The 111,013-nt window shown below is 67.5% G+C and carries 113 protein-coding genes and 1 pseudogene (2 of these 114 running past the window's edge); 72 read left to right on the top strand and 42 right to left on the bottom strand.

The genetic code is table 11. The features are described 5' to 3' along the window. The 12 genes from gspD to ABIB58_RS06640 all read left to right on the top strand — a co-directional run. A protein-coding gene (gene gspD / locus ABIB58_RS06695; protein ID WP_354039839.1) for a type II secretion system secretin GspD crosses the window boundary here: on the top strand, positions 1–1,061 show its 3' portion. 1,054 nt of this gene lie to the left of the window's left edge; only the last 1,061 of its 2,115 coding nucleotides appear in the window; its start codon lies off the left edge, out of view; its stop codon occupies positions 1,059–1,061. Beyond that, positions 1,058–2,611, top strand: coding sequence for a type II secretion system ATPase GspE (gene gspE / locus ABIB58_RS06690; RefSeq protein WP_354039837.1), 1,554 nt, complete (start codon positions 1,058–1,060; stop codon positions 2,609–2,611). The genes gspD and gspE overlap by 4 nt, the downstream gene beginning before the upstream one ends. Beyond that, positions 2,611–3,828: a type II secretion system inner membrane protein GspF gene (gspF, locus tag ABIB58_RS06685; protein WP_354039835.1), complete on the top strand. Its 1,218-nt coding sequence runs from the start codon at positions 2,611–2,613 to the stop codon at positions 3,826–3,828. The genes gspE and gspF overlap by 1 nt, the downstream gene beginning before the upstream one ends. A 13-nt stretch (positions 3,829–3,841) precedes the next feature. Continuing rightward, positions 3,842–4,294: a type II secretion system major pseudopilin GspG gene (gspG, locus tag ABIB58_RS06680; RefSeq protein WP_354039833.1), complete on the top strand. Its 453-nt coding sequence runs from the start codon at positions 3,842–3,844 to the stop codon at positions 4,292–4,294. After that, complete coding sequence (locus tag ABIB58_RS06675; RefSeq protein ID WP_354039831.1) at positions 4,275–4,739, top strand: GspH/FimT family pseudopilin; 465 nt, start codon at positions 4,275–4,277, stop codon at positions 4,737–4,739. Before gspG ends, ABIB58_RS06675 begins: the two co-directional genes overlap by 20 nt. Beyond that, a complete protein-coding gene (gene gspI, locus ABIB58_RS06670; protein WP_354039829.1) occupies positions 4,732–5,100 on the top strand; it encodes a type II secretion system minor pseudopilin GspI in 369 nt (122 codons plus the stop codon). Before ABIB58_RS06675 ends, gspI begins: the two co-directional genes overlap by 8 nt. Further along, entirely contained in the window at positions 5,097–5,693 is a 597-nt protein-coding gene (gspJ, locus tag ABIB58_RS06665; RefSeq protein ID WP_354039827.1) for a type II secretion system minor pseudopilin GspJ, read from the top strand. Before gspI ends, gspJ begins: the two co-directional genes overlap by 4 nt. Positions 5,694–5,734: 41 nt before the next feature. Further along, positions 5,735–6,691: a type II secretion system minor pseudopilin GspK gene (gene gspK, locus ABIB58_RS06660; RefSeq protein WP_354039825.1), complete on the top strand. Its 957-nt coding sequence runs from the start codon at positions 5,735–5,737 to the stop codon at positions 6,689–6,691. Then, entirely contained in the window at positions 6,688–7,779 is a 1,092-nt protein-coding gene (gene gspL / locus ABIB58_RS06655) for a type II secretion system protein GspL (RefSeq protein WP_354039823.1), read from the top strand. Before gspK ends, gspL begins: the two co-directional genes overlap by 4 nt. 5 nt (positions 7,780–7,784) lie before the next feature. Further along, positions 7,785–8,252: a type II secretion system protein M gene (locus ABIB58_RS06650; protein ID WP_354039821.1), complete on the top strand. Its 468-nt coding sequence runs from the start codon at positions 7,785–7,787 to the stop codon at positions 8,250–8,252. Between the two features lie 284 nt (positions 8,253–8,536). Then, on the top strand, positions 8,537–9,454 hold the full coding sequence (locus tag ABIB58_RS06645; protein ID WP_354039819.1) for an FTR1 family iron permease: 918 nt from the start codon (positions 8,537–8,539) through the stop codon (positions 9,452–9,454). A 1-nt stretch (position 9,455) separates the two neighbouring features. Then, positions 9,456–10,442 (top strand): arsenic resistance protein, encoded by a 987-nt coding sequence (locus tag ABIB58_RS06640; RefSeq protein ID WP_354039817.1) that lies wholly within the window; start codon positions 9,456–9,458, stop codon positions 10,440–10,442. 510 nt (positions 10,443–10,952) lie between these two features. Here ABIB58_RS06640 and ABIB58_RS06635 read toward each other — a convergent pair. From ABIB58_RS06635 to ABIB58_RS06620, 4 genes are all read right to left on the bottom strand, one after another. Next, positions 10,953–11,831 carry a hypothetical protein gene (locus tag ABIB58_RS06635; RefSeq protein WP_045811906.1) on the bottom strand — a complete coding sequence of 293 codons (879 nt, stop codon included), beginning with the start codon at positions 11,829–11,831 and terminating at the stop codon, positions 10,953–10,955. A 71-nt stretch (positions 11,832–11,902) separates the two neighbouring features. Further along, the gene (locus ABIB58_RS06630) at positions 11,903–13,069 is read right to left on the bottom strand and encodes a glutathionylspermidine synthase family protein (protein ID WP_045811907.1); all 1,167 of its coding nucleotides are present in this window, start codon (positions 13,067–13,069) and stop codon (positions 11,903–11,905) included. A 3-nt stretch (positions 13,070–13,072) separates the two neighbouring features. Further along, positions 13,073–13,813 carry a PspA/IM30 family protein gene (locus ABIB58_RS06625; protein WP_045811908.1) on the bottom strand — a complete coding sequence of 247 codons (741 nt, stop codon included), beginning with the start codon at positions 13,811–13,813 and terminating at the stop codon, positions 13,073–13,075. Positions 13,814–13,829: 16 nt separating this feature from the next. After that, positions 13,830–14,510, bottom strand: a complete 681-nt coding sequence (locus tag ABIB58_RS06620; RefSeq protein ID WP_354039813.1) for a DUF2170 family protein — start codon at positions 14,508–14,510, stop codon at positions 13,830–13,832. A gap of 138 nt (positions 14,511–14,648) precedes the next feature. On the opposite strand from ABIB58_RS06620, the gene ABIB58_RS06615 reads away from it, so the two are divergent. From ABIB58_RS06615 to ABIB58_RS06595, 5 genes are all read left to right on the top strand, one after another. Further along, positions 14,649–15,296, top strand: coding sequence for a YjfK family protein (locus tag ABIB58_RS06615; RefSeq protein WP_066552480.1), 648 nt, complete (start codon positions 14,649–14,651; stop codon positions 15,294–15,296). A gap of 26 nt (positions 15,297–15,322) precedes the next feature. After that, entirely contained in the window at positions 15,323–15,736 is a 414-nt protein-coding gene (locus ABIB58_RS06610; protein WP_017506364.1) for a DUF350 domain-containing protein, read from the top strand. Between the two features lie 5 nt (positions 15,737–15,741). Beyond that, positions 15,742–16,368, top strand: a complete 627-nt coding sequence (locus tag ABIB58_RS06605; protein ID WP_354039810.1) for a DUF1190 domain-containing protein — start codon at positions 15,742–15,744, stop codon at positions 16,366–16,368. Between the two features lie 80 nt (positions 16,369–16,448). Continuing rightward, a complete protein-coding gene (locus ABIB58_RS06600) occupies positions 16,449–17,420 on the top strand; it encodes a flavin reductase family protein (RefSeq protein ID WP_354039808.1) in 972 nt (323 codons plus the stop codon). A 47-nt stretch (positions 17,421–17,467) separates the two neighbouring features. Continuing rightward, on the top strand, positions 17,468–18,664 hold the full coding sequence (locus ABIB58_RS06595) for an acetyl-CoA C-acyltransferase (RefSeq protein ID WP_045811911.1): 1,197 nt from the start codon (positions 17,468–17,470) through the stop codon (positions 18,662–18,664). Positions 18,665–19,254: 590 nt separating this feature from the next. On the opposite strand, the gene ABIB58_RS06590 is transcribed toward ABIB58_RS06595, so the two are convergent. The 4 genes from ABIB58_RS06590 to ABIB58_RS06575 form a co-directional block, all read right to left on the bottom strand. Then, positions 19,255–21,639, bottom strand: a complete 2,385-nt coding sequence (locus ABIB58_RS06590) for a PAS domain-containing sensor histidine kinase (RefSeq protein WP_354039806.1) — start codon at positions 21,637–21,639, stop codon at positions 19,255–19,257. Positions 21,640–21,729: 90 nt separating this feature from the next. Next, positions 21,730–22,299: a hypothetical protein gene (locus ABIB58_RS06585; RefSeq protein ID WP_045811921.1), complete on the bottom strand. Its 570-nt coding sequence runs from the start codon at positions 22,297–22,299 to the stop codon at positions 21,730–21,732. Between the two features lie 77 nt (positions 22,300–22,376). Further along, positions 22,377–22,784, bottom strand: coding sequence for a CBS domain-containing protein (locus ABIB58_RS06580; RefSeq protein ID WP_045811913.1), 408 nt, complete (start codon positions 22,782–22,784; stop codon positions 22,377–22,379). Between the two features lie 61 nt (positions 22,785–22,845). Further along, positions 22,846–24,300 (bottom strand): vWA domain-containing protein, encoded by a 1,455-nt coding sequence (locus ABIB58_RS06575; protein ID WP_082064545.1) that lies wholly within the window; start codon positions 24,298–24,300, stop codon positions 22,846–22,848. 578 nt (positions 24,301–24,878) lie between these two features. Between ABIB58_RS06575 and ABIB58_RS06570 the strand changes: the two genes are divergently transcribed. Beyond that, on the top strand, positions 24,879–26,741 hold the full coding sequence (locus ABIB58_RS06570; protein ID WP_354039802.1) for a monovalent cation:proton antiporter-2 (CPA2) family protein: 1,863 nt from the start codon (positions 24,879–24,881) through the stop codon (positions 26,739–26,741). Positions 26,742–26,744: 3 nt separating this feature from the next. Here ABIB58_RS06570 and ABIB58_RS06565 read toward each other — a convergent pair whose 3' ends face one another. Further along, positions 26,745–27,365: a DUF4168 domain-containing protein gene (locus ABIB58_RS06565; RefSeq protein ID WP_354039800.1), complete on the bottom strand. Its 621-nt coding sequence runs from the start codon at positions 27,363–27,365 to the stop codon at positions 26,745–26,747. Between the two features lie 214 nt (positions 27,366–27,579). Between ABIB58_RS06565 and ABIB58_RS06560 the strand changes: the two genes are divergently transcribed. The 6 genes from ABIB58_RS06560 to ABIB58_RS06535 all read left to right on the top strand — a co-directional run bounded on the left by ABIB58_RS06560 (position 27,580) and on the right by ABIB58_RS06535 (position 35,192). Next, positions 27,580–28,599 carry a phospholipase C/P1 nuclease family protein gene (locus tag ABIB58_RS06560; protein ID WP_354039798.1) on the top strand — a complete coding sequence of 340 codons (1,020 nt, stop codon included), beginning with the start codon at positions 27,580–27,582 and terminating at the stop codon, positions 28,597–28,599. Positions 28,600–28,604: 5 nt separating this feature from the next. After that, on the top strand, positions 28,605–29,396 hold the full coding sequence (locus ABIB58_RS06555; protein WP_354039796.1) for an RNA methyltransferase: 792 nt from the start codon (positions 28,605–28,607) through the stop codon (positions 29,394–29,396). Continuing rightward, positions 29,393–29,716 (top strand): YnfA family protein, encoded by a 324-nt coding sequence (locus ABIB58_RS06550; protein WP_354039794.1) that lies wholly within the window; start codon positions 29,393–29,395, stop codon positions 29,714–29,716. Before ABIB58_RS06555 ends, ABIB58_RS06550 begins: the two co-directional genes overlap by 4 nt. A gap of 164 nt (positions 29,717–29,880) precedes the next feature. Beyond that, positions 29,881–31,125 (top strand): Na+/H+ antiporter NhaA, encoded by a 1,245-nt coding sequence (nhaA, locus tag ABIB58_RS06545; RefSeq protein ID WP_354039792.1) that lies wholly within the window; start codon positions 29,881–29,883, stop codon positions 31,123–31,125. Positions 31,126–31,328: 203 nt separating this feature from the next. Beyond that, positions 31,329–33,980, top strand: a complete 2,652-nt coding sequence (locus ABIB58_RS06540; protein ID WP_354039790.1) for a TonB-dependent receptor — start codon at positions 31,329–31,331, stop codon at positions 33,978–33,980. 228 nt (positions 33,981–34,208) lie between these two features. Continuing rightward, positions 34,209–35,192, top strand: a complete 984-nt coding sequence (locus tag ABIB58_RS06535) for a sensor histidine kinase (protein ID WP_354039788.1) — start codon at positions 34,209–34,211, stop codon at positions 35,190–35,192. A gap of 231 nt (positions 35,193–35,423) precedes the next feature. Here ABIB58_RS06535 and ABIB58_RS06530 read toward each other — a convergent pair whose 3' ends face one another. Together ABIB58_RS06530 and ABIB58_RS06525 are read right to left on the bottom strand one after the other, a co-directional pair. Beyond that, positions 35,424–38,516 (bottom strand): efflux RND transporter permease subunit, encoded by a 3,093-nt coding sequence (locus tag ABIB58_RS06530; protein WP_354039786.1) that lies wholly within the window; start codon positions 38,514–38,516, stop codon positions 35,424–35,426. An 11-nt stretch (positions 38,517–38,527) separates the two neighbouring features. Next, positions 38,528–39,661 (bottom strand): efflux RND transporter periplasmic adaptor subunit, encoded by a 1,134-nt coding sequence (locus tag ABIB58_RS06525; RefSeq protein ID WP_354039784.1) that lies wholly within the window; start codon positions 39,659–39,661, stop codon positions 38,528–38,530. A gap of 192 nt (positions 39,662–39,853) precedes the next feature. Here ABIB58_RS06525 and lepA point away from each other — a divergent pair, with 192 nt between their 5' ends. The 3 genes and pseudogenes from lepA to ABIB58_RS06510 all read left to right on the top strand — a co-directional run bounded on the left by lepA (position 39,854) and on the right by ABIB58_RS06510 (position 44,610). Beyond that, complete coding sequence (gene lepA, locus ABIB58_RS06520; protein ID WP_354039782.1) at positions 39,854–41,662, top strand: translation elongation factor 4; 1,809 nt, start codon at positions 39,854–39,856, stop codon at positions 41,660–41,662. A 103-nt stretch (positions 41,663–41,765) separates the two neighbouring features. After that, positions 41,766–43,568, top strand: coding sequence for an HsdM family class I SAM-dependent methyltransferase (locus ABIB58_RS06515; RefSeq protein ID WP_197070945.1), 1,803 nt, complete (start codon positions 41,766–41,768; stop codon positions 43,566–43,568). Next, positions 43,565–44,610 (top strand): annotated as a pseudogene (locus tag ABIB58_RS06510) (BsuBI/PstI family type II restriction endonuclease). The gene ABIB58_RS06515 and the pseudogene ABIB58_RS06510 overlap by 4 nt, the downstream one beginning before the upstream one ends. A 61-nt stretch (positions 44,611–44,671) precedes the next feature. Here the strand turns inward: ABIB58_RS06510 and ABIB58_RS06505 are convergent. After that, positions 44,672–45,001: a DUF1491 family protein gene (locus tag ABIB58_RS06505; RefSeq protein WP_354039779.1), complete on the bottom strand. Its 330-nt coding sequence runs from the start codon at positions 44,999–45,001 to the stop codon at positions 44,672–44,674. A 55-nt stretch (positions 45,002–45,056) separates the two neighbouring features. On the opposite strand from ABIB58_RS06505, the gene ABIB58_RS06500 reads away from it, so the two are divergent. Beyond that, positions 45,057–45,917 carry a hypothetical protein gene (locus ABIB58_RS06500; protein ID WP_354039777.1) on the top strand — a complete coding sequence of 287 codons (861 nt, stop codon included), beginning with the start codon at positions 45,057–45,059 and terminating at the stop codon, positions 45,915–45,917. Here the strand turns inward: ABIB58_RS06500 and ABIB58_RS06495 are convergent. Together ABIB58_RS06495 and ABIB58_RS06490 are read right to left on the bottom strand one after the other, a co-directional pair. After that, positions 45,914–46,177, bottom strand: a complete 264-nt coding sequence (locus ABIB58_RS06495) for a hypothetical protein (RefSeq protein WP_354039775.1) — start codon at positions 46,175–46,177, stop codon at positions 45,914–45,916. The genes ABIB58_RS06500 and ABIB58_RS06495 overlap by 4 nt on opposite strands. 79 nt (positions 46,178–46,256) lie before the next feature. Further along, on the bottom strand, positions 46,257–47,954 hold the full coding sequence (locus ABIB58_RS06490; protein WP_354039773.1) for a sensor histidine kinase: 1,698 nt from the start codon (positions 47,952–47,954) through the stop codon (positions 46,257–46,259). A gap of 164 nt (positions 47,955–48,118) precedes the next feature. Here ABIB58_RS06490 and ABIB58_RS06485 point away from each other — a divergent pair, with 164 nt between their 5' ends. Both ABIB58_RS06485 and ABIB58_RS06480 read left to right on the top strand, forming a co-directional pair. Further along, on the top strand, positions 48,119–48,556 hold the full coding sequence (locus ABIB58_RS06485) for a SufE family protein (protein WP_039244705.1): 438 nt from the start codon (positions 48,119–48,121) through the stop codon (positions 48,554–48,556). Positions 48,557–48,617: 61 nt separating this feature from the next. Further along, a complete protein-coding gene (locus ABIB58_RS06480; protein WP_039244703.1) occupies positions 48,618–49,286 on the top strand; it encodes a hypothetical protein in 669 nt (222 codons plus the stop codon). Here ABIB58_RS06480 and ABIB58_RS06475 read toward each other — a convergent pair. The 3 genes from ABIB58_RS06475 to ABIB58_RS06465 all read right to left on the bottom strand — a co-directional run bounded on the left by ABIB58_RS06475 (position 49,194) and on the right by ABIB58_RS06465 (position 51,195). Beyond that, positions 49,194–50,030 (bottom strand): hypothetical protein, encoded by an 837-nt coding sequence (locus ABIB58_RS06475; protein ID WP_354039770.1) that lies wholly within the window; start codon positions 50,028–50,030, stop codon positions 49,194–49,196. The two genes, ABIB58_RS06480 and ABIB58_RS06475, sit on opposite strands and share 93 nt — an antisense overlap. 107 nt (positions 50,031–50,137) lie before the next feature. Continuing rightward, on the bottom strand, positions 50,138–50,860 hold the full coding sequence (locus ABIB58_RS06470) for a DUF6456 domain-containing protein (RefSeq protein ID WP_354039768.1): 723 nt from the start codon (positions 50,858–50,860) through the stop codon (positions 50,138–50,140). Continuing rightward, entirely contained in the window at positions 50,857–51,195 is a 339-nt protein-coding gene (locus ABIB58_RS06465) for a chromosomal replication initiator DnaA (RefSeq protein WP_295167360.1), read from the bottom strand. The genes ABIB58_RS06470 and ABIB58_RS06465 overlap by 4 nt, the downstream gene beginning before the upstream one ends. 448 nt (positions 51,196–51,643) lie before the next feature. Here ABIB58_RS06465 and ctrA point away from each other — a divergent pair, with 448 nt between their 5' ends. Next, complete coding sequence (gene ctrA / locus ABIB58_RS06460) at positions 51,644–52,345, top strand: response regulator transcription factor CtrA (protein ID WP_017505852.1); 702 nt, start codon at positions 51,644–51,646, stop codon at positions 52,343–52,345. A gap of 63 nt (positions 52,346–52,408) precedes the next feature. Here the strand turns inward: ctrA and ABIB58_RS06455 are convergent, their stop codons facing one another. The 3 genes from ABIB58_RS06455 to ABIB58_RS06445 form a co-directional block, all read right to left on the bottom strand. Beyond that, on the bottom strand, positions 52,409–53,788 hold the full coding sequence (locus ABIB58_RS06455; RefSeq protein ID WP_354039765.1) for a serine hydrolase: 1,380 nt from the start codon (positions 53,786–53,788) through the stop codon (positions 52,409–52,411). A gap of 87 nt (positions 53,789–53,875) precedes the next feature. Next, positions 53,876–55,189 carry a sensor histidine kinase gene (locus ABIB58_RS06450; protein ID WP_354039763.1) on the bottom strand — a complete coding sequence of 438 codons (1,314 nt, stop codon included), beginning with the start codon at positions 55,187–55,189 and terminating at the stop codon, positions 53,876–53,878. After that, positions 55,177–55,893 (bottom strand): response regulator, encoded by a 717-nt coding sequence (locus ABIB58_RS06445; RefSeq protein ID WP_354039761.1) that lies wholly within the window; start codon positions 55,891–55,893, stop codon positions 55,177–55,179. Before ABIB58_RS06445 ends, ABIB58_RS06450 begins: the two co-directional genes overlap by 13 nt. Positions 55,894–56,088: 195 nt before the next feature. Here ABIB58_RS06445 and ABIB58_RS06440 point away from each other — a divergent pair, with 195 nt between their 5' ends. Further along, a complete protein-coding gene (locus tag ABIB58_RS06440; protein ID WP_354039759.1) occupies positions 56,089–56,295 on the top strand; it encodes a hypothetical protein in 207 nt (68 codons plus the stop codon). Between the two features lie 91 nt (positions 56,296–56,386). Continuing rightward, positions 56,387–56,626 (top strand): hypothetical protein, encoded by a 240-nt coding sequence (locus tag ABIB58_RS06435; protein WP_354039757.1) that lies wholly within the window; start codon positions 56,387–56,389, stop codon positions 56,624–56,626. Positions 56,627–56,707: 81 nt separating this feature from the next. On the opposite strand, the gene ABIB58_RS06430 is transcribed toward ABIB58_RS06435, so the two are convergent. The 3 genes from ABIB58_RS06430 to fliI all read right to left on the bottom strand — a co-directional run bounded on the left by ABIB58_RS06430 (position 56,708) and on the right by fliI (position 59,731). After that, positions 56,708–57,742, bottom strand: coding sequence for an endo-1,4-beta-xylanase (locus ABIB58_RS06430; RefSeq protein WP_354039755.1), 1,035 nt, complete (start codon positions 57,740–57,742; stop codon positions 56,708–56,710). Positions 57,743–57,968: 226 nt separating this feature from the next. Beyond that, entirely contained in the window at positions 57,969–58,379 is a 411-nt protein-coding gene (locus tag ABIB58_RS06425) for a flagellar export protein FliJ (RefSeq protein ID WP_055803572.1), read from the bottom strand. 8 nt (positions 58,380–58,387) lie between these two features. Next, positions 58,388–59,731, bottom strand: coding sequence for a flagellar protein export ATPase FliI (fliI, locus tag ABIB58_RS06420; protein ID WP_045810469.1), 1,344 nt, complete (start codon positions 59,729–59,731; stop codon positions 58,388–58,390). A gap of 203 nt (positions 59,732–59,934) precedes the next feature. On the opposite strand from fliI, the gene ABIB58_RS06415 reads away from it, so the two are divergent. Next, positions 59,935–61,434, top strand: coding sequence for a methyl-accepting chemotaxis protein (locus ABIB58_RS06415; protein ID WP_045810468.1), 1,500 nt, complete (start codon positions 59,935–59,937; stop codon positions 61,432–61,434). Here ABIB58_RS06415 and ABIB58_RS06410 read toward each other — a convergent pair. Next, a complete protein-coding gene (locus ABIB58_RS06410) occupies positions 61,431–62,339 on the bottom strand; it encodes an EamA family transporter (protein WP_045810467.1) in 909 nt (302 codons plus the stop codon). The genes ABIB58_RS06415 and ABIB58_RS06410 overlap by 4 nt on opposite strands. Positions 62,340–62,423: 84 nt before the next feature. Between ABIB58_RS06410 and ABIB58_RS06405 the strand changes: the two genes are divergently transcribed. Further along, positions 62,424–62,906, top strand: coding sequence for an Lrp/AsnC family transcriptional regulator (locus ABIB58_RS06405; RefSeq protein WP_039244685.1), 483 nt, complete (start codon positions 62,424–62,426; stop codon positions 62,904–62,906). Here the strand turns inward: ABIB58_RS06405 and ABIB58_RS06400 are convergent. Next, a complete protein-coding gene (locus tag ABIB58_RS06400) occupies positions 62,903–64,192 on the bottom strand; it encodes a sensor histidine kinase (RefSeq protein WP_354039751.1) in 1,290 nt (429 codons plus the stop codon). The genes ABIB58_RS06405 and ABIB58_RS06400 overlap by 4 nt on opposite strands. 147 nt (positions 64,193–64,339) lie before the next feature. Between ABIB58_RS06400 and cysK the strand changes: the two genes are divergently transcribed. The 6 genes from cysK (at position 64,340) to ABIB58_RS06370 (ending at position 68,766) form a co-directional block, all read left to right on the top strand. Next, a complete protein-coding gene (cysK, locus tag ABIB58_RS06395; protein ID WP_354039749.1) occupies positions 64,340–65,320 on the top strand; it encodes a cysteine synthase A in 981 nt (326 codons plus the stop codon). Positions 65,321–65,422: 102 nt separating this feature from the next. Continuing rightward, positions 65,423–66,016, top strand: a complete 594-nt coding sequence (locus ABIB58_RS06390; RefSeq protein ID WP_354039747.1) for a hypothetical protein — start codon at positions 65,423–65,425, stop codon at positions 66,014–66,016. Further along, complete coding sequence (locus ABIB58_RS06385; RefSeq protein ID WP_354039745.1) at positions 66,013–66,660, top strand: OmpA family protein; 648 nt, start codon at positions 66,013–66,015, stop codon at positions 66,658–66,660. Before ABIB58_RS06390 ends, ABIB58_RS06385 begins: the two co-directional genes overlap by 4 nt. A 2-nt stretch (positions 66,661–66,662) precedes the next feature. After that, positions 66,663–66,920 carry a zinc ribbon domain-containing protein gene (locus ABIB58_RS06380; RefSeq protein ID WP_354039743.1) on the top strand — a complete coding sequence of 86 codons (258 nt, stop codon included), beginning with the start codon at positions 66,663–66,665 and terminating at the stop codon, positions 66,918–66,920. 43 nt (positions 66,921–66,963) lie between these two features. Further along, positions 66,964–68,181 (top strand): DUF2336 domain-containing protein, encoded by a 1,218-nt coding sequence (locus tag ABIB58_RS06375; RefSeq protein WP_354039741.1) that lies wholly within the window; start codon positions 66,964–66,966, stop codon positions 68,179–68,181. 150 nt (positions 68,182–68,331) lie between these two features. Further along, positions 68,332–68,766 (top strand): Ros/MucR family transcriptional regulator, encoded by a 435-nt coding sequence (locus ABIB58_RS06370; RefSeq protein WP_354039739.1) that lies wholly within the window; start codon positions 68,332–68,334, stop codon positions 68,764–68,766. An 87-nt stretch (positions 68,767–68,853) separates the two neighbouring features. On the opposite strand, the gene ABIB58_RS06365 is transcribed toward ABIB58_RS06370, so the two are convergent. Further along, positions 68,854–69,126, bottom strand: a complete 273-nt coding sequence (locus ABIB58_RS06365) for a hypothetical protein (RefSeq protein ID WP_288758386.1) — start codon at positions 69,124–69,126, stop codon at positions 68,854–68,856. Beyond that, positions 69,116–69,268, bottom strand: a complete 153-nt coding sequence (locus ABIB58_RS06360) for a hypothetical protein (RefSeq protein ID WP_288758387.1) — start codon at positions 69,266–69,268, stop codon at positions 69,116–69,118. The genes ABIB58_RS06365 and ABIB58_RS06360 overlap by 11 nt, the downstream gene beginning before the upstream one ends. Here ABIB58_RS06360 and ABIB58_RS06355 point away from each other — a divergent pair. Beyond that, positions 69,267–70,091 (top strand): DUF3800 domain-containing protein, encoded by an 825-nt coding sequence (locus ABIB58_RS06355; RefSeq protein ID WP_288758388.1) that lies wholly within the window; start codon positions 69,267–69,269, stop codon positions 70,089–70,091. The genes ABIB58_RS06360 and ABIB58_RS06355 overlap by 2 nt on opposite strands. Before the next feature lie 179 nt (positions 70,092–70,270). Here ABIB58_RS06355 and ABIB58_RS06350 read toward each other — a convergent pair whose 3' ends face one another. The 6 genes from ABIB58_RS06350 to ABIB58_RS06325 all read right to left on the bottom strand — a co-directional run bounded on the left by ABIB58_RS06350 (position 70,271) and on the right by ABIB58_RS06325 (position 76,395). After that, positions 70,271–71,218, bottom strand: coding sequence for an IS1595 family transposase (locus ABIB58_RS06350; protein ID WP_288758389.1), 948 nt, complete (start codon positions 71,216–71,218; stop codon positions 70,271–70,273). A gap of 134 nt (positions 71,219–71,352) precedes the next feature. Next, entirely contained in the window at positions 71,353–71,838 is a 486-nt protein-coding gene (locus ABIB58_RS06345; RefSeq protein ID WP_354039736.1) for a hypothetical protein, read from the bottom strand. 174 nt (positions 71,839–72,012) lie between these two features. Continuing rightward, positions 72,013–73,128, bottom strand: a complete 1,116-nt coding sequence (locus tag ABIB58_RS06340; protein WP_354039734.1) for a DUF2336 domain-containing protein — start codon at positions 73,126–73,128, stop codon at positions 72,013–72,015. Further along, positions 73,125–74,000, bottom strand: coding sequence for a hypothetical protein (locus ABIB58_RS06335; RefSeq protein ID WP_354039732.1), 876 nt, complete (start codon positions 73,998–74,000; stop codon positions 73,125–73,127). Before ABIB58_RS06335 ends, ABIB58_RS06340 begins: the two co-directional genes overlap by 4 nt. A gap of 95 nt (positions 74,001–74,095) precedes the next feature. Then, the gene (locus tag ABIB58_RS06330) at positions 74,096–75,136 is read right to left on the bottom strand and encodes an ABC transporter substrate-binding protein (protein WP_354039730.1); all 1,041 of its coding nucleotides are present in this window, start codon (positions 75,134–75,136) and stop codon (positions 74,096–74,098) included. A gap of 44 nt (positions 75,137–75,180) precedes the next feature. Further along, positions 75,181–76,395, bottom strand: a complete 1,215-nt coding sequence (locus ABIB58_RS06325; protein ID WP_354039728.1) for an energy transducer TonB — start codon at positions 76,393–76,395, stop codon at positions 75,181–75,183. 733 nt (positions 76,396–77,128) lie between these two features. Here ABIB58_RS06325 and ABIB58_RS06320 point away from each other — a divergent pair. After that, positions 77,129–79,999 carry a GAF domain-containing hybrid sensor histidine kinase/response regulator gene (locus ABIB58_RS06320; RefSeq protein WP_354039726.1) on the top strand — a complete coding sequence of 957 codons (2,871 nt, stop codon included), beginning with the start codon at positions 77,129–77,131 and terminating at the stop codon, positions 79,997–79,999. On the opposite strand, the gene ABIB58_RS06315 is transcribed toward ABIB58_RS06320, so the two are convergent. Next, positions 79,996–80,964, bottom strand: a complete 969-nt coding sequence (locus tag ABIB58_RS06315) for an alpha/beta hydrolase (protein WP_045810461.1) — start codon at positions 80,962–80,964, stop codon at positions 79,996–79,998. The genes ABIB58_RS06320 and ABIB58_RS06315 overlap by 4 nt on opposite strands. Positions 80,965–81,056: 92 nt before the next feature. Between ABIB58_RS06315 and ABIB58_RS06310 the strand changes: the two genes are divergently transcribed. Continuing rightward, a complete protein-coding gene (locus ABIB58_RS06310; protein ID WP_045810460.1) occupies positions 81,057–81,230 on the top strand; it encodes a hypothetical protein in 174 nt (57 codons plus the stop codon). A gap of 42 nt (positions 81,231–81,272) precedes the next feature. On the opposite strand, the gene ABIB58_RS06305 is transcribed toward ABIB58_RS06310, so the two are convergent. Further along, entirely contained in the window at positions 81,273–83,126 is a 1,854-nt protein-coding gene (locus ABIB58_RS06305; RefSeq protein WP_354039725.1) for an ABC-F family ATP-binding cassette domain-containing protein, read from the bottom strand. A gap of 219 nt (positions 83,127–83,345) precedes the next feature. Here ABIB58_RS06305 and ABIB58_RS06300 point away from each other — a divergent pair, with 219 nt between their 5' ends. Next, the gene (locus ABIB58_RS06300; protein ID WP_354039723.1) at positions 83,346–83,924 is read left to right on the top strand and encodes a TetR/AcrR family transcriptional regulator; all 579 of its coding nucleotides are present in this window, start codon (positions 83,346–83,348) and stop codon (positions 83,922–83,924) included. Next, the gene (locus tag ABIB58_RS06295; protein WP_354039721.1) at positions 83,921–84,259 is read left to right on the top strand and encodes a DMT family transporter; all 339 of its coding nucleotides are present in this window, start codon (positions 83,921–83,923) and stop codon (positions 84,257–84,259) included. Before ABIB58_RS06300 ends, ABIB58_RS06295 begins: the two co-directional genes overlap by 4 nt. Before the next feature lie 152 nt (positions 84,260–84,411). On the opposite strand, the gene ABIB58_RS06290 is transcribed toward ABIB58_RS06295, so the two are convergent. Next, positions 84,412–84,675 carry an endonuclease domain-containing protein gene (locus ABIB58_RS06290; protein ID WP_354039719.1) on the bottom strand — a complete coding sequence of 88 codons (264 nt, stop codon included), beginning with the start codon at positions 84,673–84,675 and terminating at the stop codon, positions 84,412–84,414. Between the two features lie 168 nt (positions 84,676–84,843). On the opposite strand from ABIB58_RS06290, the gene ABIB58_RS06285 reads away from it, so the two are divergent. From ABIB58_RS06285 to ABIB58_RS06240, 10 genes are all read left to right on the top strand, one after another. Beyond that, positions 84,844–85,305, top strand: coding sequence for a YcgN family cysteine cluster protein (locus ABIB58_RS06285; RefSeq protein ID WP_045810456.1), 462 nt, complete (start codon positions 84,844–84,846; stop codon positions 85,303–85,305). A 117-nt stretch (positions 85,306–85,422) separates the two neighbouring features. Beyond that, complete coding sequence (locus ABIB58_RS06280) at positions 85,423–85,863, top strand: hypothetical protein (protein WP_156146767.1); 441 nt, start codon at positions 85,423–85,425, stop codon at positions 85,861–85,863. Then, a complete protein-coding gene (locus tag ABIB58_RS06275; RefSeq protein WP_354039716.1) occupies positions 85,757–87,007 on the top strand; it encodes a DNA-packaging protein in 1,251 nt (416 codons plus the stop codon). The genes ABIB58_RS06280 and ABIB58_RS06275 overlap by 107 nt, the downstream gene beginning before the upstream one ends. Before the next feature lie 190 nt (positions 87,008–87,197). Further along, the gene (locus ABIB58_RS06270) at positions 87,198–87,485 is read left to right on the top strand and encodes a spike base protein, RCAP_Rcc01079 family (protein WP_354039714.1); all 288 of its coding nucleotides are present in this window, start codon (positions 87,198–87,200) and stop codon (positions 87,483–87,485) included. Next, complete coding sequence (locus tag ABIB58_RS06265) at positions 87,485–88,612, top strand: SGNH/GDSL hydrolase family protein (RefSeq protein ID WP_354039712.1); 1,128 nt, start codon at positions 87,485–87,487, stop codon at positions 88,610–88,612. Before ABIB58_RS06270 ends, ABIB58_RS06265 begins: the two co-directional genes overlap by 1 nt. A gap of 38 nt (positions 88,613–88,650) precedes the next feature. Beyond that, positions 88,651–89,727 carry an acyltransferase family protein gene (locus ABIB58_RS06260; protein ID WP_354039710.1) on the top strand — a complete coding sequence of 359 codons (1,077 nt, stop codon included), beginning with the start codon at positions 88,651–88,653 and terminating at the stop codon, positions 89,725–89,727. A gap of 106 nt (positions 89,728–89,833) precedes the next feature. Continuing rightward, positions 89,834–91,006, top strand: coding sequence for a phage portal protein (locus ABIB58_RS06255; RefSeq protein ID WP_354039708.1), 1,173 nt, complete (start codon positions 89,834–89,836; stop codon positions 91,004–91,006). A gap of 79 nt (positions 91,007–91,085) precedes the next feature. Then, complete coding sequence (locus ABIB58_RS06250) at positions 91,086–91,319, top strand: hypothetical protein (RefSeq protein ID WP_185223708.1); 234 nt, start codon at positions 91,086–91,088, stop codon at positions 91,317–91,319. 17 nt (positions 91,320–91,336) lie between these two features. Further along, positions 91,337–91,786, top strand: a complete 450-nt coding sequence (locus ABIB58_RS06245) for an HK97 family phage prohead protease (RefSeq protein WP_231576594.1) — start codon at positions 91,337–91,339, stop codon at positions 91,784–91,786. Between the two features lie 57 nt (positions 91,787–91,843). After that, positions 91,844–92,719 carry a hypothetical protein gene (locus ABIB58_RS06240; protein WP_052689508.1) on the top strand — a complete coding sequence of 292 codons (876 nt, stop codon included), beginning with the start codon at positions 91,844–91,846 and terminating at the stop codon, positions 92,717–92,719. Between the two features lie 115 nt (positions 92,720–92,834). Here ABIB58_RS06240 and ABIB58_RS06235 read toward each other — a convergent pair whose 3' ends face one another. Both ABIB58_RS06235 and ABIB58_RS06230 read right to left on the bottom strand, forming a co-directional pair. After that, positions 92,835–93,098, bottom strand: a complete 264-nt coding sequence (locus ABIB58_RS06235; RefSeq protein WP_354039705.1) for a hypothetical protein — start codon at positions 93,096–93,098, stop codon at positions 92,835–92,837. Between the two features lie 566 nt (positions 93,099–93,664). Next, complete coding sequence (locus ABIB58_RS06230) at positions 93,665–93,991, bottom strand: hypothetical protein (RefSeq protein WP_271042691.1); 327 nt, start codon at positions 93,989–93,991, stop codon at positions 93,665–93,667. Positions 93,992–94,157: 166 nt separating this feature from the next. Between ABIB58_RS06230 and ABIB58_RS06225 the strand changes: the two genes are divergently transcribed. From ABIB58_RS06225 to ABIB58_RS06190, 8 genes are all read left to right on the top strand, one after another. Next, on the top strand, positions 94,158–95,384 hold the full coding sequence (locus ABIB58_RS06225) for a phage major capsid protein (RefSeq protein ID WP_354039703.1): 1,227 nt from the start codon (positions 94,158–94,160) through the stop codon (positions 95,382–95,384). Between the two features lie 164 nt (positions 95,385–95,548). Further along, positions 95,549–95,812 (top strand): head-tail connector protein, encoded by a 264-nt coding sequence (locus ABIB58_RS06220; protein ID WP_354039701.1) that lies wholly within the window; start codon positions 95,549–95,551, stop codon positions 95,810–95,812. A 38-nt stretch (positions 95,813–95,850) separates the two neighbouring features. After that, positions 95,851–96,147, top strand: coding sequence for a phage head-tail adapter protein (locus tag ABIB58_RS06215; RefSeq protein WP_354039698.1), 297 nt, complete (start codon positions 95,851–95,853; stop codon positions 96,145–96,147). Then, positions 96,144–96,566, top strand: coding sequence for a DUF3168 domain-containing protein (locus tag ABIB58_RS06210; RefSeq protein WP_354039696.1), 423 nt, complete (start codon positions 96,144–96,146; stop codon positions 96,564–96,566). The genes ABIB58_RS06215 and ABIB58_RS06210 overlap by 4 nt, the downstream gene beginning before the upstream one ends. Positions 96,567–96,680: 114 nt before the next feature. After that, positions 96,681–97,103 (top strand): phage major tail protein, TP901-1 family, encoded by a 423-nt coding sequence (locus tag ABIB58_RS06205; RefSeq protein ID WP_354040141.1) that lies wholly within the window; start codon positions 96,681–96,683, stop codon positions 97,101–97,103. Further along, a complete protein-coding gene (locus ABIB58_RS06200; protein WP_137721057.1) occupies positions 97,100–97,378 on the top strand; it encodes a GTA-gp10 family protein in 279 nt (92 codons plus the stop codon). The genes ABIB58_RS06205 and ABIB58_RS06200 overlap by 4 nt, the downstream gene beginning before the upstream one ends. Then, the gene (locus tag ABIB58_RS06195; RefSeq protein ID WP_168189894.1) at positions 97,375–97,551 is read left to right on the top strand and encodes a phage tail assembly chaperone; all 177 of its coding nucleotides are present in this window, start codon (positions 97,375–97,377) and stop codon (positions 97,549–97,551) included. The genes ABIB58_RS06200 and ABIB58_RS06195 overlap by 4 nt, the downstream gene beginning before the upstream one ends. Next, positions 97,541–98,065: a phage tail tape measure protein gene (locus ABIB58_RS06190; RefSeq protein ID WP_295192892.1), complete on the top strand. Its 525-nt coding sequence runs from the start codon at positions 97,541–97,543 to the stop codon at positions 98,063–98,065. The genes ABIB58_RS06195 and ABIB58_RS06190 overlap by 11 nt, the downstream gene beginning before the upstream one ends. A gap of 93 nt (positions 98,066–98,158) precedes the next feature. Here the strand turns inward: ABIB58_RS06190 and ABIB58_RS06185 are convergent, their stop codons facing one another. Continuing rightward, entirely contained in the window at positions 98,159–98,860 is a 702-nt protein-coding gene (locus ABIB58_RS06185) for a DUF805 domain-containing protein (protein WP_354039693.1), read from the bottom strand. A 78-nt stretch (positions 98,861–98,938) separates the two neighbouring features. Continuing rightward, entirely contained in the window at positions 98,939–99,586 is a 648-nt protein-coding gene (locus ABIB58_RS06180; RefSeq protein ID WP_156146765.1) for a DUF805 domain-containing protein, read from the bottom strand. A gap of 84 nt (positions 99,587–99,670) precedes the next feature. On the opposite strand from ABIB58_RS06180, the gene ABIB58_RS06175 reads away from it, so the two are divergent. The 8 genes from ABIB58_RS06175 to ABIB58_RS06140 all read left to right on the top strand — a co-directional run bounded on the left by ABIB58_RS06175 (position 99,671) and on the right by ABIB58_RS06140 (position 109,661). After that, the gene (locus tag ABIB58_RS06175) at positions 99,671–100,285 is read left to right on the top strand and encodes a phage distal tail protein, Rcc01695 family (RefSeq protein ID WP_354039690.1); all 615 of its coding nucleotides are present in this window, start codon (positions 99,671–99,673) and stop codon (positions 100,283–100,285) included. Positions 100,286–100,288: 3 nt separating this feature from the next. Beyond that, on the top strand, positions 100,289–100,936 hold the full coding sequence (locus ABIB58_RS06170; RefSeq protein ID WP_354039688.1) for a phage/gene transfer agent baseplate hub protein: 648 nt from the start codon (positions 100,289–100,291) through the stop codon (positions 100,934–100,936). After that, positions 100,933–101,448, top strand: a complete 516-nt coding sequence (locus ABIB58_RS06165) for an NlpC/P60 family protein (protein ID WP_354039686.1) — start codon at positions 100,933–100,935, stop codon at positions 101,446–101,448. The genes ABIB58_RS06170 and ABIB58_RS06165 overlap by 4 nt, the downstream gene beginning before the upstream one ends. Continuing rightward, complete coding sequence (locus tag ABIB58_RS06160) at positions 101,449–105,147, top strand: baseplate multidomain protein megatron (RefSeq protein ID WP_354039684.1); 3,699 nt, start codon at positions 101,449–101,451, stop codon at positions 105,145–105,147. It begins immediately after the preceding gene. Positions 105,148–105,237: 90 nt separating this feature from the next. Further along, a complete protein-coding gene (locus ABIB58_RS06155; RefSeq protein ID WP_045810446.1) occupies positions 105,238–106,164 on the top strand; it encodes a DnaJ C-terminal domain-containing protein in 927 nt (308 codons plus the stop codon). Positions 106,165–106,210: 46 nt separating this feature from the next. Next, entirely contained in the window at positions 106,211–107,371 is a 1,161-nt protein-coding gene (locus tag ABIB58_RS06150; RefSeq protein WP_045810445.1) for a phosphoserine transaminase, read from the top strand. A gap of 75 nt (positions 107,372–107,446) precedes the next feature. Further along, positions 107,447–108,742, top strand: coding sequence for an adenylosuccinate synthase (locus ABIB58_RS06145; RefSeq protein ID WP_354039681.1), 1,296 nt, complete (start codon positions 107,447–107,449; stop codon positions 108,740–108,742). Between the two features lie 106 nt (positions 108,743–108,848). Then, positions 108,849–109,661, top strand: a complete 813-nt coding sequence (locus ABIB58_RS06140; RefSeq protein WP_354039680.1) for a response regulator — start codon at positions 108,849–108,851, stop codon at positions 109,659–109,661. A 47-nt stretch (positions 109,662–109,708) separates the two neighbouring features. On the opposite strand, the gene rpoH is transcribed toward ABIB58_RS06140, so the two are convergent. Both rpoH and ABIB58_RS06130 read right to left on the bottom strand, forming a co-directional pair. Then, positions 109,709–110,596, bottom strand: coding sequence for an RNA polymerase sigma factor RpoH (gene rpoH, locus ABIB58_RS06135; protein WP_026108409.1), 888 nt, complete (start codon positions 110,594–110,596; stop codon positions 109,709–109,711). 230 nt (positions 110,597–110,826) lie between these two features. Beyond that, positions 110,827–111,013, bottom strand: partial view of an RluA family pseudouridine synthase gene (locus ABIB58_RS06130; protein WP_185223715.1) — the end only. 833 nt of this gene lie beyond the right edge of the window; 187 of the gene's 1,020 nt are visible here — the last part of the coding sequence; its start codon lies beyond the right edge, outside the window; it ends in the stop codon at positions 110,827–110,829.

Genomic DNA, 111,013 nt, shown 5'->3' with positions numbered 1-111,013 from the left:
AGGTGATCCGCCAGCTCGACGCCCGTCGCCAGCAGGTGCTGATCGAGGCGATCGTGGTCGAACTGAGCGACACGGCGGTGCGCGAGCTCGGCGTTCAGTGGGTTCTGGCGGGCGAAGACGGCAATCCGGCGGGCCTGACCAACTATCCCAACCGGTCGACGCCCCTGGTGCCGATCGCAGGCGGCGCGGCGGCGGGTCAGCTGGACGATCCAAAGGATGCGACCATCCGCGATCAGCTGCAGAGGCTTGCGCTCAACAGCCTGCTCGGCGCGAACGGATTTGTCGGCGGCGGCGGCGGCCGTATCGGCGACGGCCTGTTCGGCTTCATCATCAACGCGGCGAAGACCGACGAAGGGTCCAACCTGCTGCAGACGCCTTCGCTGATGACGCTGGACAATGAGGAAGCCACGATCCTGGTGGGGCAGGAGGTGCCGATCACGACCGGCGAAACCCTGCTCGACGGCAACTCCAACCCCTTCCGCACCACCCAGCGCCAGGACATCGGCGTCAAGCTGACGGTTCGCCCCCAGATCAATGCAGGAGGCTCGATCACCCTGCATGTGCGTCAGGAGGTGTCGAGCATCAACGGCGTACTGACCAACTCTTCGTCCGATCTCGTGCTCAACAAGCGTGAGTTGGAGAACACGATGGTCGTCGACGACGGCGCCATTGCGGTGGCGGGCGGCCTGCTCGACCAGAATGACCGGCTGTCGGTCGACAAGGTCCCAGGACTGGGCGACTTGCCGGGGATCGGAGCCCTCTTCCGATCGACCAGCCGTCAGCGGGGCCGCACCAATCTGATGATCTTCATCCGCCCGACGATCGTGAGGTCGGAAGGCGACGCCCAGAGGCTGGCCGCTGACCGCTGGGGCTACATGCGCCAGCAGCAGCTGAACGCCACGCCTGGCGCTGAGCCGAGCCTGGACGAAATGCTACGCGAATATATGCGCGCGACGCCGCCCGAACACGTCCCTGTCGGGGCCGCGCCTGTCGGTTCGGTCGCAGGGGCGCCCCTGCAGCCTGTCGCGGATGGCGCTCCACCGCCCGGTGGGCGACCATGATCACGCGGGTCAATCCGACGCTGCCTTATGGGTTCGCCAAGCGGAATGGCGTGATCCTGCTCGACGCCGGTGATGTCGCCCTGGTCGGTCTCAGGGAGGGCGCCGACCCGGCGGGGCTCATCGAGGCGCGGCGTGCGCTGGGGCGTCCGCTCAAGATCGAACACATGGATCAGGTGACGTTCGATCGTCATCTGTCGCAGGTCTATGCGGGCGACTCGCTGGTGACCGGCGACGGCGACGACCTGGGTCTGCCGGGCGGGGGTATGCCGGGCGGACTGGATAGTCTGATCGACGACATGCCGGCCGCCGCCGATCTTCTGGACACCGCCGACGACGCGCCCGTAATCCGGCTGATCAACGGCGTGATCGCCGAGGCGGTGCGCGCGGGCGCGTCGGACATTCATCTGGAGCCGTTCGAGAACGCTCTGACCATCCGCATGCGGGTGGACGGCGTGCTGCACGAGGCCCTGAGTCTGAACCCCCGGATCACGCCGCTTCTGGTGTCGCGAATCAAGGTCATGGCTCGGTTGGACATCGCCGAAAAACGTGTGCCCCAGGACGGCAGAATTCCGCTGACGCTCGGCGGCAAGACGTTGGATGTTCGCGTCTCGACCCTGCCTTCGCGGGGAGGAGAGCGGGTGGTGCTGCGGATTCTCGACAAGGCGCAGGCCGACCTGGATCTGAACCGGCTGGGCATGGACCCGCTGGTGCTTGAGGCTTTCCGCGCGGCGCTGGCGGAGCCCAACGGCATCATACTGGTGACCGGACCTACCGGCTCGGGCAAGACGACCAGTCTCTATGCCGGCCTCACCCTGCTCAACGACACGACCCGCAACATTCTGACCGTCGAAGATCCGGTGGAATATGCGATCGACGGCGTCGGCCAGACCCAGGTCAACACTAAGGTGGGAATGACCTTCGCCGCCGGCCTTCGCGCTATCCTGCGCCAGGATCCCGACGTCGTCATGGTGGGTGAAATCCGCGACGCCGAGACCGCCAGCATCGCCGTTCAGGCCGCCTTGACGGGCCATCTGGTCCTGACCACGGTCCACACCAACGATGCGGCGGGCGCCATCACCCGCCTGCGCGACATGGGCGTGGAGCCCTTCCTGTTGGCTTCGACCCTGCGATTGATCGTCGCCCAGCGGCTGGTGCGACGGCTATGCGAAGAGTGCCGACGCCCGGAGCCGGCGGATGTCGCAACCGCGAAACTGGCGGGACTTGCGATCGGTCAGACGGTCTGGCGTCCGCACGGCTGCGCGCGATGCAATCAAACGGGCTATGTCGGACGGACGGGCCTCTACGAACTGATCCGCGTGGATGATCGCGTCCGCCGTTTGATCGCCTCCGAGGCTGGAGAAGAAGCGATCGCCGCCATCGCCTTTGCGGCGCCGGAGCGGGGAGGGCGCACCCTGAGCCAGAGCGCCCGGGAACTTGTCGTCGCCGGCGTCACCTCCGTCGAGGAAGCCGTGCGGGTCGCCCGGCAGGAAACGCAGCAAGACGCCGCTCATCTTGAGCCTCCGATGTCGTCACAGGGAGTGGCGGCCTGATGGCCTTGTTCGACTATGTGGCCGTGGATGCAGAAGGCAGGACCGTCACGGGCGCCGTGGCGGCGTCGGACGACGCCGCTGTCCGAAAGACTCTGGGTCGAAAGAGACTTGTCCCCCTGGACATCGCGCCCTCGACCGGCGCGGCGTCCCGTGTCGATCGCGCGCCTTCGGGCAAGCCGGGGCGTTTGAGTTCGAAGGCCCTGGCGCTCACGACGCGGCAACTGGCGACCCTGGTTTCGGTCGCGCCCATTGAAGAGGCCTTGCGCACCATCGCCCTTCAGGCGGACCGGCCCATGGTGCGAATGATCCTGGAGACCGTGCACGGCGGGGTGATGAGCGGACGGCGTCTGTCGGACGCGATGGCTCTGCAACCCAGGGCCTTTCCACCGCTGTATCGCGCGATGGTTTCGGCGGGCGAAACGTCCGGTGCGCTTCAGTCGATCCTTGAGCGTCTGGCCGACAGGCTCGAACTGGACGAGCAGGTTCGGGGCAAGGTGATCACCGCCCTGGTCTATCCTCTCGTCCTGGCCGTCGTCGCGCTGGGCGTCATCGGGGCCCTGATGACCTTCGTCGTTCCCAAGGTCGTCGATCAGTTCGACAGCATGGGGCAGACCCTGCCGCTGCTGACGCACCTGGTGATCGGCGTGTCGGAGCTGATGCAAAACTGGAGCTGGCTGCTCGCGCTCGTCATCGCCATCGGGGCGATCGGTTTTGCCGCGATGTGGCGAAACCCAAGCTTCAGGCTGACGATCGATCGCCTGCAGCTGCGATTGCCACTGGTCGGGCGACTGACCCGCGATCTGCACGGCGCTAAGATGGCTCGGACGCTGTCGACGATGATCGCCGCAGGGCTTCCGGTTCTGGAGGGGCTGACCATTACGGCGCGCACCGTGTCCAACCGGGCCCTGAGGCGCGCGACCGAGACGATGGCGGATACGGTGCGCGAGGGCGGCGGTCTGTCCAGCGCCATGCGCCGGGCCGACGTCTTCCCGCCTATTCTTGTCTACATGACCGCCTCGGGCGAGAGCAGCGGGCGGCTGGAGCCCATGCTCGACCGCGCCGCCGACTATCTTGAGCGCGAGTTTGCGACGTTCACGGCCGTGATGCTGAGCCTGCTGGAGCCGGCGATCATCGTCATCATGGGCGGGATCGTCTGCCTGATCGTGCTGTCGATCCTGCTGCCCATTCTTCAGATCAATACCCTGGCGATGGGGTGAGGAGTTGCTTGAGATGACCCAAACCAAGACACAGACGCAGCGTCGCCGACGCGCCGGATTCACCCTGGTGGAACTGATGGTGGTGATCGTCATCATCGGTCTTTTGGCGACGGTCGTCGCCATCAATGTCCTGCCGGCCCAGGGCAAGGCTATGGTCGGAAAGGCCAGGGCCGACATCTCGACGCTCGAACAGGCGATCGAAACCTATCGGCTCGACAACCTGACCTTCCCGGACAACGCCCAGGGCCTGCAGGCCCTGGTGGCGGCGCCTCAGGGTTTGTCGCAGCCTGAGCGCTACCGCGAGGGCGGCTACGTCCGCCGCCTGCCCAAGGATCCATGGGGGCAGGACTATCAGTATCGGCGCCCGAGCACGCACGGCGGTCAGTTCGACGTCTTCTCCTGGGGCGCGGACGGCAAGGAGGGCGGCGAGGGTGAGGATGCGGACCTTGGCAACTGGCAGAGCTAGACCCGGTCGCAAGCCGCGCGCCGGTTTCACCCTGGTCGAGCTGATGATGACGGTCGCCATCATCGCGATGGCGGGCGCCGCCGTGGTGATGGTCGCGCCTGATCCGAGGCCCGCCGTCGGCGCAGAGGCCGAGCGGTTCGCCGCCCGGTTGGCGAGCGCGCGAGACGAGGCGGTGCTGACGAACCGACCAATCGCCGTCGAGACGACGACGTCAGGCTATGGATTTCAGGCCTTCGACGGTCGGGTCTGGACACGGTTGCAGGAGGGGCCGTTCAAACCCGTGCTTTGGGAAACCGGCACCGTCGCCGAGCCGGGTCAGGAGGCGGCGCTGGTCGTCTTCGATCCTACAGGCGTGGCCGACCCCTACCGACTGACCCTGAGACGCGAGGGCCAGGCGCGGGTCGTGACCGTGGACGGCGCCGGCGAGGTCAATATCGATGACTGATCGACGCGCCCGGCGCGATGGCTTCACCCTGGTCGAGATGCTGGTCGCCATGGCGGTCTTCGGTCTGTCCGCCATGGCCCTGTTGAATCTGGCGGGGGAGAACACGCGTTCGGCGGCGCGGGTCGAGAGCCGCACCCTCGGCGGCGTCGTGGCGGACAATCTGGTCGTCGAGGCGGTCATCGCGCCTTCGCTCAGCGACGGCGTGTCGAACGGGCGGACGAACCTGGCGGGCCGGGACTGGAGCTGGACCCGGATCGTGGCGCCCACCGACGTCGCCGACATCCAGCGGGTCGAGGTCCGGGTGTCCAATGACGAGGGGCAGGCGGCGGACCGCACGGCCTTCCGGGCGCGGTCCTCATGAAGCGGGCTTCAGAACGGGCGGGCTTCAGTCTCGTCGAGGTCATGATCTCGCTGCTGATCTTCGCCCTGATCGCCGCAGCAGGGGCGACGGTGCTGACCCAGACCATCGACAACCGTTTCGCCATCAAGGCCGAAACGGACCGGACCGGCGACCTGCAGCGTATGCGGGCGCTGCTGAAGTCGGATATCGGCCAGGCGACCGCGCGTCGGACGCGGGGCGCGACGGGTCGGCCGCAGCAGCAGCCCATCGTCGGCGCGACCCAGCCCGGCGCGCCGGTCCTGATCCTGGTGAGGGCCGGCTGGTCCAATCCTGGCGACCAGCCGCGCGCCTCGCTTCAGCGGGTCGAGTACAGCCTTGTCGACGACCGCCTGGAGCGACGGGTCGCGCCCCGGCTGGACGGCTCGCGCGTCGGATCGGCCCAGGTGCTCTATCGCGGCGTCTCGGGTCTGAAGATTAGCTTCGTCAGGGACGGGGTGGAGGCGCCGGCCTTTATCTCCAGCGCTGACAAGCCGATGCCGGACGCGGTGCGTCTGGTGATGACGCTCAAAGGTCTGGGCGAGGTCGAGCAGCTGTTTCTGGTGGGCGGCCGATGACCGCGTCAGGCAGAGCCAAGGCGTCCGGGCGACGCGAAGGCATGGCCTTGCTGACCGTGCTGCTGCTGGTCGCGGTGATGTCGGTCGTCGCCGTCGCCGTGCTGGACGACGTGCGATTTTCGGTCAGGCGCGCCACGAACGCCGAAGGTCAGGCCCAGGCCCAGTTGTACGCCGACGGCGCCGAGCTGCTCGCGCTGCGTCAGATCACCCAACTCATTACGATGGGGCCGACCAGGACGCCGCTGGAGCCTGAGTGGGACGGGCGCGTTCTGAGCTTTCCGATCGACGGCGGAAACCTGAGCGCCGTCGTGCGGGACGGTCAGAACTGTTTCAACCTCAACAGCGTGGTCGAGGGGCAGGGCGAGGACCTCACGGCGCGCCCCGCAGGGATCGCGCAGTTCGTCGCCCTTGGACGAAGCCTTGGCTTGACGGAGGGGGCGGCGCTTGCGGCGGCGGACGGTCTGGTGGACTGGCTGGACGTCGATCCGGCGACACGGGCGGCGGGGGCAGAAGACGGCGCATACGCCGGTTCGGCCATCCCGTATCGAACCGGCGGCGTGATGCTGACCGAGGTCAGTGAACTCCGCGCGATCCGGGGTTTCGACGCCGAAACCTACCGCCGTCTGCGCCCCCTCGTCTGCGCCCTGCCGGTCGCTCGGCCCAGCGTGCTCAACGTCAATACCCTGAAGCCGGAGGCGGCGCCTCTGCTTGTGATGCTGCTGGACGGCAATATCGGTCTTTCGGCCGCACGCGCTGCGATCGAGGCGCGGCCTCGCAACGGATGGCAAAGCGTCGACGCCTTCTGGAGCCAGCCCGCGCTGCTTGGCTCTGCGGCCTCGCCGCAAGCGCGTGAGCAGACCAGCCTTCTCACCCGCTATTTCGATCTGCGCGTCGATGTCGACTACGGCGGTTCTCGCGCCGTGCGCACCGCGCTCCTCTACGCCCCGCCCGAGGGCGGGGCCCGAACCGTCACCCAACGCTGGACCCTCGACGAATGAGTTCCACCCGCCTGATCCTGATCCCGAGCCTGGCTTCGGAACCCGCCCCGTTCATGGTGATTGCGCCGGACGGCGCGGTCCTGCAGCGCGGCCTGATGCCGCTCGATCCGGTCGAGAAGCCGCTGGCCATGCGAACGGTGGTCATTGCGCCCGGCGCCGATGTGCTCGTCCGTTGGGTGAACGTGCCGGCTGGGAGCGACGTTCAGAAGCGCACGGCGGTCCTTTGGGCGTTGCGGGAACAACTGGCTGTGGCCCCGGAAAGCCTTGAGGTCGCCCTGAGCGCAGCCGTCGAGGGCGAAGATCGGATCGCGGTCGTATTCGATGCGTCCTTGCGCCGGGTCTGGCTGGACTATTGCGAAGCGCTGGGGGTAGTCGTCGATGTCCTTATGCCCGACACGCTGGTCGTTCCCGCGCCGCTGGCCGAAGACGGCATCGTGGCGGTGTCGTTTCCGCCCAATGTCGCCCTGCGGGGTCGGCGTCTGGCGGCGACCGTCCAGCCCGATATGGTCGAACTGCTGACCGAAGGCTGGTCGCTCGTCATTGTCGACGACGCTGAGGGTATCGAGCGTCTGATGATCGAGGCGGCACTGCGGCCGGCGATCAACCTCATCGAGCGCCGTCGTGTTTCCGCCGGCGGCAACTGGAAGCGGGTGATGGCTCTGGCTGTCATCCTCTTGGCGACCCCCTTGATCCTGACCCTCGCCATGGCTGCGCGCGATGACGTCATGGCGAACCGTATGCAGAAACAGACCCGGCAGATCCTGACGCGCGCTGCGCCCGATCTGGCGGCCTCTCCCGATCCCAGGGCCGCACTGGAGGCCCGTCTCGCATCGGCTCCGGCGGGTGGCGTCACCGGCGTGGCTGCGGCCCTTTATGTCGCCGTCGAGAGGGTCGATGGGGCCGAACTCGACAGTTTCGCCGCAGATCCAGACGGCGGCGTGCGAGCCACCGTAAGCTATTCCGCCTATCAGGATCTCGACACGCTCAAACGCGCTGTGACGAGCGCCGGCCTCGTGATGGAGGACGCCAGCACGGTGGACGACGCGGGGCGCATCGTCAGCGAAATCCGGATCGGAGCCGCATTATGACTGCCTTGTTCGATCCGGCGACGCGCTGGTGGTGGTCGCGTACGGACCGCGAGCGTCAGATGCTCGCCGTCATGGCGCTCATCGCTGCCGGGGTTTTCCTGTGGTTGCTCGTCGTCCGACCTGCGTGGGCCTGGCGCGAAGCCGCAGCCGAGCGGCGCGCCGAGGCGCGCACGACCTTGTTGCAGGTCGATGCGGGCGTCAGGCGTCTGCCGAAGAGCCCGGACGCCGCCGTCGCTAAAACGGCCCCGACTGACATCGAAACCCTGGTCCGGCAGAGCGCCGAGGCGGCCGGCTTGGTCATCACCACGGGGATGGACCCGTCAGGCGGGCTGGGGTTCCGGGCCGATCGAACGACGAGCGCGCAACTCTTTCCCTGGCTGATGACGCTCAAGGCGGAGCATGGACTGGAGGTTTCGCGGTTGGCTGTTGTCGAAAACGCGGACGCCACCCTGCAGGTGGACGGTGGATTTTAATGTGAAGCGATCGCGCGTGTTGTTTTTAGATTAGTCATATTGAAGCTCTGACTAGAGGAATTTAACGTCAATCTTACTGTAGATGGCGGTCGACGTCACGGAGATGCGTAGTCAATAGGTGCTTCGAAGTACAAACACACCCAAATCCATACCACGAATAACATCACTTATTTGGGCGAGTTGGCTGGAGCGCCACTTACGGCTCCCTAGCCCGAAGCCCCTAGTCTCTAGACCTTGGGTGGGAGCCGGTCGAACCGTCGCTGACCGCCCGCGACAATGCCCTCATGCTGCGCATCGAAACCGCGATGGACCAGGTGCGCGGCGCGATCAGCCGAAACGCGCCCGTCGCCGAGGTGCGGGACGAGATCGAGACCCTGGACGGATTGTTCGCCGAGGCCGCTCGCGCCCTTTCGCCGGATCAGGCCAGCAACGCATCCAGCTTCCTCGGCGCTTTCGCGGTCCTCCTGCGCGAGGGTCTGGAAGCCTTGCTGATCGTGGTGGCGATGATCGCCTTTCTCCGCAAGGCGGAGCGCACCGATGTGCTTCCCTATGTACATGGCGGCTGGGTGGCGGCGCTGCTCGCCGGCGGACTGACCTGGGCGGCGGCGACCTATCTGATCACCATCAGCGGCGCCAGCCGCGAGCTAACCGAGGGGTTCGGCTCGCTGATCGCCTCGGTGGTGCTGATCTCCGTGGGCCTTTGGATGCACGGCAAGGCCCAGGCCGACGCCTGGCAAATCTACATCCGGGAGAAGCTATCGACGGCCCTGTCGAAGAAGTCGGCCTGGTTCCTCTTCCTGCTCGCCTTCATCGTGGTCTACCGCGAAGTGTTCGAGACAATCCTCTTCCTGACAGCCCTGTGGACCCAGGGCGGCGGTGCGGCGATGCTGGCCGGCATCGGCGCTGCGGCCCTCGTTCTCGTTGTCGTGACCTGGGTCATGCTGCGTCTCAGCCGCAGCCTTCCGATCGCGAAATTCTTCCAGTATAGCGCGATCCTGATGGCGGCCCTCGCCGTAGTCCTCGCGGGCAAGGGGGTGGCGGCCTTGCAGGAAGCCGGGCTGATCAGCCTGCATCCATTGGCCTTGCCGCGTTTCGACTGGCTGGGTTTCTATCCGACCATTGAGGGGGTTCTCGCCCAACTCCTCGCCATTGCTGCGCTGGCGTTCGGCTTCATCATGGCGACAGGAAAACCAGGTATCTGAAATGACGACTGCCAAATTGCGGGAAGCTTTGGAAGCGCGACAGGTTTGGTTCTATTTCGCCGCCGTGCTGGTGGCCGTAGCGGTCGGCCTGCTGATCCCGGGCACTGAGGCCCTGGAAGGCGCAATCAATCCGGCCTTGGCCCTGATGCTGTTCGTCACCTTCCTTCAGGTTCCGGTCGTGGCGCTCGGCCGTGCGCTTCGCGAACTGCGGTTCATGGGCGCCTTGCTCGCCGTCAATTTCATCGCTGTGCCCTTACTGGTGCTGGGTCTGATCCAGTTTCTGCCGGCCGATCCTCTGATCCGTCTTGGCGTACTGATGGTGCTGCTCTGCCCGTGCATCGACTACGTCGTGACGTTCGCCCACCTGGGGAAGGCAGACGCCCGGCTGCTGCTGGCTTCGACACCAGTTCTGCTGATCGCGCAGATGGTGCTGTTGCCGATCTATCTGCGTCTGTTTCTCGGGGCCGAGGCGGCGGCCTATGTTCAGCCGGGTCCGTTCATCCATGCCTTCGTCTGGCTGATCGCCATCCCGTTTGTTCTTGCGGCTCTGGTTCAGGCCTGGGCTGCGCGGAGTACGACGGGCGAGCGGGTCTCGTCGGGGCTTGGCCTCGCGCCGGTCCCGGCTACAGCCCTCGTGTTGCTCATCGTGGTCGCCGCCGTCGTGCCGCAACTCGGGCAGACGCTGGACAGGACCCTGAGTGTCGTGCCGGTCTATGTCGCCTTCGCCGTGCTGGCGCCGTTCGTCGGATGGGCCGTCGCGCGGCTCGCGCGTCTGACGCCCGAGGCCGGTCGGGCCGTCGCCTTCTGTGCCGGGACCCGCAACTCTCTCGTCGTCCTACCGCTGGCCCTCGTCGTGCCGGGCGCTATCCCCCTGGTTCCGGCAATCATCGTCACCCAAACACTGATCGAGCTGCTGGCCGAACTGGCCTATATCCGGATCAGTCCGCTATTGGGCGACCGGAGCCGTAACCAACAGATCTCGAACTAGATCGACCGTGTTCATTTCCATTGCGTTCCGCTGCCGCCCTCGCCGACATTTCAAAAATCCGCTTCTAGGACGCGAAGTCGGCGGCAGGATCGCCTCAAGAGTGCCGGGGCGGACTCTGACGCAGGTGCGTCCGGAGCGATTGAACCGCTCACTCCTACTCGGCGGACATGGTGGGGGTATCAGGCCGGAGATTATGGGATCGGTCGCACTCAAACGTAGAATTTCAAGAGAACGAAAAGAAAAGAAAATAGGAACTCCGTGTGCAAATTTTGCACACGGATAATTGTAAGTATTTGAACTAAATCAGCAAGTCGTCCAGTCCATCATCGGGGCGATGGACAGCGTGCGGGAGGCGTTCAGGGGCATGGGTTGCGGCTTGACCGACGATGCAGGGGCGACTGCGGGTGCCCATACGCGATTTCAGCTCCGTCGTGAAATCAGAGCTCCCAATGCAAGGATATAGCCGAATAGGCGTCCCGCGCCGGATCGCACGGGACGCTCTGATAAGGCCTAGCGGCGGGCGCGCAGTTCCAGTTCGCCGATGCGGCGGCTCAGGTAGGCCGTGTCGTCGGTGGAGGGGCTGGTGCGGCTGTAGGCGGCGTCCAGGCGGGCGAGGTCGCCGGCCTCGACGCGGATGTCTGCGGCCTCGGTGCGGCTGACGGCGCCCGACCGTTCGGCGGCGGTCAGGGCGGTTTCCAGATTCGCCAGACGGGTGCGGGCGGGCAGGTTGGCCGACGGCGTCTGTCCGGCCGGGCCGTCGCCGACGCGCAGGTCCAGCGCGTCCAGACGCGCGTCCAGATCCGCGCGCTCGCTGGCGCTGATCGACCCGTCGGCGCTGTAGCGGCTCTCCAGCTGGATCAGGGCCTGATAGTCCGTTTTGAGGCGCGTCGCCTCGGTGCGGGTGATGCGGCGCGCGGTCACGGCGGCGTTGACTCGGGTCTCGAAGTCCGCACGGCCCTGGGCCACGGTGTCCATGTCGGCATAGCCCGGGGCGCCGGCTTCCAGCGTCTGGGTCAGGGCGGTGTAGCGGGCGTTCAGGTCGGCGCGTTCCTGGGCCGAGATGCCGCCGACGGCGTATTGGTTCTCCAGATCGACCAGGGCCGAATAGTCGGCGCGCAGGCGCGTCGCGGCCGAGGCGGAGACGCTCCCGGCGCGCACGCTGGCGTCCACGCGGGTCGAGAACTGGCTCTGGCCGTCACGCAGCGGACGGCCGCCGCGCAGCCAGGCCTGATCCATGGCCGACAGACCCAGACGATCGCCGAACAGGGCGCCCACGACCGCACCCAGCCGATCTTGGGTCGTCGAAGGATATTGCGTCTGGGCGACTGCCGCGCCGCCCGCGAGGGTCAGGGCGGTGGTGGCGATCAGGGCGAGGCGGACGTTGCGCATGGGGAGGCTTCTTGTCGGTTGATCTCAGCCGACAAGACGGCGGTCGTCCGGCTTGGTTGCCTGCCGGCGCCTCAGTCGCGGATGAAGTGCGGCACGAAACGCGAGGTGTTTCTCGTGATGCGGCCGGTGTCCTCCCGCAGGCTGATGCCCGCTGGTTCCGTTCCCACCACCCACGAGCCGACGATCACATGGTTGCCGTCGAACAGGGGCGGATCGCACAGCGCCTGGCGGACGTGACGCCCTGCGCCATAGCCGCCGTCCACCACCTCTGCGGCGCTGACGCCCTGGTCGATCAGTTCGACATTGTCGCCTTCGCGCGAGAACAACGGCTTGCGCACATAGGACGAGCCCAGCGCCGCCTCGGCCGGATCTCCCTCGAAATAGCTCTCCAGCAGGTTGGGGTGGCCCGCATGCCGCTCCCACAACAACGGCAGTATGGCCTTGTTGGACAGGATGCTCTTCCACGCCGGCTCCAGCACGGTCACGTCCGCCATCGGCAGCGGCGCGGCGTAGTCGTCGCGCAGCATCTGCTCCCACGGATAGAGCTTGAACATCGCCTGGATGATCCAGTTCTCGTGATCGACAAACCGGCCGTCAGCGTTCAGCCCGATCTGGTCGATAGCGACGAACTGGGGCTCCAGCCCGGCCTGCTGAGCTAGGTCTTCCAGGAAGCGCACCGTCTGGCGGTCCTCGACGAAATCGGCGTCGGAGGCGAAATGGACGAAGCCGCCGTTCGGGAAGATGGCGCGGAACCGATCAACCAGCTTCTCATGCAGGCTGTTGAACTGATCCGCATCGGCAGGCAGGGCGCCGGCCTTGATCTGGTCCTCCAGCCACAACCACTGGAACACCGCCGTCTCATAAATGCTGGTCGGGGTGTCGGCGTTGTATTCGTACAGTTTCGCCGGACCCGTGCCGTCATAGGCGAAGTCGAACCGGCCATACAGGGACGGATCGCCCCGCTTCCAGCTGTCGGCCACATAGTCCCGCATGGTCTCGGGAATATCGAGCTGCTCCATCAGCCGCTCGGACTGAACGGCCTCGTTGACCAGCTCCAGGCACAGGCCGTGCAATTCCTCGGTCGGCGCCTCGATCCCGTCCTCGATCTCGGCCAGCGAGAAGGCGTAGGCCGCCGACTCGTCCCAATAGGGTTTGCCGTCGGTGTGGCGCCAGGTGAAGCCGAGTTCCTCGGCCTTGGCGTCCCAGTCGGTGCGGGGATCGAAGCGCAGACGCTCCATGGATCAGGCCGGGTCCTTGTCGGGCGTGGATTGGCCGATGCGCGGCGTGACCACGGTCACCTCCGGCTGGCTGAGGCGGGCCAGGACGTCGTCGGCCGACGAATGACCGGGCAGGATGCCGGCCTCGCGCAGCTTGGCGTCCAGGTCCGCGCCGGTGCGGCGATCCTCCAGCGCCTGGCTGGCGTTCAGCTTCTCTTCCTGGATCGCCTGGCGCTGTTTGATGCGTTGCAGGCTGTCCGCCGCCGAGCCGATGCGCGACTGGGCGCCGGCCGAGTTCAGGGCGACGGAGGTCTGGGCCTTCTGGACGGAATCGTTGACCTTGACGATGTCGATCTCGCGACGAAGCGTCTCGATCTTCTGATCGGTCGAGGCGATGGCCGTGCGCAGGCGCGTCTCGGCGGTCTTCATGTCCTCGATCAGCGGGCCGCGGCTGGTGATCTCGACCTCCAGCTCGGCGATGCGGCCGGCGACTTCGCGCGCCAGATCGGTCTTGCCCTGGCCCAGGGCCGTGCGGGCCGAACTTTCGTATTTGGCGATCTGGTCCCTGAACGATGCAAGTTCGTTTTCGGCCATGCGGCGGCGCGCCACCAGGCCGGCCAGATCGTCTCTGGCCTTGCCTTGGGCGTTGTCGGCGTCGCGGATTTCCTGATCGAGGATCTTCAGCGCATTGGCGTCGACGACGCCCTGGGCCGCATCGTGGGCCGTGCCGCGGAACAGGGCGGACAGTTTTCTGAGCATGGACATGGTCGGTCTTCCGGGATCAGGCGGCGTCGGCGCCGAAGGTTTCACGCAGTTCGGTGGCGTCGATCGCATTCTCGGCCAGGGTGCGCAGTTCGATCAGGATGGTCTGAAGCGTCGTCTTGCAAGAGAGTTCGCCCATCAGCTCATACACGTCTTCGCCACCGACGTTGGTAATGGCGAAGTTGGACAGGGGCACCACGCGCTGGGCCTTCAGCAGGAACTCGTTGAAGGCATGGCGATCCTTCTGCTCGGCGACGGGCCACAGAAGGACCGAACAGACGATCTGGGCCCCGCCGACGCTCAGATAGACCGGCAGATCGCCGTATTCGTGCATGGTCGCCAGCAACACCGGCTCGGCGCCCTCGACCACGCGAAGGGTCATTTCACCGTCACGCAGCAGGGTTGAGCCGTCCAGCGCCGCCTTGATGGCGGGCACGGTCCAGGGGGTCTCGATCACGGCGTCCATTTGATGGTCGTCTCCAGGGGTGATGGAATCGGAAGTGGGGCGGCGCGGGCGCCCCGCAAGCTGCGGCCCGCGTGTTGAATCGGTGACGATGGCGCGAACGGCCGCCTTGACGTCGTCGCGGGCGGTGGCCGGCACCCAAAGCTCCAGCTTGACCAGGCCCGCCTCACGACGCGCCTGTCGCCACGCACGGATGCGGTCGTTGGCGGCGGAAGGGGGCGATGCGTCGTTCGGCATATCGTTACATGTAACGCGTAACATGAACGCTTGACTTGACGCAAGATCGGACGGAATGTCGCACCATGAACCGCCTCATTCGGTCGCATCGCTTCTGTTCGCTCGCCGTCGGCGCGCATCGGGCCTAGATAGTCGCCCATGTTCAAGAAGCTTTTCGGATCGTCGGAGAAGGTCGCGCCCGCCAATCGTCTGGCGACGGTGCGCAACATCACCGTGGGCCGCACCGTGTCGCTGGACCCGCTGGCCTGGCGCCGGCTGGGCGACGAGACCCAGTTCGCTCTAGATCGCGACGTGCTGGACATATCGGCGCAGGGGTTGGTCAGCCTGGACAGCGGCCAGTTCGTCCATCGCTTCTACACCGACGACCACGTCATGCTTCAGGCCATGAGCGACGACGAGGCCGGGCTGGAATCCTACGACTTCAGCCTGTTCGTGCCCTGGACCTCGGCCTATCCGCCGGGCGAGCGCGAACGCCGCATCTGGCGCGACCGGCTGTCGGCGCCGGTCTTTCACGGCGCGGCCGAAGAACTGCCCGACTATCCCCGCTTCTGGTTCGCCGAGAGCGACGCCATTCAGCCGCCCGTCACCCTGTGGGAGACGATCTGGGACGACCGCGCCGCGACCGCGCCCTATGCCAAGATCTTCCAGACCTGCATGCTGTATGCGCGTGAGCTGGGCGGCGGGCGCGAGCTGATGCTGGCGCTTGAGCAGCAGCCCGAGGGCGGCGACACCACGCACGAAATCATGATCGGCATTCCGCTGGAAATGGCCGAGTTCCGCGCCTGAGCGCGCAATCCGAGGGGGCAAGAGCGATGTTCGACTGGTTCATTTTTCAGCAGGGAGCGATCGCCTTCCTGATCGCCTTCGCCATGGCGGGCGCCTTCACCCTGGCCTTCAAACTGATCTACCAGTGGGTCACGCCCTATCACGAACATACGCTGATCCGTGAGGGGAACACGGCCGCCGCCATTGCGCTCGGGGGCGCCCTGATCGGCTATGTGCTGCCTCTGGCCTCGGCCCTGTCGCACACCGTCAGCCTGATGGAGTTCGCAGCCTGGGCGCTGCTGGCCGGCGTGATCCAGATCGTCGTCTTCGTCGCCATCAGCCGCATGGCCTTCCGCAATCTGGTCGTCCGCATCGAGGCGGGCGAGATCGCTGCGGCCGTCTATCTGGCCTCCATCTCCATCTGCGTCGGCCTGCTCAACGCCGCCTGCATGACGTCGTGACCGCCATGACCGATCCCAAAGATCTGCCCCAGAACTTGGCCAAGACCGATACCATGCGCCGGCTCAAGCGCTCGCGCGTCCTGCACGTCAGCAGCCTGATGGCGACCGCCAGCTTCTCGTTGGCCGCCTGCGGCTCGCCCCAGCGCGTGCCGGCGCCCGAGCCCGAGCCGACCCTGGCCTATCAGTCGCTGGACGAATGCAAGGCCGCCAACGACATTCCCGACAATGAATGCGACGCCGCCCTGGCCAAGGCTCAGCAGGAGGCCGCAAAGACCGCGCCGCGCTACGCCACCCGCGAGGAGTGCGAGGGCCAGTGGGGACCGTCGCAGTGCCAGCCGAACAACAACGGCGGCTCCTTCTTCAGCCCGCTGCTGACCGGCTTCATCGTCGGCCAGCTGCTGAGCGGCGGCGGCTATCGCGGCGGCGGACCGCTGTATCGTGACCGCGAGGGGCGACTGTCGAACGGCTACGGCGGCGGCTACGCCTACCGCGACTATCGCACCGGCAAGACCCTGACCAATGCGCGCGAGCATGGCGACGTCGCCCGTCAGGCCCCGAAGCGGGTGCAGAGCCGAACCACCGTCGTCTCGCGCGGCGGCTTTGGCGGCGGCGGCCGAGGCTACGGCGGCTGATACAGTTCTGGCGCCGGGCGCCGGTCTTCCCCTAATAGGGATCGCCTCACGCTTCACGACAGACCGGACCGCCCTACCTCATGACCGCATCGCCGCCCCCGCACGGAGGCCTGGACGTCGAAAGCTGGGGCGACCCCGAGGATCCGATCGTCCTGCTGATCGGCGCGCCCGAGCGTCTGTCCGGCGACTGGCGCCGGTCGGTGCGCGCGCTGGTCGAGGCCGGCCGCCATGTCATGCTGACCGCCGACTTCGACGCGGCGGACGACGGCTCCGCCGCCTTGCGCCGACTGCTGACCGAACTTCCCTCTCGCCCGGCCATCGTCTGTTCCGACACGACCCTGGCGGCTGTCGCGCCTGCGCTCTCCGTCACCGGCCCGGCCCTGGCCAGCTGTCTGGCGGTCGTCGCCGAAGGGCAGGGGGCCGTCTCGCCTGAGCTTGAGGCGCAGCTGGCCGGCGTCCCGATCCAGACGATCGCGCGCGCCGAGGCGCCTGACGCGGTCGAGGCCGAGAACGCCGCCCTTCTGGGCTTCCTCGAACGCCACGCCCCGCGCGACGCCCTGTATTATCAGGCCGGCTCGGACCCCCGCACCCTGCGCGACGCCCTGGGCTGTTTCGCCACCGGGGTCACGGTGGTCACGACCCTGGATGAGGCCGGACAGCCCGTCGGCCTGACCGCCAACTCCTTCTCCTCGGTGTCGCTGGATCCGCCGCTGATCTTGTTTTGCCTGGCCCGTTCGTCCACCAATGTCGACCGTTTCCGCCGGTCCGAGCATTTCGCCATCAACGTCCTGCATATCGGCCAGCAGCCGACCTCCGGCGTCTTCGCCCGGTCCCAGGCCGACCGCTTCCAGGACGTGGCGTGGGAGACCTGGGACACCGGGGCGCCCATCCTGTCGGGCGCCCTGGCCAGTTTCGAATGCGGAACCGAACAGATCGTCGAGGCCGGCGATCATCTGGTCATCATCGGCCGTGTCAGGCGCGCCCGGTTCGAGCCGCGCCGCGATCCGCTGCTCTATTTCCGGGGCAAGTATCGGCGGCTGCACTTTTCCTGACCGGCCGGGATCGCTATCTCTCGCCCGAAATAGAGGAAGCCGTCCCCATGTCCGCGACCCCATCCGCCGATCCCGTCGTCATCGTCTCCTACGCCCGCACCCCGATGGGCGGTTTCCAGGGCGCGCTGTCCGACGCCAAGTCCACCGACCTGGGCGCCGTCGCGGTGAAGGCGGCCCTGGACCGCGCGGGTCTCGATCCGCAAAAGGTCGAGCAGATCATCATGGGCTGCGTCCTGCCTGCGGGCCTGGGCCAGGCGCCGGCGCGTCAGGCGGGCATGGGCGCGGGCCTGCCCACCTCCACCGAGGCGACCACCATCAACAAGATGTGCGGTTCGGGCATGCAGGCGGCCATGATGGCGCACGATGCCCTGGCCGCCGGTTCGGTCGATGTGATCGTGGCGGGCGGCATGGAGTCCATGACCAACGCCCCGTATCTGATGCAAAAGCACCGGGGCGGCGCACGCATCGGTCACGACGTCATTTCCGACAGCATGTATCTGGACGGGCTGGAGGACGCCTACACCCCCGGCAAGCTGATGGGGCAGTTCGCCGAGGACACGGCCAAGGCCTATCAGTTCACCCGCGAGCAGCAGGACGCCTACGCCATCGAGAGCGCGGGCCGGGCCAAGCGCGCCCAGGAGACAGGCGCCTTCGACGCCGAGATCGCCTCGGTCGAGGTCAAGACCCGCAAAGGCCCCGTCACCGTCGACCGCGACGAACAGCCGACCCGGTCCGACCCGTCCAAGATCCCCAATCTGAAGCCCGCCTTCGGCAAGGACGGCACGATCACCGCGGCCTCCGCCGCCTCGATTTCGGACGGCGCCGCCGCTCTGGTCATGATGCGCCAATCGACGGCCCAGGCCTTGGGCCTGACGCCGGTCGCCCGCGTGGTCAGCCAGGCCGCCCACGCCCACGAACCGCACCTGTTCACCACCGCCCCGGTCTTCGCCCTGCAAAAGGCGCTGAAGAAGGCCGGCTGGAGCGCCGACGACGTCGATCTGTGGGAGGTCAACGAGGCCTTCGCCATCGTGCCGATGATCGCCATGCAGGAACTCGGCATCCCCCACGACAAGATCAACGTCAACGGCGGCGCCTGCGCCCTGGGCCACCCGCTTGGGGCTTCCGGCGCCCGCGTCCTGACCACCCTCCTGTCCGCCCTGAAAGCCCACGGCAAAACCCGCGGCATGGCCGCCCTGTGCATCGGCGGCGGCGAAGCCACTGCGATGGGCGTGGAGTTGATTTAGGGCGGGCCGCAGTTTCGGCCTATGACGGTAGCGTCTTCCTAAGGTGTGCACCGAGACTGTAACGCATCCTTAACGGCGGCCGTTTAGCCGTTCTGCGACGGCTTGCATCCTGGAGTTTGCCGCCCGTTCCATGTCTCGACATTCAGAAGCCGTCCGGTTGGAGCGGTTAGGGTCCGCAAGACCTTCCGCATACCCTTGCTTGAAGCTGGAGATTAGCCACGCCTGGACGCCCGACGGCGCCTGATCTGAAGTGAGAGTGTCCACGCGCGCCTTGGCGCCAGCGGGAAGATGGGCGACACACGTCCCAGAGTATCTTCCTAACCCCATAAATGCTGCGACGGCTTCAGCGGCGTCAGGGTCCGAGGGAGTGATGATCGGGGGAGCAGCATTCTGCCCGAGAAGGCTCGCCATCAAAAAGGCAGCAACGATCATCTTTGTCCTCGTGCATTCATAGGGCGGTCGAAGGACTGCCCCAGGTCATTCTTGCACAACGCTAGATCATTGTGGAGGGGCTGCAAAACACCGCGTTGGAATAGCGCCCTACGTCGAAATGCGACATCGTCATCGGCAGCCGAAGTTATCGCAAGACTCTAAGCCGCGAACGCCGCCCGGATAGGCTGCACCGTCTGGTCGGGGCGTTTGACCGGCAGGTCGAAGCTGACGACCGTTCCGACGCCCGGCTGGCTTTCCATGCTCAGTTGGCCGCCGTGCATTTCAATTAGGGACTTGGTCAGGGCCAGGCCCAGGCCGGTGCCCTGGGTGGTCTTGGAATGCTGGCCCTCGACCTGTTCGAAGGGGCGGGCCAAGCGCACCAGGTCCTGTGGCGCGATGCCGATGCCGGTGTCGGCGCAGGCGACGCGGATGCGGTCCTCGCCCTTGGCCCCGACGAAGGGTTTCAGCGACACGACGATGGAGCCGCCCTCGGGCGTGAACTTCACGGCGTTGGAGATCAGGTTCAGCATCACCTGTTTGACGCCGCGCTGATCGGCCTCGATGTCGGGCAGGTCGCCGGCCTCGACCGCGATCTTCAGTCCCGCTTCCTGCACCTTGCCGCGCATCAGCCGCACCGCGTCCTCGCACACCTCGCGCAAGGACACCGGCTCATAGTGCAGGGTCATCTTGCCGGCCTCGATCTTGGCCATGTCCAGCACGTCGTTGATCAGGCTGAGCAGATGCTGGCCGGACTTCAGGATGTCGCCGGCGTAGCCCTTGTATTTCTCATTCAGCGGCCCGAACAGTTCGCTGGCCATGATCTCCGAAAAGCCGTTGATGGCGTTCAACGGCGTGCGCAACTCGTGGCTCATATTGGCCAGGAACTCGGACTTGGCCTGGTTGGCGGCCTCGGCCCGGGTCATGGCGACCTCGTATTTGCGCGCCAGCAGCGACAGCTTCTCCTGGCTGGATTCCAGCTGATCGACGGTGGCCCGCAGATCGTCGGCGGCGCGGCGGCGCTCGGCCTCCTGGCGTTTGATGGCGGTGATGTCGGCGGCGGTGACGACCGAGCCGCCTTCGGAGGTGAACCGCTCTGAAAGTTGCAGCCAGCGCCCGTCGTTCAGCTCGACCTCGCGCAGACCCGCACGACCGCTGGCCGGGCGATGCTCGGCCTTGATGGCCAGACCGGCGATCCGGTTCAGCTCGTCCTTCATGGCGCCGCGCCGCACCACGCCGTGATCGAAGTTGAAGGCGTCCTCGAACGCCTGGTTCCACAGGATCAGCCGGCCCTGACGATCAAACAGGACGAAGGCCTCGGAGATGCTCTCCACCCCGTCGCGCAGCCGGCTTTCGGCGGCTTGGGCGGCGGCGCGGGCGCGGCGCGCCTCGGTGATGTCCAACGCCACGCCCAGGATGGCGGAAAAGCCCGTGTCCCCGCGCTCCCCGCGCGCCTGGCCGCGCGCGTCGATCCAGCGCGCCCGCCCGTCCGGTCCCGCCACCGGAAAGGTGATCTCGAAGGCGCCATAGGCCGCCGCCTGGCGCAGGGCGTGGCGGAAATCTTCCTGAAAGCGCGGATGGACGCGGCCGATCACATCCTCGGCGTCGGTCACTCCGCCGCGCGAAAAGCCCAGCAGCGCGGCCATATAGTCCGACAGCGACACCTCGCCCTTGGCCAAATCCCACTCCCACACCCCGCACCGCGCGGCTTCGACGGCGATGCGGAACCGCTTTTCGGTCGCCACCCGTTCGCGATGCTGGCGCGTCTGACGCAGGCCGTAGAGGACGAATAAAACCACGACCCCGACCCCCAGCAGCAGTGGCGCCAGCACCACCCAGGCGTCGTCGAAGACCGAGGCGGTCGTCCCTTCCGAGATCGCGACCACATAGGGCCCCCCCGCGACAGTTCGAGCGGCGGCGGCGAGGCCGGCCTGGCCGCCCAGCGTCACGGCGCGCGGTTCGGCCTGGTCGACCAGGGCCGCAGGATCGACGCCGATCAGGGTGCGGATGGGTTGGCCGATCTCGGCGGCGCGCGCGGAGGCCAGCACCACGCCGCCCGCCGACACGATCCGCGTTTCGCCGCCTTCCGGCAGGACAGGGGCGATCCGCGCCTCCAGCCTCAGACCATCTGCATTGGTCTGGCCGGCGACGACAGATCCTTCGCCCTTGGCGGCCTGCACCGTCTCGCCGGGACCGACCAGGGTGAAGGCGACCTGGGCCGCGGCGGCCTGCGCGGCCTCGACGACCTCTATGGGGGCGCGTTTGGCGACGATGGCGGTGCGGCCGGCGGCCAGGCCCGGTTCGGCGGACTTGATCAACGCGGCGGTCTGGCTGGCGACCAGCTCGGCGTTCAGCTTCAGGTTTTCGGCTTCCAGGCGGCTGATTTCGCGGGTCGGCCGGCTGAACTCGCGCGACGCCATCAGGGCATAGGCGGCCGCGATCAGCGCCAGAACAAGGACGGTGATCCGCAACCAGGCGGGCGCGCCGGCGGCGCGGTCGGAGGCGCGACGCCCCGACCGATTTTCCCGCCGCTCCTCGTCCCGCAAGCCCCGACCCTCCGACAAACACTTCGTTGCCGGAATCTAGGCTGCGTCGCGGATTCGTGTCGAGGCTCGGCGCGCGCTTTTAACGGCTTTTTAAGCGGCGGTGACCGGCGACAACAGGCGGTCGGGCGCCGGCTCCAGCACACGCGTCACCCCGTGCAGCGTATCGCGCGCCTGTCGGGCCAGGGTCAGGACGGCCGGCGGCGCATCCTCCGGTGTTTCGGCGACCAGATCCACCAGATCCTGGGCCAGGCGCATCAATTGGGGCGCGGCGGCGATCAGCCGGGCCTGAAACTCGATATGCTGGGGGTTACGGTCGTATTCGGCGCCCGGCACACGCCAACCGCCCCAGTCCGCCCGATCGGTCACGACGACCGGATAGGTGCCGGGGTGGGGGTGATGCAGGCAATCCTCGGGCAGTTGCCATTTATTGCGCGCGCGCAGCAGCCGCCACTCCCCCAAGCCTTGGTCCGAGGCCGGATCATCGGTCGCCAGCAACAGTTCGTTGGCGGTGAACTCGCGCCCCAGACCGACGTCATAGGTGACGCGCACGGGCTCCTCGAACCCCTTGGCCCAGACGGGCTGGACCTGTTCGATGAAGGCCCAGGCGCCGACGCACTCGACCCAGACCTTCTGACCCTTCTGGAACTGTGCGCGCGCCATGCCATCCTCCGATATTCGAAGGAACAGCATGAACGACGATCCTTGACGCCCGGTGTCGGGGCGCGGTTACGCAGGTCTTAACGCGAGATGCTTTCCAGCGTCTCGCCGGCGTATTTCTCTTTCACGCGCGTCGACAGGTCGCCCAACGACACGACGCCGACCACGCGGCCATGCTTGTCCACGACCGGGGCGCGGCGGATCTGCTTGGCGCCCATCAGGTCCAGCACGACCTTCAGATCGTCGGTGTCCATCACCGTCTGCGGATCGCGGGTGATGAACTCCACCACCGAGGCGCTCGAGGCGGCGCCCGTGGCCAGGGCGCGCACCACGATGTCGCGATCGGTGATGGTGCCGATCAGCTGATCGCCGTCCGCCACGGGCACGAAGCCGAAGCCGCCCTTGGCCATGCGGCTGGCCACGTCCTGGATGGTGTCGGCGGGCCGGGCCAGGTGCACGTCCTTGGTCATCACGTCGCGGATCTTCATGGCGGGTTTCCTTGGTTGAAGCGTTGCGCTGGAAAACCCGCCGCGAGCGTGGCGGTTCCGGTCAGGGCGTCCGCATAGTGGGAAGGCCCTGGGCCGCTCGCACCAACTGGACGAACTCGGCCCGGTCGCCATAGGGGTCTTCGCCCCTGGCCCCTTGCGCCTGATCGATGATCCGGTCCCAGCCATAGTCGGCCGTCATCCACGGATCGCCCCTCAGCTTCTGCCCAAAGCCGGCTACCGCGATGGCCCATCGCGTCGATTCCGGCGGCTGGGCGCTGACCGGCCCGCCCGCGCGGTTGGTCAACGGCTGCTGGATCAGCTCCGAGCGGCTCTGGCCCGGCTGTTTGTAGCGCACCTGGATAAAGCCGATCTCCCCGTTCGGATCGCCGCCGCCGACCCCGATACGGTTGTCGGAATAGCGCCTGTCGGGGATCTGCGTCGGCCCGCCGACGGGGGTGATCTCGTACAGGGCCGTGACGCTGGCGCCCGATCCCACCTCGCCCGCATCGATCTGGTCGTTGTTGAAGTCTTCCTCGTTCAGCAGCCGGGTCTCATAGCCGATCAGCCGCCATTCGGCGACGCGGGCGGGATTGAACTCGACCTGGATCTTGACGTCGTCGGCGATGGGGAAGGCGCCCTTGTCGAAGGCCGGTCCGAACAGGCGGCGCGCATCCCTCAGGTTCCCGACATAGGCCGCCACCCCATTGCCCGCCTGGGCGATGGTCTGCATCCGCGCGTCCTGATAGTTGCCGCGCCCGAAGCCATAGACCGAGAGATAGATGCCGGTTTCGCGCTTGTCGGCGACATAGTCCTCCAGCCGCTTGTTGTCGGTCACCCCGACGTTGAAGTCGCCGTCGGTGAACATCAGGATGCGGTTGACCTTGTCGCGGGCGAAGTTGGCCTGGGCCTGGTCATAGGCGTTGGTCATGCCGCTCGCCCCGGCCGTGCCGCCCGAGGCCTTCAGGCTGGCGACCGCGCAGCGCATCTTCAGCTTTTCGTCGCCCTTGGTCGGCTGCAGGGTCGTGCCGGCGCCTTCCGCGTAATAGGTGACGGCCAAAGTGTCCTGCGGCCTCAGCCGGTCGATGGCCAGGTTCATCGCCTTCTTGGCCAGATCCAGCTTGTCGGGGCTGCCCATCGAGCCGGAGACGTCGACCAGGAAGGTCAGGTTCAGCGGCCGCTGCTCGCCCGTCGGCAGTTCATAACCTTGCAGGCCGATGTGCACGATCTGGCGCCCGTCAGCCCAGGGCGAGGCCGCGACCGCCGTCGTGATGGCGAAGGGCCGGGTCTGGCTGGTCGGCCGGGCATAGTCATAGTCGAAGGCGTTGATCAGCTCCTCGACCCGCACCGCATCCTTGGGCGGCGCACGCCCCTCGTCGATGAAGCGCTTCACGTTCGAATAGGACGCCGTGTCGACGTCGATCGAGAAGGTCGAGACCGGCTGATCGCTGGTCCGCTTCACCGGATTGGGCGTTGCATCCGGATAGCGTTCGGTCTCGGCGGGAGGCGGCGTCATCATGCCGGGCGACGTCGGGGCGCCCGGTGATCGCGTGATCCGGGAGCCTGTGACGACAATATCTTGCGGCGCCATCGATGACGGCACAGGCGGAGGCGGAGGAGGCGGAGGAGGCGCGGGCGCGGGCGGCGCGGGCGGGGGTGGCGGGCCCGGTATATTGACGGGCGGGCCGGTATATTCGACGCGATCTTCCTTACGGCTTGGCGTGATGTTCACGGGAGGCGGCGCCACACGCCGCACCGGAGGCGCAGCGACCGGAGCGGGCTGGCCCAGGTCGAAACCCAGCGGACCACAGGCCGCAGGCGTCGGTTCGCCATCCAGCGGCTTGGCAAGTGCGACGGACGGCAGCGCCACTGGAGGCGCTGCAAAAGAAACGCTCAGCAGCGAAATGGCCGCGATCCTGATGACACGTGACATGGCTTCCTCCGGTTGTTGTCTTGTCGCCAGTCACGGGTCGTCCTGGGGCGAAACTGTGGCGATAGAACCCCCTCGACGCACGATGATCTTTCAGCGTGTCTTTCGTGTCCTCTCGCAATCGCAGACCAAGACCTCCACAATAGAAGCCAAGCTTGGGGGATGCGATGGCTGAGGCGACGACGGGACTGGATCTGGGCGCGGCGGCCGCTCTGCTGGCCGCGGGCGTGCTCGCCGTGCCGGTGTTCAAGCGCATCGGCCTGGGGTCGGTGCTGGGCTATCTGGCGGCGGGCCTGGCCATCGGTCCCTTCGGCCTGAAGCTGTTCCGCGAGCCCGAGACCATCCTGCACGTCGCCGAGTTCGGCGTGGTCATCTTCCTGTTCATCATCGGGCTGGAGATGCGGCCCAAGCGGCTCTGGGGACTGCGCAAGGAAATCTTCGGCCTCGGCGCGGCCCAGGTGCTGTTCTGCGGCCTGATCCTGACCCTGACCGCCATGCTGGCCGGCTTCTCCGCACCCGTCGCCTTCGTCGGCGCCATGGGCTTTGTCCTGTCGTCCACCGCCGTCATCATGCAGATGCTGGAAGAGCGCGGCGAGATCGCGGGCGGGCCGGGCCAGCGCGCGGTCTCCATCCTGCTGCTCGAGGATCTGGCCATCGTGCCGCTGCTGGCGATCGTCGCCGTCCTGGCCTCGGTGCTGGGCGTGGCCAATGAACAGGCGCCGCCCCTGTGGCAGACCGTCGGCTTCGCGGTCGCGGCGGTCGGCGGGGTGCTGCTGGCCGGCAAATATCTGGTCAATCCCGTCTTCCGTCTCCTGGCCCAATATGGCGGACGCGAGGTGATGACGGCGGCGGCCCTGCTGGTGGTGGTCGGCGCCGCCTGGGCCATGTCCTTGGGCGGCCTGTCCATGGCCATGGGCGCCTTCCTGGCCGGGGTCCTGCTGTCGGAATCCACCTTCCGTCACCAGCTGGAGGCCGACGTCGAGCCGTTCCGCGCCATCCTTTTGGGCCTGTTCTTCCTCAGCGTCGGCATGTCGCTGGACGTGTCGGTGGTCGTCGCCGACTGGCGTCTGGTGCTGGGCGGGGTCGTGGCCTTCATGCTGGTTAAGGGCGTCGGCATCTATGCCGTCGCGCGCCTGTTCAAGGCCTCGCACCATGAGGCGATCGAGCGCGCGGGCCTGTTCGCGCAAGGCGGCGAGTTCGCCTTCGTCCTGTACGGCGCCGCCGTCGCCGCCGGCCTGTTCGACGCCCGCATCGGGGCGATGATGTCGGCGGTGGTGATCCTGTCGATGGCCCTGACGCCCCTGACCTCGCTGCTGATCGCGCGGCTGTCGCCCAAGCCGGTCCAGGACGCCGAAAGCGCCGAGGGCGTGGATTTCGCCAAGGACCTGCGCGGCCAGGTGCTGATCATCGGCTTCGGCCGTTTCGCCCAGGTTGTGTCCCAACCCCTGCTGGCCCGCGACGTCGACGTGTCGATCATCGAGAACGACGTGGAGATGATCCAAGCCGCCTCCCAGTTCGGGTTCAAGGTCTACTACGGCGACGGCACCCAGCTGCACACCCTGCGCGCTTCGGGCGCGGAGGAGGCCGAGATGGTCCTGGTCTGCGTCGACAAGCCCGAGGCCGCCGACCGCATCGTCGAACTGGTCAAGTCGGAGTTCCCGACCACCCGGATCATGGCCCGCGCCTTCGACCGAGGGCATTCGATGCGGCTAATCCAGGCCGGGGTGGACTACCAAATCCGCGAGACCTTCGAGTCGGCGCTCAAGTTCGGCGAGCGCGCCCTGGTCGAACTGGGGCTGGACGAGCATGAGGCGGCCGAGACCATCGGCGACGTGCGCCGTCGCGACGAGGCCCGACTGGACCTGCAGCTGACCGGCGGGCTCAAGGCCGGCCGCCAGCTGATGCGCGGCAACATGCCGACGCCCCAGCCCGCTCCCTACATCAAGCCCCGTCGCGAAGGCCGTCTGCTGAACGAGGACGAGGCGGGCCCGGCCGCGCCGGACATCCAGCGCGAGCCCGCCGACACCTGATCCCTACTGGCTCACGCCCTTCTCCAGACGCGCGCCGGCCAGTTGCGCCTTGGCCTGAAGATAGGGCGTCGCGGACACCAGTTGCGAGATGGCGTTGAAACGCTCGGTCGTCAGGCCGGACGCCTCGACCGCCGCCGTCAGTTTGGCGCTCTGCTCGGGCGTCGCCTGGTTGTTCTGCACCTCGGCTGTGACGGCGCGGATCTGCGTCATGGCGGTGACGAAGCGATTCAGTTCGTCATCGGTCACGGCGGCGGCCGGCGTGCCGGGCGCGGGCGGCGTGGCGTTGACCACCCGAATGCGCGCCGCCAGGGCCGGATCGGCGGCGACGGCGTTGGACAGGGTGTTGAAGCGCGTCACTTCCAGCCCCGAATCCTGCACTGCGGCGGCCATCTGCGCCTGCTGTTCCGGCGTCGGCTGGGCGCCGTTCAGCGTGTCGCTGACCGCTCTCACCTTGGCCATGGCGTCGTCGAACTTCTTCAGCTCGTCATCGGTGAAGGTGGTCGAGCCGGCCATCGGCGCGGCCGTCGGCGTCTGCGATGTGGTTGATGCGTCTTGGGCGTGAGCGGTCGCAGCGGTCGCAAGAAGGGCGACGGAAGCAAGAAGGGCGATGCGGGGCGTGCGCATGGGAATGTCCTTTCGGTCTGGCGTCCACTTAAAGGGCCGTCCGACGACGGCGACGACGCAATCACGTCATCGCTCCCCAAGGGCGTGGAGCCTGAAACAGACGAAGGGGGAGCCTTCATAACCTAGGCGCCGATGCGCCTCACGCCACCCCTTGGACGCTGGAGGCGCGATCAAGGATGCGTTAGACGGGCGTGATCCTTGTTGAGGTTTGTCCATGAAACGTCTCGCCATCGCCGCCCTGGCCCTCGTCGCGGTCGCCGCGCCGGCTGTCACCGTCACCGCCTGGGGCAACACCGGCCACCGCCTGATCGGCGTGGCGGCGATGCGGGCCCTGCCGGACGAACTGCCGGCCTTCCTGCGCACCCCCGCCGCCATCGCCGACGTGGGCGAACTGGCGCGCGAGCCCGACCGCTGGAAGGGCGCCGGCCAGCCCCACGATCGCGAGCGCGACACCGCCCACTTCGTCGATTTGGACGACCAGGGGCGCGTCTACGACCAGCGCGGGATGAGCCTCCACGACCTGCCGCGCCTGAAGTCCGAATATGACGCCGCCCTGACCAAGGCCGGTCTGGACGTTAACGACGCCGGCTATCTGCCCTACGCCATGATGGACGCATGGCAGCAGCTGGGCCGCGACTTCGCCTATTGGCGCGTGCTGAACGCCGCCGAGAAGCGTGAGACCAATATGGAGCGTCAGGCCTGGTATCGCGCCGACCGCCTCCGCCGCGAGGCCCTGATCCTGCGCGACATCGGCGTGATGGGCCACTATGTCGGCGACGGCTCTCAGCCGCATCACACCAGCATCCACTACAACGGCTGGGGCGACTTCCCGAACCCGGAAGGCTTCACCAACTCGCGCCAGACCCACGCCGTGTTCGAGGGCGATTTCACCAACCGCGTCGCCCGTCTGGACGCTGTCGAGGCCGCCATGCCGGCCGCCAAACTGGACGGGTTCGACGTCAAGGCGCGCACCGTCTCCTATCTGACCACGACGCTCGGCACGGTGATCCCCTTCTATCGCCTGGAAAAGGCCGGCGGTTTCCGTGACGCAGACCCGCGCGGCGCGGCCTTCGTCAACGAACGTCTGGCGGCGGGCGCCGGCGAACTGCGCGACTTCATCGTCTCCGCCTGGACCGCATCCGGCAGCGCCTCCATCGGCTGGCCCGCCGTCAAGGTCGCCGAGGTCGAGGCCGGAACCGCCGACCCCTGGATCGCCATGGTGGGCGAGGACTGATTGCGTTGCCTGAGCTGACACCTCCCGCCGTCATCCTCGACAAGTCGCAGATGGCCGAGAACATCGGCGCCGTGGCGCGGGTGATGGCCAATTTCGGCCTGTCGGACCTGCGCCTGGTCAGCCCCCGCGACGGCTGGCCCCAGGAGCGGGCCTGGGCCACGGCCTCGGGCGCCGACTGGGTCTTGGACGGGGTGCGGGTGTTCGACAGTGTCGCCGAGGCCATCGCCGACCTCAACACCGTCTTCGCAACCACCGCCCGCCCGCGCGAGACGCGCCAACCCGTGCGCACGCCGCGCGAAGCCAGCCGCGTCCTCTATGACGACACGGCCTCGGGCCTGAAGACCGGCCTCTTGTTCGGCGGCGAGCGCGCCGGGCTGGAGACGACCGACATCGCCCTGTGCGCCGGCATCGTCACCATCCCGATCGACCCGAAGCACCACTCGCTGAACCTGGCCCAGGCCGTGGCGATCAATGCCTATGAATGGCGCACCCTGATCCTGGACGCCCCGCCGCCGCGGTTCCGCGACAGCGAGCCGCCGGCGTCGAACGACCTGCTGGTCGGCATGTACGAGCATCTGGAGGAAGAGCTGGAAAACGGCGGCTTCTTCTATCCGCCCGAAAAGAAGCGTTCGATGAGCCAGAACCTGCGCGTCATGCTGGGCCGCGCCGCCTTCTCCGAGCAAGAGGTCGCCACCATGCGCGGCGCCATCCACGCCCTGTCGCGCGGCCGTGGCCGGGTCCTGGCCAAGCTGGCGGCCGAACGCGCGGCCAAGGCCGACGCTGCTAAGCCGGAGTGAAAACCCTGCTGATCTATCCGCTGGCGGCCCTGGCGGAGATCGGCGGCTGTTTCGCCTTCTGGGCCTGGCTGAAGCTGGATCGTTCACCCCTGTGGCTGGCGCCCGGCGTCGCCTGCCTGACCGCCTTCGCCTGGCTCCTGACCCTGGCCCCCAGCGACGCGGCGGGCCGCGCCTTCGCGGCCTACGGCGGCGTCTATATCTGCGCCTCCCTCATCTGGATGGCGCTGGTCGAGAAGACCCCGCCGGATCGCTGGGACATCCTGGGCGGCCTCGTTTGTCTGGTCGGCGCCGGGCTCATCCTGTTCGGCCCGAGGGGCTAACCTGCATCGGCTTGGCTTGGCCGCCCTGATCCTCTATTCTGGCCCCAGCCATCAGGTCGCCCCGTGCGGCCAGGCCGGCGCGCCGATTTTGGTTTGCGAATCCGGTCCGACGCCCGTCGATAACCTGGCGTCACGACGAAACTTCCGTTCGCTAGGAGGCCGCCGTGGCGCGCAAACTGACACTTGATTTCCTCAAGACCGAGGCGGCATCCGGCTCGGCCCTGGCGCTGGCCGCCATCGCCGCCGTGGCGATCGCCAACTCGCCCTGGTCGGCCGACTATTTCGCCTGGCTCAAGAGTTACCACGTCTTGCAGATCGGCCCGATCCGGCTGGAGGAGACGATCTCCGACTGGATCAAGGAAGGTCTGATGGCGATCTTCTTCCTCGTCGTGGGGCTGGAGATCAAATACGAGATCGTGCGCGGCGAACTCAGCGATCCCAGGAAGCTCGCGACGCCGGTGCTGGCGGCGCTCGGCGGCATGGCGGGGCCCGCGGCGGTCTATCTGCTGCTGTCCGGCGCCATCGGGGCCCCGCACGCCGGTTGGCCCATCCCCCTGGCGACCGACATCGCCTTTGCCCTGGCCATCTTCGGCTTCGTGGGCAAGGGCTTGCCGTCGTCGTTGCGGGTCTTCCTGCTGACCCTGGCCATCGTCGACGACCTTGGGGCCATCGCCCTGATCGCCGTGCTGTTCAGCGAGGGCGCCGACTGGACGCCGCTGTTCTGGGCGTTGGGGGCGCTGACGATCGGCGCGGTCGCGGCGCACCGTATCCGCATCCCGGCGCCCTTCTGGGTGCTGGGGTTCGCCCTGGTCTGGTATCTGACGGTGCTGTCGGGGCTCAGCACCTCCCTGACCGCCGTGGCCTTCGCCATGATCGTGCCCATCAGGGGCCGGGCCGAAGACGGCCAGAGCCCGCTGAAGGAGGCGATGCACGATCTGCATCCGTGGAACGCCTTCTTGGTCCTGCCGCTGTTCGCCTTCGCCAAGGCGGGCGTCTCCTTCGCCGGCCTGTCGATGGAGCAGGCGTTCGCGCCCCTGGTCATCGCCATCGCGCTCGGCCTGTTCTTCGGCAAGCAGATCGGCGTCCTGGGCGCCGCCTGGCTGGCCTCGGCGCTGAGGATCGGCGCGCGGCCCACGGGCGCCAGTTGGCTGCAGGTTTACGGCGTCTCGCTGCTGTGCGGGGTCGGCTTCACCATGAGCCTGTTCATCGGCGTCCTGGCCTTCCCCGGCGCGGTCGATTCGCCCGAACAGGTCGAGGTCAAGCTGGGCGTCATCGGCGGCTCGATCCTGTCGGCGATCGCGGCGGCTTTGGTGCTGGGTCTCGCCGGTCGCCAACGCCAGGTGGATCCCGCCGCCCTGCACCCTGAGGTCGAGCCTCTGGGGCCGAAAGACGGGCAAAAACTGACCTAGCGTCAGCGTTTTCTGTCGCTTCCTCGACACACAAAGGCGAATCCGCGGCGAAAAATCGTCGCGGGTAACAACGCTCGCTTGTCGGTCGGCCCGAAGCGCGCTTAGCCTGTCCCTAACGAATGATCCCCCACGTAGGGGACGTCGAGGGAACAGGAAACGCTGCGATCGCCACTGGCGTCGCCGCTTCAGCCGGGAGGACGCTTATGCGCCGCAATCTTCAACTCAGGACCACTGTGTCCGCCGCCGTCATGGGCGCCGCCGTCTTTGGCCTCGTCGGGGGCTTCGCAGGCGTCGCCGCCGCGCAGGAAGCCCCGGCGACCGTCGACGACATCATCGTCACCGCCCAGAAGCGTGAGCAGAGCCTGCAGGACGTGCCGATCGTGGTCACGACCCTGTCGCAGGAAATCCTGGCCGGCGCGGGCGTGCAGGACATCAAGGATCTGCAGATCCTGACGCCGGGCATGACCGTCACCTCGACCCAGTCGGAAGCCTCCACCACCGTGCGCATCCGCGGCGCCGGCACCGTCGGCGACAACCCTGGCCTGGAAAGCTCGGTCGGCGTGGTGATCGACGGCGTCTATCGCTCGCGCAACTCGGTCGGCTTCGGCGACCTGGGCGAACTGAGCCGCATCGAGGTCCTGAAGGGCCCGCAAGGCACCCTGTTCGGCAAGAACACCTCGGCCGGCGTCATAAACATCATCACCGAACGCCCGTCGTTCGACCCGTCGATCTCGGCCGAGCTGACCGGCGGCAACTTCGGCGCCATCGGCGGTTCGGTCTCGGTCACGGGCGGCCTGACCGACCAGATCGCCGGTCGCCTGTTTGTCGCCCACCGCGAGCGTGACGGCTTCTATGACGTCAACAACGGCGACGGTCCCAACACCCGCAAGGACGACCAGAACCAGGATTACTGGACCACGCGCGGCCAACTGCTGATCCTGCCCAGCGACGACGTGTCGGTGCGACTGATCGCCGACTACACCAAGCGTGAGGAATACTGCTGCGTCGCCGTGCAGACGCGCGTCGGCCCGACCCAGGCCTTCGTCGCCGCCCTGACCGCGCCGAACGGCCCGGGCCAGCGTCCGCCGGTCGCCGGTTTCGGCGCCGTGCCCTTCTCGCGCCTGGCCTATTCGAACCGCGAGACGCCGCAAGAGATCGAGGACATGGGCCTGTCGGCGGAAGCGACCATCGACTTCCCCAGCATCAACGCCACCCTGACGTCCCAGACCTCGTGGCGCGACTGGTCGTTCCAGCAGGGGATGGACCTGGACTACACCGGCGCCGACATCCTGTACCGCGCCAACGACGGCTCCAACGGCTACGGCGTCGACAACCTGACGCAGGAGTTCCGCCTGGCCGGTGCCTCGGACAAGCTGGACTGGCTGGTCGGTCTGTTCGCCACCAAGGAAGGCGTCTATCTCGACGACAGCTATGTCTATGGCTCGGACTACAACGCCTTCGCCTCCCTGCTGCTGACGGCCTCCCTGCCGGCGGCTGTAGGCGGCCCCAGCCCGTCGCGCCTGGGCTGCTTCACCAATCCGAACGGCTTCCTGGTCGGCACCGCCGGCGCCGCTGCGGGTCAGCCGCTGTGCGTCATCGGCGCCGTGCCGCCCAGCGCCGCCGCCCCGACCTTCGGCGTCGGCAAGGCCTATGAAGACCACTATTCCCAGAAGTCGGAATCGGTCGCCGTCTTCACCAACAACACCTACCGGGTGACCGAGGCCTTCGATATCAACCTGGGTCTGCGCTACACCTACGACAGCAAGCGTCTGTTCGGGATCCAGGACAATCTGGGCACCAACGGCGCGGCCTGCGGCGGCGCCCTGGCCAACCAGAACCCGGCCAATCGCACGGTCTCGCCGATCCCCGGCACCGCCAACGTCGCGACGCCGGCCGCTGCGCTCGGCCTGCTGTGCCTGCCCTGGTCCAACCCGCTGTATGACGGTCGTCGGATCCAGGAGAAGTTCAGCGACACCGACCTGTCGGGTACGATCAAGGCCTCCTACCGCTTCAACCCGTCGATCATGGTCTATGGCTCGTATGCGCGCGGCTACAAGGGCGCGGGCTACAATATGGACCGGGTGCAGACGGGCGTGACGCCGGACGCCTCGCTGTTCTTCAAGGCCGAGACGGTCGACAGCTATGAAGCGGGCGTCAAGACGACCCTGTTCGACCGCACCATGCTGCTGAACGTCACCTACTTCGATCAGAAGTTCGAGAACTTCCAGCTGAACACCTTCCTGGGCACCGCCTTCGTGGTGGAATCGATCCCGGAACTGACCTCGCGCGGCGTCGACGCCGACATGGTCTGGTTCACCCCGGTCGAGGGCCTGAGCTTCCAGGGCGGCGTGACCTACACCGACGCCAAGTACGGCCAGTTCGGCGCCGGCGACCTGTCCAGCCCCGGCCGCTTCCCGCAGCTGTCGCTGCTGCCGGGCGCGCGTGCCTCCTTCGCTCCGGAATGGTCGCTGACCGGCGCCCTGGCCTTCGATCGCGAACTGGGCGGCGGCCTGCGCGGCGGCTTCAACCTGTCGGCCAAATATTCGACCGAATACAACACCGGCTCGGACCTGCTGCCGTACAAGAACCAGGACGCCTTCACCGTCGTCAACGGCCGCGTATCGATAGGTTCGGCGGATGAGCGCTGGACGCTGGAGGTCTGGGGCCAGAACCTGCTGGAAGAAGAATACACCCAGGTCGGCTTCGCCGCGCCGCTGCAGGGTACGGCCTTTACCAACACCACGACGCCGCAAGCGAACGGCACCTACTACAACATCGCCACCGACACGGCGACCTACAACGCCTATCTCGGCGCCCCGCGCACCTACGGCGTGACGCTGAAGGTCAAATACTGATCGCTTAGCCTCAAGGCTGACCGACGAAGGGCCGACCGGGCGACCGGCCGGCCCTTTTTCTTTTGCAATCAGGCCTGACAGCGGGCGCGACCCGGCGCTGTCGAGGGGGGGGAGTCGGCCTAAGTTTTGGTCGATCAACGGGTTCCGGACGCCGAACTGTTCTAGACGCGGACGTTAGACTGCCCGATACACGATTTTATCGACGCCCTGCGTCCACTGAGGAAGCGAATGCGTCACCAGAAGTTTCGAAATCCAGCCTGGCGCGGATACGCCTTGGCCGTCGTCGCCTTTCTGGTCGCGTTTGGCCTGCGCTATGGCCTGGCGCACTGGTTTCCGCCGGGCTTTCCTTATCTGACTTTCTTTCCGGCCGTCGTCCTGGTCGCCTTCTATGCCGGTCTGCGGCCTGCCATTCTGACAGCGACCTTGTCGGGCCTGTCGGCCTGGTGGTTCTGGATCGGCCCGCCGGGCTTCGACCTGGGCGTCGCGACCTTCGTCGCCATCGGCTTTTACGCCTTCGTCGTCGCCGTCGACATCTTCTTCATCGTCGGCATGGATAAGGCGTCGGCCAAGCTGGCGCGCGAGGTCGAGCGCAGCACCGCCCTGGCGGAAAGCCGCGACATCCTGCTCCGGGAAGTGCAGCACCGGGTGTCGAACAACATCCAGATGGTCAGCGCCCTGCTGAAGCTGGAGGCGCGCACGACCGTCGATCCGGGCGCGAAAAAGGCCTTGACCGACGCCTCGGCCCGCACCGGTCTGGTCGCCCGCATCCAGCGCAGTCTGGCCGACGCCGATCAGAAGAAGACGGCCTTTCACGATGTGGCGCGATCGATCGTCGACGATGCGCTGACGGCGGCCGCGCGAGACGACGTGGTCGTCTCCATCTCCGGCGGCGATGTGGTCCTGTCGGCCGAGGAGGCCACGCCCGTGGTGCTGATCATGCTGGAATGCGTCAACAACGCGCTGGAGCATGGCTTTCCCGATCGGCCCGGCCGGATCACGATCGACCTGTGCGACGACGGCGCGGTGCGCACCCTGACCGTCGCCGACGACGGCGTGGGCGTCGCCGAGGATACGGCCGCCGAACCGACCAGCCTGGGCCTGCGGATCATCACCGCCCTGGCCCGCCAGCTGGGCGGAGAATGGTCCCTACAGCCCTCATCGCCGGGCGCGATCGCCCGCCTGTCCTGGCCCAGCGCGCCCGTCGCGCACTAGAGCGGCAGATACCGCCCCGCGAAAAAGGTCTCGGTCGAGAAGGCTCCGCGAAGGCATAGGCGCTCCGCGCCATCATTTTCCAGGAATTGGCAGATCGGCTGCGCGTTCCGCTTAGCCTGTTCCGGTTCGGATCGACGCGGGAAACCTGCCAATTTTTAGAACCGTCACCCTCGGGTTCTGTGCCGAGGGTGACGGACGGTGACGAAGGTGCGGTGTGAACAGCGCCGCGCGCTACTCCACCAACGGCCCCTGTCTCGGTTTCGCCAGCTCCCGCTGCCCCGCCGTCTTTCGGCTCAGGATGCGGCGGCCCCAGCCGGCGATGTCGTCGACGATGGTGAAGATGGCGGGGATGTAGAGCAGGGACAGGAAGGTCGACGAGATCAGTCCACCCAGCACGGCGATGGCCATGGGCGAGCGGAACTGGACGTCGGCGCCGACCCCAAGGGCGATGGGCACCATGCCGGCGCCCATGGCGAAGGTGGTCATCAGGATCGGCCGGGCGCGCTTGTGCGCCGCATCCATGATGGCCTCGTGACGCGGCATGCCCTCTCGCTCGGCCATGATGACGTAGTCGACCAGCAGGATGGAGTTCTTGGCCGCGATCCCCATCAGCATCAGCACCCCGATCAGGGCCGACATGGAGAAGTTGGCGCCGCCGATAGCCAGGGCGATGAAGGCGCCGCCGATGGCCAGCGGCAGGGCCGCCATGATGGTGATCGGATAGGCGAAGCTTTTGAACAGCAGCGTCAGAACCGCATACATCAGCAGAATGCCCGAGGCGAAGGCGATGGCGAAGCCGGTCAGCATCTCCTGAATGAACTCGGCGTCGCCGGCCGGCACCTGACGCACGCCGGCGGGCAGGTTCTTGACCGAGGGCAGGCGGTTGACCGCCGCGCCCGCCGCACCGGTGGTGATGCCGTCCAACTCGGCGCTGATCGAGGCGATACGCGACCGATCCTGGCGGGTGACGGTGGCGGGACCGGCGCCGAACTGGATATCGGCGACGGCGCTGAGCGGAACAGAGGTTCCGCCCGTCGCCGGCACGCGCAGGTTCTCCAGCACGGTCAGATCCTCGCGCGCATCTGCGGTCAGTTGCAGGCGGATCGGGATCTGGCGGTCGCCGAGATTGTACTTGGGCAGGTTCTGATCCACGTCGCCGATGGTGGCGACCCGCACGGCCTGGGAGATGGCGCCCGCCGAAACGCCGGCCAGGGCCGCCTCGTCGGGACGTGGCGTGACCAGAATTTCGGGTCGGGCGATGGCGGCCGAGTTGACGACGTTGGCCAGGCCGGGGACGCCGCGCATCTCTTCCTCGACCTTTCTCGCCGCTGCGTTCAGGGCGTCGGGATTATCGCTGAGGATCGAGAAGGTGTAACTGGTGCCATCGCCGGGACCGCCGCCCTGCTGGGCGATGCCCGCGCGGATGCGGGCGCCGGGGATCTGTTTCAGCTCGTCCACCATGGCGCGGGCGAAGGCCTGCTGGCTTAGGTCGCGGTCGCCCTTGGGGACCATGTCGGCATAGACATTGGCCTGGGTCACGTCCTGACCGCCGATGGCGGCATAGACCGAGATCACCTCGGGGCGGGCTTCCAGCCGCTTCGTGACCTGCCGAACCACGGCGTCGGTCTGGGCCAGCGTCGCGCCAGGCGGCAGTTCGACCTGGAAGGCGGCGCGGGCGGTATCGCCGGGCGACATGAATTCGAACGACATCTTGGCGATGACGGCCGTGGCGATGGAGCCGAACAGAAACAGCACGCCGAGGATCAAGACTTTCCACCGGTTGCCCAGCGACCAGCGTAGCGCCTTCAGATAGCCGCCCATCCAGAACGGATCGCGATCCTCGTGGTTGGCGTGCTTGAGGATGTAGGCCGCCATCAACGGCGTCAGGGTGCGCGCCACCAGCAGCGAGAAGGCAACGGAGACGCAGGCGGCCAGCGCGAAGGCCTTGAAGAACTGCCCGATGATGCCGGGCATGAAGCCGACGGGCGCGAAGACGGCGATGATGGTGGCGGTGGTGGCCACGACCGCCAGACCGATCTCGTCGGCCGCCTCCAGCGAGGCGTTGTAGGGCGGTTTTCCGTCGCGCATGTGGCGCACGATGTTCTCGATCTCCACGATCGCATCGTCGACCAGGATGCCGATCGTCAGCGACAGGGCCAGCAGGGTCACCACGTTCAGCGACTGGTCCAGCGGGCCCAGGATGGCGAAGGTCGGGATCAGCGACATCGGCATGGCAATGGCCGCGATGAAGGTCGCCCGCCAGTCGCGCAGGAAGATGAAGACGATGATGACCGCCAGCACGGCGCCCAGCAGCAGAGCCTCCAGCGAGGCCAGATAGGATTCCTCGATCTGTTCGACGCTGGCGGTGACCTGCTGGATCGTCAGTTCGGGGTGGGCGTCGTCGAGTTTCTTGACTTCCTCGCGGACCCGTTCGGCGACCTTGACCTCGGACGCGGTGCGCGACCGCAGGAAGTTGAAGGTGACGGCTTCCTGGCCGTTGTAGCGGGCCAGGCGGCGCGGCTCGCTCCACTTGTCCTCGACCCTGCCCAGGTTATCGAGGCGGATGGTCTTGCCGTCGCTCAGGGGGACCAGGGTCTCGCGAAGTTGCGCCACCGAGGTCGCGGCGCCGAGGGTGCGCACGGCCCTCTCGGAGCCTGCGATGGTGACGCGGCCGCCCGGCAGGTTGTTGTTGACGTTGTTCAGCGCCTGGCTGACCTCGGCGGCGGTGACGCCGTATGCGGCCAGGCGTTGCGGATCCAGCTCGACGCGGATCTCGCGGTCCACCCCGCCCGAGCGGTTGACCTCTCCCACGCCGCCCAGAGCCAGCAAGCTGCGGCTGACCTCGTTGTCGATGAACCAACTGATTTCTTCCGGCGTCATGGTCGGCGAGCGAACGACGTAGGTGATCAGGGCGTCGCCGGTGATGTCGATGCGCTGGACCGCTGGCTCCTGCATGTCTTGGGGCAGGGACGCGCGCAGGCCGGTCATGGCGTTGCGCACGTCATTTGTGGCGCGGTCGGTGTCGGTGCCCAGCTCGAACTCGATCGTCGTGGTCGAGACGCCGTCGGTGATGTTGGACGTGATGTGGCGCACGCCCGACAGGCCGGCCAGCGAATCCTCGATCAGGCGCGTGACCTGGACCTCCATTTCCGCCGGGGCCGAGCCGGGGCGGGCGGCCGTGACGGCGACCAGCGGAAAGTCGATGTCGGGGTTCTGATTGATCCGCATGCCCATGAAGCCGACCACGCCGCCGAGCGTCAGCAGCAGGAACAGCAGGATGATCGGGATCGGGTTCTTGATCGCCCAGGACGACATCTGGTTCATGGTCGTCGGTCCTACTTGGTCGCAGGCGGAGCGGCCGGAGCGGGCGCATTGCCCACCGCCTGGGCCACGTTGACGCGGTCGCCTTCGTTCAGGAAGCCGGCGCCGTCCACCGCGACGCGGACGCCGACATCGACGCCGCTGACCGCCGTCTGGGCCTCGGTGCGCGACAGGATGGTCACGGGCTGGAAGTGGACGGTGCTGTCGCCGCGGACCACGAAGACGCCGGGCTTGTTGTCGCGATACAGGACCGCGCCGGTCGGCACGGTCGTCGCCGGCTGATCGCCGACGGCGATGTCGGCGCGGGCGAACATGCCGGGCCGCAGCTGGGCGCCGGGCGCCAGGGAGATGCGCGCCAGGCCGAGGCGGGTGGTGGCGTTGACCTCGGGCGTGACGATGCGGACCGAGCCGGTGGTCTGGCCCGCCTCGCTGGAGGTGATGGTCGCCGACTGACCGGCGCGGACCAGGGCCAGTTCGGTCTCGGGCACCTGGGCGTCCAGTTCGAGGCGGCCGTCGCGCACCATGCGGAACAGTTCGGTCCCGGCGGCGATGATCTGGCCCTTGGTGACGCTGCGGCTGACGATCAGGCCGCCGACAGGCGCGCGGATGGTCGCCTGCGACAACTGGGTCTGGGTCTGGCTGAGGGCCGCGCGGGCGGCGGCCAGATTGGCGTTCGAGCTGCGCTGGTTCGCCAGGGCCGTATCCAGCGACGCCTGGCTGAGGAAGCCGCGCTCCTTCAGCTGCTGCGCGCGATCAAGCGCGGCGTTGTCGCGCGCCACATTGGCCTCGGCCAGCTGCACCTGGGCCTGCTGCTGGCGCAGCTGGGCGCGCAGCAGGACGTCGTTCATCTGCACCAGCGGCTGGCCCTGACGCACGTAGGAGCCTTCGTCCACATAGACGGCGACGGCGGTCAGGCCGCCGGTCTCGGCCGCCACCGGCACCTCTTCCCAGGCCGAAACGGTGCCCGAGGCGGTGACGGTGCGGTCCAGGCTGGTCTGGGTCACGGTCGCGGCGCTGACGGTCTGGCGCGAGCCGCCTGCGGCCTTTTCGTCCTTCTTTTCCTCGCCATGTCCGCCGCAGCTGGCCAGCAGCAAGGCCGACAGGGCGACGGCGCCGAAGTTGAAAACGGTTCGGGTCGTCTTGGACACGGGATTTCCTCGGTTGCAGGCGAAGCGGGTCGCCGGCTCGCGCCGGTTATCGGGAGGGTTGTTCCATACCGCGTCCGCCAAGCCTTCTCAAACGGCGAAGGGCTTTATTGCCAAGGCTTAATGTGACGCAGTTTGGGACCAGTTAGGCCGTGCGTCTGGTCCCGAACCCTTACGCGTGATAGGGGCGCGCGGATGACGACTCCCCCGATCTCGAACATTCGCAACTTCAGCGTGGTCGCGCACATCGACCATGGCAAGTCGACCCTGTCCGACCGCCTGATCCAGCACACCGGCGGCCTGACCGCGCGCGAGATGTCCGAGCAGGTGCTCGACAACATGGAGATCGAGAAGGAACGGGGCATCACCATCAAGGCCCAGACCGTGCGCCTGACCTACAAGGCCACGGACGGCGAGGAGTATATCCTGAACCTGATGGACACGCCGGGCCACGTGGACTTCGCCTATGAGGTCAGCCGCTCCCTGGCCGCCTGCGAAGGCTCGCTGCTGGTCGTGGACGCCTCGCAAGGGGTCGAGGCCCAGACCCTGGCCAATGTCTATCAGGCCATCGACAACAACCACGAGATCGTCCCGGTCCTGAACAAGGTCGATCTGCCGGCCGCCGAGCCAGACCGCGTGCGCGCCCAGATCGAGGACGTGATCGGCATCGACGCCTCCGAAGCCGTCCTGGCCAGCGCCAAGTCCGGCATCGGCATCGAGGAGGTGCTGGAGGCCATCGTCACCAAGCTGCCGGCGCCCAAGGGCGATGTGAACGCCCCGCTGAAGGCCATGCTGGTCGACGCCTGGTACGACCCCTATCTGGGCGTCGTCGTGCTGGTGCGGGTGTTCGACGGCGTGCTGAAGACCGGCATGCGGGTCAAGATGATGCGCAACGGCTCGACCCACCTGATCGACCGGGTCGGCGTCTTCCTGCCCAAGAACACGCCCGTGGACCAGCTCGGCCCCGGCGAGGTCGGCTTCATCACCGCCCAGATCAAGGAAGTCGCCCACGCCGCCGTCGGCGACACCATCACCGACGAGAAGAAGCCGACCGCCGAGCCGCTGAAGGGGTTCAAGGAAGTCCAGTCGGTGGTCTTCTGCGGCCTGTTCCCGGTGGACGCCGCCGACTTCGAGGACCTGCGCGCCGCGATCGGGAAGCTGCGCCTGAACGACGCCTCCTTCACCTATGAGATGGAAAGCTCGGCGGCGCTGGGCTTCGGCTTCCGCTGCGGCTTCCTGGGCCTGCTGCACCTGGAGATCATCCAGGAGCGCCTGAGCCGCGAGTTCAACCTCGACCTGATCGCCACGGCGCCGTCCGTCGTCTACAAGATCGGCCTGCGCGACGGCTCCGAAATCGACCTGCACAACCCTGCCGATCTGCCCGACGTGATGCAGATCGAGACCATCGCCGAACCCTGGATCAAGGCCACCATCCTGACGCCCGACGAATACTTGGGCGGCGTCATCAAGCTGTGTCAGGACCGTCGCGGCCAGCAGATCGAACTGTCCTACGTCGGCAACCGGGCGATGGTGGTCTATGAGCTGCCGCTGAACGAGGTGGTGTTCGACTTCTACGACCGGCTGAAGTCGATCTCGAAGGGCTACGCCTCGTTCGACTACGAGATCACCGAATACAAGGTCGGCGACCTGGTGAAGATGTCCATCCTGGTCAACGCCGAGCCGGTCGACGCCCTGTCCATGCTGGTCCACCGCGCTCGCGCCGAGACGCGCGGCCGGGGCATGGTCGAGAAGATGAAGGAACTGATCCCGCCCCACCTGTTCCAGATCCCGATCCAGGCGGCCATCGGCGGCAAGATCATCGCCCGCGAGACCGTCCGCGCCCTGCGCAAGGACGTGACCTCGAAATGCTACGGCGGCGACGCCACTCGCAAGAAGAAGCTGCTGGAAAAACAGAAGGCCGGCAAGAAGCGCATGCGCCAGTTCGGCAAGGTCGAAATCCCGCAGGAAGCCTTCATCGCCGCCCTGAAGATGGACGAGGATTGAGGGGCCAGCTGCGGTAGGAGGTCCATCCAAGCTTCAGGTTGACCAGCAATTTGTTGAAACTCAAGCTCCGTTCTAACACTGGAACGATTCAAGAACGAATCTGGTGGCAAAGCTGATGAGCGCTAATCTGAAGCTGATCGTTCGACCTTTGGCCATGGAGGTCGAACCTGAGGTCGCTCGATATGAACTTGCGCGAATTCGGACGTTAGCGCGCGTTTGGATCGCCGCTACGCCAGAGCCGCAGCGTCGCGAGATGTCGGCCGTGTTTGTGCGTCGTGCTTTTGACCGTTTAGCGCTTCTTGTCGAACCTGATCTGAAGTTGAACACACCACCGGCAACGCCATTCGGTTTGCTGGATGCGACGGCGCGCGGAATGGCAGATGCTCTAGGTGACGCAGCAGCCGCGCTTCCACTGGAGGAGGCGGCCTATAGCTTGTCGTCGCTCTATACGGTGATGCTGAGTTCTCATGATCGCGGCACGCTAGGGGCGTTCTACACACCGCCCGCGCTCGTCAGTCGTTTGATTGCGCTGGCCGAAGAAGCTGGCGTGGACTGGGCGAAGGCGCGTGTTCTTGACCCTGCCGTGGGCGGCGGCGCCCTTCTTCTTCCAGTCGTTACTCGAATGGTCGCGGCCTTGGATGGGGCAGAACCACGTGTCATTCTCAGCCAGATCGAGCGTCGATTTAAAGGATTGGAGTTAGACCCATATGCAGCGGGTTTTGCTCAGACAGCTCTTGATCTCGCGTTAGCTCCCTTATCACGCGCTGCTCGCCGGAACGCGCCCCGAGTCATTGAAGTCGTTGATACCTTGGAGCGCGCTCCGAAGGCCGACTATGATCTCGTTATCGGCAATCCGCCTTATGGCCGGGTCCGTCTCACGCCCGAGCAAAGGCAACGATTTGCGCGCAGTCTCTACGGTCACGCCAATCTCTACGGCGTTTTCACGGATATCGCTCTTCGTTGGACACGACCAAAAGGCGTCATCGCTTATCTGACCCCGACCAGCGTTTTGGGTGGGCAGTATTTTTCGGCGCTGCGCCGCTTGCTGGCCGAAGATGCGCCTCCTGAGGCGATCGATTTCGTGCATAGCCGAAAAGGGGTGTTCGAAGACGCCTTGCAGGAAACAATGCTCACGGTGTTTCGCAAGGGCGCCAAGTCAGGCGCGGCCCAAGTGCATTATGTGACTCTCGAGAATGAACGCGAAGCCGTTCTCGTCCGCAATGGAGCAATCAGTCTTCCCAAATCTCTGGATGCGCCTTGGCTGGCTCCACGGTCGCCCGATCAGTCGATCCTTGCGGCAGCGGCCTCGCGGATGACGACGCGTCTGTCGGGTTGGGGCTACAGGGTTTCGACAGGCCCTCTCGTCTGGAACCGGTTCAAGGATCAACTCTGTGAACGCGCCGGACGCGGTCGCCATCCGTTGATATGGGCTGAGGCGGTCAGCGCCGATGGTCGCTTCGGCTTCCGTGCTGAGAAGCGCAATCATGCCCCCTGGTTCGAAATTCGTACCGGCGACCAATGGCTGCTGACGCGGGAGCCTTGCGTCTTGGTCCAACGTACGACGTCCAAGGAGCAGGAGCGCCGATTGATCGCGGCTGAACTGCCTGCAGCCTTCATACGGACGCACAAGGCGGTCGTTGTCGAAAATCATCTCAACATGATCCGTCCTGTCGGCCGACCCAAGGTATCGCCGGCTTTGCTGGCGGCTGTGCTGAACAGCAAGGTCGTCGACGAGGTGTTTCGATGCATCAGCGGCAGCGTGGCGGTCTCCGCCTTCGAACTCGAAGCTGTGCCCCTCCCGACCGCTGCTGATATGACAGCGCTTGAACCCCTATTGAAGAAAGACGCCGACCTTACGGCCTTCGAAGCAGCCTTGCGTGCGCTCTATGTTGAGGCGGCGGCATGAGGTCTTTGCCCAGCCGCGATGAGGTTCATGCGCGTCTTCAGGCAATCTTCCCTGAAGGAACGCCGCACCGTGCCTATTGCACCCGGATGTTGGCCGCCAGCACGGTGTTCACCGCCCTCTACATCGGGGCGGTCGAAGGAGAAGAGGGCTGGCTCGGCCCCAAACACGTCTATCGCATGACGGATATCAAGGCGACGCCCGACGCATCGGACGCGGCTCGTCAAACCTATGCCGCCGACATTCTTAAGCCGGGCGGCTTCGCGGAGGGCGTCCGCTGGTATCAAGACAATACGCGCGAACCGATCCGCGATGAAACTCTGCGCGAGGGTTTGGTCGCAATGGGAGCAGTGATTGAACGCACCGACCTGCCTACTACCTCCAGCAAGCCGCGGTATGCACTTCGGAAAGATTTCGCAGATCTGTTCGATCCTACCCTTGAAGGCGATGTTCTGGTGTCGGCCATTACGGCTTGGAGCCGGGCGCATCTGAACGCCGGGGCGTTGGCGCGGATCGCCATCGTGCGCGGCGGCGCCAGCCAAGCGGACGATCAGGTCTTGGTCAACTTCCCCAATGGCGAAACTCAGCGCATGAAGCCTGGTCCGAGTTCGGTCATCACCAAGGCGGTGATCGAGGAGTTCGCCCCAAGGTTCCTAGCCAGTCCTACAGTCCTGTTTGTTTCAGAGAGCGGGGCGAAGGTCGTGGCCCGCTACGACGACATGGCCCGAAGGATCGGCAGGCGGACAAGAACCTACCCGACGTGATCCTTGCCGATATCGACGGCGAACATCCTTTGCTGGTCTTTGTGGAAGTGGTCGCCACGGATGGCCCCATCAACGAGCGTCGCAAGTCTGCGCTGGCCGCGTTGGCCTCTGAGGCTGGTTTTCCAGTGGAGCACGTCGCTTATGTCACGGCCTTCCTTGATCGGAGCCGCGCTCCGTTCAAGAAGGCCGTCGATGGATTGGCATGGGGAAGCTATGCGTGGTTCGCGGCAGAACCAGAGCGACTGGTCGCGTTCTCCAGCGGTAAGCTAGCCCTGCTATAGCTGGAGTTGGTCGCCTTCCTGCGCAGCCCTCCAACAAACTTTGAAGGAAATGCGCGGCCATCTACCCCTGCACCGTCTCCGTGATGAAATGCCTCCCCTGCCGATCCTCGATCTCGACCACCCACAGGTCCGGGTCATACCCGCGCTGGCGGGCGATATAGGCGTCCAGTTCGGTTTCGCTGTCGGACGTCACCGGCTGGATCCACAGGCGGTCGCCGTCGGGGCCGAAGGCTTCGGTGAACAGGCGGGCGGTGCGGGTGGTGGTGTCGTAGGCCTTGACGATGACCGAGCCGGCGCGGTCGTCGCCCTTTTTGACCACGGTCGCATAGGCGCCCTCGATCTGGGCGCGGCGGATCAGGGCGCTGACCCACAGGTCGCTGGAAAGAAGCAATTCGCTAACCCTGCTCGAACACGGAACCCCAACCCTGGCGCGCTAGGGTCGGGGCATGAGGATAGGCCTTTCCCCCCGGCAAGCCAGAGGTTTCCTGTCGGCCGTGCTGATCGCCGCGACGCCCGTCGCCGCCTTCGCCGCGCCGCAGGACCGCTTCTATGAGCGCAGCTTCGTGCTGGCCGCCAACGACCGTTGCGGCCTGTTCGAGCCGCAGCTGACCGCCGCCCTGACGGCCGCCGCCTGGCAGGCGCGGGGCGCGGCCCTGCGCGCGGGATCCAGCGATCGGCAGTTGGCGGAGACGGCCCAGCGGGCGCGGGCGCGCGCGAACACGACGCCGTGCGGCTCGACCGATCTGAAGACGGTTCAGGGCCGGGTCCAGACCGCCTTTTCCGGCTGGTCGCGCACGACGCGGATGGAGTTTCCGGGCGATCGCCGAAAGTGGAGCGCGGATCGCGCGGCCTATGCGCGCCCGACCTGGCGGTTGATGCAAGCGACCGTGACCGGCGCCTCGCCCGTGCGGTTCGGCGTGGTGGGCGGCATGGACCGGCCCGATCAACTGGCCGCCGTGGTGTCCTGGCAGGGGCGCTCGCGGCCGACCGGCGTGCGGGTGGTGATGCGCGACCACACGGTGGCGCCGCGTCCATGGCTGTCGCACGACCTGCCGCCCGCCGCGCAACGCCGCGCCTTCTGGGCCGCCGGCGTGACCAGCGCTGATGCGATGCTGCTGCCCGAAGGTCGCCCGGCCGGTCAGGCCTGGCTGTTCCCCGCCGCCGCCGCCGACGCCCTGTCGGCCTTGGACCCGCGCGAGGTCTTCACCGTCGAATTCCTGTTCCGCGACGGCAGCATCGCCCGCTCCACCTTCGAGGCCGGCGACTTCGCGGCGGGTAGGGCCTTCCTGGCGATGGGGCAGGTTTAGAGGGCAGGATGCGTCGGATCGGCTTTACGGGGCGCGTTCGGCTTCGCCGCCTTTAGCCGGCCACGCAGGGTGAGGACTAGGCCGAAAAGCGTCAGCCCCAGCCCGAGCATGACGACGACGAGGCTGACCTCCTCCGGCCACCGCGACCAACCGAACAGGGTCGCGGCCGATCCGCTCGCGCTTGGCGCGGTCACAAACAGCAGGCCGATCAGCCCGACCGTCAGGCCCAATGGCATGGCAAGCTTCGGCTTCGTGCGCATATCTAGGCCTCAAGACGCGATGGCGTTCTATATGAACTGCTAGAGATGCGCGCGCGTCCTCACAACCCAAAGCTGACGCTCAGGCCTCAACCGTCGCTGGCGGCCCTTCGCTCGGCTGTGGATCCAGCGACCCCGCCGCCACCATCACCGGCAACCGGATCATCACCGCGGCGCCTTCGCCCAGGGTGCTGTCGATGGTCATGCGGCCGCCGTGCAGTTCGGTCAGGCTGCGGACCAAGGACAGGCCCAGGCCGGTGCCTTGCGCCTTCTGGTCGGCGCCGCCGGCCTGTTCGAAGGGGCGGCCCAGGCGTTGCAGGTCTTGCGGCGCGATGCCGACGCCGGTGTCGGACACGGCCAGATCCAGATCCGGTCCGTCCGCGTCGAGGGTGATGGTGACCGAGCCGCCGGTCGGGGTGAACTTGACCGCATTGGACAGCAGGTTCAACGCCATCTGCTTCAGGGCGCGGGCGTCGGCGCGGACCTTGATCGGCTCGGACGGCAGGACGGCGGCCAGATCGACCCCCTTGTCGTCGGCCTGAAGCCGGACCAGGGCGACGGCGGCGGACACGGCGTCGCGGGCGTCGAACGTCTCCATCGCCAGCTGGTAGCGTTCGGCCTCGATCTTGGACAGGTCCAGAACGTCGTTGATCAGGTCCAGCAGGTGTCCGCCCGCCTGATGGATGGCGTCGGCGTATCCGGCGTAGCGTTCGGGCAGGGGGCCGAACAGCTTCTGGCGCATGATGTCGGCGAAACCCAGCACGGCGTTCAGGGGGGTGCGCAGCTCGTGGCTCATATTGGCCAGGAAGCGGGTTTTGCCGGCGGACTGGGCCTCGGCCTCGACGCGGGCGGTTTCCAGCCCCAACTCGCGGGCGAACTGGGCCGTGCCGTCGAACGCCTGGGCGATCAGGCGCGGGCGGTCCGTCTCGTGCTGGAACGGGCCCAGGATCATGACCACCCGGCGGTCCAGGGCGATGCGCGGGGTGAACTGGACCTCGACCGACTGGCCCGACAGGGCGCGGGCCAACGCTGCGGACACGGCCGGGCGGTCCGGCGCATGGACGGCCGAGATCAGGCCCTGTTCGGTCAGGGCCAGCACCGACACCGCGGGCGGCGGCGTGCCCCAGGTGGCGACGGCGCGGCCGGATGGATCGAGCAGCAGCGTCAGGGCCGGCTGATCCTCCAGCAGGGCGGCGATCCGGGCGGCCTGATCTTCGGCCTCGGCCAGGCGACGCTGGCGCGCGCTCCAGGTCAGGCGCATGGCCGCGATGATCGCGCCCATGGCCAGCAGGCCCGAGACGGCGGCCAGCAAGGGGCCTTGCGCCTCCGCCCCGTTCAGCCAGGTCGAGATCAGCCCCGCCAGCAGCGGCAGGGCCACCGCAAAGGCGCCCATCCGGGTCAGACGGTCGGCGCCGACGCGGGCGTGATCGAGGGCGATCCCCGCCGCCAGCGGCGTCAGGATCAGGCCGGGCAGGGCGCCGGTCACGCCGCCGGTCAGGCCGGCCGAGGCGGTGGCGGCCAGGATCCAGCCGCCCATGACCGCCAGCCTCAGCCCCACGCTGTCGCGCACCATCAGCACGACGCCGAACACGCCGGGGAAGGCCATCAGCAGCAGGGCGGCCAGCGGCGCGTCCTTCAGCCTGTCCATCATCTGCGCCGCCAGCGCCGTCAGGGCCACCGCCACCGCCCAGATCGCATGCCACAAGGCGACCAGAGGGGCGCCCAGCGCCGCGTCGTGCGTTGCGTCGTCCTCGTATCTGGCGGGAGCGTCGGGTTTCAAGAAGGGCGGGCCATGGGTTTCGTCTGCGCTCAGACTAGGGCTGCGGCTGAGTCGGTGCGAGGCCGCTCCCCCCTGAGGCGAACCCCATTGCGGCGTTCACCATGAATATCGGGGGACAAAACGGCCGGTTGTCGTTAACGGCCGCGCGGCCTATCTGGCGGCCCATGACCAACCGCACGCCGCCGACCGACACCCTGGACCAGACCCTGGCCGAACTGGCCGAGGATTTCGACCTGCTGGGCGATTGGGAGCAGCGGATCGAATACGTCATCGAACTGGGCAAGGGGCTGGCCCCGCTGGACGAGGCCGACCGGATCGATGCCAACAAGGTGCCGGGCTGTGCGGCCCAGGTCTGGCTGGCGACGACCCAGGACGACGGTCGGCTGTGGTTCGCCGCCGACAGCGACAGCGCCCTGTCCAAGGGCAATATCGCCCTGCTGCTGAAACTCTATTCCGGCCGCACGCCTGACGAGATCCTCGACTTCGACGCCCGCGCGGCGCTGGATCGGCTGGGCCTGCCCTCGGCTTTGACGCGCCAGCGCGCCAACGGCCTGAACAGCATGGTCGGCCGCATCCGCGAGGCCGCGCTGGCGGTTCAGTAGTCGGGGCTTGCAACCGCCGGCCCGGCGACCCACGATCGCAGGGTCGTAACCGGGGGCGCGAATGGACCTGCTGAAGATCCTGCGCAGTTTCGAGGAGTTTCTCTTCGAGGCGGTCAGCTGGCTGGTCTTCTATCCCCTGACCCTGTGGCGGATCTTGCGTGGGCCGCTGGCGGCGATGGACTATTCGGACCGCGAGCAGAGCGACAGCGAGGAGCATCGCTATGACGACGCGCTCAGCCCGCCGCTGTTCCTTCTGGCCACCATCGTCCTGACCAATCTGCTGTCGATGGCGCTGCATGTGCCACAGCCGCCCGAGGCGACCGACCTCAGCCGCGTGGTCTATGCGTCCCAGCAGAACCTGGTCCTGTTCCGCTCGCTGGCCTTCAGCCTGATCCCGCTGGTCGCCGCCGTCACCCTGCTGCGCCACGAGAAGAAGCGTATCGCCCGCGAGACCCTGCGCGCGCCCTTCTATGCGCAATGCTATCTGGCGGCCGTCTGCGTCGCCTTCGTCTCGGTCGGCGGCGCCATCTTCCAGCGGCCCGAACTGCCCAATGCGGTGGGCGCGGCGATCATGATCGTCGGCGCGGCCTGGTTCCTCTTCGTGCAGTCGCGCTGGTTCGCCCGGCGGCTGAACGTGTCAAAGGCGCGCGGCGCCGTGATCGCCGTCCTGGCCCTGATCCGGGCGCTGATCTACCTGCTGGCGATCCTGGTCCCCGTATCCCTGATCTAAGGCGTCAATAGGGGGCATCGACCGGACGTTGCCCGCCGCCGTAACGGTGCAAAGCGAGCGGTAGGGTCCCGTGGCCATGGTCAGCTCGAACTCGCCACGTCCGAGGTCACGCATGCCGATCGGCACACTGGAGCCATAGGGACGATTCTGAAACTCGTCGGCGCGGCGCGAGCAGGCCTGGCGCGCTGCATAGGGGGCGTTCTGCATCCAGCCGCTGTTGGCGTGGCGACGGTTCTGGCCTTCGTCCTCCCCGGCCAGATAGCCTTCGTGATAACCCTCTGTCTCGTGATTGGCGTCATAGTCGGCGCCGTGCAGGGCGGCCTCGTAGCCGCGCTGATATTCCCTGTCGTGGTCTGCACCGGCGTCACGGTGGCGGTTGTTGTGAGCGGCGATGGCGGCTGCCAGGCCGACGATGGCGACCCCGGCCGCAATGGCCGTCGCGTTGGAGCGATCCGAACCGCCCGAGCCGCACTCGCTGCGGCCCGCCTGGTTGATCGAGACGTAGCGGCCGTCGCGCGTCATGATCGACACGCAATCGGCGCCGTTACGCCAATAGGTCATGCGCCCGTCGCCCACGACTTCGGACCGATCGGTAGGCTGATAGCCGCGACGGTTCAGCTCGCCCTCAGCTTGACCGGCGCGCGCGCCGACTAGGTCGCCGAGACCCGAGGGCGTCTGCGCCGCCGCAGGCAGGGCGGTCGCCAGCATCAAGGAGGACATCAGGCAGGCGAGGGGGCGGGACATGGGCGATCTCCGTGTGTCGGGACAACTCAAGGACGATGCCGCATGCCAGTGGATTTCGAAAACCTGCGTTATGGTTAAGCGCGATTTTTGGGTGCGATCGTTGCCCTTCACCCGATCCCATAGTGATCCGCCAGGGCCTGAAGCGCCTGTTTCAGCACGGTCTTGCCCTGGCGGCGGCGCAGGCCGAGGCCCGTTTCGGCCAATTGCAGGCTGTCGCCGTGGATGCAGATGCGGGTCAGGATGGGGCGAAGGCGCGGGCCGACGGCGGTCAGGGCCTGTTCGACGCGGCGGGCGGCCGATAGGGCGCGGTCGGTCGGCTCCATTCGCGCGGCGGTTCCCGAGCCGGCGGTCGGCAGGGCGTCCCAGCGCATGGTGACCGAGGCGCCCCTGGTCGCTTGTTCCGCCTCTCGCCGCAGACGTTCGCCGGCGGCGGTCTCGGCCGGGGTCAGCCAGGGGCGGCCGGACGCGTCCTTGCGCCGGGCCAGCCAGGCGATGGGGCTTTCGCCCAGATTGGCCTGCGCCCGGACCATGCGGCCGTCCACCTGCATCAGGTCGCGCTCGCCCGCCACGAAGCCGGGACGACCAGGGGCGGGGGCAGGGGCGGGGGACGGCGTCGGGTCCGGCTGGGCGCGTCCCGACCAGCCGCCGCCGGGGCGCACGCGCAGGCCGGGCTGGTCGATCAGGGCGCGAAACTCGGTCTCGGTCAGGGTCAGGCTGATGCGGCTGCGGCGATCGGGCGACAGGCGCAAGGCATAGCCGCCGCCCTCGGCCGACAGCCAGGCGCCGGGCTTGGCCATCAGGTCGCGCGCGCGTTCCAGAAGCCGGCTCATTGCGGCAGCTCCAGGCGGGGCGACTGATACAGGCCCTGGATGCACCCTTCGAGGTCGTTCATCAGGTCGTCGATGCTGCGCCGTTCGCGCTCGTCCTCGACCCAGCGGCAGGCGGCGCCGACGCTGGCGCGATTGACGCCGAAGACGTGGCCGACCCGCTCCAACGTCCAGCCATAGGCGACGTGGGACAGATACATGGCCAGCCAGCGCGGGCGGGCCGCGCGCGGGTTCATCCGGCCCCGGCCGGTCATCTGCGACGGATGGGCGCCGGTGCGCGCCGCGATCAGATGAATGGCCAGTCCGGCCTTGACCTGATCCTCCTCGGTGACAGGCACCCTGTATTCCTCCAGCACGAAACGTCTCCCTCTCACGAACTCTCGACGCCGGCATCATAAGCGGTTGCGACGTCGCGATAGGAATATCGTCCTACTGTGCGCCAAAATCGGTCGTGGCGGCTTAACCGCCTTGCGGTTGCGGGCAGGACATTGTGCGTGGTGAGTGGTGAGTGGTGAATGGTTAGGGGGGGGCGTTCGTATGCGCTCTTTCGGCGTCGCCCAATCATGAGTGACGCATCACCACTCACCCTCCGCGCCGACCAGCATGGTTAATAAATTTCGAATCGTTGACTCTAGCCCCTCGACGCCGATTCGCAAATCAGCCTAGATTCGCCTCAATTGGATGGCGTTAACCCTTCTTAAGGTTTTCACGTCTTAACTTGCGAACAAGGTTACCCGGCCGTGTGTCAGGGTGGTTACCGCAAAGCTTTTGCCTGGAGGGGCACGTATGCGCGTCCTGTTGATTGAAGACGATCACGCAACCGCCCAAAGCATCGAACTGATGCTGAAGTCGGAAGGCTTCAACGTCTATACGACGGACCTGGGCGAGGAGGGCATCGATCTGGGCAAGATCTATGACTATGACCTCATTCTTCTTGACCTGAACCTGCCGGACATGAGCGGCCTGGAAGTCCTGCGCCAGCTGCGAGTCGGCAAGGTCAACACCCCGGTCATGATCCTGTCGGGCAGCCACGAGATCGAAACCAAGGTCAAGACCTTCGGCGGCGGCGCCGACGACTATATGACCAAGCCCTTCCACAAGGACGAGCTGATCGCGCGCACCCACGCCGTGGTCCGTCGTTCCAAGGGTCACGCCCAGGCGATCATCCACACCGGCGAGATCGCCGTGAACCTGGACGCCAAGACGGTCGAGGTGAATGGTCACCGCGTCCACCTGACGGGCAAGGAATACCAGATGCTGGAGCTGCTCTCGCTCCGCAAGGGCACCACCCTGACCAAGGAAATGTTCCTGAACCACCTGTATGGCGGCATGGACGAGCCCGAGCTGAAGATCATCGACGTCTTCATCTGCAAGCTCCGCAAGAAGCTGGCCACCGCCGCCGACGGCAAACACTATATCGAAACCGTCTGGGGCCGCGGCTATGTCCTGCGCGACCCGGCCGAGGGCGTCGTCACCGTCGCCGCCTGATCGACCTTCGATCCACGATTTCGAAACGCCCGCCGGTGACGGCGGGCGTTTTGCGTTGAGAGCCTATTGACGCTTAGCCGGCATGTCCCTGCCGCCCTGGTGCAGGATCAGACCCTCGACGGCGCCGGCGGCGTTGCGGGTGAAGGTGATCTGGGCGTCGACGGCGGTCAGGTAGAAGGCGTCCTCGGCCTCCGCCGTCAGTGCGAAGGCCGGCTGGCCGGTGGCCTGGGCCATCAGCTTGCCGTCCACGACCGAGATCGTCAGGGCGAAGGTCGGGGCCAGATTGTAGACGCCCTCATAAGCCTTCAGCACCTCGGGCGAGAGGGCGACGGCGCGGCGTTCGCTGGGCAGGGTGACGGTTCCACCGCGCGCCAGGGTGACCAGGGCCGCGCCCAGCTTGTCCGGCGCGTCGACGTTCAGATTGCCCAGGACGATGACGGCGGTCCGGTCGCCCGGGTCATAGGCCATATAGGTGTTGAAGCCCTCGATGGCGCCGTTGTGCCAGACCAGGCGCTTGCCGTCGGCCTCGGACACCATCAGCCCCATGGCGTAGCCGTTGCGGACCGGCGTGGTCAGGGCGGTCATCGATTGGGCGTTCAGCAGTCGGCCGCCGAACAGGCCCTGTTCCCACTTCAGCAGGTCGTGGGTGGTCGAATACAGGGCGCCGGCCCCGGTCGGGATGGTCATGTCCACATAGTCGGCGTTGACGACGCCGTCTGCGCCCGGCGCATAGCCCGAGGCGCGGCGGGGCAGGATCACGTCGTGGCGGTCATAGCCGCTGTCGCCCATGCCCAGCGGCTGGAACAGATTGGCGGTGACGAAATCGGCGTAGGTCTGGCCGCTGGCCGCCTCGATGATGGCGCTGAGCAGCACATAGCCCGAGTTGGAATAGGCGAACCGGGAGCCCGGCGCGAAGTCCAGCGGCCGGTCGCGGAAGCGGGCGATCAACTGCGGCAGCGTCGCGGGCCGGGTCTTCTGGGCCTCGAAGTCGGAAAAGGGGGTGAAGTTGGGTACGCCCGCCGTGTGGCTGAGCAGATGGCGCGGGGTGATCGCGTCCCAGGCGGCCGGGGCGTCGGGCAGCCAGGTCTTGATCGGCGCATCCAGATCCAGCCTGCCCTGCTGGTTCAGCAGCATGACCGCGACGGCGGTGAACTGTTTCGACAGCGAGCCCAGGCGGAACTTCACATCACCGTCGTTGGGGATGTTCCATTCGCGATTGGCCAGGCCGTAGCCCTGATCCAGAAGGATGCGGCCGTCGCGGGCGACCAGGACGGCGCCGGAGAAGGCGTCGGCGTCGCTGGAGGCGCGGATCACCTGATCCATGCGCGCCACATCCTGGGCGGCGGCCGGGCGGCTGGCCAGCGGGCTGAGCGTGAGGGCCAGGGCGCTGGCGGCCAGCAGCAGGAGGGCCGGGCGACGGCGGGCGAGGGGCGACTGAGGCAACGGGCGGTCTCCTGAACGCGTCACGCTAACGCTTTCAGAGAGAGGCGGCGAGCGCGGCGTTCGGATGCAGGCGCCGCGACCTTTTCGTCAGGGCTGTCGGAAGGTCAGGGTCGCCTCCAGCCCGCCGCCGTCGGCGTTGGCGAGCGCCAGATGGGCGCCGGCGCGTTCGGCCATGCGGCGCGCGATGGTCAGCCCCAGGCCGGAACCGCCGCTGTCGCGCGAACGGGACGGATCCAGGCGGTAGAAGGGCTCGAACAGTTTCTCCAGTTGATCCGGCGCCACGCCGGTCCCGCGGTCGCGCACGATCAGGCGCACGCAATGGTCGTCGCGCACGGCGCTGACGGCCGCATCGCCGCCGTGGCGGACGGCGTTGTCGATCAGATTGGTCAGGCAGCGGCGCAGAGCCTGGGGCCGGGTCGGCACGACGGCGTTGCAGCCCTGAACGAACGCGACCGGCTGGCCCGCCTCGGCCGCGTCCTCGCAGATGGCGGATAGAAGCGCGTCCAGATCGACGGGGGTTGTGGCCTCGACGGTCGTCTCGATCCGGGCCAGGTCCAGCCCCTCGCGGACCAGATGCTGCATGCCCGCCAGATCGCTGATGAACTGGCCGCGCAGAGCCTCGTCCTCGATCTTTTCCACGCGCAGCCGCATCCGGGTCAGGGGCGTCTGCAGGTCGTGGGCGACGGCGGCCAGGACGCGGGTGCGGTCCTCGATCAGGGCCTTCAGTCGGGTCTGCATGGCGTTCAGGGCGGCGGCGGCCTCGCGCACCTCGCGCGCGCCCTCCTCGACCAGGGGCGGGCGATCCAGATCGTGGCTGAGGGCGACCGCGCCGTGGGACAGACGGTTCAGCGGACCGGCCGCCAGCCGCGACGCCATCCAGCCGGTCAACAGCACGGCGGCCAGACCCGCAAACAGCAGAACGGCGGCCTCGCGGCTGAGCGTCCACGGGCGCGGGGCGGGCGGCAGGCTGATCGCCACCGGGACGGGCGCGCGATTGACCGGCCGCAGCACCAGGATGCGGCACCGCAGACGATCGGTCGCCGCGCCGCACGCCCCGGCCGAGGCCTCGAACGCCTTGACCGAGACCCCGTCCACGCCCCGCCGCTTCAGGGCCTCGGCGACCGCGTGGGTCAGGGACGGGTCGGGCGCGCCCAGCCTTTGGCCCGCCGCGTCCGGCAAGCCGTCGGTCAGGCCGGCGGCGGGATCGTCGCTGGAGCCGGCCAGGTCCACGATCCGTTCGGCGGTGGTGAAGTCATGGGCCTGGGACAGGCGATGGCGATGGTTCAGGCCCAGGGCGGCGAAGGTCACGCCCGTCGCCAGCAGGGCGCCCACCAGCAGCAGCAGGAACAGACGGGTGGTCTCGGCCTCGGCCCGGCCGTGGCGGGTTCCTACGCGCGCCATGTGACTGGTCCGACCAGCATATAGCCCAGGCTGCGTACCGTGCGGATCAGGGCCGGCGCCTTGGCGTCGTCGCCCAGCTTCTGGCGCAGGCGGCTGACCCTCAGGTCGATGGCGCGGTCGTCGGCGTCGGCGACGGTGGACAGGGCGCGGATCCGCTCGCGCGACAGGGGCTTGCCGCCGTTCCTGACCAGGGCGTGCAGCAGGTCGAAATCGGCGCCCGACAGCGGGGCCAGCCGCCCGCCCGGCGCTGTCAGCGCCCGCGCGGCGATGTCCAGCGACCAGCCGGAGAAGTCGGCGTGCCGCCCTTCGACCGCCGTCGCCTCGCCGCCGGTGCGACGCAGGACGGTGCGGATGCGGGCCACCAGTTCGCGGGGCTCGAACGGCTTGGCCATATAGTCGTCGGCGCCCATCTCCAGTCCCACGATCCGGTCGATCGGATCGCCGCGCGCCGTCAGGATGATGACCGGCGTTTTGGACGCCGCCCGGATGCCGCGACACAGCGACAGGCCGTCCTCGTCCGGCAGGTTCAGGTCCAGCACCACCAGATCGACCGGCCCGGCCTCCAGCGCCGCCTTCATGGTTCGCCCGTCGGCGGCCTTCACCGTGCGAAACCCGTGCTGTTCCAGATGATCGGACAACAGGTTTCGTATCTCGCGGTCGTCGTCGACGACCAGAAGGACGGGGGCGGCGGAAGTCTGGGACATTGGCGTTCGGCGAGCGGGAAGAAGCGCGATCTGTCGTCCTGTCTCATGGCCAAAGCGCGGCGGATACAGTCGGACACAATTCTCTTCGCCGACGATACGCGGCGACATCGACCGGCCCCGAACCGGCCGGACGCGGGTCCGAAACAGTGACTGTCCGACACGAGGCCGGACGCCAAACACACAGAAAGACCCGCCATGAAGTCCTTCCGTTCCACCGCCGCTTTCGGGGCCGCCGCCCTGGTGATCCTGACCAGCGGCGCAGCCTTCGCCGGCACGTCACCGGCTTCGTCGGGGGCCCCGTCGTCGGGCGCTCACGCCCGCCCCGCCGCCTCGGCCCGTGCGCATCATCGGGTCAGCCACGCCCGCACCCACCGCGCCGTGACCCCCGCCAAGAAGAAGTAAGGCCCGACGCCTTGCTGGTCCTGCCGGCGTCCCCGGCCGGCAGGACCCCCGACACTCCTGAGACTTCGACCTTCAAACGAAAGACATCGACATGAAATCCTTCCGCACCGCCGCCGCCGTTTCGGCCGTCGCCTTCGTCGCCCTGACCAGCGGCGCCGCCTTCGCCGGCACGACCCCGGCGCCCTCGACCGCCATGACCGCCCGTCCGGCCGCGACCGCTTCGGCGACGACCCCTGCGCCGTCGGCCCGCGCCCCGCGCGCACATCGTCGCGGCCATCAAGTCCAGGCCCAGACCTCGGTCCAGACGCCCGCGACCGCCAAGAAGAAGTAAACCGGCCGCCCCAACCGGTTCGTAAAGGAACGCCCGGCTGTCGCAGGACGGCCGGGCGTTTCCGTATTCAGAAGCGTGTCGTCAGGCGGGGGTCTTGAAGCCTGCCGCAATGGCGGCCGCCATCGGATTGGGACGGCCGAAGCTGTCGAAGGGCAGGGGCTTGTCCCGCCCGTCGTCCTTGTCGCCCTGGCGATACCAGCTGTCGGTGTCGCGCAGGCCCCAGACGGTGAAGGCGAACTGCTGGGCCTTGGGCAGGGCGGCGAAGGCCGAGGCCAGTTCGGTGACGCGGGCGCCTTGCGCCGCGATCCGGTCGGCCTGGCTGCGGAGGTCCAGCCGGTTTTCGGTGCGCAGGGTGCAGTCCAGTTCCGACACATGGATCGGCAGGCCGAACTGGCTGATCTCGCGCATATAGGCGGCGATGACGCCCTCGGGGATGTCGATCCACAGATGGGATTGCAGGCCCACGCCCTGCAGCGGACAGCCCGCCTTCAGCAGCCGTTCGACCAGTTTCAGGAACTGCGCGCCCTTGGCCGGCACGCTTTCCTGATTGTATTCGTTGAGAAACAGGACGGCCTCTGGATCCGCGATCCGGGCCTTTTCGAACGCGCGCAGGATATAGCCGTCCTGGCCGTATCGCGCCGACCAGTGACAGTCGCGCATTCCCGACCCGTCGTCCAGGATCGGCTCATTGACCACGTCCCAGCTGCGGACCTTGCCCCGATAGCGGCCGGCGACAGTCGAGATATAGCCGTCGAAGGCGCGGTCGAAGGCGGCGCCCGACAGGCCGGCGAAGGCCTCCTTGCCCTGCGCGTACCAGATCAGGGTGTGGCCATGCATCGCCATGCCCTCGGCCCGGGCGAAGGCGGCGATACGGTCCGAGCGGTCGAAGTTGGGCCGGTCCAGGCCGTTCGCCAGGATGTATTCCATCTTCATCTCCCACTCGGGCGTGAGTTGGGAGACGTTGGCGCGGGCCAGCGCGACCCAGTCGGGGTCGTCGATCTGGCTGGCCTTGACGCAGGTTCCGACCGGGCAGCCGATCAGGGACTTCAGCGGCGGGACGCTGGGCGGCGAAGGCTCCGCCGAGGCGAAGCGGTCGCAGGCGGCCAGGTTGCTCAAGGAAAGCGCGAGCGGAGCGGCGAGGATGGTGCGGCGTGAAAAGTCCTCCCCCGAGGAGCGTAGCGGAACGGGGGAGGGGGACCGCGAAGCGGTGGAGGGGGCGACCTCAGACTCGATCTGAACAGGGCGTGCAAAAACCGAAGACGAGGGTCCGTGCGACGTCCGCCCCCTCCACCACGCTACGCGCGGTCCCCCTCCCCCGCGATGCGAGGGAGGATCTTTGGAATCAGACTGCACGCTTCCGCAGGCCCAGCTCGTCGAAGGCGGCGGTTTCGCGCTTGGCGAGGGCGATCAGCTGGTTCAGACGGGTGGTTTCGGCGACGTGTTCGAACTTCTTCAGCTCTTCGAAGGCGCCGGTCAGGGCGTCGCGGGCGCCGGCTTCCTCGGCGTCCAGTACCGACAGGTCGCCTTCGGCGGCGGCCTTCCTGGATTTCCAGCCGTTCAGATAGGCGCCCAGCATCATGCCGGCCTCGGCGTCCATGCGGGCGCGGTTGCGTTCGCCCTCGGCCTCGGCGTCCAGCACGGCGATGCGCAGTTCGGCGCCGGCGCGGCGTTCGGCGATCTCGGCCAAGCGCTTCTGCAGCGTCTCGACTTCATAGTTGGAGATGCGGATCAGGGATTGGGCCCAAGCGGTCATCTAAATCATCACTCCCTGATCATGCCTTGGTTCAGGATTGCTTCCAGCCGGGTAAAGGAATCGGAAAGACGCGTCGCATCGTCCTTGTCCTGACCCAGAAAATCTTCGAGGGCCGGGTTCAGGGCGATGGCCCGATCCACGATGGGGTCGGCGCCGGTGCGGTAGGCGCCGATCTTGATCAGCTCTTCCATATTCGCATAGGCCGACAGGCACTGGCGGGCGCGCTTGTTCAGCTCGCGCTCGGCCGGGGTCTGACAGCCGGGCAGGGTGCGGCTGACCGACTTCAGCACGTCGATGGCGGGGAAACGCCCACGCTCGGCGATCTTGCGATCCATGACGATGTGGCCGTCCAGAATACCGCGCACGGCGTCGGCGATCGGCTCGTCATGGTCGCCGCCGTCCACCAGGACGGTGAAGAGGGCGGTGATGGGCGCCGCCGTCGTGCCGTCGGGCCGGATCGGGCCGGGACCAGCGCGCTCCAGCAGTTTGGGCAGTTCGGTGAAGACGGTGGGGGTATAGCCCTTGGTGGTCGGAGGCTCGCCGGCGGCCAGCCCGATCTCGCGCTGGGCCATCGCAAAGCGGGTGACGCTGTCCATCAGGCACAGAACTTCAAGGTCCTGGTCGCGCAGATATTCGGCGATGGCCATGGTCATGTATGCCGACTGGCGGCGCTTCAGGGCCGGCTCGTCCGAGGTGGCGACCACGACGACGGCGCGTTTCAGCCCCTCTTCGCCCAGGGTCTCTTCCACGAACTCGCGCACCTCGCGTCCCCGTTCGCCGATCAGGCCGACGACGACGGCGTCGCAGGTGGCCTCTTTTGCCAGCATGGACAGCAGCACCGACTTGCCCACGCCCGATCCGGCGAAGATGCCCAGGCGCTGGCCCCGGCAGGTGGTGGTGAAGACGTCCATGGCCCGCACGCCCAGATCCAGCCGCTCGCCGACCCGGCCGCGCGAATGGGCGGGCGGGGGCGGGGCGCGCAAGGGATAGGGGGCGGGGCCTTGGGGCAGCGGCCCCTTGCCGTCGATCGGCTGGCCGAAGGCGTCGATGATGCGGCCCAGCCAGGCCGTCGTCGGGCGCACGCTAGCGGCCTGGTCGATGATGCGGATGTCGGCGCCGGGGGCCACGCCCTCGACCGGACCGAAGGGCATCAGCAGGGCCTTGGAATCGCGGAAACCGACCACCTCGGCGGGCAGGGGATCGTGGCCGCGCCGACCGATCTCGGCCCGGGCGCCGACGGCGAGGCGCGACAGGCCGCCGCGCGACTCGATGAGCAGGCCCGACACGCCCGCGACCTTGCCGGTCACGACCAGCGGATCGATCGCTTCGACGGCGGCGACGAGATTGCGCAAAAATCAGACCCCAGGAACAGGCCTCAATAGATGCGGCAACGTGGTTAACGACCGATGAAGCGCTGCTGCAACGCAGGAGATAAGGCCGCGATTATTGCGTCTTGATTGCAACTCAAGCGGGCAACGATTTTTCAACTAATTAGCCTGTTAATCTTGCAACTGAGGCGGGCGGGGGCCGGCCGATAGCGAAGAGGTTGTGACCTATGTTCGCGCGTAAACCGAAGTCGGACGTGCAGGACCGGCTGATCGATCTGGACGGCAAGATGGCCGCCATCGGCCGGTCGCAGGCGGTGATCGAGTTCAACCTGGACGGCACCATCATCGACGCCAACCAGAACCTTCTGACCACGATGGGCTATAGTCTGGACGAGATCCGGGGCGCCCACCACAGGACCTTCATGGACCCGGCCGAGGCGGCCTCGCCCGACTACGCCGCCTTCTGGCGCGAGCTGAATGCGGGCCAGTTCCTGGCGCGCAAGTTCCGTCGCCTGGCCAAGGGCGGGCGCGAGGTGTGGCTGCAGGCCTCCTACAATCCGGTGTTCGGCCCCGACGGGCGGCCGGCCAAGGTCATCAAACTGGCCATCGACATCACCGCCGACGAGCAGGAGGCCGCGCGCCGCGAGGCCGAACGGGTCGAGGCGGAAAGCGCCCAGACCCTGCTGGTCGACGCTCTGGCGGGGGTGCTGAACAAGCTGTCGGCCGGCGACCTGACCGCGCGGATTGATGCGCCGGTGAAGGGCGACCATGTGCGGGTGCGCGACGATTATAATGCGGCGGTCGAAAGCCTGCGCCAGACGATGGGCCAGGCGCTGCGGGCCGTGTCGGGTCTGAGGGGCGGGGTGGGCGAAATCTCCAGCGCGTCCGACGACCTGTCGCGCCGCACCGAACAGCAGGCCGCCAGTCTGGAAGAAACGGCGGCGGCGCTGGACCAGATCACCGCCACAGTGAAACGCAGCGCGGACGGCGCCAAACAGGCCTCGGCCGCCGCCCTGGGCGCGCGCGCCGAGGCGGACCGGTCGGGCGAGGTCGTGCGCCAGGCGATCGCGGCGATGGACGGCATCAAGCGCAGCTCGACCCAGATCAGCGACATCATCGGCGTCATCGACGAGATCGCCTTCCAGACCAATCTGCTGGCCCTGAACGCCGGGGTCGAGGCGGCGCGGGCGGGCGAGGCGGGGCGCGGCTTCGCCGTCGTCGCCTCCGAAGTCCGGGCCCTGGCGCAGCGCTCGGCGGAAGCCGCCAAGGAGATCAAGACCTTGATCACCACCTCGGGGCAGGAAGTGGCGCAAGGGGTCAAGCTGGTCGACGAGACCGGCGCGGCCCTGTCGGCGATCGCCGTCAAGGTGGCGGAGATGGACGCCCTGGTCAGCGAGATCGCCGCCTCGGCTCAGGAACAGGCGACGGGGCTGAGCCAGGTCAATACGGCCGTCAACCAGATGGACCAGGTGACCCAGCAGAACGCGGCCATGGTCGAACAGACGACGGCCGCCGCCATGAGCCTGAAGTCCGAGACCGAACAGCTGGCCCTGCTGGTCGAACGGTTCGAGACGGGCGAGGCGCCGGCACAGACCCGCGTCCATGACCTGTCGCAAGCCGCCGCCCCCGTCCCCCTGGCCCGCGAACGCGCCCGCATCCGGGCCTTCGCCAGCGGCGGCGCGGCTGCAGCGGCGGCGGCATCGAGCGCGGGCTGGGAAGAGTTCTAGGGCGCGCTCGGCTCCAACTCGATCTTCGCCTCCCGCGTCGTCGCGATGGCGCCGACCGAGGCGGCGACGATGGCGGCGATGGCGAGCCATTGCTGGCCGGTCAGATGCTCGTGCAGGATCACAAGTCCTGCCAGGGCGCCGACCGCCGGCTCGGCGCTGAGCACCACGCCGAAGGTGCGTTTGGGGATGCTGCGCAAGGCGACCATTTCCAGCGAATACGGCAGGGCGCTGGAGAAGATCGCCACCGCCACGCCCGCTAGGATGATGGCGGGGTTCAGCAGGGCGGCGCCGGCATGGGCCACGCCGAACGGGACGACGACCAGGGCCGCCACGCTCATGCCCAGCGCCACTGACTGACCGGCGTGCAGGTGCGACAGCCGCTTGCCGAAGACGATGTACAGCGCCCAGCACAGGCCGGCGAAGGCCGCCAGCGCCATGCCGACGGGGTCCAGCGCGCCGGCCCCGGCCTTGATCGGCAGCAGCAGGCCTAGCCCCACGACCGCCAGACCGATGCAGGCGAAATGGATGGGCTTGCGCGAATGGATCAGGGCCAGGGTCAGGGGCCCCATGAACTCAATGGCGATGGCCAAGCCCAGCGGAATGGTGCGCAGGGCCATGTAGAAGCTGAGGTTCATCGCCCCCAGCACGACGCCGTACAGCGCAATGGCGCCCAGATCCGCGCGGGTCAGGCGGAACCGCCAGGGCCGGAACACGGCGACCAGCAGAACGGCTGAAATCCCGACGCGATAGGCCGAGGTCCCCTCCGCTCCGATCACCGGAAACAGGGTCTTGGCGAAGGATGTGCCGCACGCCAGCGTCACCATGCCCGCAAACAGCGCCAGATAGGGGATCAGGCGCGCCGCCAGCGGCGAGTTCAGGTGGGTTTTCAGGGCCAGCGACGTCATGGCGTAAAGCTAGCGTAACGCCGCTTGCGCTTCCCGGCGATTTTCCGCTTGAATGCGACGGAAATCGTCACTGGAGTCCCAATAATGACGAATTTCGTCACCTTGGACGATTTCGACCATAAGCTGCTGATGCGGGTCCGACGCAACAATCTGGAGCCGGCGCGGGTGACGGCCGAAGCGGTGGGCCTGTCGGAATCCGCCGTCCTGCGCCGCCTGCGTCGCCTGCGGGCCGAGGGCGTCATCGCCGCCGACGTCGCCGTGATCGACCCCGCCCGGGTCGAGCCGCGCATCGTCCTGCATGTGCAGGTCGAGATGAATACCCAGGATCGTAAAGTCATGGAGGCGTTCCAGCGCGCCATGAAGGCCAGCCCGGAGGTTCAGGGCTGCTGGGACGTGACGGGCGAAACCGACTATCTGCTGACCGTCGCCGTCCGCTCCATGCAGGACTACGAAGCCTTCGGCATTCGCGAACTGGTCCCTGAAAAGGGCGTGCGGGGCTTCAAGAGCATGATCGTCATCCGCGAGGTCGTCGGCTTCGACCCCGCCCGCGCCGTGCTGGAGCGCTAGGTCGCCGGGGCCTCGACCACCAGGATCGCGCCGACGCCCTGGGTTCGGTTCTCGATCGTGCCGCCGATCTGGCGGACCAGGCTGTCGATGACGCGCATGCCTAGGCTGCGGTCGCTGCGGGCGGCGATCAGGTCGAAGCCCTTGCCCTGGTCCGCCACGGTGACGGTTAGGCGTCCGTCGGCGATGCGGCCGGTGACCGCAACGGCGCCGCCCTTGGGGCCATAGGCGTATTTGATAGCGTTGGTGACCAGCTCGTTGACGATCAGACCGAGCGGGATGGCGATGTCGGCGCCCAACGGCGCATCGGACGCCTCGCAGGTGACGACATGGCGGTCGCTGCCGGCGTCGATGGCCTCGCACAGCTGGCACAGGAAGTCGGACAGGATCACGGTCTGAACGTCGGCGCCGCGCCACAGCTGATCATGGACTTCGCTGATGGCCTGGATGCGCGATCCGGCCGTGGCCAGAGCGGCGCGCACCGCGTCGGAGGCCGCGCCGCGCGCCTGCATCGACAGCAGGCTGGAAACCAGCGACAGGCTGTTCTTGACCCGGTGGCTGACCTCTCGCGTCAGCAGGGCCTGATGCTCGATGGCGGCCAGAAGCCGCTGCTCGGTCTGCTGGCGGGCGATGGCGGCGCCGACGACGGCGGCGAAGGCGTCCAGGAACAGGGCGTCGCGGGCGTCGAACTGACCCTCGTCGGGACTGTCGACCTCCAGCACGCCCCAGGGTTCGCCGTCCAACTCGGGCCGGATCAGGACGTTGATGGCGCGCCGCACGCCGTGGTCGGCCAGAAGCTTGGGGGTATGGAAGCGCTGCTCGTTCTCCAGATGGTTGGAGATCAGCGGCTTGCCGGTCTGGAAGGCGTAGCCGGCCGGCGAATCCAGTTCGACGCTCAGCGAGGCCTGGCCCTCGACGGGCCCGGTCCAGCCCACGCCCGCGATCAGCACCAGCCGGTCGCGCGCCTCGTTATGGATCAGCACCTTGGACAGCGGCGTCTCCAGCCCGTCGGCGCAGACCGCGCAGGCGGCGTCTAGCAGGGCCTGACGGTCGCGCTCGCGCAGGGCCACCTCGCCGAAGCGCGCCAACAGCGACTGCTGCTTCAGGCGATAGCGCAGCTCATCGGCGGTGGAGCGGGTTTCGGCGGCCGGCGCATCCTCGATCTTGGGCGCGACCGGGGCGTCCATGCGGATCTGGGTTTCGGCGGCCGTGTCTGCGTGCACCTCCGCGACCAGTTCGGCGATTTCCGGGGTCAGGCCGGTGTCGGAGAGCGGACGGGTATGAGGCAAGGACGGAAATCTCGGTTCGCGCGACGGCGACATATAGGCTGACATAGCCGCTCTGTAAGGTTTGCGCAGAAATCATTGCGCGTCACCCTTTGCGTGGGGCGGCGAGGCCTTATCTGTTGTGCGCCAGCATTCGAGGAGACCTTTTCCATGACCAACTTCAGCTATGACGCGTCCCGCCACCTGAAGAAGGGCCGGGGCAAGGTCTATGACTCGATCGTCGACACCATCGGCGACACCCCCATCGTGCGTCTGCCGCGTCTGTCGGCGGAGTACGATACGAAGGCGACGGTTCTGGCCAAGCTGGAGTTCTTCAACCCCATCGCCTCGGTCAAGGACCGGATCGGCGTGGCCATGGTCGAGGCGCTGCAGGAGGCGGGCAAGATCGATCAGGACACGGTGCTGATCGAGCCGACCAGCGGCAATACCGGCATCGCCCTGGCCTTCGTGGCGGCGGCCAAGGGGCTGAAGCTGACACTGTGCATGCCCGAAAGCATGTCGATCGAGCGGCGCAAGATGCTGGCGCTGCTGGGCGCGCGGCTGGAGCTGACGCCGGCCGAAAAGGGGATGAAGGGCGCGATCGCGCGGGCGCAGGAGCTGCTGGAGACCACGCCGAACTCCATCAGCCCGTCGCAGTTCGAGAACCTTGCCAACCCCGCCATTCACCGCGTCACGACGGCGGAGGAAATCTGGAACGACACGGCCGGGGCGGTGGACATCGTGGTCGCCGGCGTCGGCACCGGCGGCACCATCTCGGGCGTCGGCCAGGCGCTGAAGGCCAAGAAGGCGTCGGTGCAGTTCATCGCCGTCGAGCCCGAGGCCTCTCCGGTGCTGTCCGGAGGCGCGCCCGGCCCGCACAAGATCCAGGGCATCGGCGCCGGCTTCGTGCCCGCCATCTATGATCCGTCGGTGGTCGATGGGGTCGAACAGGTGTCCAACGACGACAGTTTCGACATGGCCAGAAAGGCCGCGCGGGTCGAGGGCATTCCGGTCGGCATCAGCTCGGGCGCGGCCCTGACCGCCGCCTTCCGCATCGCCGCGCGCGAGGAGAATGCGGGCAAGACGATCGTGGTGATCATCCCGTCCTTCGCCGAACGCTATCTGTCGACCGCGCTTTTCGAGGGCTTGTAAGCGGAGCCTTTAGGCCGTTCGCGTGTTCGATATCGGACGCGCGTGCGGCTCCGCTTGGGATGAGGGGCGACGCGCGGCGGATCAACAACGCCGGAGCGTTTCATGTCTGTCGCCGCCCTTCGCCTGATCGCCGTCGCCGGGGTTTCGGCCCTGACGCTCGCCGCCTGTTCCAACAATGACGACAAGGCGACGGTCGATCCGTCGATGTCGCCCGAGCAACAGGCCGCGGCCACCGCCAACACCCCCGTAACTGCCCAGCCCCGCCAGATCCGCAATGTGCCGGTCGACGTGCAGGGCGTGACCGAGGTGGGCGCCACGGTGCGGGTCAAGGGCGTCGATCTGGCCGAGGATGCGACCATTCTGGACGTCAGCATCTCGTTCGCCAGCGACATGACCAACAGCGTCCAGATGGCGTCCGAGGCCACCTATATCGAACTGCCCAACGGCCAGAAGCTGCGTCTGAAGCCGCCGGAGGGCAATCCGTACATGACCATCGCCAAGGGCGACACGATGAACGGCCGTCTGGTCTTCATGGGCGCGGTGCCGGCCGGAGTGAACCAGATTTCGGTCGTGTTCAACGAAGGCTCGACCTCGGACAGCATCATCGGCCCGTTCCTGCGCATGACGATCCCGCTGACCGCCCAGGCGGCCCAGAGTCAGGCGTCCCAGAATCCGACGACCGGAGCGGGCGGATGACGGGACGGCACGCGCCCGCCATGGCGGCGGCGCTGTTGGCTGCGGGTCTGACGCCCTGCGTCGCCTCGGCCCTGACGGTGCGGCTGATGAGCGGCAGCGCCATCGGCCTGCGCTCCACCTTCGAAAAGGACATGGCCGCGCCCCGGTCCACCTTCGCCAAGGCGGGGGCGGACAGCGCGCTGGAAAGCGTGTTCGTCTCGTCCGAGGTCGCGCCCGAACGGGTCGAGACGACGCGCAGTCTGCTGAGCGAACTGAACGCGCGGCGCACCGACGGGGTTATCGTGATCGACCTGCCCGCCGACGTTCTGTTCGACTTCGACAAGGCGACGATCCGGCCGGACGCCGAGCCGGCCCTGACGCGGGCGGCGGAACTGCTGAAAAGCTATCCGCAGGCTCAGGTCAGCATCGGCGGCCACACCGACGCCAAGGGCGACGACGCCTATAACGAAGGGCTGTCGCTGCGCCGCGCGCGCGCGGTGGCGGCGCGGCTGCAACGCGAGGCCGGACGCACCCTGGGCGCCGAGGGCTTTGGCGAGCGCAGGCCCGTGGCCCCGAACGTCAAGCCTGACGGTTCGGACGATCCCGACGGGCGTCAGAAGAACCGCCGTGTGGAGATCCGCATCACGCCGCGCGCGGGAGGCTGAGCATGGCCCTGATCCCTTGCCCCGCCTGCGGGCGTCAGGTGTCAGAGGCGGCGGTCGCCTGTCCCAACTGCGGCCATCCGATCGCGGGCGATGCAGTGCGGCCGCCGGGCACGTTCAAGGAGGCTTTGACACGCCCAGAGACGGTCAAGAGCGGGATCACCGTCCTTGGCGTCTTCGTCGCCGCGCCGTGGATCGCGCGGGTGCTGGCGGTCATCGCCTTCGTGATCCTGGCCATCGTGGTGGTGGTCAACAAGAGCTGATCCGGCTCACGCCCGGTTAACCGCTCGCTTCTAAGGTGGGGGGATGGGCGATCTGGCAGCCATGATCGGGGAAGAGGCGACGCCGCCGCCTCTGCGTGCGCGCCGGGCGCTGCTGAAGCGTCTGGCCGACGTCGTGTCGCTGCCCGCCAGCCGCATCAACGCCTTCGAGCGGGCGGTGACGGGCGACCTGCTGGTCGAGATGCTGCGGCTGGCCTCGCACGATGAGCGCAAGCGCGTGGCCGCGCGTCTGGCGCCGCTGGCCGAACTGCCCAACAGCGTGGCGCGCATCCTGTTGCGCGACGATCCGGACATCGCCGGCCTGCTGATCGAACAATGCGCCTCGCTGAGCGATGCGGACATCGTCGGCTGTGCGCGCGACGCCAGTTTCGAACACCGGATGCTGCTGGCGGTGCGCCGAGGTCTGTCGGAGATCGTGACCGAGACCCTGTTCTCCTTCGGCGAGATGGAGGTGATCGAGGCGGTGCTGCGCAACACGACCGCGCGCCTGTCGCAGCTGGGCATCGAGACGGTGGTGGGCCTGAGCCGCCAGTCGCCGAGCCTGTGCAGCCCCCTGCTGAAACGGCCCGAGCTGAGGCCGTCGGGCGCCTATGTCATGTTCTGGTGGTGCGCGCCCGAGGATCGCCGCACCATCCTGCAACGGTTCGCCGTTTCGCGCGAAGTCATGCAGGAGGCGTCCGAAGACGTCTTCGCCATCGCCAATGACGAAAGCTGGTCCGATCCTGTCGCGCGCAAGGCGCTTCAGTTTATCGAGCGCCGCCAGCGCAATCGCGCCGCCATCCAAAAGAGCCCGTTCGACAATCTGGAACACGCCGTCATGGTGGCCGCCCGCGACGGCCTGACGCGCGAGACGGCGTCCGAGATCGCCTTCCTGGCGGGGATCAAACCGCTGACGGGGGCCAAGCTTCTGGGCGATCCCGGCGGCGAGCCGCTGGCGATCCTGTGCAAGGCGACGGGGATGTCGCGCGCCGATCTGACCCATCTGTGGCGCTCGATGCGGCGGCCCGAGACGACGGCGGACGGCAAGATCCATCCCGACTGGGAGCGGGTGCAGATCACCTATGAAATGCTGGCGGTTGATCGCGCCCAGACGGTGCTGCGTTACTGGAACTGGTCTTTGTCCTCGGCCCTGACCCCCACGCTGTTGCGCGCCATTCGCGACGGCGAGGATGACGCCGTGGATGAATATTCGGCGCCTGAGCGGGCGGCGATGATGGTGCTGGCCGAAGACTTCGGCCGATAAGTCAGATCACTAAAGCCGAATGCATAGACGTGCATATCGCACCGCCTATACGCGTGTTTGCTTTCACGGCAAAACAACCCTATGACGCTATTGGGGTCGTTCGGTTGGAGAATCAGCCGAACTCAATAAATCAGGAAAGCGAAGCCGATAATGGAAGATAAGTCCGAACTGCTTGAGATGACCGCAGACATCGTGTCGGCCTATGTCGGCAATAACTCGGTCTCCGCAGAGGCCCTGCCTGCGCTTATCGCCAATATTCACGCCGCCCTGTCGGGTGTGTCGAACGGTCCGGTCGAAGCCGAACCTGAACCCAAGGAACCGGCGGTGCCGATCCGCAAGTCGATCGCGCCCGATTTCCTGATCTGCCTGGAAGACGGCCGCAAGTTCAAGTCGTTGAAGCGCCACCTGCGCACCAAATACGACATGAGCCCCGAAGAATACCGCACCAAATGGGGTCTGCCGAAAGACTATCCGATGGTTGCTCCCAACTACGCCAAGGCGCGTTCGGAACTGGCCAAGTCGATGGGCCTGGGCCAAGGCGGCCGCAAGCCCGCCCGCGCCGCCGGAACCCGCGCGAAGAAATAAACCGAACCGTTTTCGGTAACGAGACGCCCGCTTCCCACAGGAGGCGGGCGTTTTTCTTTGGCGTATATGTACTTTGCAAACCCGTCGCTACGACGTGGATATGACCAGCCACCCAATGATGGCTATCCCCGCCCACAGCACGACGGCAAAGCAGGCGTAGAACCAGTTGCTCAGACCGCCCCAAGTGACGGCTCCAGCAAGCGCTCCAACAGCCAAGGCTCCCACAAAGGAAAGAAGCACGATCAGCACGGCGTAAGACCGCCCTGCCTTCTGACGTGCCGCCTCCCGACCCTCAGTGAAGCCCACATCAAAATAGCGCTTCTCGGAGTCGGTGATCTGCGAGGACAGCTTAATGGTCACTGTCCTCAGCCTCCTTCTTCGGCGCGGTCGCAACCCGCCGGACCTTCTCTTCAAAGGCGGCTTCGTCTTCGTCGGCCTCTAGCTCGCGCGCAAGTTGACGGAATTTGTCAATCTGCGACTCATCCGCTTTGTTGTCGGGCATGGCTTCAAACTCCAAGCGTCACGGCTTCATAGCATTCATCGACGAGTCCGGACAGGAAGGCGGCAAAGGCAATACCCTTTCTAGCGACTTCTTCGTCATCAGTGCTGTCGTTTGCCGAACAACCAAAGGTCAGAACCCCATCATTGAGGCGTTCGAGAAGGCTGCCAAGGAGGCGGGAAAAGGACCGGGTTGGCGCTACCAAAAGTTCAACAAGGCGCAGCGCAACGCTCAGTGGCTCTATGCGAAGCACCTTGGGGCGGCCCGTATCCAGATCGCTACGATCATTTGCCACAAGGCTTCGTTCCAAAAGGACACGATGCTCACCAAGAATGGCGACCTGTATTTCTACGCGTCACAGCTACTTTTGGAGCGAATTTCGTGGATTTGTCGGGACGCTCATGAGCGCGAGCCAAGCGGGAATGGCAAGTGTGCGATGGTGTTTTCGCGCCGCCGAACGCTGGATTACGAACGCTTCCAAGGATACGCGGAAAGAATCAAAGTTGGCGACTGCCCCCGGACGTCAAACGCCGACTGGGCACACCTCGATCTCCGGGCCATTACGTCGCGTCCGCACTCCTCAGGGTATGATGGGCTCCTCGCGGCCGATTACGTCGCTAGCTGTTACGGCGCCGCCCTAGAGCTTTCTCCCTACGGGCTTCACGATGACCATCTTGTGCGGCCATTGTCTCGCCGATCATATCGCTCGGGTCTAGGAACCGGAAAATCTTGGTCAAACGGCCTCAAGATTTTCCCGAAAGAAGCCGAGGCGTTGGTGGCGTCGGATCAGCACCTCTGGTGGATCAGAGACTTTCATCAAAAGTGAATCGCGGGTCTGAGATTTCAACCTCTCAGCAACCACTGACGCGCTCTGGCGTCTGGGTCGGCATATAGCACCCGCAAGCGAGAATATAACCGATTCTAACGAATCGACAATGGGGGAGAGGCGCCAAACCCATCGGGAGTCAACCCCGTTACCGCCAGCGCGCCCCTCGCCACTTTCCGTTAGCGGGCGAACGAGGCCCTTCCGTCAGTCGTTCGATAGGTCAGACGCTTACCAACGCCGCCCACGACCGCGCGCATGGCGCGTTCTTGATCTTCGCATCCCAGCGCCGACCGGTTCGAATAGCGGAAGTCGAACTCCGCCAGATAGCGGTGCAGGTGCTTCTTCGAGCAGTGCTGATAAACGCCCTTCATGCCGCGCTTGAAGATCGAGAAGTAGCCTTCGATGGTGTTCGTGTGGATGGTGCGGTCGTCGGTCGAAACGTATTCGTCCTGACCGTGGCGGACCACGCCGTGCTCCGCGAACTGACGACCGACCGCCAGATAGTGACCGGCTTCGTCGGTCATCAGGCGGGCTTCGCGGTGCAGGTTGTCCAGCACGATAGGAGCGATGGTGGCGGGGCGGATGTTGTCCACCACGACCGAACGGACCTGACCAGTGGAGCGATCCACCAGAGACAGCACCTTCATCTTGTGGTGGAAGGCGCGCTTGACCGGCTTGCCGGGTTCGCGGCCGATGTAGGTTTCATCGACTTCGACCGCGCCGCCGTCCTGACCGAAGGGCGCCAGTTCGCCCGAACGCATGGCCTCGCGGATGCGGTGCGCCAGGAACCACGCGGTCTTGTAAGTGACCTCCAGAGTGCGCTCCAGCTGCTTGGCGCTGATGCCCTTCTTGGACGAGCACATCAGGTAGATGGCTTGGAGCCACTTATGCAGGGGCAGCTTCGATTCCTCGAAGATCGTGCCCATGCGGACGGTGAACTGGCTCTTGCATTGGCCGCACTTCTTGAGGCCGTAGCGGACGCGCTTCTCAGGGTTCGCCTTGATCGCGCTGATACGGTCCACGCCGCCGCACTTCGGGCAGACGGGTCCGCTCGACCAGATCAGGCCCTCAACGAAGCGGAAGGCGGCTTCTTCATCGTGGAAATAGGGCTTGGACAGAACGGACATGGGCGGGCCTCTTTGACCCGCTCAATCTAGCCCAAACTCACCGGATTTGCAAAGTATATATACGCCTTTTCTTTGGGCCTTTGTGCGATGCCTTTCCGCTGCTCGGGGGCAGGCGGCCGAGGCGCTGGATGCCGCTAACGACGCACCATATCGACTGTGCCGATAGGCCCGCCGATGGGCAGCAGACGGACCCTCAGATCGACCGCGCCGGCGAATCCCTGACGTGTTCGATCTGTCAGGGTGAAGGTCATCCGCATGCCGTTCGCGCCTGTCACGATTAAGAGACTGCCGTTTCTGATCCGGCATTGGGCCGGTTCGGCATCGACTGTGCAGTTCAGCCGATCGCCTGACCGCGCCGTGATCGACAGCGGTTGAACGAGTTGGCCGCCGTTTTTGGACTTGAAGGTGATCGTGCGTCCGTCGCCCTCCGCGGGCGTCATCCTGAGCGACCATTCGCCAATCACGTCACGGTTGGTGATGGCAGGCGCCGTCTGTGCGATGGCTGCACCGTATACGAGCGACGACATCAAAATCGCCGATGCGACGATGTGCCGGTCTCTCATGGTCACCCTCCCAAGATTCACCGACAGGATGTTCGGAGGTTGACCGCCGGTTTGCACGTGAATCTTCGGAAAGCTTTGGTTGGCTCACAAAAGGGGGTCGGGCTGCGGCGGCCGGACGACGTGCCACGGACCTGGTCTGTCGAAGGCGTGCGCCCTTGCCGGGCCGCCCCCACCCGGTCGCTGCGCGACCACCCTCCCCGGAACGGGGAGGGAGAAGTCCGCCTGTGTGGCTTACGCCGCCTGTGCGGTGCGGCGCATGCGCCAGAAGCGCAGGGTGCGCAGGGCGGCGTCGCGGGTCAGTTCGCCGTACATGCGGCCGTAGGCGGCGGCCTTGCCCATCGGGTTGTCCTCGGCCCCCAGGACGGCGACGGCGTAGGTCAGATAGACGGCGCGGTCCATGTCGGCCGCCTTGCAGACCACCGACAGGGCGTCCAGGTCCTTGCGCTCGACGATGCCGCGCGCGGTGTGGAAGTCGATGTCGGCCAGCTTGGACAGGGCGATCAGGAAGGGCGTGCGGCCGTTGGAGCGCAGGAAGCGGATCAGGGTCTGAGGCGTCAGCTGGCCGGCGGCCTGAAGCTCGTCGATATAGGCCAGGTTCTCGGCATAGTCGGGCGGCAGGGCGCCGTCGTCGGTGGCGACGCGGGTGCGGCCGGCGGCCAGCGCCGCCTCCAGCAGGGCCGGATCCATGCGCGCGTTCTGTTCCAGGATCTGGTGACGCAGCCGGGCCTCGACGACGAAATACATCTCGTTCAGCAGGTCGGCGGGCAGACTCTGGCGCTCGACCGTGGCGGCATGCAGGGCCGGATTGGCCTTGGCGCGCTCGATGGCGGTTTCGGAGGCGGCGCGCGACAGCTGGGCGCCGTCGTTGCGCAGCAGGGTGTTCAAGGTGTCGTCGTCGCCGTGCTCGACGATGACGTCGGAAACCGCCTCGGACACCGTCGCGCGGCCCGAGACGGCGCGCAGATGGCCCTGGCTGCGCTTGCGCACGACCTGGATCAGGTCCTCGTCGGTCAGGACGGTGGAGGCGCGCAGAACCTGTTCGGCGACCTCGATCTCGTCGTCGGCGAAACGGCGGATCAGGCTGTGGGGGGCGTTGGGGGCCTGGGCGAAACGGGCGGCCAGTTCGGCGCGAACCGCGACCTCCATCTCGGCCGACAGCTTGGCCAGGACCGTGCCGTAGAGCGCGGTTTCATTGGCGTTCGGCGCAGGCGCGCCAAAGAAGTGGGCCGTCAGTTCGCGCAGCAGCAGACGACGCTTCTCGCTGGATTCCTCGCTGGCCAGGGCGATGAGTTCGGGCAGGCGCGAGCCCTTGATCTCGGCAGGTTCGATCACGGCGCGATCGTTCATGGCAGGTTGTCGGCTTCAGTCTGTGGCACGGCGCGCAAGCTGCCGTTGGCGTTGCGGATCAGGGCGGGCGGACCGTCCGGCTGGGCCAGATCGCTGGACTGCGGCGTCTGGGCCATCTGGACCGGCATGGCGTCGAGGTAGGTCTGCTGCGGCGCAGGGATGGCGTCGGGGTGACGGCCGGCCTGGCGGTGGACCGAATAGTAGCGCGCGCTGTTGTCGCCGGCTGTGGGCGTCAGGGCGGCCTGACCGCTGGCGGCGACGGCGGCGGCGTCCAGCGGCGCGCCGGCCTGGGGCCGTTGCAGGCGATAGATGGGGGCGTCGCGGCGCGGGGCCATCGGGTCGGCGACGGCCGCCTGCGCCGGCTGGGGCGCGGGCTGGGGCTCGGCCTGCGCGGCCTGCATCTGAGGTTCAGGCTGAGGCTGAGGCGCGGAAGGCTGCGGCTCCGGAACATAGGGCGAGGGCGCGACGCGCGTCGCCTGCACCGGTGCGGTCTCTGCGGGTGCGGCCTCTACGGGGGCGGTCCGCGCAGGCTCAGCCTGTATCGGTGCGCGTTGGGGCATCCAGGCGCTGGCGGGCGTCAGGCCGTTGCTGCGCGGCGTCGTGACCACGGGGGCGACCGAGGGGGCGGGCGACAGGCGGGCCAGCGGGATGGCGCCGGGCAGGGTGCGATTGGCGGCGGTCACGGTCGGGGCGGGCGCCTCGGCCTGGATGACGGCGGGCGTCGGCGTCGCACGGGCGGCGACCTGCGGCTTGCCGGGCCAGGACAGATAGCGCAGGCCCGACGCGTTGGTCGGCGCCTGCTGCGCGACGGCGGCGCCGGCCGCCAGATTGACGGCGGTCAGGACGATCGAAACTGCGAGGGCGCGGCGCACGGCGGCTCTCCGGAGAGGAATTCCAGCGCACACACTAGGGCTCGGACCCTTAATCCCGCGCTAATGTGAAGCCAGGATTCGACAACGACCGCGTGTCAGCCGCGACCGGGCAGATAGTTGTCGGTGAAGGCGTCGCGCCAGTTCAGACCGGCCTCGTAAACCCCGGCTTTCGAGGTCACGTCGAAGAAGGCCTGCCAGCGTTCCTCGGTCAGGGCGCCCAGGCCGTAAAGCGCCGCGTCGCCGCCATCGACGATGGCGTAGTCGCGCAGGCGTTCGCGGGCCTGATCCAGCACAGCCTGGGTCATGTCCGGGTTGTCCTTGCGGATCAGGGCGTCGGCGGCCGACGCGTCGCCCCGGATATAGTCGCGCCACCCTTCGGCCGAGGCGGCGATGAAGCTGCGCAGCGCCGCCGCATTGTCGCGGGCGAAAGCGTTGGGCGCCAGGACCATGGCGGCGTAGGAGGGATAGCCCTCGTCGGCCAGCAGGAAGACGCGCGGGTCGAAATCGGCGGTCTGTTCGATGGCGTAGGGATCGCTGGTCAGATAGCCCTGCTGCACCGCCCGCGCATTGGCGATGAAGGCGGCGGGGTCATAGGCGAAGGGGCGCAGTTGCTCGTCGGTAAAGCCGTATTTGGCCTTCAGCCAGACCCAGAAGGTGCTGATCCCCGCCTCGGACAACAGGAAGGGCCGGCCGGCCAGATCGGCGATGGTCTCCAGCGCCGCGTCCGGATGGGCCATCAGGACCTGCGGATCCTTCTGGAAGAAGGCGGCGACCGCCTTCACCGGCGCGCCGGACGCGACCAGGTTCAGGGGAATGAAGCTGTTGGAGCCCATGCCCAGTTCGACCGCGCCCGAGGCCAGCAGTTGCGGCACGTTCACGCCGGGGCCGCCCTGGACGATCTGGACGTTCAGCCCGCGCTTCTCATAGGCCCCGCTGGCCAGCGCCTGATAGAAGCCGCCCTGTTCGGCCTGGGCGCGCCAGTCGGTGGCGAAACGCAGCCGCACCCGGCCCTGTTCGTCGACCGGCGCCTCGGCCCGCCCGCAGGCCCGAAGCCCGATCGCCCCCGCCGCCACAGCCGCCCCGCCCGCGATCAGCGCACGGCGACGGGTCAGCAGGCGATTCCCCAACAAGCTCATGCCCCTGACTTACGGGGCGATAGGGGCCTTGGGAAGGCGGGGCGTCAGTCGGCCGCGTTGTCGGCGCTTGTCGCGATGCCTATCGCTTCACCGTCGATTGGATTTGTGGGCATCTTATAACGGATGGGCACGACGCAGCGGACGCCGGCGCTATGGTACGGCTCGGCGCGGCCCGACTGCACCATGCGTCGCCCACTGTCGCCGAACGCGGCGGCGGGTTGGGCGTCGATCACCTCGACATTGCCGACCTGACCCCAGGTGGCGAGGTCGAACCGCATCAGCGCCCAGCCCTCGATGCCGCGCTCACGGAAGGCGGTCGGGAAAAGGTCGGACCCACGACGGGTCTGGAAGCGCGTGCGAACGTCGTCAGGACAATTTTGCAGCGGGTCGTCGGCACGTTCGGGCATGTCCGGCGCAGGCAGGCGGTCGCCAGCACGATAGAAGTTCGCCACGCATCCCCGCAGCGGCGTTCCGCTCTGGACGACGGTTTCGGACACGGCGCGTCGGGTCTCTGCATCCAAGGCTCCATCGCCGGACGAGCCCAAGGTCTCGACATCGACGGCGCGGCCATCAGCGTTCACGCCCCAGCGCACAACCGTCCAGGCTCGACCGCCGGGCGGCGGTCGCTGTCCGATCCTGTAGTCCGGGAAGCTGACGGTAAGGGGAGGCCGACCGCCCCGACGTTCACCGCCGCAGTTGGCCTCTGGGCCGGCCAATCGATTCGCGACGGCATCACGGACAGGACCCCGCGTTCGCGTGACGGCGAAGTAGCGCAGCAACTCGTTCCGATCGGCTTCCGCTAAAGGCTTTGCAGCATAGCGAATGGTCAGACTGCAGTCGCGGCGTGGGCCGTCAGAAAAGCGCCAGGCCGCAAGAGCGGCTTGCTCCTGGTCGGTTGGAGGCGTCGATGGAATGAGGATTTCGTCGGACGCGCGATGCGGGCGTGTCGATGAGGGGCGGATGTCACGCGTGCGTCCTGTTTCGTCTACGGTGAAGTTCAGAACGACGTCACTCTTTCCAGAGCCGAAACGGGTTGTCTCAATGCGTAAATCTTCGGCGTATGTTGGTCGAACTGTAGAGCCTGCACAGGTGACTTCGAACCCAGGGATTTGAAGCAGCGATTGTTCCGGAAGAGTCGGGCCTGTCCTCTCGCCGGTGCGGATCGGCGAAACCCTCAGGGGTTCGAGCGCCTGTTCAACGGACGCCAAGGCAGATGTCGTGGTCAGAGCAAGGCCGAGGCCCAACAGGATCGCGCGCATGGGTGTCTCCGTCTGCACTCCATGGGTGCATCTGGCGCAGCGGCTGTCTAGTGCGACTTCATGTCGTCGGCGCCCCAATTGAGCGAGGGGACGAAGCGTTCGGGCGGACCCGTGCTCTTCGTCCCCTCGCCAAGTCCGGGTTGGACTTGGCCGTTCGGGTCTGGACCTTGGCGTCAGCGTCGTTTCGGGCGAACCCGAAAGGGCGGTCGGCTGTATCCTGTCGCGCTCAGGGTCTTCGGCGTTCCGCGGCATTGCGTCCGCGTCGTCCGTCGATCCCGATCCGGTTCTCCTGTCTGTCGTCGATCCGAAGACCGTCGAGGACTGGAGCCTGGATCCCGCCTGTCGCACGTTACGATCCGAAGACCGCCCGAAGCGCCGGGTCGGAGAGCCGGGCCGGTTCGCTGGAGATCCAGGTCTCCCTGGATTTCCGCTGCCCCGTGTCCCTTGGCCTGTTGACGTTCGGACGAAACCGGCTATGAGGCAAGCGCCCGAACTCGCCCCCGTGTGCACGATTGGCCCGGCGGCGGTGGACAAGCCTGTGAACATCGGTGGACGGATCAAATTCGCGATTGCGGATCAGCGTCTTGCCTTGTCCACAGAAACGCGGCGATAGAAGCTTATGTCCGGTGTCGGACACATTGCGCTGCAACCCTGCGGCGCGCTTTGGGTTCTGTGATCAACGGACAAAAGTCCTTGGGGGAATTCGTTGTCCAGCACCCGGTCTGACCACGCCTTGTCTATCGGTATCAATCGCAACCAACTGGCCCAGATGTTCGCCCATGCGCCGGGGTTCATGGCGCTGGTCACGGGGCCGGACCATCGGTTCGAGCTGACCAATCCGAACTACCAGAAGGTGATCGGCCACCGCGAGGTGATCGGGCGCACGGTGGGCGAGGTGCTGACCGATGCGGTGGCGCAGGGGTATTTGGACCTGCTGGACCAGGTTTATCGCACCGGCGAAGCGCACCGGGCCGACAGCGCCCTATATGCCGTTCAGGCCGAGCCAGGCGGCGAGGTGGTGGAGCGCTACGTCGATTTCGTCTTCCAGCCGCTGAAGGAGGACGGTCAGGTCTGGGGCATTTTCATCCAGGGGATGGATGTGTCGGATCGCCACCGGGCGGACCAGGCGCTGGCGCTGAGCGAAGCGCGATACGGCGCCCTGTTCGCGGCGATGGCGACGGGCTTCTGCGTCATCGAGATGAAGTTCGACGCGGCCGACCGGCCTATCGATTACAGGATCGTCGAGGGCAACAACGCCTTCGAGGAGATGACCGGCCTGGTCGACCCTTACGGCAAATGGGTCAGCGAGATCGCACCGGGACTGGAGCAGCACTGGTTCGATCTTTATGGCGGCGTGGCGCGCACAGGCGAGCCGGTCCGGTTCGAGAACCCGGCCGACATCTTCGGTCGCTGGTATGACGTGCAGGCGTTGCGGATCGGCCAGCCGGGCGCCTGGCAGGTCGCCATCCTGTTCAACAACATCACCGAGCGAAAGCAGAGCGAGACGCGCCAGAACGCCCTGCTGGAGCTGAACGACGCGATCCGCGACCTGACCGACGCCGGCGACATCGCCCAGGCCTCGGCCGAGGTTCTGGCCCGCACGATGGGCGTCAGCCGGGCGGGTTACGGGACGGTCGACACGGTCGCGGAGACCATCACCATCGCGCGCGACTTCAACCAGCCGGGGGTGAACAGCATCGCCGGCACCTTGGCCTTCCGCGAGCACGGCTCCTACATCGAGGACATCAAGCGCGGCGAGACGGTGGCGATCGACGATGTCGCGCTGGACCCCCGCACCGCCGCCACCGCCGATGTGTTGAAGCGGATCAGCGCCGGTTCCTTCGTCAACATGCCGCTGATGGAGCAGGGGCGGGTCGTGGCGATGGTGTTCGTCAATCATGCAACGCCGCGACATTACACCGACAGCGACCTGCGGCTGATGCGGGAGGTGGCGGAGCGGGTGCGCTCGGCGACCGAACGCGCGCGAAGCGAGGCGGCCCTGCGCGAGAGCGAGGCCCAGTTCCGGGTCTTCGCCCAGGCCACGCCGATCCAGATCTGGGCCAGCTGGGCGGACGGGTCGCTGTATTGGTTCAACCCCCAGGTCTATGCCTATACGGGCGCAAAGCCCGGCGATCTGGACGGGCCGGAGGGCTGGCTGGTCAATCTGCATCCCGACGATGCGGAGCGGGCGACGGCGGAATGGTCGGCGGCGCTGGCCAGCGGTCAAATCTACGAGACCGAGTTCCGGGTTCGGCGTCACGACGGCGTCTATCGCGCCTTCCGAATTCGGGCCGAGCCGGTCCACGACGAAGAGGGTCGGATCACACGCTGGGTCGGCTCCAACACCGACATCGAGGACCTGCGCCGCCAGGCGGCCGAACTGGCGCGATTCAACGAAACCCTGGAAGAACAGGTCGCCGAACGCACCAGCGCCCTGATGCAGGCCGAGGAGGCGCTGCGTCAGAGCCAGAAGATGGAGGCGGTCGGACAGCTGACCGGCGGTATCGCCCATGACTTCAACAATCTGCTGGCCGGGATCAGCGGCAGTCTGGAACTGATCACCAACCGGATCGCGCAGGGCCGTCATGCCGAGGTGGAACGGTTCACTGTGGCGGCGCAGGGTGCGGCGAAACGGGCGGCGGCCCTGACGCACAGGCTGCTGGCCTTTTCGCGGCGTCAGACCCTGGATCCCAAACTGACCAATCCCAACCGCCTGATCCGCGGGATGGAGGATCTGGTGCGGCGCACGACAGGGCCGGGGATCGAGGTCGAGGTGGTCGCCGGCGCCGGCCTGTGGCCCGTTCTGATCGATGCGCACCAGCTGGAAAACGCGGTGCTGAACCTGTGCATCAATGCGCGCGACGCCATGCCGAGCGGCGGGCGTCTGACCATCGAGACCGGCAATCGCTGGATCGACGCGCGCACGGCCCGGGCGGCCAATCTGGAGCCAGGCCAATATGTCTCCATCTGCGTCAGCGACACCGGCACGGGTATGGCGCCCGAGGTGGCGGCGCGCGCGTTCGAACCCTTCTTCACCACCAAGCCGCTGGGCGAGGGGACGGGCCTGGGTCTGTCGATGATCTATGGCTTCGTGCGCCAATCGGGCGGGCAGGTGCGGATCTATTCCGAGGCGGGCGAGGGGGCGATGATCTGCCTTTATCTGCCGCGCCACTTCGGCGAGGTGGACGACGCCGATCTGATCTCCGAGGTCGAACAGGCCCCGCGCGCCCAGGCCGGCGAGACGGTGATGGTCGTGGACGACGAGCCGACGGTGCGGATGCTGGTCGCCGAAATCCTGCATGAGCTGGGCTATCAATGCATCGAGGCGTCGGACGGGGCGGCGGGGCTGAAGCTGCTGCAATCCGGTGCTCGGATCGACCTGTTGGTGACCGATGTGGGCCTGCCGGGCGGGATGAACGGGCGTCAGATGGCCGATGCGGCGCGGATCGATCGGCCCGATCTGAAGGTGCTGTTCATCACCGGCTATGCCGAGAATGCGGTGGTCGGCAACGGACACCTGGACCCTGGCATGCACGTCATGACCAAGCCCTTCGCCATGGAGGCGCTGGGCAGTCGGATCCGCGAACTGATCGAGGCGAGCTAGAGCCGGGCGTTCAGCCAGGTGCGGATCGCCTTGCGGGCGCCGCGCGCGGCCGGGCCGCCGAAATGCAGGAAGCCGTGCGGGGTCTCGGGCACACGGATCAAGTCCGCGTCCGACGCCTCGCCCCAGCGCGTGGCCATCAACAGACTGTCCTCGAAAAGAGGATCCTGTTCGCCGGCGAGGAACAAAGCGGGCGGCAGGCCGGTCAGGTCGGCATAAAGGGGCGAGACGTCAGGCTGGCGCAAGGCCGCCTCGTCGCGATCCGGCGCCAGGCGCGCCAGATCGGCCTGCATCGTCGAGCCATTGAACAGCAGGGTCTCTGGTCCCGCCGAGCGCACGCTTTCGGTGCCCGACAGGTCGAAAACGCCATAGGTGAAGACGCAGCCCTTCACCAGATCAATCAGCCCCTGGTCGCGCAGGGCGACGGCGGTGAGGGCGGCCAAATGCCCGCCGGCGGATTCGCCCGCCAGAAACAGGGTCGAGGCGCCCAGTCGATCGACATTCGTGACCGTCCAATAGGCGGCGGCCAGACAGTCGGCGATGGCGGCGTCGATATAGATCTGACGCCGCTCGGACAGCAGGCGATAATCCACCGAGACGACGCAGAAGCCGTGGTGCGCCAGATGGGCGTTCAGTCGGTCGTTCAGCCCGGCGCTGCCCAGCACCCAGCCGCCGCCGTGGATGTCCAGGATGACGGCGCGGGGCGTGCCCGTCGGATGCAGGATGCGCAAGGGAACGGGGTGGTCGCCGTCCGTCTGGACGATCTCGACGGTTACGCCGCGCTTCCTGAGACGCGGGGTGGTGACCCGCCCGGCGGCCGCGTCCAGCCACAGCGACAGCCGCTGGCCCGCATCGATCCGCCAGCCGTCGGTGCGCAGACGCGGCGCGCGGGCGAGGACGGCGTTGATCCGCCGCACCGCCGCCTGCTGGGGCGGGGCGAACTCGACGAGGTGGCTGCGAAGGGTCATGAAGCTTGAGTGTGCGGGCGCGGATTTGGTTTCAAGTCGGCGCTTTTGGCCGAGCCTCGTCAGCCATGACAAAGCCGGTTATCGTCCGCCCCATGAAACGGCTCACCCCCTTCGGCGTCCTGTTGATCTTCGGCCTGATCGGGCTTTTGACGGGCAAGTTCGGCCTGTGGTTCGCGTTCGGCCTGATCGCCTGCATCGCCGTCAGCGTGATGCAGAACCGGGGCGCGGCGACGACGCCGCCCGGGGATCCGGACAGTCAGGGTTAGGATCTGAAGCCGTCCTCGCCAGAGTGACGAGCGGTTCGGTATTTATCCCGCCAGGGCCGCTTTCTTCTCTTCCAGCTCCAGCCATTCCAGTTCGGCGGATTCCAACTCGGCGCGGGCCTTTTCGGCAGCCTTCATGGCGGCGTCAAAGGCCTTGGGGTCGCGAGCGTAGAGGCCGGGGTCGGCCAGGGTCGCGTCGTGTCTGGCGATAGTCGCGGGCAGGGCATCGATCAGGGCTTCCAGCTCCTTCAGGCGGTGGGCGTCCTTGAAGGAGAGTTTGGCGGTCTTCTTGGGGGCGACGGCAGGCGGGGGCGCCGCGGCGGCGCGCTGGGCGGCGGCCTTGTCCTGGGGGCGGGGGTTCGAACCGGGCTGAAGGAAGCCGGGGTTTTGGCGGATGAAGTCGGTCCAGCCGCCGGGGGTCTCGACGATGTCGCCCCGTCCGTTCAGGGCCAGGGTCGAGGTGGACAGCCGGTCGATGAAGTCGCGGTCGTGGCTGACCAGGATCAGGGTGCCGTCATAGCCCTCCAGCAGCTCTTCCAGCTTGTCCAACGTGTCCATGTCCAGGTCGTTGGTCGGTTCGTCGAGGATCAGCATATTGGCGGGCTTCGCCAGGGCGCGGGCCAGCAGGAGGCGGTTGCGCTCGCCCCCCGATAGGGTCGAGATCGGCTGGCGAAGCTGGGCCTCCGAGAACAGGAAGTCCTTGGCGTAGGCGGCGACGTGTTTGGAAACGCCGCGCACCAGAATGCTGTCGCCGCCGCCCGGCGTCAGGGCGTCCCACAGGGTCATGTCCGATTTCAGCCCCTCGCGCGACTGATCCAGATAGACCGGCTCGAGGTTGGCGCCCATGCGCACCGTGCCCTCGTCGGGCGCCAGTTCGCCCAGCAGGGTCTTGACCAGGGTGGTCTTGCCCGCGCCGTTGGGACCGACGATGCCCAGACGGTCGCCGCGGATGATGCGGGTGGTCAGGTCCTTGAACAGGGTGCGGCCGTTGAAGCCCTTTGAGACGTGTTTGATCTCGGCGACCAGCTTGCCCGAGGTCGAGCCGGAATCGACGCCGAGATACAGTTCGCGCGGCACGTCCTTCATCTTCTCGGCGCGTTCGGCGCGCAGCGCTTGAAGCGAGCGGGCGCGGCCCTCGTTGCGGCTGCGGCGAGCGGTGATGGAGGAGTAGAAGGTGGCGGTCTCGCGCTCGATGGTCTTGGTCAGGCGGCGCAGGGATTCGGCCTCTTCCTCCAGCACCTTGGAGGACCATTCGTCAAACTCGACGAAGCCCTTGTTCAGGGTGCGGACCCGACGGCCCTCCAGCCAGTGGACGGTATTGGTGACGCGGTTCAGGAAGGCGCGGTCGTGGCTGACGACCAGCAGGGCGAACCGGGCCTGGATCAGCTCGTTCTCCAGCCGTTCGATGGCCAGGATGTCGAGGTGGTTGGTCGGCTCGTCCAGCAGCAGCAGGTCGGGTTCTTCGGCGAAGGCCTTGGCCAGCGCGGCGCGGCGGGTCTCGCCGCCAGACAGGCCTTGCGTCGATTTCGCCGGGTTCAGCCCGAAGGTTTCAAGCCAGCTTTCGGCCGTCCAGGTCTCGGCCTCGCCCGACGACGCATAGTCCAGCAGGGTCCATTCCTTTGTCGCCCTATCGCTGGCGCTACTTGAGGGCGGGCTGAGATCCGGCTCCTGCGGCACATAGGCGAAGCGGACGGCGGACTGGATCGAGCGGTCGCCGCTGTCGGGCTCGATCAGGCCCATGACGACCTTCATCAGGGTGGACTTGCCCGCGCCGTTGCGCCCCACCAGGGCGGCGCGGCTGCGCGGTTCGACCGCGAGGTCGACGCCGTCGAAGAGGGGGCGCTGGCCGTCCTGAAGACGGACGTCCTTGAGTGCGACGAGAGGGGGTCTGGCTGCCATGTGACTTTCGATCCTCCCCTGCTGGCGGGGGAGGGGGACCGCGCGTCGCGCGGTGGAGGGGGCGGAAACGGGTGTGATCTAAGGGTTGTGGGGCGGATATTCCACTGGAAAGGTCGGTGGGGCGTTCGCCCCCTCCACCGCTTCGCGGTCCCCCTCCCCCGTGAACGGGGGAGGATCAGCCGTGGTTGACAGTTACCGTCCGGTTGGTATGTAACGCCGATGGACAGCATCACACGCCGTCGCGCGCCCGGCGACACCCGCGCCGAGATCATCGAAAAGGCCCTGGAGGTCGCCGCCGAGCTGGGTGCCTCAGGCTTTACGCTAGATGCGGTGGCGGCGCGGACGAGCGTCAGCAAGGGCGCCCTGCTGCATCATTTTCCCAGCAAGATCGCGCTGTTGGAGGGGATGGTCGATCATCTGGGGCGCATGCATACGGACACGATCCTGGCTGAGGCGGCGCGCGATCCCGAACCCTATGGCCGGAATGCGCGGGCCTATCTGAGGGCGACGGTCAATGAGCCGGTGACGCCGCAGGACGTCAGCATCGGTCGGGTCATCATGGCCGCCTGCGCCATCGATCCGGCGTTGGCGCAGCGCTGGAACGGCTGGATCGACAAGGTGAAGGTGGACGATCCCAGCGATCCGGTCGGGGCGGACGACGCCCTGATGCTGAGGCTGATCGCAGACGGCTTGTGGATGTCGGACCTGTTCGGCACCCATGCGGTGTCGCCGGAACAGAGACAGGCGTTACTGTCGCTGCTGACGCCCGGCCATCCGATCAAGGCGAACGACGCGTGAGTCTTGTGACCTGGGCCGCTTTGCTGGGCGCCATCGCGCTGGAGGTGGTGGGCACGACGATGCTGCAGGCCTCGCACCAGTTCACGCGGGTCTGGCCCACGGCAGGGATGGCGGTTTGCTACGGCTTGGCCTTCTATCTGTTGTCGATCGCCTTGCGGCAGATGCCGGTGGGAATCGCCTATGCGATCTGGAGCGGGTTGGGGGTGGTGCTGATCTCGGTGATCGGAACGGTGGTGTTCCGCCAGCGGCTGGACCTGCCGGCGATGGTCGGGCTGGCGATGATCGTCGGCGGGGTGATGGTGATCAACCTGTTCTCCGAGACGGTCGGGCATTGAAGAAGATCCTCCCCCGCAGGGCGGGGGAGGGGGACCGCGCGTAGCGGGGTAGAGGGGGCGGAAACGGGCTGGGTGTGAAATGGTCGGCGCCGTGCGGGCCTTCGCCCCCTCCACCGCTTCGCGGTCCCCCTCCCCCGTGAACGGGGGAGGATCTAGAGGGACAAGATGTGTTCGGCGACGGCGTCCGGGTCGTCGAGGACGAGGGCGGCGGCGATGCGGATGGTGCGGACGCCCTTTTCGGCGAGCCAGGCGTCGCGTCGGGCGTCGCGCGTGAGATTGTGCTGCTGGCCGTCGATTTCGATGCAGAGGCGGCTTCTGGCGCGATAGAAGTCCAGGATGAACGGACCGATGGCGTGCTGGCGACGAAAGCCGTGGCCTCGAATGCGCTGCCAGATCAGGACTTCGGGCAAAGACATCGACCGGCGGAGACTTCTGGCGCGTTTTTGGGTAAGGACCGGCGCTCTCATGGAGCGTATCACCATCACAAGCTGTGCTTTTGGCAAGGGGATGCGTCGCGCGTGGTGCGGCGTCCGCCCCCTCCACCGCTACGCGGTCCCCCTCCCCCGCAGACGGGGGAGGATCTGATGGCGCCCTACTGGGAAACCAAGACCCTGGCCGAGATGTCGCCTTCCGAGTGGGAGGGGCTGTGCGACGGGTGCGGGCTGTGCTGCGTGATCCGGTTCGAGGACGAGGACACGGGCGAGGTCATTCCGACGCGGGTGCACTGCAAGCTGTTCGACCCCGAGGCCTGCGCCTGTTCGGACTATGCGAACCGCAAGGCCCAGGTGCCGGACTGCATCAAGCTGACGCCCGGCAATATCGAGGCGTTGGAGTGGATGCCCAAGTCGTGCGCCTATCGCCGGCTGCACGAGGGGCGGCCGCTGGCGAAATGGCATCATCTGATCTCGGGCAGTCGCGAGACGGTGCATACGGCAGGCGTGTCGGTGCGGGGGCAGACGATCTCGGAGCTGTCGCTGGCCGAACCGGAGGATGCGCTGGACTTCGAAGCGCCGGAATGGGCGGTCGAACGGGGCCGGGAGCGATAGGGTAGCACCCCCTTAGCCAGCGCAATGACGCTGGTTGAAAGGCTGCGAAAACAAGCCGTTGGCGAATTATGTGCGCGTTCTTCCGGCCTGAGGACGCTGGTCCGCTATGGTTTGGGCATGACGGGAAATCAGCACGACGAAGAGGGCGGCTGCGGCGGCGCGCGCGAGACGGCTGCGTCCTGCGCGGGGTGGATGGAGCCCCTGTTCCTGATGATGAAGGCCAAGATCGAAGAGACGGCAAAGAGCGTCTGCGAGACGGACGTCAAGGACGCCGCCGTCGCCGAAAAGGTCGCGCGCCAGATCGGGGTGATCGCGCGGTCGGCCAAGGCGGTCGAGGCGATGCGGCTGCTGTGCCTGAGCGACAACGAAGAGGACGAGATGGGTGGACGAACCTACGACCCCGCCGAGGACGAGCGAATCCGACAGGAACTGGTCGTCGAACACGCGCGGCTTGATCGAATTCTGGAAGAGAAGAACGCCGAAGCTGCTGAAAGAGCGCGGGCTAAGGCTGCATCGCAATCACTGTCGGCTGGCGAAGCATCAGTTTCCGCCGACTGACGACGACCTGAAGACCTGGCTGCTGCTGGGCGGCCGGGGATCGGGCAAGACGTTCGCCGGGTCGGTCTGGATCGACATCATGGCGCGGGAGCTGCCCGGCATCACCCTGGCCCTGGTCGGCCCCGCCTTGCACGACGTGCGCGAGGTGATGGTGGAGGGGGCGTCGGGGATCAAGGCGCTGGCGGAACCGGGCGACCGCCCGCGCTGGGAGGCGGGACGGCGTCGGTTGGTCTGGGACAATCAGTCGGCGGCCTATGCGTTTTCGGCCGAGGATCCCGACAGTCTGAGGGGGCCGCAGTTTCATGCCGCCTGGGCGGACGAGTTCTGCGCCTGGCGACGGCCGGAAATGGTGCTGTCGAACCTGAGGTTCGGGCTGCGGCTGGGGGCCTGGCCGCTGCTGGCGGTGACGACGACGCCCCGGCCGATCCCGGCGCTGAGGCGGTTGATGGCCGAGGCCGGGACGGTGACGGAACGGGCGGCGACGGCCCTGAACGCGCAGAACCTGTCGCCCGGCTTTCTGGCGCATCTGAATGACGTCTATGGCGGCACGCGGCTGGCGGCGCAGGAGCTGGAAGGCGTGGTGGTCGAGGGCGAGGGCGCCCTGTTCCGCATCGCGGACCTGAAGCGGGCCAGGGGCGCGCGGCCGGCCGAACTGGACCGGATCGTCGTGGCGGTCGATCCGCCGGCGACCGCGACCGGAGACGCCTGCGGCATCGTGGTCGTGGGGCGAAAAGGTCGCCAGGCCTTCGTGCTGGCGGACCGGACGGTGCAGGGGCGCTCGCCCCAGAGCTGGGGCGGGGCGGTCAGCGCGGCCGCGCGCGAATTCGGCGCGCACGAGGTGGTCGCCGAGAGCAATCAGGGCGGCGACATGGTGCGCTCGGTCTTGGCCATCAGCGCCTGTCCTTGCCGGATCGAGATGGTCCACGCCTCGCGGTCCAAGGCGGCGCGGGCCGAGCCGGTGGCCCTGCTGTATGAACAGGGGCGGGTCGTGCACTGCGACGCCTTTCCGGCGCTGGAGGAAGAGATGCTGGCGCTCGGCAGCGAGGGCGGGCCCAGCCCGGATCGGGCCGACGCCCTGGTGTGGGCGATCACGCGGCTGATACTGGGGCCGCAGTCGGCGGGACCGAGATTGCGGGGATTGTGACGACTTCTCCCTCCCCGTTCGGGGAGGGTGATCGCGAAGCGACCGGGTGTGGGCGGCCCGGCAGAGGCGCTCGTCTTCAAGGCACGATGAGTTGGTGGGGTTTGCCTTGCCGCCCCCACCCGGCTTCGCCTGCGGCTCAGCCACCCTCCCCCGCGGGGGAGGGAGAATTTTCTAGGACAGGAGAGACGATATGCCGGCCATTCCCGAACGGGACGGATTGCTGAACCATGGGCGCGACGCGGGCGGCCCGGCGAGGCGCGCGGCGGCGGTGACGCCCAGCGATGCGGCCGATCTGACGACCTACGCCAAGGCGCTGTATGTCGGCGGGGCGGGCAATGTCCGTGTGCTGACGGTCGGGGGCGAGGATGGGGACGCCGTGACCTTCGCCAACCATCCGGTGGGATGGCTGCCGGTGCAGGTGCGCCGGGTGCTGGCGACCGGGACGACGGCGACGCAGATCGTGGCGGCCTTCGACTGATGTCTGGTCTCGAGATCGGAGCGGCGACGGCGGCGCCGGGCGGGGTTCTGGGGAGGGCGAGGTTCTCCGTGCCCGACCTGCCCGTCTGGTCGGCGGCGGTCAGGACCATGCAGGCGGGCGGGCGCGAGGCGCGGCTGCTGTGCATCGGCGATAGCGTGACCCAGGGCTATGGCGCGGTCTCCGGCGGCTGGACGCCGAACGGTCGGGCGGGCGCCTGGCCCGAGCGGCTGGCGGCGATGATGAGCGGGCGGGGCCTGCCGGCGTCGGCGACGTCGGTGGCTGGAGCGGGGGCGGCGGATGGAGCGAGCGGAGGCTATTCGGCCTATGACCCGCGCGTGACCCTGGGGGTCGGCTGGGGCGTCAACGCCCTGACCGGGATGGGTGGCAAGCTCTTTTCGGGCGCGGGCTCATCGACGGGCGTCTGGAGCTTTCAACCGGACCGGCCGGTGGATCGGTTCGATCTGTGGGCCGTAACCAATACGGCGCTGGGCGTGCTGACGGTCGAGACGGACGGCGCAGTGCGGGCGACGGTGAACACCACCAAGGCGGCGGCGATGGAGGTTGCGACCGTGGCTTTTCCCGAGACCGCCGGACCGGTGAGCGTGCGCTGGGCCTCGGGCGGGGCGGTGTTCATCGCGGGCGGGGTCGCGTGGCGATCGGACGTGAAGCGGGCGCGGGTGATCAATGCGGGATGGGGCGGGGCCAGGATCGCGGACTGGATCACGACGGATCAGCCGTACCGGGCCTATGGGGCGATCCCGGCGGCGGCGCCCGATCTGTCGGTCGTGTGCCTGACCATCAACGACTGGAACGCGGGCACGGCGGTCGCGACCTACAAGGCCGGGCTGGTGACGCTGGTGGATCGGTGCCTGACGACGGGGGACGTGCTGCTGATGACCGGATGTCCGTCCGACCCGGCGCAGGGCAAGGCGAGTTACGCGACGCAAAGCGCGATCCGGGACGCGGCGTTCGAGGTGGCGTCGACGCGGGGACTGGCGGCGCCCATCGACGGGGCGGCCCTGTTCGGCGGCACTTTCGCCGGCGGTCTGATGTTCGACTCCGTCCATCCCGATGCGGCGGGCCAGGCGAGGATCGCCGAGGCGGTGCGGGCGCGCGTGATTATCTGAGGTTGTCTCTCGCGCTCGCGCGGTGGTAACCGTGGCGGATGGGGGAGCGGTTCTACGGGGTGCAGGCGCTGCGGTTCGCGGCGGCGACGGCGGTGGTCGTCACGCACGCCGTGGACCTTGCGGGGACGCGGCTGGGGCTGGAGACGGTCCTCACGCACGGTAGTTTGGCGGGCGGGACACTGGAGAACTTCGGCGCCGTGGGCGTGGACGTGTTCTTCGTCATCAGCGGCTTCATCATCGCCACGACGACGCAGGGTCAGACGGGTGTGGGCGCGGCCGGGGCCTTCCTGTGGCGGCGGTTACGGCGGGTGGCGGCGATCTACTGGCTGCTGTCGTTGCCGATCCTGATCGGGATGGCGCGGGGCGGGACGCTGAGCCCGGAGGTGGCGGTAGCCACGTTCCTGTTCTGGCCGTTCAGCGGGCTGGAGATGACGTTTCCGGCGCTGGGGCCGGGGTGGACCCTGTGTTTCGAAATGCTGTTCTACGCCGGATTCGGGCTGGCCATCGTGGGCGGACGGCGGGTCGGCTGGGGGCTGATCGGGGCCTATGCGGCGATGCTGGCGGCTGGGCTGGTGGTGGCGGCGCCGGTGCTGAGGTTCTGGGGCGCGCCGATCATTTTGGAGTTTTTGCTGGGCGTGGGGATCGCCTGGGTGTGGCGGTCGGCGCCGCGTCGGCTGGGGGTGTGGGCCGTCTGGCTGGCGATGCTCGGGTTCGGGCTGGGCCTGGTCTTCGGCTATGGCGGCATCGACGATGTGCGGGCGTTGAACGATCCGTGGAACGGGTTGAGGCGGGCGTTGATATGGGGTCTGCCCAGTGCGCTGCTGGTGTTCGGCGTGGTGCGGACGGATCGGGCGCCGGGGCGGCTGTCACAGGCGGCGGCCTTCATGGGGGATGCATCCTATTCGATCTATCTGGTCCATGTGCTGGTGATCCGTGCCCTGGGGCGGATGTTCGAGAGCGGGATGGTCGCCCTGCCGGGGGATGCGGTGGTGGGGCTGACTGTGATCGCCAGTCTGGCGGCGGGGGCGGTCGTGCATGTGTGGATCGAGCGGCCGTTGTTGCGGCTGATGACGCCTTCAAGACACCGCCCTTTGCTTCACACGCCGTCATCCTAGGCCTTGTGCCTAGGATCCATAGACACCGGACTTGAGCGGCGAGCACCGTGAGTATGGGTCCTCGGGACAAGCCCGAGGATGACGAAATTAAAAGGAAATCGACACGATGGTTTCGATCCGGTGGCCGTTCGGCCAGGCGGGGCGCGTGGGCGCGCCGGAGGCGAAGGAGAGCCGGGCGGGCGGGGTGATCGCCTTGTCGGGGGTGGGGCGGCCGCGGTGGACGCCCAACGACTACGCCAGCCTGGCGCGTGAGGGCTATCAGAAGAATGCGGTGGCCTATCGCTGCATCCGCATGATCGCCGAGGCGGCGGCGGCTGCGCCGTTCGCGGTGTTCGTGGACGGGGTGCGCGACGAGGCGCATCCGCTGGCGAAACTGATCCGTCGGCCCAATCCCGAGCAGTCGGGGGCGGAGCTGATGGAGGCGGTCTATGGGGCGCTGCAGGTGTCGGGCAACGCCTATGTCGAGGCGACCGGCGATGCGGACGGGGACGGGGCGCCGGACGAGTTGTGGGCGCTACGGTCGGATCGGGTGAAGGTGGTTCCCGGCCGGTCGGGCTGGCCTGAAGCGTGGGATTATTCCGTGGACGGACGGTCGGTGCGGATCGGGCGCGCTGGGGACGGCTGGGCGCCGGTGATGCACCTGAAGCTGTGGCACCCGCTGGACGACTGGTACGGGCTGTCGCCGCTGGAGGCGGCGGCGCAAGGGGTGGATGCGCACAATGCGGCCGGCGCCTGGAACAAGGCCCTGCTGGACAATGCGGCGCGGCCGTCGGGGGCGCTGGTCTATGGGGCGCGCAACGGCGAGCGGCTGACCGACGGGCAGTTCGAGGCGCTGAAGGACCAGCTGTCGAACGTCTATGCCGGGGCGACGAACGCCGGGCGGCCGATCCTGCTGGAAGGCGGGATGGACTGGAAGCCGCTGAGCCTGACGCCGGCGGAGATGGATTTTACGGCCGGCAAACACGCGGCGGCGCGCGAGATCGCCCTGGCGTTCGGGGTTCCGCCGCAGCTGCTGGGGATACCGGGCGATGCGACCTACGCCAACTATCGCGAGGCCAATGCGGCCTTCTGGCGCCAGACGGTGATCCCGCTGGTGAAGAAGGCGGCGGGGGCGATGACGGGCTGGCTGGGCGAGCGGTTCGCGGGGTGCGAAATCCGCGCGGACCTGGATGCGGTCTCGGCGCTGCAGCCCGAGCGGGACGCCCTGTGGGCGCGGCTGGAGGCGGCGAGCTTCCTGACCGACGAAGAGCGTCGGCGAATGGCGGGGTTGGGAGCGTGAGTGGTGATTGGTGATTGGTGACTGGGGTGGCGCCAATCACCAACCACGCGTCACGAGTCACGCGGCAAAGGAGAGCGAAATGACCGAACATCAAATCCGGCGCGTGCCGACGGCGCTGCTGATCGCCGTCGTGGTGCAGACGGTGGGCGGCTTGGTCTGGGCCGGGGGCGCCGCGGCGCGGATCGCGACGCTGGAGCAGCGGGTCGGGGAGCAGAGGCTGGTCGCCGAACGGCTGGCGCGGCTGGAGGTCCAGGGCGAGGCCACGGCGGCGGCCGTGGAGCGGATCGAGCGTAGGTTGGAGGGTGGGACGTGAGTGGTGAATCGCGATTGGTGACTCGACAGAAGCATTCACGTGTCACGATCCACCACTCACCCCTTGAGATCGAAGGCTACGCCTCGCTGTGGGGCGTGGCGGATCTGAACGGGGACGTGGTGCAGGCGGGGGCGTTTGCGGACAGTCTGGCCAGGACGGGGGTTGAGGGGGTGCGGATGCTGAACCAGCACGATGCGCGGGCGCCGGTCGGGATCTGGGAGCAAATCGTCGAGGATGCGCGCGGCCTCTTCGTGCGCGGCCGGATCGAGGACTGGTCGGCCGAGGCGCGGTTCGCCGGGGCGCTGAGCCGGGCCGGGGCGCTGGACGGGCTGTCGATCGGCTACCGCACGGCGCGGGCCCGGCGTCAGGGACGGCTGCGCGTACTGAGCGCGGTCGAGCTGTGGGAGGTGTCGCTGGTGACGTTTCCGATGCTGCCGGGCGCGCGGTTCAGGGTCGTGACCGAATGACGGCTTTCGACCCTGACCGACGTTGTCATCCAAACGAACGGTGTTCATGATCTTGGAATGAACTGGTTCGCGATTATCGCTGGGCTAACAGCCTCGCTGACAGCCAACTCCGCACCCGGACTGTCACCCCAACCCCATCCTGCAGTGGGTGAGGAGCACGAGGTCATCATCTCCTATGTGACTTCCAAGCAGGGTAGCGATGGCTCCTCCAGTAGCTCAAGCGGACAAGACGTTCTGCTGGAGCGGGTGATCGCCGTCAGTAACGCCGGGCTTGAGTTGGAATTCGATCTACCGAGTGACGCAACCGCTGAGGATAGGGCCCGGGACTGGAAATTTCCGGCGCGGATTCTCCAGCAATCAAACGGCGCCATCCGGCTGCTGAATGGCGATAAGCTGGATGAACGCGTCGACCGCTGGCTTAAGGCGTCGGAGATGTCGCGGGACATGTGCGGACGCTGGATTTTTACCTGGAATGCGTTTCGCATCGAGTGCGATCCGGAGTCTGTGATCGCCGATATTGCAGCCATCAACCTGCTCAACGTCAATCTGCGGGAGGGTGCAACCTATCGGCATCCCCAAACTGTCGGTTCCGGGATTTTGTCTCTTACATCCAAGGGGCCGGGCGGCGCGGTCTACTCTGTGAGGTTGGCGGTCGATGCCGACGCTGTCCGCAGGGAGCGCGCCGAAAGTGACGTGGTCGTCGGCGAAATTACGCAGAATCCGGTGACGTTCGAGGCCGCCTTTAGCGAACGTTCGAAAGAGACTGTCTCTGGAACTGTTGAGGTCACGTTTGATGTTGATGCTTCGGGGAACCCGACGCGGCGAACGGTCGTAACAACGCTGGATACGGTAAAGCCTGATGGGGTGTCGGAGAAAGATCGGCGAACCGACACAGTGGAGCGGGTCGCTTCCGGAGGGACAAACCGGTCTTGAAGCAGGTTGGCGGCTGTCCGCTTTCCACCCATAACTGACGTTAGCGGCGTCCGTTGTGGGCGCTCCATCATAGCCGAGAATGGTGGTGACGTTCCGATGCCGTCGGAGGCGCGGTTCAGTTTGGCTTGAGGGCCTGGAAAGCGCCGTTGCGGTCGAGGGTTTCGGCGAGGGCGGCCATCTGGGCGCGGCCCTTCTTGCCGTGGAGATAGCGCAAGGCCCAGCCGGCGAGCACCAGGCCGAAGATCCAGCCGACGTGCAGCATGAGATGGGCGAACAGGATGAAGACGGCCGCCAGCGCATAGGCGCCCAGATAGACCAGGGCCAGCTGGCCGCCGCGCGAGGCCGTGGGGTTGGACAGGCCGGCGATGATCTCGGCCACGCTCGGCGCTGCGGCGGCGGACGGCAGGGCGTGATCGGCGGGCTTTGACGCCGGTTGGGGCGCGGGTGTGGGTTGAACTTTTGGCTTGGCCTGGGCGGCGGGCGCAGCGGCCGGTCGGGCTGCGGGTTTGGGCCTGGGCGAAATCGGATCGGATCCGGCGCGCGCCGGGCGGGACGGAACAGGATCGATCGGCCGGCTTCGTCGACGGTGAAGACCTCTTCGAAAGCGGTTGTCGAGAAGTCGATGGCGCGGGTGTCCTGGCCGTAGCTCTGGCCATGCAGGGCCGTCAGCCGGCCCTGACGCAGTTCGATCTGGAAGCCGACGGGGTCGGGCAGGCCGGCGAACATGGCATGGACCGTGCCGAACAGGCCGGTGGCGTCCGGGTTGGCGGTCGCGCGGTCCGCATCGACGACGATCTGGGAATAGAGGCCGACGCCGGTGTTGCGACGCAGCCCCGGCGAACTGGCGGCGACCTGTGCCCGCAGGTCCGGCACGCTGTCGCCCATCTGCCAGATCATGGCGTCCATGACGGCGCTTTCGAGGGGCGTCAGGTGGGACATGGGGCGTCAGGACGACTTGGATGCAGCGTTGCGACGCAGCATCAAAACCACGATGCCGACGATCAGGACGAGTATGGCGATCTGCGCCGCGCGGTAGGGCAGGCCGCTTTCGCCCTCAGCCTCGGCGCCGCGATGCAGGGCGGTCAGGACGATATCTGCAATCGTGTAGACGATGACCGGAAGGCCGATGGTCGCCGCCCATGGCCAGCGGGCCACACGTCGTGGCCCTGCTGAAAGCGTGCCGGGCGGGAAGAGGATCGCGAAAAGGATCAGCGCGGCTGCATGAAGCAGCGGGCTGTAGAGATCAGCTTCGACGAAGATCGGCGCGGGCATGAGGCGAGCCTAGCGTTCGCCTGAAGCCGCCGCAATCACAGGTTTCGGGCGGCCGATGACGGCTGCTCGCGAAATGGGAAGGTCGCGACGCGGCCGCCCCCTCCACCGCCTTCGGCGGTCCCCCTCCCCCGCATCGCGGGGGAGGATCGTTTCAGCAGGAGACACCATGAAAGAGACCAAACAGGCTTCGGGCCAGTCCGAGGCGCGCGACGTCGTGCGCGAGATGATGGCGGCGTTCGAGGCGTTCAAAGGGGCGAACGACGCCCGACTGGGCGAGATCGAGAAGAAGGCGGCGGCCGATGTGCTGCTGGAGGAGAAGGTGGCCCGCATCGACCAGGCGGTCGCCTCGGCCCAGGCGCGGCTGGATCGGGTGATGAGCCAGAGCCGTCGTCCGGCGATCGGCGGCGAACCGGCCAAGCCGGCGTCTGCGCCCGAGGCGAAAGCGGCGTGGGACGGCTATTTGAAGACAGGTCAGTCTGGCGCGCTGGAGGTCAAGGCGGGCCTGTCGAGCGGCGCGACGTCGGGTGGCTATGTCGTGCCCTATGAGACCGAGCGGGCCATCGAGCGGCGTCTGATGGCGGCCAGTCCGATGCGCGAGATCGCCACGGTCCGGACCGTGGCGGCCGGCGTGTTCCGTAAGCCGGTATCGACGGCGGGCGTGGCCTGCGGCTGGGTGGCGGAGACCGCCGCGCGGCCCGAGACGGACCCGGCGACCCTGGCCCTGCTGGAGTTTCCGTCGGCCGATCTCTACGCCAATCCGGCGGCGACGCAGGCGTTGCTGGACGACGCCATGGTCGACCTGGACGAATGGCTGGCGGCCGAGGTCGAGGACGCCTTTGCGGCGCAGGAGACCCAGGCTTTCGTCAATGGCGACGGGGTGAACAAGCCCAAGGGGCTGCTGTCCTATCCGACCGTAGCGGACGCGGGCCAGGCCTGGGGTCAGATCGGCTATGTTCCGTCTGGTGCGGCGGGCGGCTTTGCGGCGACCAGTCCGGCGGACCGGCTGATCGACCTGATCTACGCGCCCAAGGCCCAGTACCGACCGAACGGCCGGTTCGTGATGAACCGCAAGACGGTCTCGGCCGTGCGCAAGTTCAAGGACGCGGACGGCAACTACATCTGGCAGCCGGCGACGCGGCTGGGCGAGACGGCGAGCCTGCTCGGCTATCCGGTCACCGAGATCGAGACCATGCCGGACGTGGCGGCCAACAGCCTGTCGATCGCGTTCGGGGACTTCCAGCGGGGGTATCTGATCGTGGATCGGGCGGGGGTGCGGGTGCTGCGCGATCCCTATTCGGCCAAGCCCTATGTGCTGTTCTACACGACCAAGCGCGTCGGCGGCGGGGTGCAGAACTTCGACGCGATCAAGGTGATGAAGTTCAGCGCAAGCTGATCCGGTCGTCTCCTCCCTGTCGCGCAGCGACGGGGAGGTGGCGCGGCGCGTCTTCGCGCCGTGACGGAGGGGCTCTGCGGGCGTTGAAGAGCCCCTCCACCACTTCGTGGTCCCCCTCCCCATTGAATGGGGAGGAGACGGAATTTCTGACAATGGAGATTGCCATGGCGCAGCCGGTGACGGTGGCGGAGGCGAAGCTGTTTCTGAGGGTCGAGCATGAGGTAAAGGACGGCTTGATCCAGACCCTGATCGCGGCGGCGCAGACGAAGGTGGAGGGGGATGTCGGGCTGGGCCTGACATCGACCTCTCCGGCGCCGCTGAGGTTGGCGATCCTGATGCTGGTGCTGCGGGCCTATGAGCGGGGCGAGGCGGTGGAGATCGAGCCGGTGGAGGGCTGGATCGCGCCCTATCGCGTGGTGCGACTTTGACTGGGCGCTATCGGCCTTCGGCCTACTTGAGCGCCGATATGAGGATCCTGGCGGGGCTGTTTCAGCCGGTGGAGGCCGAGACGCCGTATGGCGGGCGCAGCGTGTCGTTCGAGGCGGCAGGATCCGCCTGGCTGAAGTGCGGGGCGCGTCGGCGCCTGGAGCGCGGCGAGGGCGATCAGCGGCGCGCGGTCGAGACGATGGGCGCAGAGGCGCGGGCGGACGCCCGGCTGATGATCGGTCGCGTGCTGCGGTTCGGCGGGGCGGACTGGCGGATTGTCTCGGTCGAGGACGTGCGGCCGGGGCGGGCGAAGCTGGATCTGGAGCGGGTGCGATGAGGGATCATGAAAGCGCGCTGCAGAAGGCGGTGCTTGCGGCGCTGAAGGGGGATGCGGCGGTGCAGGCGTTGCTGGGCGGACGAGTGTTCGACTTCGCCGTTCTCGGGGCGCCGGAGGACGCCGCGTTTCCGCATCTGGTGATCGGGCGGTGCGAGAGCCGGCCGGTGGCGGCGGACGGGGGCGGGGTCGAGCAGAAGCTGACCCTGACGGGCGTGTCGCGGTTCGCGGGATCGGAAGAGGCCAAGGCGGTGGCGGCGGCGGTGCGGGCCTGTCTGCACGAGGCCGTGCTGGAGGCCGACGGGGTGCGGACAGCGACGCTGAGGGCGACGTTTGCGGACGTGTTCCGCGCAGGCGACGGGCGGCGGACCTATGCGGTCATGCGGCTAAGGGCGGTAACTGAGGAAGTGGCGAGTGGTTAGTGGCGAGTGGCGAGAGGGACTGGAGCGGCGCAACGAACGGTATGAAGCCGGACGATGCCCATTCTCGCCACTCGTCACGCGCCACTCGCCACTCACGAGCAAAGCGAGGACAAGATGACGGCACAGGCCGGCAAGGACATGTTGCTAAAGATCGAGGGCGCCCCAGTGGCGTCTCCGGGCGTGTTCACGACGGTGGCGGGGCTGAGGGCGCGGACGATCTCGCTGAACGCCAAGACGGTGGATGCGACCGACGGCGACAGCGCCGGGCGGTGGCGCGAGCTGCTGGCGGGCGCAGGTGTGAAGTCGGCGGCGGTGTCGGGGCAGGGCATCTTCCGCGATGCCGCCTCCGATGCGCTGGTGCGCGAGGCCTTCTTCGATCAGGCGGCGAAGCGGTGGCGGCTGATCGTGCCGGACTTCGGCGTGCTGGAGGGGGCCTTCCTGGTGGCGGCGCTGGAATACGCCGGCGAGCACGAGGGGGAGGCGACGTTCGCGCTGAGCCTGGCCAGCGCCGGGGCCATCGGGTTCAGCGCGATATGAACGGCGTGCGGGGCGAGGCCGCGGTGATCCTGGCCGGCGTGCGGCGTCGGGCCTGTCTGACGCTGGGGGCGCTGGCGGAGATCGAGACGGGGCTGGGCGTCGATGGGATGGCGGCGATCGCAGAGCGAATGAAGACGCTGTCGGCGCGGGATCTGATGGTGGTGCTGGCGGCGGTCTTGCGTGGGGGCGGGGAGGTCGAGCCGGAGGTGGCGGCGGTCGATCCGCGCGAGGCGGCGGTCGCGGTGGCGCAGGCGTTTGCGGCCGCTGCACGATGACCCCGTGGGGCGAGATGTTGCGGCTGGCGGCGGCGATGGGCGTGGCGCCCGAGGCGTTCTGGCGGCTGTCGTTGAAGGAGTGGCGGATGTTGACGCAGGCGCCGCGCGGCACGGCCCCTTTGGGACGCGAGGGGCTTGCGCGATTGATGGAGGGTTGGCCGGATGGCGGATGAGTTCGGGCGAGACGGGATCGATCAGGTCGCGCTGAGAGCGGCCGAAGCCGGGGCGGCGCTGGAGGCGTTGAAGGCGCCCGCGCAGGAGGCGGCGGACGCCATCGAGGCGGCGTTCGGGCGGGCGGGCGACAGCCTGACGCGGTCGCTGGCGCGGGCGGCGGCGGACGGGGAGGTGTCGCTGTCGGAACTGGCGCGGGCGGTGCTGAACGCGGTCAATGCGGCGGCGGGATCGCAGGGTGGCGGGCTGAGCGCGGCGATCCAGTCGGTGATGTCCAGCTTCGGCGGGGCGCGGGCGGACGGCGGGCCGGTGCTGGGCGGCGCCGCCTATCTGGTCGGCGAGCGCGGGCCGGAGGTGTTTCGACCGGCGACGGGCGGCGAGATCGGGCCGGTCGGCGGCGGGGGCGTGACGGTCAATGTGGCGGTGGACGGCGGGGCGCCGGCCCTGCTGCGGTCCGAGGCGCAGATCGCCCAGATGCTGGCGCGGGCCGTCAGCCTGGGCGCCAGGCGGATGTGACGACGAGTGGCGAGTGGTTAGTGACGAGTGGCGAGCGAGGATGCCGATGGGGTGCGTCTCACCCCTGACCACTTGTCACTCGCCACTTTCAGCTTATTCGCCCTTCGGGTTCGGGCCGAAGCGGTTCTCGCCCTTCTGGCTGTCGGCGATTCCGATCCACAGCAGGAAGGCCACGCCCAGCAGGCCAGCGATGGCGAACAGGCCGAAGGCCGGGCCCATCAGGGCGAAGACGGCGGCCGGGTTGCCCTCGTAGTAGTCCTCCGAATAGCCGTTGGCGACGTGGGCGGCGATGATCATGGCGAAGCCGGCGATGAAGGCCACGACCGAGCCGACCCAGGGAATGGCGATCAGCCAGCCGGTCTTGCCCATGTCGTGCAGGCGCTTCACCGAAATGGCCAGGTTGGGCCAGATCAGCACGATGCCGAGCAGATTGATGATCGGGATCCAACTGATGACGACGTTGACGCCTAGGAGGATCAGCCAGCCGATCCAGAAATGGCTGCGGCGGATGCGGCCCTCGAAGGACAGAAACAGCTTCTGCCAATCAAAGCCGGCGACGGCGGTCGAGGTCGAGCTGGCGTAGCCGCCGGCGACGCCGGTGGTGGTCGCGGCACCGGCCAGGATCAGGATCTGGGTGGCGGCGGCGCCTTCGGGGACGAAGTCGACGCGGACGCCGGCGGCGGGCACGGCGGGCGATTGCAGCGCGGCCGAGGTGAAGTCGTAACGGGCGCCGTCGTCGCCGCTGATCAGACCGACGCCGGTCGAGGCGTCGTAGCTGAGAATTTCACCGCGCACTGAGATCTCCATGACTGGCGCCACGTCCGGCGCGGCGGCAACATCGCCGACCCGTGCAATCCCAGCAACCCGAAAAGGTCAAGCTGGCCGATCCTGACGCGTTTGTAATGCGCGCGACCCCTTGGGCGGCGCACCGTGGACGTTCGCGTCGGGTTGCGAGGGCAGGAGGCTGATGATGAAGGTGAACAGGCCGCCGACATAGGGGACGAGGCCGATCAGGATAAGCCAGCCGCTGAGCCCGACATCGTGGAAGCGGCGGATGGTGACGCAGACGTAGGGAACGATCAGCGCGAAATAGACCAGGGCGACGATGCCGATCCAGGCGACGCCCCAGGCCTCCATATCGTAGCCGGCCTCGGCGTCGAGGACGGCCAGACCGATGATCGGCATGAAGGCGAGCATCAGGATCAGGAAGTGGAACAGGGCGAAGGACCAGTATTCCTTTCGCCGCGCCCGGCCGTGGCCCTCGATATAGAGGTCGGTGATGCAGCGGACGAAATAGCCCCATAGGCCCAGGTCCGGTTCGGGGGCGTATAGGGCCGGCCCCAGAGGGCCGTCACGCAGGACCATCAGGCTGAGCGCCTGGGCGTCCTGAACCACGAAATCGACGCGGCGGCCGGGTTCGAGACCGGCGGCGGCCGAGGTGAAGACGTAGCGCTGCAGGTCGTCGCCGCTGATCAACCCCTCGCCGGTCATCGGATCGTAGCTGAGAATTTCGCCGCGCAAGGCCGTGTCCTGCAAAGACGCGGCGTCGGCGCCGCCGCCAAGGTGTGGACCGGGCGGGCGGCATTGCACAACAGGAGAGTGTTGATGGACGCCTTTCACGAGGTGCGCCTGCCTGCGCGGCTGGCGTTCGGTTCGACCGGCGGGGTTGAGCGTCGGACGGAGATCACGACGCTGGCGTCGGGGTTCGAGCGGCGGTCCACGCCCTGGGCGCTGGGGCGCAGGCGGTATCTGATCGGGGCGAACCTGAGGTCGCTGGACGACATGGCCGAGCTGGTCGCCTTCTTCGAGGCGCGGCGGGGGCGGCTGTACGGGTTCCGGTTCAAGGACTTCGCCGATTTCAAGTCGTGCGCGCCGGGTGGGGTGGTCTCGGCCGGGGATCAGGTGCTGGGCGGCGGGGATGGGACGCGCACCGCGTTCGCTCTGGTGAAGCGCTACGGCGATGTGGAACGGCCGATCGCCAAGCCGGTCGAGGGATCGGTGCGTGTCGCCGTTGGCGGTGTCGAGACGGCGGCCTTTGCGGTCGATTTCGCCACCGGCCGGGTGACGCTGGAGCGCGCGCCGGAGGCGGGTGTCGCGGTGACGGCGGGGTTTCAGTTCGACACGCCGGTGCGGTTCGACTCGGACCGGATCGAGACGACGCTGGAGAGCTTTGAGGCCGGACGGATGGCGGCGGTTCCGCTGATCGAGGTTCGGGTCTGAGCCATGCGCGACATACCGAACGAAATGGCCGCCCGCATCGAGAGCGGGGCGGCGACGCTGTGTCATGTCTGGCGGCTGGAGCAAGCCGACGGTGTGGTGATGGGGTTTACCGACCACGACCGGGACCTGGCGGTTGACGGCGTCGTCTGTCGGGCGGCGAGCGGCTGGACGGCGGGGGCGGGCGAGAGCGGGGTGGGGCTGGCGGCGGGGTCGGTTTCGGCGGCGGGCGTGCTGGACGATGCGGCGATCGCTGAAGCGGATGTGGCGGCGGGTCTGTTCGACAAGGCGACGGTCGAACTGTGGCGCGTGGACTGGGCGCGGCCGGATCTGAACGTGCGGTTGTGGTCGGGAGCGCTGGTGCGGATTCGGCGTCAGGGTGACGGCTTCGTCGCCGAGCTTGAGGGACCACTGGCCAAGTTCGAGCGGGTGGTCGGGCGGACCTATGGGCGGATGTGCGATGCGCGGCTGGGAGACCAGAGGTGCGGTGTCGCGGCGCCGGCGGGGCGGGTCTGCGACAAGCGGTGGGAGACCTGCGTCGGGACGTTCGGGAATGGCGCGAACTTTCGCGGATTTCCGGACGTGCCGGGGGACGACTTCCTGACCGCCTATCCAGCCGGGAGTGCGCAAAACGACGGCGGGAGCCGGCGGTGAGCGGGAGCGCGGTGGTGGTGTCCGCCCGGTCCTGGCTCGGTACGCCGTATCGGCATCAGGCCAGCGTGAAGGGGGTGGGCGCGGACTGTCTGGGTCTGGTGCGCGGGGTGTGGCGCGAACTGGTGGGCGACGAGCCGGAGGTCTTGCCGGCCTATTCGGCGGACTGGGCCGAGATCGGCGGGCGCGAGGCGCTGCTGGAGGCGGCGGGGCGGTGGATGCGGCCCGTTGCGGTCGATCAGATGCGGCCGGGCGACGTGTTGCTGTTTCGCATGTCGCCGAGGGCGGCGGTGAAGCACTGCGCCATTCTGAGCGACCTCGACGGACCGGAGCCGAGGATGATCCACGCCTATTGGGGACGGGCGGTGGTCGAAAGCTGGATGGGCGTGTGGTGGCGAAGACGGCTGGCGGCTGTTTTTCGGTTTCCGATTTCAGAGGTCGGAGGTGCGGTCGCCCCCTCCACCACTTCGTGGTCCCCCTCCCCCGTGAACGGGGGAGGATCTTTGGAGGCGTAGATGGCGCAAGTCGTTTTGAGCGCGGTCGGGCAGTCGGTCGGCGGGCCGGTCGGGCGGGTGATCGGCGCGACCCTGGGGCGGGCGATCGACAATCGGGTGGTGGGCTCGCTGGGGCCGGCACGGCAGGTGGGGCCCAGGCTGGAGACGCTGAAGGTCCAGGGCACGGCGGAAGGCGCGCCGATGGCCTGCCTCTTTGGACGGGCGCGGGTGACCGGTCAGGTGATCTGGGCGGCGCGGTTCCTGGAAGGCAAAAACAAGGGCCGGGCGGGCAAGGGCGGGCCGAAGACGACCGACTATGTCTATTCGCTGAGCTTCGCCGTAGCCCTTTGCGAGGGCGAGATCGACGGGGTCGGGCGGGTCTGGGCCGACGGGCGGCTGATGGACATGACCGGCGTGGTGATGCGGGTGCATCGTGGGGGCGAGGACCAGACGGCGGATCCGCTGATCGAGGCGGTGGAACGGGATGCGCCGGCCTATCGCGGGACGGCCTATGTGGTGTTCGAGGACCTGCCGCTGGGGCCGTTCGGGGATCGGGTTCCGCAGCTGAGCTTCGAGGTGTTTCGGCGGCCGCGCGGACAGACGGCGCGGCTGGAGGACCGGCTGGAAGGCGTGTGCCTGATCCCCGGCGCGGGGGAATTCGCCCTGGCGACCGAGGCGGTGGTGCGCCGCGAGGGACTGACGCGGACGACGGCGGAGAATGTGCACAATGGCGACGGTCGGGCGGACCTGGTCGTGTCGCTGGATCAACTCCAGGCGCAACTGCCGAACCTGAAACGGGTCAGCCTGGTGGTCGGGTGGTTCGGCAGCGACCTGAGAGCCGGGCATTGCGTCGTGCGGCCGGGGGTGGAACGGCGCGACAAGGCGACCGAACCGCTGGTCTGGTCGGTGGCGGGTGTGGCGCGGGGCGAGGCCTATGTCGTCAGTCAGGCGGACGGGGCGCCGGCCTATGGCGGGACGCCGTCCGACGAGAGCGTGCGGCAGGCGATCCGCGAGCTGAAGGCGCGGGGGCTGGAAGTGACCCTGTACCCGTTCGTGTTCATGGACTGCCCCGGCTATCCGTGGCGCGGTCGGGTGGCGGGCGTCGATGGGGCGGGGGCGACGGTGGAGATCGCGGCCCTCTTCGGCGGGCCGGACGATTGGGGCTTGCGGCGAATGGCGCTGCACTATGCCCGGATCGCGGCGGACGAGGGAGCGAACGGCCTGTTGATCGGGTCGGAGATGCGCGGCGTGACCTGGACGCGGGATGCGGCCGGTGGCTTTCCGGCGGTCGATCAGTTCCGGGCGCTGGCGGCGGAGTGTCGGGCGGTGGTCGGGCCGGGGATCAAACTGTCCTATGCGGCGGACTGGAGCGAATATTTCGGGCGGCAGGCGGGCGGGGAGGTGGTGTTCCATCTGGATCCGCTGTGGGCCGATGCGAACATCGATCATGTGTCGATCGACTGGTACCCGCCGCTGAGCGACTGGCGAACGGGCGACGGTGGCGTGGATGCGGCGACGTTCGGCGGGGCGGCGGATCCGGCCTATCTGGCGGCGGGCGTCGCGGGCGGGGACGGGTTCGACTGGTATTACGCCAACGCGGCGGATCGGGCGGCGCAGGTGAGGACGCCCATCATCGACGGGGCGTATGGCGAGGACTGGGTGTTTCGGCCCAAGGACCTGAAGGGATGGTGGTCGAACCCGCACCATGACCGGCCGGGCGGGGTGCGGAGTGCAGTGCCGACGGCCTGGGTTCCGGGAATGAAGCCGGTGCGGCTGTCGGAGTTCGGCTGTGCGGCGGTGGACCGGGGCGGCAATGCGCCGAACCTGTTTCAGGATGCGAAGAGCAGCGAGAGCCGTCTGCCGCCGGGTTCGACGGGCGCGCGGGACGATGCGATGCAGCGGGCGGCGCTGGAGGCGGTGCTGGGGCACTATGCAGTGCCTGAGAACAATCCCGTGTCCGCTTTGTATGGCGGGCGGATGCTGGAGGCGGCGGACACCTGGTGCTGGGACGCGCGGCCCTACCCGGCCTTTCCGGCGCGGGGCGATGTCTGGGCCGACGCCGGGGCGTGGCGGGCCGGGCATTGGCTGAACGGACGGCTGGCGGGCGACGGGCGCGATCTGATCGAGGCGGTGCTGGCGCGAGGCGGCTTGTCGCCCGACGAGATGGCCATCGAGGGCGTCGAGGGGGCGGCGGCCGGCTATGTGATCGACCGACCGATGCGGACGCGGGATGCGCTGGAACCCCTGCTGGCGGCGTTCGACGCCGTGGCCGCCGAGCGCGACGGGAAGGTCGCAGTCTTGGGGCGGGTGGAGACGGTGGTCGAGATCACGGGCGAGGCGCTGGCTCTGCCCGATGGCGGGGCGGCGGAAACGACGACGCGGACGCGGGAGCCCCGGGCGAGCGAGGCGCGGGTGCGGTTCATCGACGAGACGGCGGACTATCAGACTGGGGCGGTGGTCGTGAGGTCGGACGATGCGTCGGCGACGGCGGGCGGGGTCGATCTGGACTTGCCGCTGCTGTGCGGCGGCGGGCTGGCGACGGCGGCGGCGCAGCGGGCGCTGGACGGCGAGGGCGTGGAGGCGAGGACGCTGGCGCTGGGGCCGCTGGAGGCCTTGCGGCTGGAGCCGGGCGACGGGGTGCGGCTGGAGGGGCGGTCGGACGACTGGCGCGTGATGCGGGTCACGTCGGACGAGACGCCGTCGGCGGTGCTGGAGCCGGTGACGGCCCGGCGGGTGGTCGAGGATGACGGCGTCTGGCGCGGGGGCGAGACGCCGGCGGTGGTCGGGGCGCCGTTCCTGAGGGTGTTGGACCTGCCGCCCTTGGTTGGTGGTGAGGCGGACGCGCGGCCCTTGATCGCCGTGGCCGCCGAGCCTTGGCGGACGATGCGGCTGCATGCGGGGCCGACCGCTGAGGCCCTGACGGCGCGGGGCGATGTGGACACGCCGGCGACGGTCGGGGTGCTGCTCGAGGCGCTGAAGCCGGGCGTGCGGCACCGCTGGGACGAGGCCAACGCCATGGTGGTGCGGATCGAGGGCGAAGCGCCGGAAAGCGCAGTCGAGGCGGCGGTGCTGGGCGGCGGCAATGCGCTGGCGGTCGAGACGGCTGTGGGCTGGGAGATCGTGCAGTATCGGTCGGCGGAGCTGGTCGGGCCGGGGACGTGGCGGCTGACGGGTCTGTTGCGCGGGCAGCAGGGGACCGAGATAGAGATGCGGGCGGGCGCCGGGGCGGGGGGCGTCGTGGTGTTTCTGGACGACCGGCTGGCGCGCGCGGAGATCGGGCGGGGCGAGCGAGGACTGCCGCTGGTCTGTCGCGCGGGGCCGGCTGGCGCGGCGCCGGGCGGTTCGGGTTTCAGCGAGACCCTGTTCGTGGCGAAGGGCGTGCATGATCGGCCGTGGTCGCCGTGCGGCCTGATGGTCGAGACGTCGGCCGAGGGGCTGGCGATCCGATGGACGCCGCGCGTGCGGCTGTTCGGCGACAGCTGGGATGGGGAATCGACCACGGTCGATCCGGTGCGGTTCCGGCTGCGCGTGTTTGATAATGACGTCGTGGTTCGGACGATGGAGGTCGAGGGGCTGTCGGCATCCTATTCTGCGATCGACTTGGCGGCGGACTTCCCAGAAGGCGCGACATCGACGGCGCGGATCGCCGTGGCGCAGTGGGGCGAGGGGTTCGGGTGGGGCTCAGAAGCAGAGGTGGAGGCGGAAATCCGGCGGGTCTGACGAAATAGGGCGGGTCCAGCCCTTTGCGCGGGGCGGGGCATGGCTTAACTGACGGCCTCTCGACGTTTTTCAGCTGGAGTGACAACGGACGTGGCAGGCGACCCCTACAAGGAACTGGGCGTTTCGAAGGGCGCGAGCGCGGACGAGGTCAAGAAGGCGTATCGCAAGCTCGCCAAGGAGTTGCATCCCGACAAGAACCCCGGCGACAAGATCACCGAGGACAAGTTCAAACGGGTGACGGCGGCCTTCGACATCCTGGGCGACAAGGAAAAGCGCGCCAAATACGACGCCGGCCAGATCGACGGCGACGGCAACGAACAGTATCGCGGCTTCGGCGGGGGCGGTCGCGCCGGCGGCAGCCCGTTCGGCCAGGGCGGCAATCCGTTCGGACAAGGCGGCGGGCCGGGCGGCCGGGCCAACTTCGAAGGCGTTGATCTGGACGAGCTGTTCGGCATGTTCGGCGGGGCCGGGCGTCAGCGCGGCGCGAGGGACTTCACCTCACGCGGTCAGGACGTGAAGGCGACGCTGGACATCAGTCTGGAAGACGCCATCGCCGGGGCGACGCGGCGGATTCAGTTCTCGGACGGGCGCACTCTGGACGTGACCATTCCAAAGGGGGCGTCGGAAGGCCAGACGATCCGCCTGCGCGGCCAGGGATCGCCGGGGCGCGGGGCCGAGAACGGCGACGCCCTGATCGAACTGAGGATCGAACCGCACCCGATCTACAAGCGTGACGGGGCGGACCTGACGATGGATCTGCCGGTGTCGGTGCCCGACGCGGTGCTGGGCGCCAAGGTGAGGGTGCCGACGCCGGAGGGCGTGGTGCAGATGACGCTGCCGGCCGGCTCGAACTCGGGCAAGGTGCTGAGGCTGAAGGGGCGCGGCGCGTTCGCGCAAGGCAGGCGCGGCGATCTGCTGGCGCGGGTGATGGTGACGCTGCCGGATGCGCCGGACGCCGAACTGACCGCCTTCGCAGAGGATTGGCGGGCCAAGCGGCCTTATACGCCGGGGCGGTGAGCGCGCTCAAGCAGCGTGAAGCGCGGTTGCGCCAAAGGAAGAGAGCATGAGCACGAAGCCTGATGTGAAGCCCGCGCGGCCGTGGTTTTCGGCAGGGCCGACGGCGAAGCGGCCGGGCTATGCGCTGGGCGGATTGCCGTCCGACCTGCTGGGACGCGGTATTCGCGCGCCGGAAGTGGTGGAGCGGTTCGCGCATGGCCTGCGGCTGACGCGCGAAGTGCTGGAAGTGCCTGACAGCCATGTGATGCTGTATACGCCGGGGTCTGACACAGGCGCGGTCGAGGCGGCGCTGTGGGGGATGCTGGGCGCGCGGCCGGTGCAGGTCGTGGCGTTCGAGAACTTCGGGCTGACCTGGCTGGCCGACGTGAAGGATCATCTGGGGCTGGAGCCCGAGGCCCTGACGGCGCCGTGGGGCGAGCTGCCGGATCTGAGCCGTGCCGACTGGTCCAAGGACGTGGTGTTCCCGTGGAACGGCACGACCTCGGGCGTGCGGGTGCCGGACGCCGACTGGATCGCCGACGATCGCGGTGGGCTGGCGATCTGCGACGCGACCTCCGCCGCCTTCGCCATGCCGCTGCCGTTCGACAAGCTGGATGTCGTGACCTTCAGCTTCCAGAAAGCGCTGGGCGGCGAGGCGGGGATCGGGGTGATGGTGCTGTCGCCGCGCGCGGTCGAGCGGCTGGATACCTTCCGACCGGATCGGGCGATTCCGAAACTGCTGCGGCTGACCGACGGCAAGGGATGGTTCGATCGGGCGCTGGCGGACGGGGTGGTGATCAACACCTTCTCGATCCTGACCCTCGAAGACTGGATCGACGCCCTGGACTGGGCGAAGGACATCGGCGGATTGAGCGAACTGATCCGGCGGACAGACGCCAACTACGCCGCGTTGGCGCAATGGGTGGAGCGGACCGACTGGATCGCCTTCCTGCCGGATCGGCCGGAGATCCGGTCGACGACCTCGGTCTGCCTGAAGTTCACCGATGCGCGGATCGCGGCCTTGGACGACAAGGCGCAGAAGGCCTTCGTCATGCGGTTCAAGGCCCTGCTGGAAGGCGAGGCGGCCGTGTTCGACATGGAGCCGCATCGCAATGCGCCGCCCGGACTGCGCCTATGGTGCGGATGCACGGTCGAGACGGCCGATGTAGTTGCGGCGACGCCCTGGCTGGAATGGGCGTTCGAGACGGCGGTCGGCGAAGTCGGATAAATCCGCCTGACGGGACGACATCGGACGATTCCCTCGCTATAGGCTGCGCCCGCATTCCAGTGCGGAGAGACGGTTTTGGCGAACGTAGCGGTGGTCGGCGCCCAGTGGGGTGACGAGGGCAAGGGCAAGATCGTGGACTGGCTGTCCAACCGCGCCGACGTGGTCGTGCGGTTCCAGGGCGGTCACAACGCGGGCCACACGCTGGTCGTGGACGGCAAGGTCTACAAGCTGGCGCTGCTGCCCAGCGGCGTCGTGCAGGGCAAGCCGTCGATCATCGGCAACGGCGTGGTCGTCGATCCGTGGCATCTGGTCGGCGAGATCGAGAAGATCGCCGCCCAAGGCGTGGCGATCAGCCCTGAAATCCTGACCATTGCGGACAACGCCTGCCTGATCCTGCCCATTCACCCTGCGCTGGACGTCGCGCGCGAGGCGGCGGCCAGCGCGCCGGGCGCGAAGATCGGCACGACCGGGCGGGGCATCGGCCCGGCCTATGAAGACAAGGTGGGGCGTCGCGCCATCCGGGTCTGCGATCTGGCCAATGAAGATGATCTGAAGGTCAAGATCGACCGGCTGCGCTCGCACCACGATCCGCTGCGCGCCGGTCTGGGGCTGGAGCCGATCGATCCCGACGCGCTGCTGGCGCAGTTGCTGGAGATCGCGCCGAAGATTCTGCCCTATGTGAAACCGGCCTGGCGCGTGCTGGATCAGGCGCAGAAGGACGGCAAACGGGTGCTGTTCGAGGGGGCGCAGGGCGCCTTTCTGGACGTGGATCACGGCACCTATCCCTATGTCACCAGCTCCAACACGGTGGCCGGCCAAGCGGCGGCGGGTTCGGGCATCGGACCGCGCGGCGTCGGTTATGTGCTGGGCATCGTGAAGGCCTATACGACGCGCGTCGGTGAAGGTCCGTTCGCCTGCGAACTGAATGATGAGGTTGGCGAGCATCTGGCGACCGTGGGCCGCGAGGTCGGGGTGAATACCGGCCGCGCGCGCCGCTGCGGCTGGTTCGACGCCGTGTTGGTGCGCCAGTCCGTGGCGATCAACGGCATCGACGGGATTGCGCTGACCAAGCTGGACGTGCTGGACGGGTTGAAGACGCTGAAGATCTGCGTCGGCTACAAGGTCGATGGCGAGGTGCTGGACTATCTGCCTTCAAGCCTAAAGGCCCAGGGCGCGGCCGAGCCGGTGTTCGAAGAGCTGGAGGGCTGGAGCGAAAGCACCGCCGGGGTCCGCAGCTTCAAGGACATCAACGCCAACGCCATCAAATATGTGCGCCGAATCGAGGAGTTGATCGGCGCGCCGGTGGCCCTGCTGTCGACCAGCCCCGAGCGCGACGACACCATTCTGATGCGCGATCCGTTCCAGGGCTGAGGCTTTGGAAGGGGCGGCGTGAGGCGGCGGACTACGCAGAAAGACCTATTCAACAGGTCTTAACCCGTGGGCGGTAAGGATAACGGCTCCAAACTCGGAGTCTGATGTGTTCGCCGCAAACGCCAGAACCATAAGCCGCATGGAGCCTGCGCTTCGTCGGGTGGTCATCGTGGACGCCAATCTGTCGTCGGCGCGACTGCTGACGGACATCGTCAAGGGCATGGGTGCGCGCGAGGTCTATGCAGAGGGTGACGAAGAACGCGCGCTGGAGCTGCTGCGCGACGTCGAGCCGGGCGTGATCTTTACAGAACGGTCCGGAGACAGGCTGAACGGCGAGACGCTGGCGCGGCGCATTCGGCGTTCCAGCATGTCGTGCCGCATGTCGCCGATCATCATGGTGACGGGCGAGGCGACCGCTGCGGCGATCAAGGGCGCGCGCGACGCCGGCATCCACGAGTTCCTGAGAAAGCCGTTCACGACGGGCGACCTGTTCAAGCGGGTCGAGAATGTGACGTTGAAGCCCCGGCCCTGGATCGAGGCGGTGGGCTATGTCGGACCGGATCGTCGCCGGTTTAACTCAGGTGAATATTCAGGCGCCCGCAAGCGCCGCAGCGATGGTGCAGCCGGAGGCGGCGCCGCTGATATCCGCGACCAGGCGTCGCGGATCCTGGTTTCGGCCATGTCGCAGTTCGAGCAGGATCCGTCGCAGGCGACGCGCGCCATTCGCCAACAGGCCGAGACGCTGAACGGTCTGGCCATCAAGACGGCGGACGCCCGGCTGGCGATGGCTGTCGCGACCCTCCAAGCCTATGTGGCCAGCGGTCAGGTGACGAAGGCGGGATTGGCCCAGCCGATCGGCACGGTGGTGGCCGCTGCGAGAGCGGCCAATGAAGCGGCGCCGGTGGCGCGCGCGTCGTGACGATAGACGGTCCGCGGCGCCGTTGAAGGCGAAGCGGACCGAGTTGCTCAGGCGTCGACCAGGTTCCGCTCTTCGGCCGCGGCGCGCATGGCCTTTTGCAGCTTCTCGAAGGCGCGGACCTCGATCTGACGCACGCGCTCGCGCGAGACGCCGTACTGGCCGGCGAGCTCTTCCAGCGTGACCGGATCGTCCTTGAGGCGACGTTCCGTGAGGATGTGCTTCTCACGATCGGTCAGCTCTTCCATGGCCTCCTGAAGGAGGCTCATGCGGATGCCCTTTTCCTCGTCGTCGGCGAGCTGGGTTTCCTGGGACACGGCCGTGTCGTCGGCCAACCAGTCCTGCCACTCGCTTTCGCCGTCGGCGCGCAGAGGGGCGTTCAGGGAGGCGTCGCCGCCGAGACGGCGGTTCATGTTGGTGACCTCTTCCTCCGTCACGCCCAATTTGGTGGCGATGGCGGCGAGGTGTTCAGGATGCAGATCGCCTTCCTCGAAGGCCGAGATCTGGCTCTTGGCCTTGCGCAGGTTGAAGAACAGCTTCTTCTGCGCCGCGGTGGTGCCCATCTTCACGAGCGACCAGCTGCGCAGGATGTATTCCTGGATCGAGGCGCGGATCCACCACATAGCGTAGGTCGCCAGGCGGAAACCCTTGTCGGCGTCGAACTTCTTGACGGCCTGCATCAGGCCGACGTTGCCCTCGGAAATGACTTCGCCGATCGGCAGGCCGTAGCCGCGATACCCCATGGCGATCTTGGCCACGAGACGAAGGTGCGAGGTGACGAGTCGATGCGCGGCTTCGGGGTCCTGGTGCTCGGACCAACGCTTGGCGAGCATGAACTCCTCATCCTTGGTCAGCATCGGAAACTTGCGGATTTCCGTCAGATAACGCGACAGGCCTTGTTCAGGCGACATCACCGCGAGCGTACTATTGGCAGCCATATACAGGTCCCTCCGACCGTCTTGAACGAGCGGGCTCTTCGTCATCGGCCACGGTGTGTGCGCCGACGTCTCACCCCTCAACCGGTAAAGTAGCGATGGGTTGCCGCCATTTTTAGAGGCGGATCGTCACACGAAAGCGTGACCGTTGCCCTGGCGCCACTTGCGCCGATCGCCGTCCTATATAGAACTTTGTCAGTTGCTATTCAAGACCGGCCCAGACCGGCCGCTGTTCAGAGTTCGGCGAGGCGAGTTTCGAGATGCTGCATGTCAGACGGCGGCGCGGTCTCGAAGCGAAGCGCCTCGCCCGTGACAGGATGGACAAAGCCCAGCACGGCGGCGTGCAGGGCCTGACGCTCAAGGCCCGCTTCGGCGATGGCGGCGCGAACGGGTATGGCGGGGCTGCCCGAGCCGTAGGTG

It is taken from the genome of Brevundimonas sp. UYEF29 (genome assembly GCF_040546195.1).
Classification (GTDB): domain Bacteria; phylum Pseudomonadota; class Alphaproteobacteria; order Caulobacterales; family Caulobacteraceae; genus Brevundimonas; species Brevundimonas huaxiensis.
Note: the sequence above shows the minus strand (reverse complement) of the source record. Positions and strands in the feature narration are given on the sequence as shown.

What these genes read in the sequence shown, in the direction of transcription:
- gspE (WP_354039837.1), top strand. Translation starts at nt 1,058, where the DNA reads ATGATCACGCGGGTCAATCCGACGCTGCCTTATGGGTTCGCCAAGCGG.
- gspF (WP_354039835.1), top strand. Translation starts at nt 2,611, where the DNA reads ATGGCCTTGTTCGACTATGTGGCCGTGGATGCAGAAGGCAGGACCGTC.
- gspG (WP_354039833.1), top strand. Translation starts at nt 3,842, where the DNA reads ATGACCCAAACCAAGACACAGACGCAGCGTCGCCGACGCGCCGGATTC.
- gspI (WP_354039829.1), top strand. Translation starts at nt 4,732, where the DNA reads ATGACTGATCGACGCGCCCGGCGCGATGGCTTCACCCTGGTCGAGATG.
- gspJ (WP_354039827.1), top strand. Translation starts at nt 5,097, where the DNA reads ATGAAGCGGGCTTCAGAACGGGCGGGCTTCAGTCTCGTCGAGGTCATG.
- gspK (WP_354039825.1), top strand. Translation starts at nt 5,735, where the DNA reads ATGGCCTTGCTGACCGTGCTGCTGCTGGTCGCGGTGATGTCGGTCGTC.
- gspL (WP_354039823.1), top strand. Translation starts at nt 6,688, where the DNA reads ATGAGTTCCACCCGCCTGATCCTGATCCCGAGCCTGGCTTCGGAACCC.
- ABIB58_RS06645 (WP_354039819.1), top strand. Translation starts at nt 8,537, where the DNA reads ATGCTGCGCATCGAAACCGCGATGGACCAGGTGCGCGGCGCGATCAGC.
- ABIB58_RS06640 (WP_354039817.1), top strand. Translation starts at nt 9,456, where the DNA reads ATGACGACTGCCAAATTGCGGGAAGCTTTGGAAGCGCGACAGGTTTGG.
- ABIB58_RS06635 (WP_045811906.1), bottom strand. Translation starts at nt 11,831, where the DNA reads ATGCGCAACGTCCGCCTCGCCCTGATCGCCACCACCGCCCTGACCCTC.
- ABIB58_RS06630 (WP_045811907.1), bottom strand. Translation starts at nt 13,069, where the DNA reads ATGGAGCGTCTGCGCTTCGATCCCCGCACCGACTGGGACGCCAAGGCC.
- ABIB58_RS06625 (WP_045811908.1), bottom strand. Translation starts at nt 13,813, where the DNA reads ATGTCCATGCTCAGAAAACTGTCCGCCCTGTTCCGCGGCACGGCCCAC.
- ABIB58_RS06620 (WP_354039813.1), bottom strand. Translation starts at nt 14,510, where the DNA reads ATGCCGAACGACGCATCGCCCCCTTCCGCCGCCAACGACCGCATCCGT.
- ABIB58_RS06615 (WP_066552480.1), top strand. Translation starts at nt 14,649, where the DNA reads ATGTTCAAGAAGCTTTTCGGATCGTCGGAGAAGGTCGCGCCCGCCAAT.
- ABIB58_RS06610 (WP_017506364.1), top strand. Translation starts at nt 15,323, where the DNA reads ATGTTCGACTGGTTCATTTTTCAGCAGGGAGCGATCGCCTTCCTGATC.
- ABIB58_RS06605 (WP_354039810.1), top strand. Translation starts at nt 15,742, where the DNA reads ATGACCGATCCCAAAGATCTGCCCCAGAACTTGGCCAAGACCGATACC.
- ABIB58_RS06600 (WP_354039808.1), top strand. Translation starts at nt 16,449, where the DNA reads ATGACCGCATCGCCGCCCCCGCACGGAGGCCTGGACGTCGAAAGCTGG.
- ABIB58_RS06595 (WP_045811911.1), top strand. Translation starts at nt 17,468, where the DNA reads ATGTCCGCGACCCCATCCGCCGATCCCGTCGTCATCGTCTCCTACGCC.
- ABIB58_RS06585 (WP_045811921.1), bottom strand. Translation starts at nt 22,299, where the DNA reads ATGGCGCGCGCACAGTTCCAGAAGGGTCAGAAGGTCTGGGTCGAGTGC.
- ABIB58_RS06580 (WP_045811913.1), bottom strand. Translation starts at nt 22,784, where the DNA reads ATGAAGATCCGCGACGTGATGACCAAGGACGTGCACCTGGCCCGGCCC.
- ABIB58_RS06575 (WP_082064545.1), bottom strand. Translation starts at nt 24,300, where the DNA reads ATGATGACGCCGCCTCCCGCCGAGACCGAACGCTATCCGGATGCAACG.
- ABIB58_RS06570 (WP_354039802.1), top strand. Translation starts at nt 24,879, where the DNA reads ATGGCTGAGGCGACGACGGGACTGGATCTGGGCGCGGCGGCCGCTCTG.
- ABIB58_RS06565 (WP_354039800.1), bottom strand. Translation starts at nt 27,365, where the DNA reads ATGCGCACGCCCCGCATCGCCCTTCTTGCTTCCGTCGCCCTTCTTGCG.
- ABIB58_RS06560 (WP_354039798.1), top strand. Translation starts at nt 27,580, where the DNA reads ATGAAACGTCTCGCCATCGCCGCCCTGGCCCTCGTCGCGGTCGCCGCG.
- ABIB58_RS06540 (WP_354039790.1), top strand. Translation starts at nt 31,329, where the DNA reads ATGCGCCGCAATCTTCAACTCAGGACCACTGTGTCCGCCGCCGTCATG.
- ABIB58_RS06535 (WP_354039788.1), top strand. Translation starts at nt 34,209, where the DNA reads ATGCGTCACCAGAAGTTTCGAAATCCAGCCTGGCGCGGATACGCCTTG.
- ABIB58_RS06530 (WP_354039786.1), bottom strand. Translation starts at nt 38,516, where the DNA reads ATGAACCAGATGTCGTCCTGGGCGATCAAGAACCCGATCCCGATCATC.
- lepA (WP_354039782.1), top strand. Translation starts at nt 39,854, where the DNA reads ATGACGACTCCCCCGATCTCGAACATTCGCAACTTCAGCGTGGTCGCG.
- ABIB58_RS06500 (WP_354039777.1), top strand. Translation starts at nt 45,057, where the DNA reads ATGAGGATAGGCCTTTCCCCCCGGCAAGCCAGAGGTTTCCTGTCGGCC.
- ABIB58_RS06495 (WP_354039775.1), bottom strand. Translation starts at nt 46,177, where the DNA reads ATGCGCACGAAGCCGAAGCTTGCCATGCCATTGGGCCTGACGGTCGGG.
- ABIB58_RS06485 (WP_039244705.1), top strand. Translation starts at nt 48,119, where the DNA reads ATGACCAACCGCACGCCGCCGACCGACACCCTGGACCAGACCCTGGCC.
- ABIB58_RS06480 (WP_039244703.1), top strand. Translation starts at nt 48,618, where the DNA reads ATGGACCTGCTGAAGATCCTGCGCAGTTTCGAGGAGTTTCTCTTCGAG.
- ABIB58_RS06475 (WP_354039770.1), bottom strand. Translation starts at nt 50,030, where the DNA reads ATGTCCCGCCCCCTCGCCTGCCTGATGTCCTCCTTGATGCTGGCGACC.
- ABIB58_RS06470 (WP_354039768.1), bottom strand. Translation starts at nt 50,860, where the DNA reads ATGAGCCGGCTTCTGGAACGCGCGCGCGACCTGATGGCCAAGCCCGGC.
- ctrA (WP_017505852.1), top strand. Translation starts at nt 51,644, where the DNA reads ATGCGCGTCCTGTTGATTGAAGACGATCACGCAACCGCCCAAAGCATC.
- ABIB58_RS06450 (WP_354039763.1), bottom strand. Translation starts at nt 55,189, where the DNA reads ATGGCGCGCGTAGGAACCCGCCACGGCCGGGCCGAGGCCGAGACCACC.
- ABIB58_RS06445 (WP_354039761.1), bottom strand. Translation starts at nt 55,893, where the DNA reads ATGTCCCAGACTTCCGCCGCCCCCGTCCTTCTGGTCGTCGACGACGAC.
- ABIB58_RS06440 (WP_354039759.1), top strand. Translation starts at nt 56,089, where the DNA reads ATGAAGTCCTTCCGTTCCACCGCCGCTTTCGGGGCCGCCGCCCTGGTG.
- ABIB58_RS06435 (WP_354039757.1), top strand. Translation starts at nt 56,387, where the DNA reads ATGAAATCCTTCCGCACCGCCGCCGCCGTTTCGGCCGTCGCCTTCGTC.
- ABIB58_RS06425 (WP_055803572.1), bottom strand. Translation starts at nt 58,379, where the DNA reads ATGACCGCTTGGGCCCAATCCCTGATCCGCATCTCCAACTATGAAGTC.
- ABIB58_RS06415 (WP_045810468.1), top strand. Translation starts at nt 59,935, where the DNA reads ATGTTCGCGCGTAAACCGAAGTCGGACGTGCAGGACCGGCTGATCGAT.
- ABIB58_RS06410 (WP_045810467.1), bottom strand. Translation starts at nt 62,339, where the DNA reads ATGACGTCGCTGGCCCTGAAAACCCACCTGAACTCGCCGCTGGCGGCG.
- ABIB58_RS06405 (WP_039244685.1), top strand. Translation starts at nt 62,424, where the DNA reads ATGACGAATTTCGTCACCTTGGACGATTTCGACCATAAGCTGCTGATG.
- cysK (WP_354039749.1), top strand. Translation starts at nt 64,340, where the DNA reads ATGACCAACTTCAGCTATGACGCGTCCCGCCACCTGAAGAAGGGCCGG.
- ABIB58_RS06390 (WP_354039747.1), top strand. Translation starts at nt 65,423, where the DNA reads ATGTCTGTCGCCGCCCTTCGCCTGATCGCCGTCGCCGGGGTTTCGGCC.
- ABIB58_RS06385 (WP_354039745.1), top strand. Translation starts at nt 66,013, where the DNA reads ATGACGGGACGGCACGCGCCCGCCATGGCGGCGGCGCTGTTGGCTGCG.
- ABIB58_RS06380 (WP_354039743.1), top strand. Translation starts at nt 66,663, where the DNA reads ATGGCCCTGATCCCTTGCCCCGCCTGCGGGCGTCAGGTGTCAGAGGCG.
- ABIB58_RS06375 (WP_354039741.1), top strand. Translation starts at nt 66,964, where the DNA reads ATGGGCGATCTGGCAGCCATGATCGGGGAAGAGGCGACGCCGCCGCCT.
- ABIB58_RS06370 (WP_354039739.1), top strand. Translation starts at nt 68,332, where the DNA reads ATGGAAGATAAGTCCGAACTGCTTGAGATGACCGCAGACATCGTGTCG.
- ABIB58_RS06355 (WP_288758388.1), top strand. Translation starts at nt 69,267, where the DNA reads ATGGCTTCAAACTCCAAGCGTCACGGCTTCATAGCATTCATCGACGAG.
- ABIB58_RS06360 (WP_288758387.1), bottom strand. Translation starts at nt 69,268, where the DNA reads ATGCCCGACAACAAAGCGGATGAGTCGCAGATTGACAAATTCCGTCAA.
- ABIB58_RS06350 (WP_288758389.1), bottom strand. Translation starts at nt 71,218, where the DNA reads ATGTCCGTTCTGTCCAAGCCCTATTTCCACGATGAAGAAGCCGCCTTC.
- ABIB58_RS06340 (WP_354039734.1), bottom strand. Translation starts at nt 73,128, where the DNA reads ATGAACGATCGCGCCGTGATCGAACCTGCCGAGATCAAGGGCTCGCGC.
- ABIB58_RS06330 (WP_354039730.1), bottom strand. Translation starts at nt 75,136, where the DNA reads ATGAGCTTGTTGGGGAATCGCCTGCTGACCCGTCGCCGTGCGCTGATC.
- ABIB58_RS06325 (WP_354039728.1), bottom strand. Translation starts at nt 76,395, where the DNA reads ATGCGCGCGATCCTGTTGGGCCTCGGCCTTGCTCTGACCACGACATCT.
- ABIB58_RS06315 (WP_045810461.1), bottom strand. Translation starts at nt 80,964, where the DNA reads ATGACCCTTCGCAGCCACCTCGTCGAGTTCGCCCCGCCCCAGCAGGCG.
- ABIB58_RS06310 (WP_045810460.1), top strand. Translation starts at nt 81,057, where the DNA reads ATGAAACGGCTCACCCCCTTCGGCGTCCTGTTGATCTTCGGCCTGATC.
- ABIB58_RS06305 (WP_354039725.1), bottom strand. Translation starts at nt 83,126, where the DNA reads ATGGCAGCCAGACCCCCTCTCGTCGCACTCAAGGACGTCCGTCTTCAG.
- ABIB58_RS06300 (WP_354039723.1), top strand. Translation starts at nt 83,346, where the DNA reads ATGGACAGCATCACACGCCGTCGCGCGCCCGGCGACACCCGCGCCGAG.
- ABIB58_RS06290 (WP_354039719.1), bottom strand. Translation starts at nt 84,675, where the DNA reads ATGTCTTTGCCCGAAGTCCTGATCTGGCAGCGCATTCGAGGCCACGGC.
- ABIB58_RS06285 (WP_045810456.1), top strand. Translation starts at nt 84,844, where the DNA reads ATGGCGCCCTACTGGGAAACCAAGACCCTGGCCGAGATGTCGCCTTCC.
- ABIB58_RS06280 (WP_156146767.1), top strand. Translation starts at nt 85,423, where the DNA reads ATGACGGGAAATCAGCACGACGAAGAGGGCGGCTGCGGCGGCGCGCGC.
- ABIB58_RS06270 (WP_354039714.1), top strand. Translation starts at nt 87,198, where the DNA reads ATGCCGGCCATTCCCGAACGGGACGGATTGCTGAACCATGGGCGCGAC.
- ABIB58_RS06265 (WP_354039712.1), top strand. Translation starts at nt 87,485, where the DNA reads ATGTCTGGTCTCGAGATCGGAGCGGCGACGGCGGCGCCGGGCGGGGTT.
- ABIB58_RS06260 (WP_354039710.1), top strand. Translation starts at nt 88,651, where the DNA reads ATGGGGGAGCGGTTCTACGGGGTGCAGGCGCTGCGGTTCGCGGCGGCG.
- ABIB58_RS06255 (WP_354039708.1), top strand. Translation starts at nt 89,834, where the DNA reads ATGGTTTCGATCCGGTGGCCGTTCGGCCAGGCGGGGCGCGTGGGCGCG.
- ABIB58_RS06250 (WP_185223708.1), top strand. Translation starts at nt 91,086, where the DNA reads ATGACCGAACATCAAATCCGGCGCGTGCCGACGGCGCTGCTGATCGCC.
- ABIB58_RS06240 (WP_052689508.1), top strand. Translation starts at nt 91,844, where the DNA reads ATGAACTGGTTCGCGATTATCGCTGGGCTAACAGCCTCGCTGACAGCC.
- ABIB58_RS06230 (WP_271042691.1), bottom strand. Translation starts at nt 93,991, where the DNA reads ATGCCCGCGCCGATCTTCGTCGAAGCTGATCTCTACAGCCCGCTGCTT.
- ABIB58_RS06225 (WP_354039703.1), top strand. Translation starts at nt 94,158, where the DNA reads ATGAAAGAGACCAAACAGGCTTCGGGCCAGTCCGAGGCGCGCGACGTC.
- ABIB58_RS06220 (WP_354039701.1), top strand. Translation starts at nt 95,549, where the DNA reads ATGGCGCAGCCGGTGACGGTGGCGGAGGCGAAGCTGTTTCTGAGGGTC.
- ABIB58_RS06215 (WP_354039698.1), top strand. Translation starts at nt 95,851, where the DNA reads ATGAGGATCCTGGCGGGGCTGTTTCAGCCGGTGGAGGCCGAGACGCCG.
- ABIB58_RS06210 (WP_354039696.1), top strand. Translation starts at nt 96,144, where the DNA reads ATGAGGGATCATGAAAGCGCGCTGCAGAAGGCGGTGCTTGCGGCGCTG.
- ABIB58_RS06205 (WP_354040141.1), top strand. Translation starts at nt 96,681, where the DNA reads ATGACGGCACAGGCCGGCAAGGACATGTTGCTAAAGATCGAGGGCGCC.
- ABIB58_RS06200 (WP_137721057.1), top strand. Translation starts at nt 97,100, where the DNA reads ATGAACGGCGTGCGGGGCGAGGCCGCGGTGATCCTGGCCGGCGTGCGG.
- ABIB58_RS06195 (WP_168189894.1), top strand. Translation starts at nt 97,375, where the DNA reads ATGACCCCGTGGGGCGAGATGTTGCGGCTGGCGGCGGCGATGGGCGTG.
- ABIB58_RS06190 (WP_295192892.1), top strand. Translation starts at nt 97,541, where the DNA reads ATGGCGGATGAGTTCGGGCGAGACGGGATCGATCAGGTCGCGCTGAGA.
- ABIB58_RS06175 (WP_354039690.1), top strand. Translation starts at nt 99,671, where the DNA reads ATGGACGCCTTTCACGAGGTGCGCCTGCCTGCGCGGCTGGCGTTCGGT.
- ABIB58_RS06170 (WP_354039688.1), top strand. Translation starts at nt 100,289, where the DNA reads ATGCGCGACATACCGAACGAAATGGCCGCCCGCATCGAGAGCGGGGCG.
- ABIB58_RS06160 (WP_354039684.1), top strand. Translation starts at nt 101,449, where the DNA reads ATGGCGCAAGTCGTTTTGAGCGCGGTCGGGCAGTCGGTCGGCGGGCCG.
- ABIB58_RS06150 (WP_045810445.1), top strand. Translation starts at nt 106,211, where the DNA reads ATGAGCACGAAGCCTGATGTGAAGCCCGCGCGGCCGTGGTTTTCGGCA.
- rpoH (WP_026108409.1), bottom strand. Translation starts at nt 110,596, where the DNA reads ATGGCTGCCAATAGTACGCTCGCGGTGATGTCGCCTGAACAAGGCCTG.